General features: G+C 69.6%; 96 protein-coding genes and 6 pseudogenes (2 of these 102 only partly in view). 67 read left to right on the top strand and 35 right to left on the bottom strand.

The features are described from left to right. The 4 genes from GA0074692_RS13730 to GA0074692_RS13715 all read left to right on the top strand — a co-directional run. Window positions 1-883, top strand: partial view of a DUF2336 domain-containing protein gene (locus GA0074692_RS13730; RefSeq protein ID WP_141725283.1) — the 3' portion only. The gene continues 26 nt to the left of window position 1, outside the view; only the last 883 of its 909 coding nucleotides appear in the window; its start codon lies off the left edge, out of view; the stop codon is at window positions 881-883. A 1,026-nt stretch (window positions 884-1,909) separates the two neighbouring features. Beyond that, window positions 1,910-2,125, top strand: coding sequence for an MMPL family transporter (locus GA0074692_RS13725; protein WP_425413330.1), 216 nt, complete (start codon window positions 1,910-1,912; stop codon window positions 2,123-2,125). A 266-nt stretch (window positions 2,126-2,391) separates the two neighbouring features. Beyond that, window positions 2,392-2,922 carry a pyridoxamine 5'-phosphate oxidase family protein gene (locus tag GA0074692_RS13720; RefSeq protein WP_091644516.1) on the top strand — a complete coding sequence of 177 codons (531 nt, stop codon included), beginning with the start codon at window positions 2,392-2,394 and terminating at the stop codon, window positions 2,920-2,922. A gap of 159 nt (window positions 2,923-3,081) precedes the next feature. Then, window positions 3,082-5,601, top strand: a complete 2,520-nt coding sequence (locus GA0074692_RS13715) for an excinuclease ABC subunit UvrA (RefSeq protein WP_091644513.1) — start codon at window positions 3,082-3,084, stop codon at window positions 5,599-5,601. A gap of 51 nt (window positions 5,602-5,652) precedes the next feature. Here GA0074692_RS13715 and GA0074692_RS13710 read toward each other — a convergent pair whose 3' ends face one another. The 4 genes from GA0074692_RS13710 to GA0074692_RS13700 form a co-directional block, all read right to left on the bottom strand. Then, the gene (locus tag GA0074692_RS13710) at window positions 5,653-6,006 is read right to left on the bottom strand and encodes a DoxX family protein (RefSeq protein WP_091644510.1); all 354 of its coding nucleotides are present in this window, start codon (window positions 6,004-6,006) and stop codon (window positions 5,653-5,655) included. A 34-nt stretch (window positions 6,007-6,040) separates the two neighbouring features. Continuing rightward, window positions 6,041-6,193, bottom strand: coding sequence for an FAD-dependent oxidoreductase (locus GA0074692_RS33975; RefSeq protein ID WP_141725282.1), 153 nt, complete (start codon window positions 6,191-6,193; stop codon window positions 6,041-6,043). Between the two features lie 114 nt (window positions 6,194-6,307). Continuing rightward, window positions 6,308-6,847, bottom strand: coding sequence for a TetR/AcrR family transcriptional regulator (locus GA0074692_RS13705; RefSeq protein ID WP_091644505.1), 540 nt, complete (start codon window positions 6,845-6,847; stop codon window positions 6,308-6,310). A gap of 110 nt (window positions 6,848-6,957) precedes the next feature. After that, on the bottom strand, window positions 6,958-7,812 hold the full coding sequence (locus tag GA0074692_RS13700) for a sigma-70 family RNA polymerase sigma factor (protein ID WP_091644500.1): 855 nt from the start codon (window positions 7,810-7,812) through the stop codon (window positions 6,958-6,960). Between the two features lie 120 nt (window positions 7,813-7,932). Between GA0074692_RS13700 and GA0074692_RS13695 the strand changes: the two genes are divergently transcribed. After that, window positions 7,933-8,301, top strand: a complete 369-nt coding sequence (locus GA0074692_RS13695; RefSeq protein WP_091644496.1) for a DoxX family protein — start codon at window positions 7,933-7,935, stop codon at window positions 8,299-8,301. A gap of 58 nt (window positions 8,302-8,359) precedes the next feature. On the opposite strand, the pseudogene GA0074692_RS36505 reads toward GA0074692_RS13695, so the two are convergent. Then, a pseudogene (locus GA0074692_RS36505) lies at window positions 8,360-8,479 on the bottom strand (transposase); the annotation flags it as partial. A 96-nt stretch (window positions 8,480-8,575) separates the two neighbouring features. On the opposite strand from GA0074692_RS36505, the gene GA0074692_RS13690 reads away from it, so the two are divergent. From GA0074692_RS13690 to hypF, 5 genes are read left to right on the top strand one after another with little or no spacing between them, the layout of a single operon-like run. Beyond that, window positions 8,576-8,953, top strand: coding sequence for a helix-turn-helix transcriptional regulator (locus GA0074692_RS13690; protein WP_091644492.1), 378 nt, complete (start codon window positions 8,576-8,578; stop codon window positions 8,951-8,953). A 10-nt stretch (window positions 8,954-8,963) separates the two neighbouring features. Next, window positions 8,964-9,578, top strand: coding sequence for a D-sedoheptulose-7-phosphate isomerase (locus GA0074692_RS13685; RefSeq protein WP_091644489.1), 615 nt, complete (start codon window positions 8,964-8,966; stop codon window positions 9,576-9,578). Further along, window positions 9,575-9,835: a HypC/HybG/HupF family hydrogenase formation chaperone gene (locus GA0074692_RS13680; RefSeq protein ID WP_091644486.1), complete on the top strand. Its 261-nt coding sequence runs from the start codon at window positions 9,575-9,577 to the stop codon at window positions 9,833-9,835. The genes GA0074692_RS13685 and GA0074692_RS13680 overlap by 4 nt, the downstream gene beginning before the upstream one ends. Beyond that, complete coding sequence (locus GA0074692_RS13675; RefSeq protein WP_091644482.1) at window positions 9,832-10,497, top strand: D-sedoheptulose-7-phosphate isomerase; 666 nt, start codon at window positions 9,832-9,834, stop codon at window positions 10,495-10,497. The genes GA0074692_RS13680 and GA0074692_RS13675 overlap by 4 nt, the downstream gene beginning before the upstream one ends. Before the next feature lie 11 nt (window positions 10,498-10,508). Next, window positions 10,509-12,791: a carbamoyltransferase HypF gene (gene hypF / locus GA0074692_RS13670; RefSeq protein ID WP_218106660.1), complete on the top strand. Its 2,283-nt coding sequence runs from the start codon at window positions 10,509-10,511 to the stop codon at window positions 12,789-12,791. A 22-nt stretch (window positions 12,792-12,813) separates the two neighbouring features. On the opposite strand, the gene hypE is transcribed toward hypF, so the two are convergent. The 14 genes from hypE to GA0074692_RS34730 form a co-directional block, all read right to left on the bottom strand. After that, window positions 12,814-13,965: a hydrogenase expression/formation protein HypE gene (gene hypE / locus GA0074692_RS13665; RefSeq protein ID WP_091644477.1), complete on the bottom strand. Its 1,152-nt coding sequence runs from the start codon at window positions 13,963-13,965 to the stop codon at window positions 12,814-12,816. Continuing rightward, window positions 13,962-15,089 (bottom strand): hydrogenase formation protein HypD, encoded by a 1,128-nt coding sequence (gene hypD, locus GA0074692_RS13660; protein ID WP_091644473.1) that lies wholly within the window; start codon window positions 15,087-15,089, stop codon window positions 13,962-13,964. Before hypD ends, hypE begins: the two co-directional genes overlap by 4 nt. Window positions 15,090-15,101: 12 nt before the next feature. Continuing rightward, window positions 15,102-15,374 (bottom strand): HypC/HybG/HupF family hydrogenase formation chaperone, encoded by a 273-nt coding sequence (locus GA0074692_RS13655; RefSeq protein ID WP_091644470.1) that lies wholly within the window; start codon window positions 15,372-15,374, stop codon window positions 15,102-15,104. A gap of 22 nt (window positions 15,375-15,396) precedes the next feature. After that, window positions 15,397-15,498 carry a DUF6893 family small protein gene (locus GA0074692_RS36940; protein WP_425413329.1) on the bottom strand — a complete coding sequence of 34 codons (102 nt, stop codon included), beginning with the start codon at window positions 15,496-15,498 and terminating at the stop codon, window positions 15,397-15,399. A gap of 28 nt (window positions 15,499-15,526) precedes the next feature. After that, window positions 15,527-15,730, bottom strand: coding sequence for a hypothetical protein (locus GA0074692_RS13650; protein ID WP_091653406.1), 204 nt, complete (start codon window positions 15,728-15,730; stop codon window positions 15,527-15,529). A gap of 14 nt (window positions 15,731-15,744) precedes the next feature. Then, window positions 15,745-16,359, bottom strand: a complete 615-nt coding sequence (locus GA0074692_RS13645) for a DUF5947 family protein (protein ID WP_091644467.1) — start codon at window positions 16,357-16,359, stop codon at window positions 15,745-15,747. Next, window positions 16,356-16,967 carry a NifU family protein gene (locus GA0074692_RS13640; RefSeq protein WP_091644463.1) on the bottom strand — a complete coding sequence of 204 codons (612 nt, stop codon included), beginning with the start codon at window positions 16,965-16,967 and terminating at the stop codon, window positions 16,356-16,358. The genes GA0074692_RS13645 and GA0074692_RS13640 overlap by 4 nt, the downstream gene beginning before the upstream one ends. Continuing rightward, window positions 16,960-18,759: a nickel-dependent hydrogenase large subunit gene (locus GA0074692_RS13635; protein WP_091644460.1), complete on the bottom strand. Its 1,800-nt coding sequence runs from the start codon at window positions 18,757-18,759 to the stop codon at window positions 16,960-16,962. Before GA0074692_RS13635 ends, GA0074692_RS13640 begins: the two co-directional genes overlap by 8 nt. Then, on the bottom strand, window positions 18,756-19,877 hold the full coding sequence (locus GA0074692_RS13630; RefSeq protein ID WP_091644456.1) for an NADH-quinone oxidoreductase subunit B family protein: 1,122 nt from the start codon (window positions 19,875-19,877) through the stop codon (window positions 18,756-18,758). The genes GA0074692_RS13635 and GA0074692_RS13630 overlap by 4 nt, the downstream gene beginning before the upstream one ends. After that, window positions 19,874-20,413 (bottom strand): hemerythrin domain-containing protein, encoded by a 540-nt coding sequence (locus GA0074692_RS13625; protein ID WP_091644453.1) that lies wholly within the window; start codon window positions 20,411-20,413, stop codon window positions 19,874-19,876. The genes GA0074692_RS13630 and GA0074692_RS13625 overlap by 4 nt, the downstream gene beginning before the upstream one ends. Next, a complete protein-coding gene (locus tag GA0074692_RS13620; RefSeq protein ID WP_176738448.1) occupies window positions 20,413-20,769 on the bottom strand; it encodes a hydrogenase maturation nickel metallochaperone HypA/HybF in 357 nt (118 codons plus the stop codon). The genes GA0074692_RS13625 and GA0074692_RS13620 overlap by 1 nt, the downstream gene beginning before the upstream one ends. After that, window positions 20,762-21,346, bottom strand: a complete 585-nt coding sequence (locus tag GA0074692_RS13615; protein WP_091644448.1) for a hydrogenase maturation protease — start codon at window positions 21,344-21,346, stop codon at window positions 20,762-20,764. The genes GA0074692_RS13620 and GA0074692_RS13615 overlap by 8 nt, the downstream gene beginning before the upstream one ends. Continuing rightward, on the bottom strand, window positions 21,343-22,461 hold the full coding sequence (locus tag GA0074692_RS13610) for a hypothetical protein (protein ID WP_218106659.1): 1,119 nt from the start codon (window positions 22,459-22,461) through the stop codon (window positions 21,343-21,345). The genes GA0074692_RS13615 and GA0074692_RS13610 overlap by 4 nt, the downstream gene beginning before the upstream one ends. Before the next feature lie 785 nt (window positions 22,462-23,246). After that, window positions 23,247-23,654, bottom strand: a complete 408-nt coding sequence (locus tag GA0074692_RS34730; protein ID WP_176738447.1) for a hypothetical protein — start codon at window positions 23,652-23,654, stop codon at window positions 23,247-23,249. On the opposite strand from GA0074692_RS34730, the gene GA0074692_RS36935 reads away from it, so the two are divergent. After that, window positions 23,644-24,303: a hypothetical protein gene (locus GA0074692_RS36935; RefSeq protein ID WP_245730299.1), complete on the top strand. Its 660-nt coding sequence runs from the start codon at window positions 23,644-23,646 to the stop codon at window positions 24,301-24,303. The genes GA0074692_RS34730 and GA0074692_RS36935 overlap by 11 nt on opposite strands. Before the next feature lie 416 nt (window positions 24,304-24,719). Here GA0074692_RS36935 and GA0074692_RS33965 read toward each other — a convergent pair whose 3' ends face one another. Together GA0074692_RS33965 and GA0074692_RS13585 are read right to left on the bottom strand one after the other, a co-directional pair. Next, window positions 24,720-25,463, bottom strand: a complete 744-nt coding sequence (locus tag GA0074692_RS33965; protein ID WP_141725281.1) for a hypothetical protein — start codon at window positions 25,461-25,463, stop codon at window positions 24,720-24,722. 17 nt (window positions 25,464-25,480) lie between these two features. Continuing rightward, window positions 25,481-26,047, bottom strand: a complete 567-nt coding sequence (locus GA0074692_RS13585; protein WP_218106658.1) for an RNA polymerase sigma factor — start codon at window positions 26,045-26,047, stop codon at window positions 25,481-25,483. A 136-nt stretch (window positions 26,048-26,183) separates the two neighbouring features. Here GA0074692_RS13585 and GA0074692_RS13580 point away from each other — a divergent pair. The 21 genes and pseudogenes from GA0074692_RS13580 (at window position 26,184) to GA0074692_RS13480 (ending at window position 48,074) form a co-directional block, all read left to right on the top strand. Next, window positions 26,184-27,718 (top strand): annotated as a pseudogene (locus GA0074692_RS13580) (ISL3 family transposase). Window positions 27,719-28,055: 337 nt separating this feature from the next. Further along, complete coding sequence (locus tag GA0074692_RS13575) at window positions 28,056-29,000, top strand: sulfotransferase domain-containing protein (RefSeq protein WP_091644442.1); 945 nt, start codon at window positions 28,056-28,058, stop codon at window positions 28,998-29,000. Between the two features lie 208 nt (window positions 29,001-29,208). Next, window positions 29,209-29,436 (top strand): hypothetical protein, encoded by a 228-nt coding sequence (locus GA0074692_RS13570; protein ID WP_176738446.1) that lies wholly within the window; start codon window positions 29,209-29,211, stop codon window positions 29,434-29,436. Window positions 29,437-29,555: 119 nt separating this feature from the next. Then, window positions 29,556-29,690, top strand: a pseudogene (locus GA0074692_RS36015) (IS5 family transposase); the annotation flags it as partial. 578 nt (window positions 29,691-30,268) lie between these two features. Beyond that, complete coding sequence (locus GA0074692_RS13560; protein ID WP_141725280.1) at window positions 30,269-31,153, top strand: ABC transporter permease; 885 nt, start codon at window positions 30,269-30,271, stop codon at window positions 31,151-31,153. Window positions 31,154-31,255: 102 nt separating this feature from the next. Beyond that, window positions 31,256-31,981 carry an ABC transporter ATP-binding protein gene (locus GA0074692_RS13555; protein WP_245730298.1) on the top strand — a complete coding sequence of 242 codons (726 nt, stop codon included), beginning with the start codon at window positions 31,256-31,258 and terminating at the stop codon, window positions 31,979-31,981. Beyond that, window positions 31,978-32,799, top strand: a complete 822-nt coding sequence (locus GA0074692_RS13550; RefSeq protein ID WP_091644430.1) for an ABC transporter permease — start codon at window positions 31,978-31,980, stop codon at window positions 32,797-32,799. Before GA0074692_RS13555 ends, GA0074692_RS13550 begins: the two co-directional genes overlap by 4 nt. A gap of 32 nt (window positions 32,800-32,831) precedes the next feature. Next, the gene (locus tag GA0074692_RS13545) at window positions 32,832-33,995 is read left to right on the top strand and encodes an ABC transporter substrate-binding protein (RefSeq protein WP_091644425.1); all 1,164 of its coding nucleotides are present in this window, start codon (window positions 32,832-32,834) and stop codon (window positions 33,993-33,995) included. Between the two features lie 135 nt (window positions 33,996-34,130). After that, window positions 34,131-34,898: an IclR family transcriptional regulator gene (locus GA0074692_RS13540; RefSeq protein ID WP_176738445.1), complete on the top strand. Its 768-nt coding sequence runs from the start codon at window positions 34,131-34,133 to the stop codon at window positions 34,896-34,898. A 58-nt stretch (window positions 34,899-34,956) separates the two neighbouring features. Next, window positions 34,957-36,441, top strand: coding sequence for an NAD-dependent succinate-semialdehyde dehydrogenase (locus tag GA0074692_RS13535; protein ID WP_245730297.1), 1,485 nt, complete (start codon window positions 34,957-34,959; stop codon window positions 36,439-36,441). Beyond that, entirely contained in the window at window positions 36,435-37,265 is an 831-nt protein-coding gene (locus GA0074692_RS13530) for a nitrilase family protein (protein ID WP_091644418.1), read from the top strand. Before GA0074692_RS13535 ends, GA0074692_RS13530 begins: the two co-directional genes overlap by 7 nt. A gap of 192 nt (window positions 37,266-37,457) precedes the next feature. Further along, the gene (locus tag GA0074692_RS13525) at window positions 37,458-38,021 is read left to right on the top strand and encodes an amino acid synthesis family protein (RefSeq protein WP_091644415.1); all 564 of its coding nucleotides are present in this window, start codon (window positions 37,458-37,460) and stop codon (window positions 38,019-38,021) included. Between the two features lie 28 nt (window positions 38,022-38,049). Further along, window positions 38,050-39,405, top strand: coding sequence for an aminotransferase class III-fold pyridoxal phosphate-dependent enzyme (locus GA0074692_RS13520; protein ID WP_091644411.1), 1,356 nt, complete (start codon window positions 38,050-38,052; stop codon window positions 39,403-39,405). Between the two features lie 46 nt (window positions 39,406-39,451). Next, window positions 39,452-40,867 (top strand): dihydropyrimidinase, encoded by a 1,416-nt coding sequence (gene hydA, locus GA0074692_RS13515; protein WP_091644407.1) that lies wholly within the window; start codon window positions 39,452-39,454, stop codon window positions 40,865-40,867. Between the two features lie 49 nt (window positions 40,868-40,916). Beyond that, window positions 40,917-41,924: an LLM class flavin-dependent oxidoreductase gene (locus GA0074692_RS13510; protein WP_091644404.1), complete on the top strand. Its 1,008-nt coding sequence runs from the start codon at window positions 40,917-40,919 to the stop codon at window positions 41,922-41,924. A gap of 4 nt (window positions 41,925-41,928) precedes the next feature. Then, window positions 41,929-42,624, top strand: coding sequence for an NADPH-dependent F420 reductase (gene npdG, locus GA0074692_RS13505; RefSeq protein ID WP_091644401.1), 696 nt, complete (start codon window positions 41,929-41,931; stop codon window positions 42,622-42,624). Next, window positions 42,621-43,451, top strand: coding sequence for a carbon-nitrogen hydrolase family protein (locus GA0074692_RS13500; RefSeq protein ID WP_091644396.1), 831 nt, complete (start codon window positions 42,621-42,623; stop codon window positions 43,449-43,451). The genes npdG and GA0074692_RS13500 overlap by 4 nt, the downstream gene beginning before the upstream one ends. Then, window positions 43,448-44,110 (top strand): 2-phospho-L-lactate guanylyltransferase, encoded by a 663-nt coding sequence (gene cofC, locus GA0074692_RS13495; protein WP_091644392.1) that lies wholly within the window; start codon window positions 43,448-43,450, stop codon window positions 44,108-44,110. Before GA0074692_RS13500 ends, cofC begins: the two co-directional genes overlap by 4 nt. Before the next feature lie 53 nt (window positions 44,111-44,163). Next, window positions 44,164-45,117 (top strand): DMT family transporter, encoded by a 954-nt coding sequence (locus GA0074692_RS13490; protein WP_091644387.1) that lies wholly within the window; start codon window positions 44,164-44,166, stop codon window positions 45,115-45,117. Window positions 45,118-45,444: 327 nt separating this feature from the next. Further along, on the top strand, window positions 45,445-46,731 hold the full coding sequence (locus GA0074692_RS13485; RefSeq protein ID WP_091644383.1) for a M23 family metallopeptidase: 1,287 nt from the start codon (window positions 45,445-45,447) through the stop codon (window positions 46,729-46,731). 23 nt (window positions 46,732-46,754) lie between these two features. Further along, a complete protein-coding gene (locus GA0074692_RS13480) occupies window positions 46,755-48,074 on the top strand; it encodes a phage tail tip lysozyme (protein WP_141725279.1) in 1,320 nt (439 codons plus the stop codon). Window positions 48,075-48,610: 536 nt separating this feature from the next. Here GA0074692_RS13480 and GA0074692_RS13475 read toward each other — a convergent pair. The 3 genes and pseudogenes from GA0074692_RS13475 to GA0074692_RS13465 form a co-directional block, all read right to left on the bottom strand. After that, on the bottom strand, window positions 48,611-48,880 hold the full coding sequence (locus GA0074692_RS13475; RefSeq protein WP_141725278.1) for a phosphoheptose isomerase family protein: 270 nt from the start codon (window positions 48,878-48,880) through the stop codon (window positions 48,611-48,613). A gap of 225 nt (window positions 48,881-49,105) precedes the next feature. Further along, window positions 49,106-50,647 (bottom strand): gluconokinase, encoded by a 1,542-nt coding sequence (locus tag GA0074692_RS13470; protein WP_091644372.1) that lies wholly within the window; start codon window positions 50,645-50,647, stop codon window positions 49,106-49,108. Beyond that, window positions 50,631-51,449, bottom strand: a pseudogene (locus tag GA0074692_RS13465) (NADP(+)-dependent, decarboxylating phosphogluconate dehydrogenase); the annotation flags it as partial. The gene GA0074692_RS13470 and the pseudogene GA0074692_RS13465, both read right to left, overlap by 17 nt. Between GA0074692_RS13465 and GA0074692_RS13460 the strand changes: the two are divergent. The 6 genes and pseudogenes from GA0074692_RS13460 to GA0074692_RS13435 all read left to right on the top strand — a co-directional run. Next, window positions 51,437-52,201 (top strand): annotated as a pseudogene (locus GA0074692_RS13460) (acyl-CoA carboxylase biotin carboxyl carrier protein subunit); the annotation flags it as partial. The pseudogenes GA0074692_RS13465 and GA0074692_RS13460 overlap by 13 nt on opposite strands. A gap of 257 nt (window positions 52,202-52,458) precedes the next feature. Next, window positions 52,459-52,836, top strand: coding sequence for an SCP2 sterol-binding domain-containing protein (locus tag GA0074692_RS13455; RefSeq protein WP_091644364.1), 378 nt, complete (start codon window positions 52,459-52,461; stop codon window positions 52,834-52,836). Then, window positions 52,833-54,914: an amylo-alpha-1,6-glucosidase gene (locus GA0074692_RS13450; RefSeq protein ID WP_091644359.1), complete on the top strand. Its 2,082-nt coding sequence runs from the start codon at window positions 52,833-52,835 to the stop codon at window positions 54,912-54,914. Before GA0074692_RS13455 ends, GA0074692_RS13450 begins: the two co-directional genes overlap by 4 nt. A gap of 269 nt (window positions 54,915-55,183) precedes the next feature. After that, a complete protein-coding gene (locus tag GA0074692_RS13445) occupies window positions 55,184-56,500 on the top strand; it encodes an MFS transporter (RefSeq protein ID WP_091644355.1) in 1,317 nt (438 codons plus the stop codon). A gap of 153 nt (window positions 56,501-56,653) precedes the next feature. Beyond that, entirely contained in the window at window positions 56,654-57,028 is a 375-nt protein-coding gene (locus GA0074692_RS13440) for an SCP2 sterol-binding domain-containing protein (protein ID WP_091644351.1), read from the top strand. Further along, window positions 57,025-59,055 (top strand): amylo-alpha-1,6-glucosidase, encoded by a 2,031-nt coding sequence (locus tag GA0074692_RS13435; RefSeq protein ID WP_091644347.1) that lies wholly within the window; start codon window positions 57,025-57,027, stop codon window positions 59,053-59,055. Before GA0074692_RS13440 ends, GA0074692_RS13435 begins: the two co-directional genes overlap by 4 nt. 245 nt (window positions 59,056-59,300) lie before the next feature. Here GA0074692_RS13435 and GA0074692_RS34725 read toward each other — a convergent pair whose 3' ends face one another. Beyond that, entirely contained in the window at window positions 59,301-59,453 is a 153-nt protein-coding gene (locus GA0074692_RS34725; protein ID WP_176738444.1) for a hypothetical protein, read from the bottom strand. Between the two features lie 243 nt (window positions 59,454-59,696). On the opposite strand from GA0074692_RS34725, the gene GA0074692_RS36930 reads away from it, so the two are divergent. From GA0074692_RS36930 to GA0074692_RS13420, 3 genes are all read left to right on the top strand, one after another. Further along, window positions 59,697-61,823 (top strand): DNA translocase FtsK, encoded by a 2,127-nt coding sequence (locus GA0074692_RS36930; protein WP_218106656.1) that lies wholly within the window; start codon window positions 59,697-59,699, stop codon window positions 61,821-61,823. Between the two features lie 341 nt (window positions 61,824-62,164). Then, complete coding sequence (locus GA0074692_RS13425) at window positions 62,165-62,383, top strand: DUF1883 domain-containing protein (protein WP_245730295.1); 219 nt, start codon at window positions 62,165-62,167, stop codon at window positions 62,381-62,383. A 517-nt stretch (window positions 62,384-62,900) separates the two neighbouring features. Beyond that, window positions 62,901-63,296 carry a RidA family protein gene (locus tag GA0074692_RS13420; RefSeq protein WP_091653396.1) on the top strand — a complete coding sequence of 132 codons (396 nt, stop codon included), beginning with the start codon at window positions 62,901-62,903 and terminating at the stop codon, window positions 63,294-63,296. Window positions 63,297-63,307: 11 nt separating this feature from the next. On the opposite strand, the pseudogene GA0074692_RS36925 reads toward GA0074692_RS13420, so the two are convergent. Continuing rightward, window positions 63,308-63,418: pseudogene (locus GA0074692_RS36925) on the bottom strand (hypothetical protein); the annotation flags it as partial. Window positions 63,419-64,175: 757 nt separating this feature from the next. Between GA0074692_RS36925 and GA0074692_RS36010 the strand changes: the two are divergent. The 3 genes from GA0074692_RS36010 to GA0074692_RS33960 all read left to right on the top strand — a co-directional run bounded on the left by GA0074692_RS36010 (window position 64,176) and on the right by GA0074692_RS33960 (window position 66,988). Beyond that, entirely contained in the window at window positions 64,176-64,544 is a 369-nt protein-coding gene (locus GA0074692_RS36010; RefSeq protein WP_091644338.1) for a hypothetical protein, read from the top strand. Between the two features lie 158 nt (window positions 64,545-64,702). Continuing rightward, window positions 64,703-65,092, top strand: coding sequence for a hypothetical protein (locus GA0074692_RS13410; RefSeq protein WP_176738442.1), 390 nt, complete (start codon window positions 64,703-64,705; stop codon window positions 65,090-65,092). Window positions 65,093-65,788: 696 nt separating this feature from the next. Next, a complete protein-coding gene (locus GA0074692_RS33960) occupies window positions 65,789-66,988 on the top strand; it encodes a CPCC family cysteine-rich protein (RefSeq protein WP_141725277.1) in 1,200 nt (399 codons plus the stop codon). A 182-nt stretch (window positions 66,989-67,170) separates the two neighbouring features. On the opposite strand, the gene GA0074692_RS34720 is transcribed toward GA0074692_RS33960, so the two are convergent. Then, window positions 67,171-67,542, bottom strand: a complete 372-nt coding sequence (locus tag GA0074692_RS34720) for a hypothetical protein (RefSeq protein WP_176738441.1) — start codon at window positions 67,540-67,542, stop codon at window positions 67,171-67,173. Between the two features lie 234 nt (window positions 67,543-67,776). Further along, complete coding sequence (locus tag GA0074692_RS13390; protein ID WP_176738440.1) at window positions 67,777-68,310, bottom strand: SUKH-4 family immunity protein; 534 nt, start codon at window positions 68,308-68,310, stop codon at window positions 67,777-67,779. Window positions 68,311-68,483: 173 nt separating this feature from the next. On the opposite strand from GA0074692_RS13390, the gene GA0074692_RS13385 reads away from it, so the two are divergent. Then, the gene (locus GA0074692_RS13385; protein WP_091644326.1) at window positions 68,484-68,882 is read left to right on the top strand and encodes a hypothetical protein; all 399 of its coding nucleotides are present in this window, start codon (window positions 68,484-68,486) and stop codon (window positions 68,880-68,882) included. A 257-nt stretch (window positions 68,883-69,139) separates the two neighbouring features. On the opposite strand, the gene GA0074692_RS36500 is transcribed toward GA0074692_RS13385, so the two are convergent. Further along, window positions 69,140-69,268 carry a hypothetical protein gene (locus GA0074692_RS36500; RefSeq protein ID WP_281198938.1) on the bottom strand — a complete coding sequence of 43 codons (129 nt, stop codon included), beginning with the start codon at window positions 69,266-69,268 and terminating at the stop codon, window positions 69,140-69,142. A 131-nt stretch (window positions 69,269-69,399) separates the two neighbouring features. Between GA0074692_RS36500 and GA0074692_RS13380 the strand changes: the two genes are divergently transcribed. From GA0074692_RS13380 to GA0074692_RS33940, 8 genes are all read left to right on the top strand, one after another. Continuing rightward, window positions 69,400-70,299: a formate/nitrite transporter family protein gene (locus tag GA0074692_RS13380; RefSeq protein WP_218106655.1), complete on the top strand. Its 900-nt coding sequence runs from the start codon at window positions 69,400-69,402 to the stop codon at window positions 70,297-70,299. A gap of 400 nt (window positions 70,300-70,699) precedes the next feature. Continuing rightward, on the top strand, window positions 70,700-71,167 hold the full coding sequence (locus GA0074692_RS13375; protein WP_245730294.1) for a winged helix-turn-helix domain-containing protein: 468 nt from the start codon (window positions 70,700-70,702) through the stop codon (window positions 71,165-71,167). Beyond that, window positions 71,131-71,751: a transposase gene (locus tag GA0074692_RS13370; RefSeq protein ID WP_245730293.1), complete on the top strand. Its 621-nt coding sequence runs from the start codon at window positions 71,131-71,133 to the stop codon at window positions 71,749-71,751. The genes GA0074692_RS13375 and GA0074692_RS13370 overlap by 37 nt, the downstream gene beginning before the upstream one ends. A 299-nt stretch (window positions 71,752-72,050) precedes the next feature. Further along, entirely contained in the window at window positions 72,051-73,484 is a 1,434-nt protein-coding gene (locus GA0074692_RS13365) for a hypothetical protein (protein WP_091644313.1), read from the top strand. 183 nt (window positions 73,485-73,667) lie between these two features. After that, entirely contained in the window at window positions 73,668-74,033 is a 366-nt protein-coding gene (locus GA0074692_RS13360) for a RidA family protein (RefSeq protein WP_091653389.1), read from the top strand. A gap of 263 nt (window positions 74,034-74,296) precedes the next feature. Continuing rightward, window positions 74,297-80,215 carry an RHS repeat-associated core domain-containing protein gene (locus tag GA0074692_RS13355; protein ID WP_091644310.1) on the top strand — a complete coding sequence of 1,973 codons (5,919 nt, stop codon included), beginning with the start codon at window positions 74,297-74,299 and terminating at the stop codon, window positions 80,213-80,215. Further along, entirely contained in the window at window positions 80,191-80,631 is a 441-nt protein-coding gene (locus tag GA0074692_RS33945; protein WP_141725275.1) for a hypothetical protein, read from the top strand. Before GA0074692_RS13355 ends, GA0074692_RS33945 begins: the two co-directional genes overlap by 25 nt. Before the next feature lie 74 nt (window positions 80,632-80,705). Next, complete coding sequence (locus GA0074692_RS33940; protein ID WP_141725274.1) at window positions 80,706-82,004, top strand: hypothetical protein; 1,299 nt, start codon at window positions 80,706-80,708, stop codon at window positions 82,002-82,004. A 98-nt stretch (window positions 82,005-82,102) separates the two neighbouring features. Here GA0074692_RS33940 and GA0074692_RS13345 read toward each other — a convergent pair whose 3' ends face one another. From GA0074692_RS13345 to GA0074692_RS13335, 3 genes are all read right to left on the bottom strand, one after another. Then, window positions 82,103-83,977, bottom strand: coding sequence for a serine hydrolase domain-containing protein (locus tag GA0074692_RS13345; protein WP_091644304.1), 1,875 nt, complete (start codon window positions 83,975-83,977; stop codon window positions 82,103-82,105). Between the two features lie 10 nt (window positions 83,978-83,987). Continuing rightward, on the bottom strand, window positions 83,988-85,808 hold the full coding sequence (locus tag GA0074692_RS13340; RefSeq protein ID WP_218106654.1) for a glycoside hydrolase family 3 protein: 1,821 nt from the start codon (window positions 85,806-85,808) through the stop codon (window positions 83,988-83,990). 255 nt (window positions 85,809-86,063) lie between these two features. After that, window positions 86,064-88,013, bottom strand: a complete 1,950-nt coding sequence (locus GA0074692_RS13335) for a hypothetical protein (protein WP_091644300.1) — start codon at window positions 88,011-88,013, stop codon at window positions 86,064-86,066. 388 nt (window positions 88,014-88,401) lie between these two features. Here GA0074692_RS13335 and GA0074692_RS13330 point away from each other — a divergent pair, with 388 nt between their 5' ends. Continuing rightward, on the top strand, window positions 88,402-89,400 hold the full coding sequence (locus GA0074692_RS13330; protein ID WP_091653384.1) for an acetylxylan esterase: 999 nt from the start codon (window positions 88,402-88,404) through the stop codon (window positions 89,398-89,400). 113 nt (window positions 89,401-89,513) lie between these two features. Here GA0074692_RS13330 and GA0074692_RS13325 read toward each other — a convergent pair whose 3' ends face one another. Further along, window positions 89,514-91,565, bottom strand: coding sequence for an Hsp70 family protein (locus GA0074692_RS13325; RefSeq protein ID WP_141725273.1), 2,052 nt, complete (start codon window positions 91,563-91,565; stop codon window positions 89,514-89,516). A gap of 138 nt (window positions 91,566-91,703) precedes the next feature. Here GA0074692_RS13325 and GA0074692_RS13320 point away from each other — a divergent pair, with 138 nt between their 5' ends. Both GA0074692_RS13320 and GA0074692_RS13315 read left to right on the top strand, forming a co-directional pair. Beyond that, window positions 91,704-92,369, top strand: coding sequence for a response regulator transcription factor (locus tag GA0074692_RS13320; protein WP_091644294.1), 666 nt, complete (start codon window positions 91,704-91,706; stop codon window positions 92,367-92,369). Window positions 92,370-92,493: 124 nt separating this feature from the next. Continuing rightward, window positions 92,494-94,725 (top strand): sensor histidine kinase, encoded by a 2,232-nt coding sequence (locus GA0074692_RS13315; protein WP_141725272.1) that lies wholly within the window; start codon window positions 92,494-92,496, stop codon window positions 94,723-94,725. Window positions 94,726-94,809: 84 nt separating this feature from the next. Here GA0074692_RS13315 and GA0074692_RS13310 read toward each other — a convergent pair whose 3' ends face one another. Further along, complete coding sequence (locus GA0074692_RS13310; protein ID WP_091644287.1) at window positions 94,810-95,904, bottom strand: sensor histidine kinase; 1,095 nt, start codon at window positions 95,902-95,904, stop codon at window positions 94,810-94,812. A gap of 85 nt (window positions 95,905-95,989) precedes the next feature. Further along, entirely contained in the window at window positions 95,990-96,538 is a 549-nt protein-coding gene (locus GA0074692_RS13305; RefSeq protein WP_218106653.1) for a sigma-70 family RNA polymerase sigma factor, read from the bottom strand. A gap of 322 nt (window positions 96,539-96,860) precedes the next feature. Here GA0074692_RS13305 and GA0074692_RS13300 point away from each other — a divergent pair, with 322 nt between their 5' ends. From GA0074692_RS13300 to GA0074692_RS13250, 11 genes are all read left to right on the top strand, one after another. Continuing rightward, window positions 96,861-98,276 carry a glycosyltransferase family 2 protein gene (locus tag GA0074692_RS13300; protein ID WP_091644283.1) on the top strand — a complete coding sequence of 472 codons (1,416 nt, stop codon included), beginning with the start codon at window positions 96,861-96,863 and terminating at the stop codon, window positions 98,274-98,276. 85 nt (window positions 98,277-98,361) lie between these two features. Further along, window positions 98,362-99,618, top strand: coding sequence for a hypothetical protein (locus GA0074692_RS13295; RefSeq protein WP_091644279.1), 1,257 nt, complete (start codon window positions 98,362-98,364; stop codon window positions 99,616-99,618). Then, a complete protein-coding gene (locus GA0074692_RS13290) occupies window positions 99,615-101,462 on the top strand; it encodes a hypothetical protein (RefSeq protein ID WP_091644275.1) in 1,848 nt (615 codons plus the stop codon). Before GA0074692_RS13295 ends, GA0074692_RS13290 begins: the two co-directional genes overlap by 4 nt. Before the next feature lie 115 nt (window positions 101,463-101,577). Continuing rightward, window positions 101,578-105,039 (top strand): right-handed parallel beta-helix repeat-containing protein, encoded by a 3,462-nt coding sequence (locus tag GA0074692_RS13285; protein WP_091644270.1) that lies wholly within the window; start codon window positions 101,578-101,580, stop codon window positions 105,037-105,039. Window positions 105,040-105,075: 36 nt separating this feature from the next. Next, entirely contained in the window at window positions 105,076-105,585 is a 510-nt protein-coding gene (locus GA0074692_RS13280; protein WP_141725271.1) for a hypothetical protein, read from the top strand. Window positions 105,586-105,693: 108 nt separating this feature from the next. Beyond that, the gene (gene eccCa / locus GA0074692_RS13275; protein WP_091644265.1) at window positions 105,694-109,668 is read left to right on the top strand and encodes a type VII secretion protein EccCa; all 3,975 of its coding nucleotides are present in this window, start codon (window positions 105,694-105,696) and stop codon (window positions 109,666-109,668) included. Further along, window positions 109,665-111,740, top strand: coding sequence for a hypothetical protein (locus GA0074692_RS13270; protein WP_141725270.1), 2,076 nt, complete (start codon window positions 109,665-109,667; stop codon window positions 111,738-111,740). The genes eccCa and GA0074692_RS13270 overlap by 4 nt, the downstream gene beginning before the upstream one ends. A 119-nt stretch (window positions 111,741-111,859) precedes the next feature. Continuing rightward, window positions 111,860-112,297 (top strand): WXG100 family type VII secretion target, encoded by a 438-nt coding sequence (locus tag GA0074692_RS13265; RefSeq protein WP_091644259.1) that lies wholly within the window; start codon window positions 111,860-111,862, stop codon window positions 112,295-112,297. Between the two features lie 133 nt (window positions 112,298-112,430). Continuing rightward, window positions 112,431-113,810, top strand: a complete 1,380-nt coding sequence (gene eccD / locus GA0074692_RS13260) for a type VII secretion integral membrane protein EccD (protein WP_091644254.1) — start codon at window positions 112,431-112,433, stop codon at window positions 113,808-113,810. Window position 113,811: 1 nt separating this feature from the next. Beyond that, complete coding sequence (gene eccB, locus GA0074692_RS13255) at window positions 113,812-115,143, top strand: type VII secretion protein EccB (protein ID WP_091644251.1); 1,332 nt, start codon at window positions 113,812-113,814, stop codon at window positions 115,141-115,143. Window positions 115,144-115,260: 117 nt separating this feature from the next. After that, window positions 115,261-115,343 carry the beginning of a WXG100 family type VII secretion target gene (locus GA0074692_RS13250; protein ID WP_091644246.1) on the top strand. The gene runs 235 nt beyond the window's last position, so only the first 83 of its 318 coding nucleotides appear in the window; it begins with the start codon at window positions 115,261-115,263; its stop codon lies beyond the right edge, outside the window.

Below are 115,343 nucleotides of genomic sequence, written 5' to 3'. Positions count from 1 at the left end.
GCCCAACCGTCAAAGTGGGTCAGGTGCCGCCTCGGACGGTGCGACGGGTGGCAGCGTCGATGCGCGGCTCGCCTTCGCGCAGGATCCTCTAACGTCCCAGATGGCCCTCATCGACCTGGCGTCCGACCCGTCGGCCGTGGTTCGTAAGGCGGTCGCGACCCGCACCGACGCGCCCGCGCAGGCACTGCGACCGCTGACCCGGGACCATGATCGTCAGGTCCGGGAGGCTGTGGCGAGAAACCCCTCGACCTCGGTCGCCAATCTCCTGCGACTCGTCAAAGACGCCGACCGGTGGGTCCGCTGGGCGGTCGCCGGCAACCCGGCCTGCGACGAGTCGATTCGCCGGGTAATGGCGGAGGCCCCCGACAAGGAGCTACGCGGTCTCCTCGCGGAAAGGCGCGAACTGGAGCCCGAGTTGGCCGCGCGGCTGCTTGACGACGTCTCACCAGAGGTACGGGAACGACTCGCCACCCATACCCACGATCCCGACGTGATCACCGCCCTGATGGCCGATCGCACCGCACGTGTACGCAAGGGGCTCGCCCGCAACCCGCGGACCACCACCGCCCAGCGCAGCGCACTTGCCCAAGATCCCGTGGTGGACGTCCGCGCCGCACTGGTGCTCGCGGTCGACCTGGACGAGGCGGATCTGCGACGCCTGCTTGACGACCGCTCGGTGCAGGTTCGGATGGCGATGGCGAAGTCGGAGGTGGTCCCGCCGCACATCCGGCAGGCGCTCGGTCGCGATCCCGACGAGATGGTTGCCGGCGCGGCGCGAGACTTCCGCCCCGGATCGGGCAACGGTCCGGTGGTACGGGCTCCGCGCGTCGGTTACCAGGCATCCGGGACTGGCCGAGGTCGACCGGGCGGCGCCCGGGGCTGAGGCCGGCGGAGCCGCCGTCATCCGCCCGCGCTCGATGCCGGGAAGTCGGCGTGTCCGGGCTGCGCGATGACGCTGGCCGCCGATCTGCAGGGCGATCTGGGCCATGTGTCGCCTCACGATGGCACCCTAATCGATCATCTTGCGCGCCTGATTCCGCGAGGCAGGGGAGCGCGGTGTATCCGTCGTTTGCCCGATGGGACGGGGTTCGAGGGTCGACGCCTGGGTGTGGCTGCGCAGGTTGAGGCAGCTCGCCGCCGTCTAGGACTTGGCCGTGTCCGAACTTCCTGAGCCCTGTGGCATTGCGGCCAGCTGTGTCAGTCCTCGGGGACCACGTGGGGGCCATACGTGATGCGTGACGGTAGACGTTGAATCGTCGGCCGAACAGCTTGATCATGGGCATAGCGTGCGTGACGTGCGTGGACGTGTGGCGGATCGTCCTGGGGGTCAAGGGGTCGTCGGTTCGAATCCGGCCGTCCCGACAGGCAGAAAGCCCTGACCAGCGAAAATCTGGTTAGGGCTTTTATCTTCTTCTATAAGGTTTTGAACCTCCCCCCGAAAACCCCTCACTTACCCGGGTTGGCAACCAGGTTGTCATCCGTGTGCATCGCTGTCGGTGAGGGGTGTGGGACGCCTGTTGGGGTCGGCGCCGAGGCGCTCGAGGATGTCGGAGACCAGGGCTGGAGTTGTTTTTGGTCCGGAAGCTACGGCGATAGCTCCAGAGGAAGAGCCATCGCTTCCCGCTCGTGTGCGATGAAGTCCGGGCATCCCGAGGTGGTGATCGCGTGCGTTCAGGCTCTTCGTATCCCTCACCGTCTGTTGCTGCGAGGCCCGGCCGTAGCAAACAGCGGAAACAACGTCTGCGAGTGACGCCGCCCCGTGGCGGCCCTTGCGCTGCTGGGCGTACCCGCTCGACGTCCCGCCTTCTTGTGCCGAACAGCGCGTTCGGCCCAACCGTTCCCTTCCGCAGGTAGCCAGCCATGAGGGCTGGGCGATCAACTCACCGGCGCGCCGCGTCCGACTGTCCCTGTGATCACCTCGGCGGGTCTGGTGCTGGCCGGTACCTTCGCGGCGTTGGGATCGCTGCTGGACACGATGATCGTTCGTTCGGTGCTGGTCACCGCGCTGACTCTGGACGTGGGCCGATGGATGTGGTGGCCCAGCGAGCTGTCCAAGCACCACGAGCCCCTGCCGGTGACGGGCGGATCCGACCCCGAACCCGCCCTCGCGGGCGCGGGCGGGTGACATCCGTCCGGCACTGGCCCTCTGGCGACGGCCGGGATGTCCGGTTCCGGGGGTGACGCCGCACGGGAAGCCAGCCGTGCGGTGCGTGGCTGGTAGCCGCAGGAGGCGGGCGACCGCATGGTCGCCGGCCTCCTGCGGTGGCGTTCCGGTGGCATCCGCAAGACGGATGAGGGTATGTGACACAAGGTGTCAGGATTTGGATCGAGGATGGGGTTTATCGGGTCGGCGTGGACCGACCATGGACGGACAGATAGACGAGGAACTCCGTGCGCGAAACTCCAGAAGAGCTCAAAGAGCTTCAGGTCCTCCTTGACGACTCCCTCTCCCGCTCCGCCGCGCACCTCCGCTCGATCATCAACACCGAGTGCACCCTGACCGCGCAGCAGCTCACCCAGGTCCTCACCGGCATGTGCACTCTCGCCCTGTCCACCGTGACGGCGAAAGGCGCGCCACGGATCAGCGGTGTGGATGGGCACTTCCTGCACGGAAAGTGGCACTTCGGCACGGCGCGCGGCGCAATCAAGGCCCGCCACCTCGCGGCGCGGTCCGCCGTCAGCGCCGCGCACATGCGCGGTGAGGACCTGGGCGTGTTCACGCATGGCAAAGTGGAAACTCTCAACCCTCGCGACAGCGATCCGGCCGCGGACTGGCCGGAACTGTTGGCGTACCTCAAGGACTTCTACGGCGATGACCTCTTCGACTGGGAGAACGACGTCGTCTACTACCGGCTGCATCCGCACTGGATGACCGTCTTCGCCCCCGACACCGCGAAGCTCATCGCGGATTCCGAGACCTGATCCGCAGTACGGCCGCGCGGGGCCGGACAGATCTGGTGCAGCGACCGCTCAGGGCCACCGGTGACGGCCTGCCGGGCAGTGGCGTGATCGGTGTGTTCGGCACGGGTGGATGGGCCGCTGCGCCCAGGCTATGACGCGTTGCGAGAGGGTGGACGAGGGTTGACTGCATTCGTACGGGATGTCGCGAGTACGGGACGCGAGACGATTGACGTTGTGGGGGCTCGTACCAACAATTTGCGGGACGTGTCCGTGAGTATCCCGAAGGGACAGCTTGTCGCCTTCACCGGAGTGAGTGGCAGCGGCAAGACCTCGCTGGCCATCGACACCCTGCACAACGAAGCTCAGTTGCGCTATCTGGAGGGGCTCTCGCCGTTCGTACGGCAGTACATCACCCAGCGGAATCGGCCGAAGGTCGATCGCATCCTCGGACTCGGCGCGACGCTCACGGTCGACCAGCGTCGACTGAACCGCAACCCCCGCTCCACGGTCGCGACGATCACCGGCATCGACGGGCACCTGGGGCTGCTGTACTCGCGTCTTCCGGCGATCGGCACAGATTCGGCGGCGGCGGTCGGGGGCGGGCGTCTGACGACCGCTTATTTTGACCGTAATACGCCGGAAGGGGGATGTGTGAAGTGCCACGGGGTGGGCGGACACTGGCAGGCGCAGGAGGACCTGGTCATCACCCACCCGGAGCTTCCACTCTTCGAGGGGGCCTCGCCGTGGTACGCGAAGTGGCGGTCGGGGGAGCACGCGTTCGTACCGGCGCTTGCCGAGAAGCGGGGCGTGGACCTCGGTCGATCCTGGCAGTCGCTGCCTGAGGACTTCCGCTGCTGCGTGCTGTACGGCACGGGTGAGGAAAAGATCGAGGCGACCGTCGACATGTCGAACAAGAATGAGACCGTCCAGTTGACGTACACGTCGAGCCAGCCGCTGCGGGGCGCGCTTGCCGAGGTGGAGCGGGTGTTCGTGAACGCCCAGACGGCCAGCGCCAGGCAACGCTACCTGCCGTACATGCGTAAGCAACCCTGCGGCACCTGCGGGGGCAGCGGGTACGACCAGGTGGCCCGGTCCGTGCGGCTCGGCGGCCTGACGTACCCCGACCTGCTCGAGGTGGACGTACTGGAAGTGCGCAACTGGGCGGGACGCGTGGCGGACGACCTGAGCGCCCGGCAGCGCGAAGTGGGTGAGCCGTTGCTGCACGACCTGGGCCGCAGGCTGGGAATCCTCGACCGGCTCGGCCTGGCCCATCTCCAACTGTCCCGGAACGCGGCGTCGCTGTCCGCGGGCGAGTCGCAGCGGACCCGGCTCGCCGCGCAGCTCAGCACCGAGCTGAGCGGCATTATCTTCGTCCTCGACGAGCCCGGGACCGGGCTGCATCCGGCGGACAAGGCGCACCTGCTCGACATCGCCCTGGACCTGCGTGAGGCTGGCAACACGGTGCTCCTAGTCGAGCACGACCCGGAGCTGATTGCCCGAGCCGACTGGGTGATCGACATGGGGCCCGGTGCGGGCCGTCTCGGCGGTGAGGTCCTCGTGTCGGGACCTCCCGCCGACGTGGCCGCCCACCCGAAGTCGTTGACGGGGCGTTATCTGGCCGGTAAGGGGCTGCGGCTGCACCGGACCCGCCGCCCGGTCGGGGATGACACCGGCTGGGTAAGGCTGCACGGCCTGCGTGCGCACAACGTGACTGCGGATCTGGTGCGTTTCCCGGCCAATCGGCTCACCTGCCTGACCGGGGTGAGCGGCAGCGGCAAGAGCAGCTTGCTCGGTGCGCTCGGGTCGGGTGTGGAGGCCGCTCTGAACGGGACGGCGACGGACACGGTGCGGGAGGTCACCGGCGTCGAGGGGTTCAGTTGGGTCGCCGTCGTCGATCAGGAACCGCTCGGGCGAACGCCGCGGTCCAACCCGGCCACGTACAGCAAGGCGTTCGACATCGTCCGCAAGCTGTTCGCCGAGACCGACATCGCGCGCAGGCGCGGACTCAACGCCTCCTGGTTCAGCTTCAACGCTGCGGGCGGCGGCCGCTGCGAGAACTGCGCCGGCTATGGCCGCAAACTGGTCGACATGCACTTTCTGCCGGATGTGTGGGTGGTATGCGACGCGTGCGAGGGCCGCCGCTATAAACCGGAGGCCCTGGACATCAGGTACAACGGGTTGGTCATCGACCAGGTTCTGGACCTGACCGTCGCCGAGGCCGTGCAGCGCTTCTCCGAGCCCCGGCAGCTCGCCGAAACCCTGGGGGCACTGGACCAAGTCGGGCTCGGCTATCTCCAACTCGGACAGAGCGCCACCGAGTTGTCCGGCGGTGAGGCGCAGCGCCTGAAGCTGGCATCCGCGATCCAGCGCGGTGCTGCGAGTCGCAAAATCGGTCTCGTCATTCTCGACGAGCCGGTCTCGGGCCTGCACCCGTCTGACATCCAGCGTGTGGTGGACGCACTCGATGTGTTGCTCGACTCGGGCAACACCGTCGTCGTGGCCGAACATGACATTCCCGTCGCCGCGTCGGCGGACTGGGTGGTCGACCTCGGGCCAGGAGCCGGGCCGCACGGGGGCGCGGTGGTCGCGGAGGGCATCCCGGACGACGTCGCGGCGGCGGACACTCCGACCGCAGGCTTCTTCCGGCGGTACGCAGCGGGCCTGCCGCTTCTGGCGGTGCGGAACGACGCGCGCTGCTGAGGATCGGGACGCGCACTACGTCACGGCTGCGCTGCCGCCCGCCTCTTTCGATCACGCAGCCTGGACGGTGAAGGCCAGCGTCGCCGAGCAGGTGACCAACATCGCCGTCGCGTTCAGGAACAGGTTGCGGCCGAAATCGCGGGCGCGGACGTGCGCCGAGATCGCCACCACGAAGTAGCACACCAGCGCCGCGCATACGAGCATCGCCAACGGCGGAACCCAGATTCCGACGATAAGCCCAGCCGCTGCGGCAGCCTTGAGCGGAGGGAGAAGCTTCCAGAATCGTTCGGGGAACCGGACGTCGATCAAACACTGCCGGATGAAGGCGACCGGCTTCGCGCATAACACCGCATCGCAGAGCTGGATCACTGCCAACAAGGCCAGCGGCCACCAGGGTTGCACCATCTCGAAGGACTCCTCAGGTAAAACGGGTCACGATTCACCACACGGGGCGTGGGTGGAGCCTCGCCATGCCGGGCATCGGTGACGCGGCCTCGAGCAGCATCGCGCGAACTCCACGGCGGGCCAGATCGACCGCGAGGGTGAGCCCGGTCGGGCCGGCCCCGACGATCAACACATCGACAGCGGGCATCTGTCTCCTCTTTCTAGGCGATGAACCCCGGTAGCAGTCACGATGTCCGGCGCGAGCGCAACAGCGACGGCGATCACGGCGCCCGTCCGCAGGCGGGGGCGCCGGAACGGGACCTCAGACATGAGGAATCAGGTCTGGCAGGAGGTCGAACACCGCACGTCGACTGGCAGCGTCGAGCGGTGGGCGGATGGCGTTCGCTCCGATCAGGAGAAGGTGCGGCAGCAGGGCGGCGGCGCGCGCCCGGGCCGGGTCGGGCACAGCGCGGTTCCAGAGGGTCTCGAGAAAAGTGAGGCGCGCGCTGTCGACGCGCTCGACTACGCCACGCGCACCGTCGTTCCCGATCGCCCACGCCCGCAGGGCCCGATCCAGCTCGGCGTCGAACAGCTCGTCGAGCCGCGAGGGAAGGGCCCGCAGGGCGTCGACCGGATCGACGGCCGCGAGCTCGCCCGACAGCCCGTCGAGCAGGGCGACCTGTCCATGCTCGATATGAGTCAGCAACGCCGCGTGGTAGTCGGCGACCCCCGTGAAGTGGTGATGGAACGACCCCTTCGTCAGGCCGAGGCGGGCAGCCAGACGGTCGATCCGCACACCCGCCGGTCCCTCGTCGGCCAGTACCACAACACCCTCGCCGAGCCACAGATCACGCGTTCCCATTAAGCGAACATACCATACGGTATGGCATGGAGGTCTCGCGGCGAGGATCCCGATCAGCGCCGGAAACAACGCTCCCTCGCAAAGCAAGCGAAACTACCGACTCCGGATAATCACGTACTCAAGGCAGCGGGGAGGGACACGGTGCCGCGCTCGTAGGGCGCGATGTCGATGCTCGTGACGAGACCGTCGTGGACTCGGATTCGGATCAATGCGAACGGGTGCCCACCAGGGGCGATCACCGCTCCCGGGCGTCCCTCGACGAGGACCGGGACGGCGGCGGCGATGCGGTCCACGAACGCCCTGGTCTCCTTCGCGACCGCCCAGGCGCCCCGGACGACAGGCGCGGCGCCGTCCGCGAGGAATCCGAGGTCGGCCGTGCGGACGACGTCAGGCGCCAGGAGCGTGACGAGCCGCGCGATGTCGCCGCCACGCGCCGCGGCGAGGAACGCGTCGATGATCTCCATCTGGTGGGCGGACCCCGGCAGGTCGACCGCACGAGCGTCCCTGAGCCGGATCCGCGCCCGACTCGCGAGCTTCTTCGCCGCGGCCACCGTCGTGTCGAGTACGGGCCCGACCTCGTCGAACGGGACGGCGAAGAGGTCATGCAGCACGTAGGCCACCCGCTGCGGGGGAGACAGTTCGTCGAGCACAACCAGCAGCGCACGGGAGACGTCCTCACGACGGACGAACGCCTCGTCGGCCGCGAGCTGCTTGCCGGGGATGTCGTCGGCCTCGAGCGGGACCTCGCGCCGGCGATGGCGGGCGCGAAGCTGGTCGAGGCACAGGCGTGCCGTCACCGTGGTGAGCCAGCCCTCGGGGTTAACCAGTTGTGCCGGGTCGGCCGACCGCGCGCGCAGCCAGGCGGCCTGCACCGCGTCTTCGGCATCGTGGTGCGAGCCGAGGATGCGATAGGCCAACGACATCAGTCGGGCCCTCGAAGCCTCGAAGTGTTCGACGAGTTCCACGTCTGGTCACCTTTCCTGCGTGTCGGGCGTCAGAAGGGGCGAGAGACCACAACCTGATGAACCCGCGCACGTGGAGGCACCTATGAGCTTACCGATCGCTCGATCGCGCCGGGACGCGTCATGATCGCCGTACTGGAGGGCGTCCTGGTCGTCGCGACCATCCTTTGCGCCCTCGCCAACGCCATCGAGGTGACCGCCAAGGTGATCAGGGCGGACTTCGTGATGCGCAACTGCGCCGAGGTCGGGCTGTCCGCGCGATGGATCCCCTACCTCGCGGTGGTGGAGGGGGCCGGCGTCATCGGTCTGGTGCTCGGCCTTCTCGGCGTACGTCCCTTCGGATTGGCCGCAGCCGTCGGCCTCGTCCTGTTCTTCGTCGGCGCGATCCTGGCTCACGTCCGCGCGCGGGTGTTCCACAACATCGCGTTTCCCGCGGTCTTTCTCGTCCTCGCCGTCGCCGCCGTGGGGCACTTCGCTTGGACGACCGCCTGATCAATCGCCGATCGGCCCATGCTGTGCGGGGCTGAGGGTCGTCAGCTTTCCGGTACAGGGACAGGATCGCCTCGTTGAACCCGTCGATGCGGCTGTCGTGCTTCGGCACGATCCGCGGCGTGAACGAACCGGCCCGGTCCCGTGGCACCTTGATCCGTACAGTCCCGCAAGTAGGCAACGGAGTCCGCAAATGCCGGGTTTAGCCAACTTCGGTAGGTTAAGCGTGCTTAGCTCCAACGAGGAACGGCGGCTTCCGCCACGGAAGGGGACTGGCATGCACGTGCGTGAGCTGCGGGGCCTGCTGCATCCGTTCTTGCTGCTTCTGATCTTCGAGCGGCCCGGTCACGGATACGACCTGATCGGCCGACTTGAGGAACTGGGAATACCCGATGTGGAGCCTGCCTATGTCTACCGGGTGCTCCGCGGCTTGGAGCGCGACCGCTCGCTGATCTCTAGGTGGGAGACCACTGAACCGGGGCCGGCGCGCCGTCGTTACGAGCTGACGGTTAAGGGACGTGCCGATCTCCGGTCGATGGTCGGACACCTGGCGCAACTCGATCAGGTCATCGGTGCCTGCATGCGGCGCTCGGCGGATGCCTTCGCCAGGTCGCGGGACGGGCACCGTGATCCCTGCGCCGCTTCCCACCGTTGAAGGGGACAAGATGCACCCGTCCGTGATCCCGGCGGCCCGGCTCGCGTTCGCCTGCCGGGTGGCGCCCGCAGAGGCGCTCGCCGGTGACGCGCCGCAAGTCGCGAAGGCCTGCTACGACATGTCCGGGCGCTTCCGCAGTGGCGGCAAGCTGATCGTCTTCGGGAACGGCGGGCCGGCGACCGACGCCCAGCACGTCGTGGTCGAGTTCGTTCATCCCGTCATCGTCGGCAAGCGGGCGCTGCCGGCGGTATCGCTGACGAGCGACATCGCCACCCTCACCGGAATCGCCCGGACCGAGGGCTTCGACGAGGTGTTCGCCGCCCAGCTGCGCCTGCTCGCCGCTCCGGAGGACATCGCGCTCGGGATGTCCGCCGACGGCCGGTGTGTCAACGTACGTCGGGGCCTCGAGGCCGCCCGTGACCTTGGTCTGCTCACGGTGGCGCTCCTCGGCGGCGATGGTGGGGACATCGGTCGCGGCAAGGTCGCCGACCACATCGTCGTCGCCCGGTCCGACGATCCGTGCATCGTGAAGGAGGTGCACGTGACGATCTATCACCTGCTGTGGGAGATGGTGCATGTGTTCCTGGAGCAGCCCGGTCCGTCAGAGCCGGCGGTGATCCGGTGACCGGGCGGCCGCTCACCTCGCCGTCCGGCCGTCCGGCCACACCGGTCCGGCTCGACTGCCACGACGAGGTCTGCATCACCTGTTCGGACGTCGCGGTTGCCGTCCGGGTCCGTGAGCTGCTGCTCGGCGACCTGGCCGTGGTCGACACGGACGCCGGACCCGAGGAGGTCAGCGTCGCGCTGGTCGACGCGGTACCGGGCGATGTGGTGCTCGTGCACGCGAAGGAGGCCATCGCGGTCGTGGAGAAGGCCCGATGAGCGCCCGGGTCGAGGGCGCCCTCGGCGCGCTCTACCCGTTCCTCGACAGCCGGGCGACCGACGCCGAACTGGTGCTCGCCGACGTCACCCGGTCCACGGCGGAGAAGGCGGCGGAGATCGTCATCCTCCGTGAGTCCCTGGTGCCCGAGCACGGGCGCCGGTTGGTCGAGTGTGCCCACCGGCTCGCCCAGGCGTTCCAGGCCGGCGGCAGGCTGTTCACCTTCGGCAACGGCGGCAGCAGCACTGACGCTCAGGACCTCGCGCAGTTGTTCCTGCACCCGCCGAAGGCCGCCCGACCGTTGCCGGCTTTCTCGCTGACCCACGACGTCGCGGTGCTCACCGCGCTCTCCAACGATGTCGGGTTCGACGCGGTCTTCGCCCGGCAGTTGGCCGCGTTCGGTCGCGCCGGCGACGTCGCGGTAGGCCTTTCCACCAGCGGCGGCTCGACCAACGTGCTGCGGGCCTTTGACGAGGCCGCTCGGCGGGGCATGGTCAGCGTCGGACTCGCCGGTTATGACGGCGGCAAGATGGCGGAATCCGAGGCCGTCGACTATCTGTTCGTGGTGCCGTCCGCATCCGTGCACCGGGTGCAGGAGGCGCAGACCACGATCTATCACGTGCTCTGGGAACTCACCCAGCAGGCACTGGCCGGCGAACTCTGACAGTCACCGTGGTGCTAGCTGGTGCGGGGCGGATACGGGTCCGGGTCGAGGGTATCGTGCAGGGGGTCGGCTTCCGTCCGTTCGTGCACCACCTCGCCGCCGAGTACCGCCTGGCCGGTTTTGTCGGCAACGACACCGAGGGCGTCTTCGCCGAAGTCGAGGGCGAGGCGGCGGCGATGGCCAGCTTCGTGGCGGACCTCAGCCGACGCGCACCGACGCTGGCGCAGGTCGAACGGGTCAGCACTGAAGTGGTGCCGCCGACCGGACAGCGTGGCTTCGGCATTGTCGCCAGTGTCACCGGCGTCGGTCGCGCAACGCTGATCTCGCCGGATACCGCCACCTGCCCGGACTGCCTCGCGGAACTGTCCGATACGGCGGACCGTCGCCACGGCTACCCGTTGACGAACTGCACCAACTGCGGCCCGCGGTTCACGATCGTCACGGACGTCCCGTACGACCGCCGCGCCACCACCATGGCCGAGTTTCCGCTCTGCGCGGACTGCGCCGCCGAGTACGCAGATCCGCAGGACCGCCGGTTCCACGCCGAGCCGGTGTGCTGCCCGGCCTGCGGCCCCACCCTCCGGCTCGTCGACGCCGACGGTGCCCCGGTTCCGGGCGATCCCGTGGAGGCCGCCGCGCGGTGGCTACGGGACGGCCGGATCGTCGCGGTCAAGGGGCTGGGCGGCTACCACCTGGCCACCCGTGCCGATGACGAGCAGGCTGTCTCGGCGCTGCGCGCCGGCAAGCGCCGCGAGGAGAAGCCGTTCGCCGTGATGGCCGGCGACCTTCGGGCGGCGCGCGTGCTGGTCGACGTGCCGCCGGCGGCGGTGCCGGTCCTCACCGGTGCCCGCCGTCCCGTGGTGCTGTTACCACGTCGGGTCGACGCCCCGGTCGCGGCGTCGGTGGCGCCGGACAACCGCGACCTGGGTGTCATGCTGCCGTACGCGCCGCTGCACCATCTGCTGCTCAGCCGGCTCGGCACGCCGGTCGTGCTGACCAGCGGTAACATCTCGGACGAACCGATCGCTCACCGCGACGACGACGCCCGGGAGCGGCTGGCGCACCTCGCCGACGGTTTCCTGGTGCACGATCGGCGGATTCACGTCCGCACCGACGACTCGGTGGTGCGCGTGTTCCGGGGCCGCGAGCTGCCGGTGCGGCGGTCCCGCGGTTACGTGCCCGCCCCGGTGACCGTGCCGTGGCCGTTCGACCGACCGGTGCTGGCGTGCGGCGCGGAGCTGAAGAACACGTTCTGCGTGGCCAAGGGACGGCGCGCGTTCGTGTCGCACCACATCGGCGACCTGGAGAACTACGAGACCCTGTGCGCGTTCACCGACGGGATCGCGCACTTCAGCCGGATCTTCGACGTCCGGCCGGAGATCGTCGCCCACGATCTGCACCCCGAGTACCTGTCGACCAAGTACGCGCTGCAGCGCGACGACGTCGAGCTGGTCGGCGTCCAGCACCACCATGCCCACATCGCGTCCTGTCTGGCCGACAACGGCGAGCCCGGCCCGGTGATCGGCGTCGCCTTCGACGGTCTGGGATTCGGCTCGGACGGCACCCTCTGGGGAGGCGAGCTGCTCGTCGCCGACCTGCGCGGGTTCGATCGGGTCGGCCACCTGGGCGCGGTGCCGATGCCAGGCGGGGTCGCGGCGGTACGTGAGCCGTGGCGGATGGCGGTGGCGTACCTCGACGATATCTACGGCGACGCGGTGCCCGACCTGGCGGTGGTGCGGCGGCACGAGCGGCGGTGGTCCACGGTGGTGGCGCTGGCGCGCAGCGGAACGAACTCGCCGCGCACCTCGAGCGCCGGGCGTTTGTTCGACGCCGTCTCGGCGATCCTCGGCCTGCGCGACCGGGTCACGTACGAGGGGCAGGCCGCGATCGCCCTGGAACAGCGGGCTCGTCTCGACGAGCGCGGCGGCTACCGGGTCGAGGCGGCCGGCCCGGTCCCGTTTGTCGACGTCGGGCGCGGGCTGGTCCGGTGCGTGGTCGAGGACCTGCTCGCCGACGTGGACCCCGGCCGGATCGCCGCGCGCTTTCATCACGGCCTGGCCGACGCCGTGGTACGGGCGGCGGAAGCCGTCCGGGAGAGCACTGGTCTGACCAGCGTCGCGCTGTCCGGCGGCGTCTTCCAGAACGTGCTGCTGCTCGAGCGCGTGGTGTGCGGGCTGGAGACGAAGGGGTTCCGGGCGCTCGTGCACTCGCGGGTGCCGCCCAACGACGGAGGCGTCTGCCTCGGTCAGGCGGTGGTGGCCGCCGCCCGTCACCGGGCTGACCTGGCGGCCTGAGCGGCGCTCTGCCGATGCCGCGTCAACAGATCCGCGGTAGCGGATCTCCCACCAGCATGTCGACGACGCGGGTACCGCCGAACGCCGTCCTGAGCAGCACGATCCCCGGCGGGTCGGCGGCGACCCGGCCGATGATCGCCGCGCCCTTGCCCAGCCGGTGGGCGCGCAGCGCGGCCACGGCCGCCTCCGCCTGCGTGCCGTCGACCACGGCGACGAAACGTCCCTCGCAGGCCACGTAGAGCGGGTCGATACCGAGCAGTTCGCAGGCACCGGTCACCGCAGGGCGCACCGGTACCGAGGCCTCGTCGACGACGACGGCGACCTGCGCCGCCTGCGCGACCTCGTTGAGGATCGTCGCCACCCCGCCCCGGGTCGCGTCACGCAGTAGCCGCACATCGGGGGCCGCGTCCAGCAGGGCGTCCACGAGACCGGGCAGCGGCGCGGTGTCCGAGGCGAGGTCGGCCTCGATGTCCAGTTCGCCGCGGGCGAGCATGATCGTGACGCCGTGGTCGCCGATGGGCCCCGATACGACGACCGCGTCGCCGGGGCGGATGTGCGGGGTGCCCAGCGTCACCGGCCGCTCCAGCACACCGACGCCCGCCGTGTTGATGTAGCAGCCGTCGGCCTTGCCCCGCTGCACCACCTTCGTGTCGCCGGTGACCACCTGGACGCCGGCGCGGTCCGCCGCGCGGGCCATGGACGTGGCGATCCGTTGCAGGTCGGCGACGGGAAAGCCTTCCTCGAGGATGAACCCGGCCGCCAGGTACAACGGACGGGCGCCGCTGACCGCGAGGTCGTTGACCGTGCCGTTGACGGCGAGATCGCCGATGTCCCCGCCGGGAAAGAACAGCGGCGACACCACGTACGAGTCGGTGGTGAAGGCCAGCCGGGTGCCGTGCACGGAGAGCACGGCCGCGTCGTCGAGCGCCTCCAACGTCGGGTTGCGGAACGCCTCGACGAAAAGCCCTTCGACCAGGGTGTGCGTCGCCTTTCCGCCCGCGCCGTGCGCGAGGGTGATCCGGTTCTCCCTGACCTTCGGCTTGCGTCGGCGCGCCCGCTCGATGCGGTGCAGCACCTGCTGCTCCGGCGACAGGGGTCCGGGCTCCCGGTCGGCGATCGGGCCGGCCTCGGCCACCGCGCGCTCGGCCCATTCCGCGGTACGTTCGGTCGTCATACCCTTGTCGCCTCCGTCAGCCGCTGCCGTGTGAAGCGGCCGAAGTTGTAGTAGGCCGCGCAGGCGCCCTCCGACGAGACCATGCACGTGCCGATGGGCGTCTCCGGCGTGCAGGCCGTGCCGAACACCTTGCACTCCCACGGCTTGAGCACACCCTTGAGCACCTCGCCGCACTGGCAGGCCTTCGGATCCGCCACCCGCACCCCGGGAACGTCGAAGAGCCGCTCGGCGTCGTACGTCGCGTACTCGTCCCGCATCCGTAGCGCGGAGTGCGAGATGAAGCCGAGGCCACGCCACTCGAAGTGCGGTCGCAACTGCATGACCTGGCCGATCGCCTCCAGTGCCCGCAGGTTGCCGTCCCAGGGCACCACCCGGGTGTACTGGTTCTCCACCTCACAGCGGCCCTCTGCGAGCTGCTTGAGCAGCATGAAGACCGACTGCAGGAGGTCCAGCGGCTCGAACCCGGCACATACCAGCGGCTTGCCGTAGTCGCGGGCGATGAACTCGTACGGGCGGCAGCCGATGACCGTGGAGACGTGCCCGGGCCCGAGGAAGCCGTCCAGACGCAGGTCGGGGGAGTCGAGAATCGCCTTGATCGCCGGAAGGATGGTGACGTGGTTGCAGAAGACGGAGAAGTTGTCGATTCCCTCGGCGGCCGCCCGCAGCACGGTCACCGCGGTCGACGGTGAGGTGGTCTCGAATCCGATCGCCATGAAGACGACCCTGCGGTCGGGGTTGGTTCGGGCGATCTTCAGCGCGTCCAACGGTGAGTACACCATCCGGATGTCCGCGCCGGCCGCCTTGGCGTCGAGGAATGAGCCGGTGCCGCCGGGCACCCGCATCATGTCGCCGAACGCCGTCATGATGACGCCCGGTTCGTGGGCGATGGCGATGGCGTCGTCGATCCGGCCCATCGGGATCACGCACACCGGGCATCCCGGCCCGTGCACGAGCGAGACCTGCTCCGGCAGGTAGTCCTCGAGCCCGTGCTTGTAGATGGTGTGCGTGTGACCGCCGCAGACCTCCATGAACTTGTACTGCCGTCCCGGTTCGCACAACGCGACGATCTGGGTGGCCAGCGCCTGGGCCTTGTCGGCGTCGCGGTACTCGTCGACGTAACGCATGGGTCACCGCTCCTAGGTGATGTCGGATTCGGCGAGCGCCTGCAGCTCGTCGGTGTACGCCTGCCCGAGGCCGGTCAGTATCGCCAACGTGGCGGCCGCCTCGGTCTCGTCGATCTTCGACATGGCGAACCCGACATGGACGAGCACCCAGTCTCCGATTCCTATCTGGTCCGGACCAAGCAGGCCGATGTTGATCGCCCGCCGGACGCCCACGACGTCCACCATGGCGAGGTCGTCGTGGCCGGCTTTGATCTCGACGATCTCGCCCGGGATCCCTAGGCACATCGGCTCGTTCATCCTTCCCCGGTCACATTTTTTCGATCTTGATGTAGCGCCGCAGCGCGGGAAGTTCCTTCCAGAAAATCCCCACCACGGCGACGCCGGCCACCAGCGCCAACAGCTTTCGCACAGCTCACCTCCTTCGGACCCGCGCCGGCTCAGCCCGGCGGCAGGTTCGGCATGATCGGCAGGACCGGGCCGTGCTTCTTGGGCCGGATGCCGGTTGAGCGGCGGGCATCCACCGTCCCGTCATCGTTATGGCCCGCCTGCTTCCTTCTCCGCGAGTTGCCCTCCTCGACGCCCTTGGTGTGCGCCGGCGCGTCGAGTTCGACATCGGGATCGCCCACTCGGATCTCGCCCATTACCGCCCCCTCCATCAGTCGTTGCCGGACGGCCGACCATGCCGTCGGCCGAGATCGTCGAAGAACCACGCGATCTCCCGCCACACCGCGCTTCCCCCGGACATGCCCGTCCAGTGCTGCCGGATGAGCGCCACGAGCCGGAAGCAGTCGTCGATCGGCACCACCCACTGTTGGCCGCCGCCGCGCGGCGTGCCGGTCCACACCAGGAACGCCTCGACCCGTGGCGTCAGCTCGGCCAGCGCGGGTGAGCGTGCCTCGATGGCCCGCCAGGCGTCGGCATCGATCTCCGACTCGGTCGTGCCGAGCGGGCTCGGGTAGTGCCCGAGCACCCGGCCGTCCTGCTGCTTCACGAAGAACACCAGGCCGACGGGCACACCGAGCTCGTCGGCGGACAGACCGGTCAACCGCCTGCCCTGGGCGGGGAGGAGCTGGTACCGGCCGCCGCCGGCCGCCTCGCGTTCGAACAGCAGGGAGCACGGGGTGCAGGCGCACATCAACTCCCTGTCCTGCTCGTCCCACAGGTGCCGGTGCTCGGGGCCGACCGGTCCGGCGCACATGCCGCAGCGCTCGATTGCGGCCGCGCGCTGCCCGGCGCGGCGGATCGCCCGCTGCAGCGCGCCCGCGGTCATGTCGTGCCACCCAACGCCAGCGGCCCGACGGCGCGCCCCGCCTCGCGCATCGTCGCCGCCTCGGGCCGGTCCGGCCGCTGCCACAGGGTGGCGACCGGGATCAGCGCCGGAGCCGGCGTGGGCGCCACCACGTCGACGGCGGACAGCTCCGGCGCGAACGTCAGCACCTGCTCCCGCACCAGGTCCCGCAGGGCCGTGCCGCCACCGCCGCACGACCTGGCGGACAAGCTGATCCGGGCCACCTCGTCCTGGACACCGATCAGCGCGATCTCGGCACCCTGCGCGTGCAGCCGCGGCCGGAGGTCGTCGACCGCCCGCGCCACCCGCCGGTCCAGCGGATCCGGATGGATGCGGTGCAACAGCAGCAGGTGCCGCAGCAACTCGTCGCCGGTGAGCCGGTCGAGCGCGCGGGGGCTGCCGGCGACGAGGTCGGTGACCCGGGCCAGCGCCTCGCCGTACACCTCGGTCAGCAGCTCGACGGCCTCCAGCGCCAGCTCGGCGGTGCGGCCGGGGGTCTGCTCGAGCTGGCCGAGCACGGTGTCCAGGCGGGCCAGCCGCGGCTCGACGACCGGGTCGTCGAGCCGCTGGAGGTCCGGCTGCTCACCCATGCGACGCGCCGAACATCGGCGAGTGGATCTTCTTGAGGGTACGGCCGCCCCCGACGTACATGTGCACCCCGCAGGGCAGGCAGGGATCGAAGCTGCGCACCGCCCGCATGATGTCGACGCCCTTGAAGTTGTCCGGGCCGTTCTCCTCGAAGATCGGCATGTTCTGGATCGCGTCCTCGTACGGTCCGGGGGTGCCGTAGCTGTCGCGGGGACTGCCGTTCCACGGCGTCGGCGGATACGGGTGGTAGTTGGCGATCTTGCGGTCCCTGATCACGATGTGGTGCGACAGGGTGCCTCGTACGGCCTCGTGGAAGCCGCACCCGATGGCCTCGTCCGGCACGTCGAACTCGGTGAAGACCCGCATGTCGCCGGAGCGCATCCGCTCCATCGCCCGCTCTAGGAAGTACAGCGACATGGCGGCGGCGTAAGCGATGAAGTAGGCCCGCGAGCGGTCCCGCTCCAGCGCGTTCGACCAGCGCGGGATCTTCCACTCCAGCGTCATCTCGGGCAGTCGCTGGCTTTTCGGAAGCGAGATCAGCACGCTCTGCCCGGTCGACTTGACATACGGGGTGTCGACCATCTTCGCCAGTGCGGTGGTGTACAGCCGGGCGAAGCAGCCGCCGCCGGTGTCCAGCGCGAGATGGTCTCCGCTGTTCTTGTCGAACCAGCGCGGGCTCATCACCCAGCTGTACCGGTCGTTGAAGTCGCGTTTGCCCGGATCCGGAAGGGTGGTCTGGTTCCAGGGGTGGCGGATGTCGACCGGATTGCCGAGCGGGTCGTACTTGACGAACGGCTCCTCCTGGCCGACCCAGTCCTTGTAGTACGAGCTGCCGAGCAGGATCCGGATGCCGAGGTTGATGTCGACCAGGTCCGTGGTGAGCAGCTTGCCGTCGACGACGATGCCGGGGGTGACGTGCATGGCCCGCCCCCAGTTCGTCATGGTCTCGTACCGGTAGTCGACGACGTCGGGGTTCTGGAACGAGCCCCAGCAGCCGAGCAGGACCCGGCGACGGCCGACCTCCTCGTAGCCGGGCAGCGCCTCGTACCAGAAGTCGAAGATGTCGTCGTTCAGGGCGACGGACTTCTTGACGAAGTCCAGGATGCTGATCAGCCGGCTCAGGTAGTCGGTGAACAGCGACGGCTGCGGCATGGTGCCGACGCCACCGGGGTAGACCGTCGACGGGTGGACGTGCCGGCCCTCCATGAGGCAGAACATCTCCCGGGTCGTCCGGCTGACCTTCAGCGCCTCCTTGTAGACCTCGCCCTCGAACGGGTTGTAGGCCCGCATGATGTCGGCGATCGTCCGGTAGCCGTGGATGTCCCGGCCCGGTGCCGCGGTGGTTTCCGCGCGGGCGAGGACGCTGGGGTTGGTCTGCTTGACCATCGCCTCGCAGAAGTCGACGAAGACGAGATTGTCCTGAAAGAGGGTGTGGTCGAACATGTACTCGGCGGCCTCGCCGAGGTTGATGATCCACTCGGCCAGCGGCGGGGTCTTGATGCCGTACGCCATGTTCTGCGCGTACACGGAGCAGGTCGTGTGGTTGTCGCCGCAGATGCCGCAGATCCGGCTGGTGATGAAGCCGGCATCCCGCGGGTCCTTCCCCTTCATGAACACCGAGTAGCCGCGGAACAGCGACGACGTGGTGTGGCATTCGGCGACCACCCGGTTCGCGAAGTCGATCTTGGTGTAGACGCCGAGGTTGCCGATGATCCGGGTGATCGGATCCCAAGCCATCTCCACCAGTTCGCCGGGTTTCTGGCCGGCGGCCGGCTTCGGCTTCGTCGCTGTCACGGTCGGTTCCTCTCCTCTGCTGCCTGACGACGGGGATCCGCCGGACCGTAGGGACGCCAGCGGGGGTTGTAGCCGCTGGTGAGCTCCGGACCGTTGTGGTGCCACTTCGGTTCCCGGTTGACGGTGGCGTTGGTGATGCCGCGCAAGCGGCGGATCAACGCGCCGTACGGCTTGATGAGCAGCGTGGACAGGCTGCCACCGGGAGGCATGTCCATGAACGGCATGAACTTGTCGGGGAAGCCCGGCATGGTGCAGCCGATGCAGATGCCGCCGACGTTGGGACAGCCACCCACACCGCCCATCCAGCCCCGCTTCGGGACGTTGCAGTTGATGACCGGCCCCCAGCAGCCGATCTTCACCTGGCACTTGGGCGAGTTGTAGTCCTTGGCGAAGTCGGCCTGCTCGTAGTACGCGGCCCGGTCGCAGCCCTCGTGCACGGTCTTGCCGAACAGCCACTGCGGCCGCAGCATGTGGTCCAGCGGCGGGGGCGGCGCCGAGCCGGCGGCGTGGTAGAGCACCCAGGTCAGGGTCTCCATGAAGTTCTCCGGCTGGATCGGGCAGCCCGGGACGTTGACGATCGGCAGGCCGCCCTGCGACCGGAAGTCCCACCCGAGATAGTCGGCCAGGCCCATGCAGCCGGTCGGGTTGCCCGCCATGGCGTGGATGCCGCCGTACGTCGCGCATGTGCCGGCCGCGACGACCGCCCACGCCTTCGGCGCCAGCTGGTCGATCCACCAGTTCAGGGTCAGCGGCTCACCGGTGGTCTCGTCGTTGCCGAACGACGTCCAGTACCCGTCGCCGTTGATGTTCTCGTTCGGGATCGAGCCCTCGATCACGAGGATGAACGGCTCGGTCATCTCCCCACGGGCCGCCTTCCGGTACGGCGCCAGGAACTCCTCGCCGCCGGCCGCCGGCGACAACACCTTGTTGTGCAGGTTGACCTTCGGCAGACCGGGAACGAGCCCGAGCACGATGTCCTCGATCGCCGGCTGACCGGAGGCCGTCATCGACACGGTGTCTCCGTCACAACTCATGCCCTCGGAGATCCAGAGGATGGTGATCTCGTCGAACCCGTTTTCCTGCGGGATCACCGCGGTGTCGCGGCTGCTCTGCGTCATGTGCGTGGCCTCCCTTGCATCCGATCCCGCAGCCGGTCGTAGATGGCCGCCACCGGCGCCGCGAGGGCCAGCGCCGGCGGCTTGTCCGGCGCGTGCGGGTGCGGCCGCGTCGGGGCGGCCTGTTTGCCCTGGTCGATCTCCCGGCCCAGCTCGCGGAGGGCCTGCTCGTCGGTCCGGGCGCACAGCTGCGGCATGAGCTCGTTCTCGTCGTCCTGCACATGCCGGGCGACGGCCGACGCCAGCCGCGCCATCAGCTCGTCCTGCGCCGGATCACCCATCTGGCAGCGATCCAGTTGAAGCAGCAATTCCTTGATGGGCGCGTGCCCGGCAAGGTGTTCGTCGACCCGTCCGCCGTCCAACACCCGCGCGGCGAACGGGTAGAAGAGCACCTCCTCGAGCGCGGCGTGCTTCGACAGCTCGCGAATGAGGATCTCGACGACGCCGCGTCGCTGTGCGTCAGAGGCCGCCGCCCGGTAGTCCCGGAAGAGCTGTTCCACCACGCGGTGGTCGTGCCGCAGCAGCTCTGTGGCGTCCATCAGAGCGCCCCGGCCCCGACGGCGTCCACGGTGATCGACTCCAGGACGACGTCGTCGCTCCCGGTGATCTCGATGTCGACGCTGCCGCATCCCGGGCAGGCGACCATCGCGAGGTGGTCGTGCACCGGCGAGCCGCGACCGCAGTCGTGGCACCGCACCGTCATCGGTTCGAGCACCAGGTCGACGGCGGCGTCGGCCACCACCGTGCCAGCCGAGGCCACCTGGATGCCCTGCGTGACGACCTCGGGGTCGACGACATGGCCACCGATCCGCACCCGCAGCCCGGTGACCCGGCGCCCGGCGGCTCTGCGTACCGCCGCCTCCACGATCGCCTCGGACAGACCCGTCTCATGCATCGGTGGTCACCTCCCTCCCTGCTGCCGCCTGCTGGCAACTCCCAGGCGGCTCCGTCGCCGCGGTGAGCCGCGCGGCTTCCTCCTGTGCGATCCCGACCACCGTCCGGACCGCCTCGTCGACGACCGCGGCGACCGGCGTCGACAACCCCATGTGCTCGGCGAGAACGGCGGGCTGGCAGCCCACCACCAGGACACGCTCGACACTGCCGCCCAGGCTGCACAGCAGGCGCAGCACCGACTCGGGATCCATGCCGTGCGCGTCGGCGGCCGGCGAATCCAGCACGTCGACCGGTCGCAGCCGCCAACCGGGGTCGGCGAGATCTACCTGGAGGACGGCCAGCGTCCCGGGCGGCTCGTTCAGCGGCAACGCGTCCACCATGACCAGTACGTCGTGCCGCCCGTCCAACAAATCGTAGGCCAGATGCATCCCCCGGATGCCGTAATCGGACACCTCCACCCCGGGAGGTAGGACAGCGTCCCGAAGGCGCCGCACGACCTCGACGCCGAAGGCGTCGTCGCCGAGGAAGATGTTGCCGATGCCGGCGATCAGGACCCGACCGCCGCCGTCGCTTCTCATCGCGCCTCCACCTCCGCGGTCAACGGCTCGACCTCGTCCGGCCGGAAGTGCCGCAGGCGCCCGTACCACTGGTGAAGCTCCCCGCCGGGGTCGTCGTCCACCGTCACCGCCAGAAACCGCGACCCGTCGACGTCCAGCAGGACCTGCTCCACCCGACCGGTCCGGCCCGCGAGAAACATGTCGTGCGCGTCGGTGCCGCGCCGGCGGGGTCGCAGCCGGATCCGGCTGCCCTGGGACAGCAGGGTTCCCGCGACGAGGACGCTGTCGGTCTCCGGCACGATCCCCGCGTCGGCGCCGGGCTCCCACCACCGCAGCGCCAGGTCGGCGGTGGCTTCGTCGGGCCGGCGGACCGGCTCCAGGGCCCGAATGACGCCGTGCAGCCGTTCGAACACCTCGGGCGGCATGCCCTCGACGCGGTCCAGCATGGCCGCGGCACGGGGATCGGTGGCCCGGACCTCGCGCTTCTCGGCATCGGAGAGGGTAAGCGTACGCAGCGAGAGGATCTCGTCGATCTCGGTCGCGTCGTGCAGGTCGCCCGGGCTCTCCGGTGCGATCTGGGGATGGTCGTAGAGGATGACGGGTGACGAGAGAAGGACGTCGGATTTGCCCGGCTCGCCGGCAAGCACCGGAAAGGTGTGTACGTTGCGGCAGTCGCGGGCCGCGTGGGCCGCCCATTCGGGCGGATCGAGCAGCGACAGGAACCGCCCCCGATCGACCGAGGTCAGCGTGTGCGCGGCGAGCAGGCAGCACCGCAACACGTCGTGTCGAGGGCTGTCCGCCGGGGTCGTCCGGTCCGTGTTCTCGACCCGTATCCTGAGTCTCAGCAACCGGAAAGGTGTCCGGCACCGGGCAGCGGAGACGGTGACCCGCGCAGACAACGGCCAGCGGCGGCGCACCACCCGCCCGACCGGCTCACCCCGATCACCGACCAACGGCTCGACGTCCTCGCCACCCGGTATCCGGACGTCGAAGCGGCGCCCGCGGCGCAGGTCGGCGATCGACGCCTCGACGTCGAACCCTCGCGGCACCGCCTCGTCGAAGCTCAGTTCCGTGCGGTCGCCGGCATCGACGCTGTCGACCGCCCGGTGGACGCCGTCGGCTGTCCGTTCCTGCACCACCCTGCGTTGCAGCTGCAGGAACCGCAACGTGATGCGGACGGCCGTCGTGTCGTCCGCCTCCAGCAGGCATTCGGTCTGCTGCCATGACGACTCGGCCGAGCCTGCGACGCCGCTGTCATGCAGACCGTGCGCCTCCCCCCCACTCGGGGGGCACGAGCACCCCGAACTGCCAGCGGACACGGTTCTTGCCCGACGACCGCCGATAGGGGTAGAGCAGATATCCCTCGTACAGGACCGCCTCCGCGATCGCCTCGGCGTCCGCGATGCCGGCGCTTGGGCGAGATGTCTGCATGGTGTTCCATCCCCTCCATGAGCACGGGACCCGCTCGGGCAAGCGGTCACCCTGGTCTAGCCCCCTGGGCGGAGCAGCCGTAAGTGCCCCAGGTCCGTAGATGACGACAGTCGCCACAAGACCGGGTGAGCAGCGCAGTGGTGCGCCCGCCGCCCGCCCCGCGCCCGACGGCACCCGTGGTCAGGGTCGGGTGGCGGGCCTCGGCACGGTGACGCTGCTCGTGTCCGGCGGCCGGAGACAGCCGGCATCGGCGGAACCTCTGACCGAGGCGGTGTCGGCAACAGGCCGTACGACGGTGGACGAACTTCCGGGACCGGAACTGGACGGATTCAACCGATCGTCGCAACACCTTGTCGGAGAAGTGGAGCGATGGCGTACGGGCTAGGGCAGAAGCGGGTTCGGGAGTATCGGGGTCAGAATTCCTTCGCCGGGACGACCGACGGTGGCGCTGCTGCGACGTCCTCTACGTCATGCTCCGCGACAAGATCCCCTACCAACCCCGCCCGACGAACTCCACCGTCGGCGGCAGCGACCGCGGACCCGGAAAGATCAGCGGCTCGAGGGTTCCGACGTGGCCGCCATCCTCGACGTGCACTTCGGCAAGGCCGATGCGGCGCCGAGCGAACTCGTTGGCGCGTTCCATGATGTCGACGTCCCGATCCATCACAACGAGCACATCGCTGCAGCGGCGCTGCGTGCGGACCGGCAGCGGGTGCGGCAGACCGGGCGGTGGCTGGTGCGGCACCGCACTGATCGATGCGCGGCCACTGTCGGGTTGGCGCTGCTCGCCACCGATTGGCAGGAGGACGACATCCCGCTGATCCAGACCATCGGTCTGCTGTCGCACCGGTTCGGGCCACTGGCCGCCGAGGCGCTGCGGTGCGGTCGTGCTGGACACCTCCGGATCCATGAACCACGAACTGCTCGGCAAGGCACTCGGCGTCATCGCCTCGTACGCCATCGCCCGTGACGTGCCCGCCGCCCGCGTGGTCTTCTGCGACGCACACCCCTACGACGCCGGATACCTGCCGGTGGAACAGATCGCCGGCCGGGTACGGGTCCGCGGGCGCGGCGGCACCGTGCTTCAACCCGGCATACACCTGCTGGAAACCGCCCCCGACTTCCCCACCGCCGCACCGATCCTGCTCATCACCGACGGACACTGCGACGTCGTACGCATCCGCCGCGAACACGCCTTCCTCATCCCGGAAGCCGCCCGGCTACCCTTCACACCCCGCGGCCCCGTCTTCCGACATGTGGGCGAACGACTTCAGGTTCTCGTCGCAGGCGTCCCACTTCTGCAGCTTGCCGCCGAGGCCGAAGCTGGCGAACAGCACTTTGGGGTTGTGCCAGTAGACGCCCACCGCCGTCGGCACCTTGCCCAGTTTCTTCTCGATCATCCGCTTGATCAGCGCTCCCTTGACGCCGGTGATCTCGGCCGGGGGGATGCGGGTCGTGTGCTCCATGTCTCCTCCTGTGTCGGCGGCTTTGCCGGCGGGTTGGTAGGTCGTCACGCCATGGAGACACCGGCCGGGCCGCGGATGTGACATCGAGCGGGAGAAACGGTCGGTCTGTTCGTCGTAGACGGCGTCGGTGTACTCCAACGTCGTCCAGGCCTTTTCGGGATCGAGGAGATCGCGGTCTTGACCTTGGCGTCCAAGCGCACGGTGACCAGACGTCCGCGGCCGGCTTGAGTGCCGAGGCCGGGGCGCAGCAGAACGACCTGCCGTACGGGCAAGCGGAACGCGGCAGATCCGGATGGTGGCCAGCGAACGAGCACAACCATCGCGAACGCGCTGTCCGCGGCAGATCAGGACATCGGGTCGACGAGGCCATAACGTTCACCGTGTTGGGTGACGTGTTGACGGGAGATAACTCCGTTACGAAGGCCATGAATGCTGCGTGACCGATTCGGAGATGATGGCGTTACTGGGAAGCCCGGGTTGGTGCGCGTCGTTGAGGCTCAACCGCCGGCGCTGGGGCGCCCGAGCGTCTTCAGGTTGGGCAGCGACCGTTCCGCCATCACCACTCCGGCAGCGCTGTACCCGACCAAGACCGGCGGGTCGACGCTCTCGTTGGCGAGATACCAGAAGAAGAACAACTCTTCGGCGCGGACGGCTGACCGTACAGTGCCGTCGGGCAGTCGCAGTTCCGCCCGTACCGCATTCCCGGCGGCCGTCCACATCGTGTGTATTCCCTGGCCGTCCGCCGAGCCGCCTATGCTGCTGAAGGACTCCTTGCCTTGGTCGCCGTCAGCACACTGCCCCCCGGCAAGCGTGAAACTTGTCGGGGCTGGCCGGTCGAGGTCACCGGGTGGCTCGAACATCGGAGCGATGCAGGTGGTGCCGCCCTGGCTCTTGGCTGACCAGATGGTCAGTACAGTGCCGTCGGGACCCGGTGCCTGGGCAACTCGTCGTGCTGTCTGGACGTCCACCACGCCGCCGGTTTCGGTAGCCCAGAACGACAACGGCTTGGTGAACGACTCAGGCAGCAGTCCTCCGGCGGCGGCGACGCTCGCACCCGACACGACAAGCCCGGCGGTCAACGCGGCAGTGAGCACGACTCGTCGCCTGCGCGACCGTTGAGGTGCCTCCGGCGGTTCGGCGGCGGTGGCGATCAACAGACGTTCCAGCGCCGCTTTCCTCGCCGAGGCAGGCCAATGGGCATCGATCGTGGTAGCCGGCCTGAGTTTCTCAACGATGATCATCGTGTCACGGTCCGTGGTCAACTGGTGCCTCCTGCGAGTGGCAGTGGACGTTGGGCGGCGTCGGCGTGGGGCGGCGCATCCGGCTCGCCATCAACGCACAGTCGCCGCCGCGCCCTGAACAGACGCACGTGGAACGCCGGGAGTGAGCAGCCCGCCACTCGCGCCGCCTGCTCCGGGGTCAAGCCGTCCCAGGTGATCAGCAGTAGCGCCTCCCGCTCCTTGGGGGTCAGCGCCGCCAACTGGGTCAGTACGGTTGCGCGCTCCGTGGCGAGAACGTCGGCGGCGGCCGCCGGCTCCGCGACCTGCCGCAACCGTTCTAGTTCGACGGCCACCCGCGCCTGCCGACGTCCTGACCGACGCAGGTTGGAGATGGTGTTGCGGGCGACCACGAGCAACCACGGCAAGGGTTCGTCCGGGACGCTGGCGAGCTTCCGCCATGCCACCAGGAACGTCTCCGACACCACATCCTGCGCCGAATCGGAGTCAACATGTCGCAACGCGTACGCCATCACCCGTGGTCCGTGCTCGGTCCACAGCGCCACGAATCGCTGTTCATGCCGCTCAGCCGTGTGGTCTTCTCTCACACCACGTAGTGTCCGGCCACACTCCGAAACTTACGGCGACCTCCGAGAGGTTGAGCCGCAGGCGGGACTGTAAAACGAACGGCCCTGTCTCACATTCGGTGGTGACGGAGGGTGGCGGGGTGTCGTTGCTTCCTATGTGGAGGACGTCAACGAGCTTGTACAGACGGTGTTCTCGGGGCTGTCCCCGCTGGTCATCGAGGACGTGGTCGACGAGGGTGAGCGGATCGTGGTGCGAGCCCGGGCGCCGCACGACATCGCGGTCTGCCCGATGTGCGGGGCCTCGTCGGGACGGGTCCACGGCTATCACTGGCGGACGGTGGCCGACGTTCCGGTCGATGGGCGCCGGGTGGTGGTCCGCGTTCGGGTGCGACGTCTGGTGTGCCCGACGCGCGGCTGCCGCCACACCTTCCGTGAACAGGTTCCCGGGGTACTGGAGCGATACCAGCGACGCACGGCCCGCTTGAACAGGCAGGTCAAAGCCGTGGTCAAGGAGTTGGCGGGTCGGGCGGGCTCGCGTTTGCTGGCGATACTCGCTATGGGCCTGTCCCGTCATACGGCCCTTCGCGCCCTGCTGCGCATCCCGTTGCCCACCGGGCAGATGCCCCGGTAATAGGCGTTGACGATTTTGCTCTGCGCCGCCGGCACCGCTATGCCACCGTGGTGATCGACGCCGAGACCCATGAACGAATCGAGGTACTGCCCGACCGCACCGCCGACACCCTCGAAGCGTGGCTGCGTAAGCATCCCAGCGTCGAGGTCGTGTGCCGCGACGGCTCGGCCACCTACGCCGAGGCCATCCGCCGCGCCCTGCCCAACGCGGTGCAGGTCGCGGACAGATCGCACCTGTGGCACAACCTATGCGAAGCCACCCGGAGCGAGGTGAAGGCGCACAGCACCTGCTGGGCCCCCGTACTGGACGCACCCATCTACGACGGGCCCCGCGCGCAGACGACCCTGCAACGCTGGCACCAGGTCCACCGCCTGCTCGACCAGGGCGTGGGCCTGCTGGAGTGCGCCCGCCGTCTGCAGTTGGCCCTGAACACCATCAAGCGCTACGCGCGCACCGACCGGCCCGAACGGATGCTCCGCGTCCCCAAGTACCGCGCCAGCCTCGTCGACCCCCACCGCGAACACCTGCGCAAACGTCGAGCCAAAGACCCCGGCGTCCCCATCGCGCACCTCTTCGAAGAGATCAAGGCCCTCGGCTACACCGGCTGCCTGAACCTCCTGCACAAGTACATCAACCAAGGCCGCGCGGACACCGACCGCAGCCACATCTCCCCGCGCCGGCTCGCCCGGATGACCCTCACCAGGCCCGACAACCTCAAGCCCGAGCATCGAGATCTCCTGGCCCGGCTCGCCGCAGCCTGCCCCGAAATAACCCAACTGGCCGCCGTTGTCGAGGGCTTCGCCGAACTCCTGACGCCTCAACCGGGAAACGCCGACCGGCTTTCGCTCTGGATCGTCCAGGTCCGCGCGGCCGATCTACCTCATCTGCACGCGTTCACCCGAGGCCTGGAACGGGACCGCGACGCCGTGAACGCCGCGCTCACGCTTCCCTACAGCAACGGCCCCACCGAAGGCGTCAACACCAAAACCAAACGGATCGCACGCCAAATGCACGGACGAGCCGGCTTCACCCTGCTCCGCCACCGCATCCTCCTCGGATAACAGCACGCTCCGTCACCACCGAATGTGAGACAGGGCCGTTCGTTTGACAGACCCTGATCCCGGTTACCCGCCTACGCTCCGGACCTCAACCCCACGAAGGCGTCTGGCGCTGGATGAACGCGGCCTGACCAACACCGCCGCCCGCGGTATCGACCACCTCGCTGAACTGGTCAAACGTCGACTACGCGCTTGTCAGCAACAGAACGATCTCCTCGCCGGCTTCTTCACCAGCACCGGCATGACCCTCGAACTCGAACCACCGAGATAGCTCGCACCTTGGCCCTTCATCGGCCCGCAGGCTGGTCGACGTCGCCCGGTTCGATAGGTTAGGTCTACTATGGACAGGCCAACCGAAAAGCAGGGAGGACCGTTGCGCCAACCGACGGTTCGGTACCAGAACGAGGTCATGGACAGCGGACGGTGGGAGGGTTTCCCGTTCCGCGAAGGTGACATCGTAGTTTCGACCCCCGCGAAGTGCGGGACGACGTGGACCCAGACGATCTGCGCCTTGTTGATCTTCCAGACACCGGAGCTGCCGGCACGGCTGGACGACCTCACCTACTGGCTCGACATGTTGACTCGCAGCCGGGACGACATCTTCGCGTTCTACGAGGCGCAGCGGCATCGCCGTTTCATCAAGACTCATACGCCCTTCGACGGGCTGCCCATCCATGATGGGGTGACCTACGTCGCGGTCGGTCGGGATCCCCGGGACGTCGCGATCTCCTGGGACGCCCATTTCCAGAACGTCGCCCAAGAGGCCTTCGACGCGATGCTGGCGGCCGGCGGTAGCCCGACCCAGGAGCCCGCCGATACGGCTCCGGCGCCTGCGGAGTCCGCGTACAACCGGTTCTGGGCCTGGCTGGAGGACACCAATGTGCAGGTGGGCCTGCCGTCGATGCTGCACCACCTGTCGGGGTTCTGGGCTGAGCGGGAGCGGCCCAACGTGCTGCTGCTGCACTACGACGATCTGAAGTCAGATCTTGAAGGCCAGATGAGGTTCCTCGCCGGGCGCCTCGGAATCGAGGTGTCGGAGTCGCGGTGGCCGGATCTGGTGCGGGCGGCGACATTCGACTCGATGCGCGGCCGGGCGGAGGCTCTGACCCCGGTCGCGGCGATGTGGCGCGATCCGAAGCGGTTCTTCAACCAGGGTGTCAGCGGCCAGTGGCGGGACCTGCTCGACGAAGATGACCTGCGACGATACGAGGATCGGGTCGCGAAGCTGGCCGAGCCCGACCTCATCGACTGGTTGCACCGCGGCCCCATCGTCCCCGCCCGCTGACCCTACGCCGCCCTCCTCCTCGCTATCCCGCCTTAGTGCTCCAGTCGTAGTTGTGTGGTCTGGAGTATTACCAGCTCATCGGCATGATCCGTGCCGAGGCACGGCAGGCAGGGAAACTGTCGATGTCGATGCTACGGGTCCGGCCGACGGCGCGATCGCACTGTCAGTCTGTTGTGCTCGGTCGTCGGACGGGCAGGCTCTTGCGTTTGTGTTGATCGATGAAATCGTCCGGTGGCGGACGGGTCTGGACGACCTGCTCGACCGCATCGCGCACCGGTTCGGCCGTTCGGAGCCCCGCCGGCAGACCCTCAGCTATTTGGTCGGGTTGCTGTCGCCGTTGGCGGCGAAGAACGGCTGGACCCTCGCGGAGGCGGCCGGTGACGCGACTCTGGACCGGATGCAGCGGCTGCTGGGCTCCGCACGCCATGCCAACTAAGGCGTGTTTCGTAAGTCAGGCTGGCAGCGTCGAGGTCACGGCGTGGCGGTGATCGACAGCTGAAGAGGTCTCCGGTATCTGGTTCTGCGACCAAGCAAGAACTTCATACCGGAGACCTCGTGCCCAGCGTAGCGGTGACGAGGCGGCATGACCTGACCGGCAGGCAGTGGGCTGTTCTGGCTCCGTTGCTGCCTGCCGCGCCGAGGACGGGTCGTCCGCCGAAGTGGGAGAAACGGCAGCTCATCGACGGGATCGGCGCGGTCGCGCGTAAGGCCTAGCTGTAGAGAGCCCGTGGCCTCTGGCACACATTCTGGATGTTCTCCAGGGGTTCGGGTAGGAGGAGCAGGTGTCGGGCCTTGCCGTCGACGTTGCCGGTGCACTGCTGCCGGGCGGTGCAGGCACGGCAATACGCCCCGCGACACAGCACCGACAGGCGAGGTTTGCCGTCTGCCACCGGCTTCCATCGCGGGCTCCCATCTACGCAACACGCCCATCACGGGCAAGTCGTACACCACTCCCGTGGACGCGACCTTCCGTTGGTGTTGGCTGCAGAGACGGCAGCTTGACCCGGATTGCGGTATCCGGCAGGTGACGCGGGTCGGGAGCGGCCTCCAGATGGTGATCCGATGTCCTGGTCAAACCGTTGACGTGGCCTGAGTCACGCTTCTATGGTGAACCACCAGTTCGCTCAGTGATCCGACCCGGCGGGGTCGACCGACGGATCTCACGCCAGACGACGCTTCCGAGGGATTCGGAGAGTGCCTGCATGACTGCGACAAGAACCGCCACTACACCGACTGCCGAGGCTGGACCGGCCGGGCAGGTGGAACGAGTGACTCTGCGCCGATCCGGGCGCCTGTCCGCCGCGAGGAAACGCGTGCTCAACGCCGTCGGGGCCGTATTGGTCGTGGCGGCGCTCGCCGGCCTCTGGGAGTGCTACAAGGCGCTGGGGCGCGCCGTCGATGACGTCGTGCCCGGCACCGGAATCGCCTTCCCGGTCGCCACCGACGATCTTTCGATGCCGCACGTCTGGTCGATTCTCGGCGCCCTGGTCGAGCCGGCCCGGCGGGGCGACTCGATGGCGCTGGGCAGCTATCTCCTCGGCGAGACCAGTGTGACGCTCCGCGAGGCGTTTTACGGTCTGGTGGCGGGCTCGTCGCTGGGCCTGGTGCTGGCGGTCGTCTTCCTGCACGTGGTACCGCTCAGCAAGGGACTGATGCCCTGGCTGGTCGCGTCACAGACGGTTCCCCTGGTGGCGATCGCACCGATGATCGTGATCTGGGGTGGGAAGGCCGGCGCGCCGCCCTGGGTGGCGGTGACCGGTATCGCCGCCTACCTCGCGTTCTTCCCGGTAACCATCAACGCCCTACGAGGCATGAAGTCACCGCCGAAGGTCCAGTTGGAGTTCATGCGCAGCGTAGGCGCGGGCCGCTGGCAGGTGCTGGGGTGGCTGCGGATCCCGGCAGCACTGCCCTTCGTGTTCGCCGGACTCCGGCTGGCCGCCACCGCGAGCGTGGTGGGCGCGATCGTGGGCGAGCTTTCCGCAGGCACCGGCCGGGGCATCGGCCGGGCGATCCTCACCTTCGCCTACTACTACTCGAACGGGCCGGAGAAGTTGTACGCGGCCGTCCTGGTTGCGGCGGCGGCCGGCATCGTGTTCGTGCAGTCCCTGGCACTCATCGAGCGCGTGGCGCTCCGGCACCGGCACACCCGGTGAACATTCCTTCCGCCTCAACAACACCTGGAGATGCTGATGTCTGAGGCCGCGATCATTTCCGTGCGAGGAGTCAACAAGCAGTTCACCGGCGGAAATCGTACGGTGACGGCACTTGAGGACATCGACCTGTCGATCAAGCGGGGCGAGTTCGTGTCCCTGCTCGGCCCGAGCGGCTGCGGCAAGAGCACTCTGCTGCGGGTCCTGGCCGACCTGACCGAGCCGACCAGCGGCACGGTGTCGCTGAACGGCAAGACGCCGGGCGCGGCACGGACGGACCGGGACTACGGCATGGTCTTCCAGCAGGCCGGCCTCTTCGAGTGGCGTACCGTCCAGCGCAACGTCGAGCTGCCGTTGCAGGTGGCCGGGGTGGACAAGCAGACCCGGCGGGCCAAGGCCCACGAGATGCTGGAACTGGTTCGCCTCTCCGACTTCTCCCGGCACTTTCCCTGGCAGCTCTCCGGCGGCATGCAGCAGCGGGTGGCGATCGCCCGCGCGCTGTCGGCGGACCCGGAGATTCTGTTCATGGACGAGCCGCTCGGCGCGCTCGACGAGATGAACCGCGAGCGGTTGCAGGGCGAGCTGCTGCGGATCTGGTCGGACACCCAGACCACCGTCGTGTTCGTCACGCACAGCATCTCCGAGGCGGTGTTCCTGTCGTCGCGGATCGTCGTGATGTCCGCGCGTCCCGGACGGATCGCCGCCAGCATCGACGTCGACCTGCCATACCCGCGCACGGCGGCGACCCGGACCACCGAGGCGTTCTTCGCCAAGGTCACCGAGGTGCGTACGACGCTGCACGGCGTCCCGGTCGAGCAGGCGGCCCGATGAGCACGGCGCGGCTAGCGCGGGACACGTCGCCCGGCGCCGGTGCCCGGTCGGCGGTCGGCCGGTTCCTCCCGGTTGTCCTCACCGCGCTGGTGATCATTGGCTCGTGGCAGGTGCTGGTGACCGTCTTCGACGTTCCGTCGTTCATCGTCCCGGCGCCGGCCGACATCTCGTCGGCGTTCCGGGCCGAGTTCGGCACGATCATGTCGGCGTCGGTGGTCACCGTGCAGGAGGTGCTCCTCGGCTTGGTCCTCGGCGCGGTAGCGGGGGTCATGGTGGCGTTGGCGCTCAGCCGGTTCCCGGGAGTGTCCGCGCCGGTGCTGACCGCGGCCGTCGTCATCAACTGCGCCCCGATCGTGGCCCTCGCGCCGATCTTCAACAACTGGTTCGGGGTCACCAACCCGATGTCGAAGGCCGGCGTGGCCGCGGTGATGGTCTTCTTCCCGGTGCTGGTCAACACCACCAGGGGACTTCTCCAGGTCTCACCCCTGCACCTGGAGATCATGCAATCGCTCGCGGCGCAGCCACGACAGGTGGCGCTCATGCTGCGGTTGCCCAACGCGTTGCCGTACCTGTTCAACGCGCTCAAGCTCGGCAGCACGCTCGCCGTGATCGGCGTGATTGTGACCGAGTACTTCGGGGGACCGAGCAACGCTCTCGGGGTGTACATCGCCTACCAGGCGGCCCTGCCCCGCTTTGAGTTCGCCTGGGCGGGGATCGCCGTGGCCAGCGCGCTCGGTCTGCTGCTGTTCGGTGTCACGTCTCTGTTGGAACGCCTCCTGATGCCCTGGCACGAGTCCCTGCACGACAGCGACTCGTGAGCCACGGGCCACCACGATCTGTTGGAGTCAGAATGGCCCTGCAACTATGGCGGACCCCGCGAAAGGGTCGCCCCGCCACAATCGCCACCGCCCTCACCGCCGTCCTGCTCGCCGCCTCGGCCTGCGGTGGCATGTCCGACACCCCGAGCGAGTCCGCGGCTGAGGCCGCCAAGAACTGCGAGTCGACCACCAAGGTCCGGGTGGTGCTCCAGTGGGTCGCCCAGGCCCAGTTCGCCGGCTACTACGCGGCCAAGGAGAAGGGTTACTACGCCGAGGAGTGTCTCGACGTCACCATCCAGGAGGGCGGCGTCAACATCGTTCCTCAGCAGGTGCTCTCCGCCGGCAACGCCGAGTTCGCGGTCAGCCACGTCACCAAGACGATGGTGACCCGGGAGCAGGGCGCGAATCTGGTGAACATCGGCCAGGTGTTCCAGCGTGGCGCCTATCTCCAGGTCGCCTGGGCCGACTCCGGCATCAAGGCGTTGACCGACCTGAAGGGTAAGAAGGTCGGGAGTTGGGGTTACGGCAACGAGCTCGTGCTGTTCGCAGCGATGAAGGACGCCGGCGTCGACCCGAGCCGCGACACGGAGATCATCCAGCAACCGTTCGACATGTCGCTGCTGCTCCGTCGGGAGATCGACGCCGGTCAGGCCAAGACCTACAACGAGTACGCCCAACTGCTGGAAACCAAGAACCCGAAGACGGGCAAGCTCTACCAGCCCTCGGACTTCTCGGTGATCAGTCTCCAGGACGCCGGCTACACCAGCCTGGAGGACGGCCTCTACGCCCGTGGTGACTGGCTGGGGGAGCAGGTCAACCAGGACACGGCGGTGAAGTTCCTGAAGGCGTCCTACCGCGGCTGGGGCTACTGTCGCGACGACCTGGCCGGCTGCGTCGACATCGTGCTCGACAACGGCAGTGCGCTGGGGCAGGGGCACCAGACCTGGATGCTCAACGAGATCAACAAGCTGATCTGGCCCGCGACCAAGGGCGTGGGAATGATGGACCAGGCGGCCTGGGACCAGACGATCAAGATCGCGATCGGTGGGGGCGTGCTGAAGAACGTTCCGGACAAGGACGCGTTCCGCACCGATCTGTCGCAGCGCGCGAACGACGAACTCAAGGCCGACGGCTTCGACGTCAGCGGGACCTCCTACACACCGCAGGCTGTGACGATCACGGAAGGCGGGAAGTAGGCGAGCGGCGTGTGCCGGGCGGCGCCGCCGTTCGGCACACGTCCGCAGCCAATGACGCCTGCCAAGATATGGGCCGTATCCCTTGGCCGATGGCAATTGATGGAGGTAGCAATGGCGCCCAGTGAGGCGGGGCTGGTGCGACGTACGATCTGGCTCCTGCGGGCCGTGGCAGCTCACCCCGAGGGTGTCGGACTCAGCGAGGTGGCCCGGGAGGCGGGTATCCCCAAGGCCACCTGCTACCGGGTGCTCACCGTGCTGGAGCGGGAGAGTTGGCTCACCCTCGATCCGGTGACCCGTCGCTACCGGGTGTCGCTCGGACTGCTCTCCATCGTGGGCGGTCTGCTCGACGGCGGCGGCGCGTACGGGCACATGCGGGAGGTGCTGCGGAACCTGGCGGAGGAGACCAGGGAGACCGCGGGCTTCGACGTGCTGCTTCCACCGAAGGTGATGGTCGTCGCCCAGGTGCCGGGGCCGTCGCTGATCGGGCAGACGCTCAAGCCGGTACCCCGTACCCAGCCGGTGTGGGCGACCTCCACGGGGAAGGTGCTGCTGGCGGCGCTGAACCCGGATTCGGTGCGGGCCGACTTCACCGAGGAGTTCGCCGAGCACGCCCCGCCGGAGGCAGGAGACCTGGAGTCCTTCATGGGCTCGCTGGAGGCGGTTCGGAACCGGGGGTTCGCCTTCGCGTACGACGAGCTGGAGATCGGGGCGGCGTCGGTCGCCGCACCGGTGCGCCTGCGAGGGACGACGCCGTACGCGGTCTGGATCGGCGGGCCCACCTACCGGATCACCCGCGACCGCATCGACATCATGGCGGAGTCGGTGATCAAGGCCGCACGACAGCTCACCGACCTGCTCAGCAACGCTGACATCGATATCCCGAGTGCCTTTGCCAGACGCTAGGGCACCCGCCGACCGTACCGGCTCGCCCGTGGCGAGGCCTGCGGTGAAGGAGGAAGCAATGGCCGTACCAGCCGAGGCGTTGGCGGCGGCGATGACCGTGGTCGACAAGACCCCCAAGGGCCTGTACGTCGACGGCGAGTGGCGCGCGGGCCGGGACGGTGCCGTCCTGGCCGTGGAGGACCCGGCGACGGGGTCGACGATCGCCGAGGTGGCGGACGCCTCGGTCGCCGACGGGCTGGACGCCCTGGCCGCCGCCACCCGTGCCCAGTCCGGCTGGGCCGCCACCCCGCCCCGAGAACGGGGAGAGGTGCTGCGCCGGGCGTTCGACCTGGTCATCGAACGCCGGGACGACCTGGCCCGGATGATGACCCTGGAGATGGGCAAGGCGTTCGCGGAGTCCCAGGCCGAGGTTACCTACGCCGCGGAGTTTCTCCGCTGGTTCGCCGAGGAGGCGGTCCGGATCGACGGGGGCTACCTCACGGCACCGGCCGGGAACTCGCGCGTCGTCGTCCTGCGGCAGCCGGTCGGCCCCTGTCTACTGGTGACCCCGTGGAACTTTCCGATGGCGATGGGCACCCGCAAGATCGGTCCCGCCCTGGCGGCCGGCTGCACCGTCGTGGTCAAGCCGGCCAAGCAGACCCCGCTGTCGATGCTGGCGTTGGTGGAGATCCTGGAGCGGGCCGGCCTGCCGCGTGGTGTGGTCAACGTGCTCACCACCTCGCAGTCCGGCCGGGTCACCTCGGCGCTGCTCGCCGACGACCGGTTGCGCAAGCTGTCGTTCACCGGCTCGACCCCGGTCGGTCGGACGCTGCTCGCCCAGTCCGCGCAGCGGGTGCTGCGCACGTCGATGGAGCTGGGCGGGAACGCGCCGTTCATCGTGTTCGACGACGCCGACCTGGAGCTGGCGGTCGAGGGGGCCGTGCAGGCGAAGATGCGCAACGTGGGTGAGGCGTGCACCGCCGCGAACCGGTTCTACGTGCAGCGGTCGGTGGCGCAGCGGTTCGTCGGCGCGCTGGCCGAGCGGCTGCAGGGGCTGCGCGTCGGTCACGGGCTGGACCCCTCGGCCGAGGTGGGGCCGCTTATCGACCAGGCCGCGGTGGCGTCGGTTGCTCAGTTGGTCACCGATGCGACGCAGGCGGGGGCGAGCGTCGTCACCGGCGGCGGACCGATCGCCGGGGAGGGCCACTTCTTCGCGCCGACTGTCCTGTCTGGAGTGCCCGACGGCGCCCGGTGCGTCCGGGAGGAAATCTTCGGCCCGGTCGCCCCGGTCGTGGTCTTCGACGACGAGGACGAGGCGGTCGGCAGGGCCAACGCCTCGGAGTATGGCCTCGCCGCGTATGTCTTCACGGAGAACCTCGGCCGTGGCCTGCGGGTGACCGAGCGCCTCGAGAGCGGGATGGTGGGGCTCAACCAGGGCATCATCTCGAACCCGGCGGCACCGTTCGGCGGGGTCAAGCAGTCCGGTCTCGGGCGCGAGGGCGGCAAGGCCGGCATCGACGAGTACCTGAACATCAAGTATGCGGCGGTACGGGCGTCATGGTGACCAGGTTCCTGCTCGCCGGGGTCCAACTGGAGCCGGTCTTCGGTGACATCCCGGTGAACATCGCCAAGACCTCGTACTGGATCCGGGAGGCGGCGGGCCGTGGGGCCCGGCTCGTGGTGTTGCCGGAGGCGGCCTCGGCGGGATACGTCTTCGCCCACCGGGCGGAGGCCGCGCACCATGCCCAGCCGGTGCCGGACGGCCCTACGGTCGCCGCCTGGGCGAGGCTCGCCGCCGAGCTGGACGTGTGGATCGTGGGTGGGGTCACCGAGCGGGACGGGGACCGGGTCTTCAACGCGGCAGTGCTGCTTGGCCCTACCGGCCATGTCGGAACCTTCCGCAAGGCCCATCTGTGGAACGACGAGAAGGAGATCTACGACCGTAACGGGGAAGGCTTCCCGGTCTTCGACACGCCGCTGGGTCGGATCGGGATCGGGATCTGCTACGACGCCTGGTTCCCCGAGACGTTCCGCAGCGCGGCGTTGCAGGGTGCCGACCTGGTGGTGTTGCCGTCGAACTGGGTGCCGGTGCCTGGGCAGCCCGAGACCGCCCCAGCGATGGCGAACCTCATGTGCATGACCGGGGCGCACTCCAACCAGTGCTACGTCGCCGGGGTCAGCCGGATCGGAGTCGAGCGGGGGCAGACGTTCGTCGGCCGGTCCGTCCTCGTGGGACCCGACGGTTGGCCGCTCGCCGGCCCGGCGAGCCCGGACCGGGAGGAACTCTTGCTGGCGGAGGTGGACCTGATCGGCTCGCGTGCCGAACGGTTGCACAACCCGTTCAACCAGCCAGTGGCCGACCGGCGGACTGACCTCTACGTCTATTGACGGACCGGCCGTGAGCTGAGCCGGGGCCCGTCTCGCCGGTAGGGGGCGGAGTCCTTCGTGACCTGCGGGGATCGGGCGACGCGCGGGCACTCCGGGCCCCGGGATCTGTCCTTGAAGGCTATTGACTTCGCTCTTCCCGCAGAACCAATATATGAACCGATGGTCCATCCAGTGAACCACTAAGGAGTGATCGTGGGCGTCCGTGTTCGCAAGCTGATCCGTCACCTCGAAGAGACGCGACTGGAGAACGGCAGGGCGGTGCAGCCGGTGCACCGGATCGCCTTCGCCGGCGTGGTCATCGAGAATCCCTACCCCAGCGAGTACGTCCAGGACCTGGTCACCCTCGCCGACGAGATCGGTGAGGAGATCGGCAACCTGGTCGGCCCCGCCTGCGTGGAACTGCTCGGCGAGGAGGTCGAGGCGTTCGGCAAGGCGGCGCTCGTCGGGATCGACGGCGAGGTCGAGCACGGCTCGGCGCTGATCCACAACCTCCGCTTCGGCAACGCCTTCCGCAACCCGGCCGGCGGCACCGAACTGCTGCCCGCCGCCGAGAAGGTCGGCCTGCCCGGCAGCCCCATCGACATCCCGCTCAAGCACAAGCTGGACGCCAAGACCCGCTCGCACCACCAGACGGTGACCCTCCAGGTAGCCGACGTGCCGCGGCCCCGGGAGATCCTCGTGGTCTGCGCCGCGTCGAACGCCGGACGCCCGCTGGCCCGGCTCGCCGCCTTCGGCGCCGAGCTGAAGAGCAACTGACCCAGCCGGACGGGACGGAGGCCAGCCGATGACGATCACCGACACCGACACCTGGACCAGCCAGCGGGTCAAAGAAATCGACAGGGAGTACGTCATCCACTCCTGGTCGGTGCAGGGCGCGCTCGACCCCATCCCCGTGGCCGGCGGATCCGGATCGTGGTTCTGGGACTACGACGGCCGCCGCTACCTCGACTTCCAGTCACAACTGGTCAACCTGAACCTGGGTCACCAGCACCCCCGACTGGTCGAGGCCATCCGCGCCCAGGCCGAGCAACTCTGCTACATCGGACCCGGCTTCGCCGAGCGCTCCCGGGCGGAGCTGGCCGAGCTGATGGCCGAACTGACCCCCGGCGACCTGAAGATGAGCTTCTTCACCACCGGCGGAGCGGCAGCCAACGAGAACGCCATCCGACTGGCCCGGCACGTCACCGGCCGGCAGAAGATCATCGCCCGCTACCGCTCGTACCACGGCGCCACGGCGGGCGCGATGTCGCTGACCGGCGACCCGCGCCGATGGGCGGCCGAGCCGGGGATGACCGGTGTGGTGCGCATGCTCGACCCCTACACCTACCGGTGCCCGGCCGGGCACCCCGACCCGTGCCCGGTCTGCTCCGGGGGGCCGCACCTGGAGGAGATCCTCCAGTACGAGAACCCGGAGACGGTCGCCGCAGTGATCATCGAACCGGTCACCGGCACGAACGGACTGCTCTACCCGCCGGACGGATACCTGCGGTCGCTGCGGGAGGTCTGCGACCGGCACGGCATCCTGCTCATCTTCGACGAGGTGATGGCGGGCTTCGGCCGTACCGGTGAGTGGTTCGCCTGCGACCACTGGGATGTCGTGCCCGACATCCTCACCACCGCCAAGGGGCTGAACTCCGGCTACGTACCCCTCGGGGCAATGACGGTCTCCGCCCGGATCTCCGACTGGCTGCGCGACCACATGTTCTGGGGCGGTCTGACCTACGCCGGACACCCGCTCGCCTGCGCCTCCGGCGTGGCCTCCCTGCGGATCATGCAGGACGAGGGCGTGGTGGAGAACGCGCGGGCAATGGGGGAGCGGCTCGGGGCCGGCCTGGCCAAGCTGGCGGAGAGCCACCCGAGCATCGGCGACATCCGTGGCCGGGGTCTGTTCTACGGCGTGGAGCTGGTGCGCGACCGCGACACCCGGGAGCCGCTCGTCCCGTTCAACGCCAAGGGCCCGGCGGCGGCCCCGGTCAGCCGCCTGCTCAAGGCCGCGATGCAGCAGGGCGTCTACCTGACCGCCAACTTCAACGTCCTGCGGCTGACCCCGCCGCTGGTGATCAACGCCGAGGAGATCGATCTCGCGCTCGGCGTCCTCGACGAGGTCCTGTCCCTCGCCGACGAGCACTACCAGGGCTGACGAACGGCACGACGGGTGGGAGCCCGCCGGGGAGGAGAGGTACGAGATGCCAACGACGTTGATCGCCAACGGCACGGTCGTCAACGCCGATGCGGCGGTCCGCGCCGATGTGCTGGTGCGTGACGGCCGGATCGTCGCCCTCGGCGCCGGGCCGGACTGGACCGCCGACCACGTCGTCGACGCGACCGGGAAGCTGGTCATGCCCGGTGGCATCGACGCGCACACACACCTGGAGTACCCGGTCGACGGGTTCAGTACCCACACCGCCGACGACTTCCACACCGGGACCGTCGCGGCGGCGTGCGGCGGCACGACCACCGTCCTCGACTTCGTCAAGAAGGAACCGGACCGGTCGCTGTACGACACCTACCTGCGCCGACGGGACGCGGCGGCGGCGAAGGCAGTGATCGACGTCGGCCTGCACGCCATCGTCCCGCCCCGCGCCGCCCAGCCGGACGTCCTCGACGACCTGCGTCGGCTGGTCACGGAGGGCGCCACCAGCTGGAAGTTCTTCATGGCCTACCCGGGCCAGATGGTCGAGGACAACGAGCTGCTCGACGGCTTCGAGCTGGCGCGCGAGCTCGGCGTACTGCCGATGGTGCACGCCGAGAACGGACACATGGTCGCCCGGGAGGTTCGGCGCCTGGTGGACAGCGGCCAGACAGCCGAGAGCTTCCACCTGCGGGCACATGGGCACGAGTCCGAGGCCGAGGCGGTGCACCGGGCGGTCGTGCTCGCCGACACCATCGGTACACCGCTGTACGTGGTGCACGTCTCCAGCGCGGCGGCGGCCGACGAGATCAGCCGGGCCCGGGCGGCCGGGTCGCGGGTGTGGGGCGAGACCTGCCCGCAGTACCTGGTCGTCGCCTACGAGGACTACGCGGACCTCGGGGAGCACGCCGCCGCGTACGTCTGCTCGCCGCCGATCCGGGAACGCAGCAACCAGGACGGCCTGTGGCGGATGCTCGCCACCGGCGCCCTGTCCACCGTCGCCACCGACCACGCCGGCTTCTGCCTGCACCAGCCCGACGACCTGCCGCCGCAGAAGATGCGCAGCCCCGGCTACTTCCCGAAGGTGCCCAACGGCGTCCCGGGCATCGAGGATCGGCTGATGGTCCTCTGGCAGGCCGGGGTGGCTGGCGGGCTGATCGACCCGTGCCGCTTCGTGGACCTGGTCGCCACCCGGCCGGCCAAGCTGTTCGGCCTCTTCCCAGCCAAGGGGATCGTCGCCGTCGGGGCGGACGCCGACCTGGTGGTCTGGGATCCGGCGGCCGATCACGTGATCACGGCGGCGGGTTCGCACATGCGCACCGACTACAACATCTACGAGGGCATGCGGGTGACCGGCAAGCCGGTACACGTGTTCTCCCGGGGTGAGCACCTGGTCGACGCGGCCGGCCTCCGGCACGACACCCCCGGCCGGGGAACCTTCCTGACCCGCGCCGCGCCGCGCCTCTCCTGACCCACCGATTCCCACACTCCACCACGTACCGAGCGGAGCTGACACAGTGATGAAACTTCCCCTGGGTATCCATGTCGGCGAGCGACTCAGCCTGGAGCAGACCTACTGGCAGGCCGAGTTCGCCGACCAGAACGGGTTCGAGTCCGTGTGGGTCGCCGAGGGACGACTCGCGCGCGATGGCATCGTCCCGGCGGCGATCATCGCGAGTAGGACGAAGAACGTGAAGATTGGCACCGGTGTGGTCAACAACAAGAGCCGCAACGCGGCCCTGATGGCGGTCACCTTCAAGACCCTGGACGAGGTGGCGCCGGGCCGGGCGATCCTGGGCATCGGCGCCTGGTGGGAGCCGCTGGCGACGAAGGTCGGCCAGCCGCTGGCCAAGCCGATCAAGTCGATGCGCGAGTACATCACCGTTCTGCAGGCCTTCTTCCGCAACGAACTCGTCTCGTTCGACGGCGAGTTCGTGCAGATGAAGGACGTGCGCTTCGACAGCATGTACCGCGAGAACAAGCCGGTCGACATCCCGATCTACATCGGTGCGGTAGGCCCGCGGATGCTCGAACTCGCCGGCGAGATCAGCGACGGCGTACACATGGACTTCCTGCTTCCCCCGTCGTACATGGTCGGTGCCCGTGAGGCGATCGAGCGGGGGGTGGCCAAGCGGACCGACGGCCGCGACGGCATCGACCTGACCCAGATCGTGGCGTGCAGCGTCAACGACGACGACCCGCAGGAGGCCATCGACGCGTGCAAGGCCTTCCTCACCCTCTACCTCTGCCAGCAGCCGCACATCGCCGAGCACTGCGGGGTGGAGCGCGAACTCGTCGACCGGTTGCAGGAGATCGCCGGCTGGCCCGCCACGCCGGAGGACATCAAGCGGGCGATGCAGTTGGTTCCCAACAGCCTGGTGCAGAACGTCACCGCCTGCGGCTCCACCGACGACGCCTTCCAGAAGCTGCAGTCGTACCACGAGGCCGGGGTGCGCTGCCCGATCATCTCCACGCTGGGTGACAAGGAACAGACCCTCACCCGGCTCGCCCAGGCCGCGAAGGGATGACCCGATGACAGAAAACCTTCCCACCCGCATCGCCGTGGTCGGTGGCACCGGCCCACAAGGCCGGGGGCTGGGCTACCGCCTGGCGCTCGCCGGACACGAGGTCGTCCTCGGATCACGTGACGCCGAGCGGGCCACGGCCGCCGCCGAGGAGCTGGCCCAGCAGGCCGGCGTTGCCCGGATCACCGGTGCGGCGAACCTGGCGGCTGCGGAGAGCGCCGGCATCGTGCTGCTCGCCGTGCCGTACGACGGACACGCCCAACTGGTGACCAGCCTGGCGCGTGCGATGGCCGGCAAGATCGTCATCAGCTGCGTCAACCCGCTGAGCTTCGACCGCTTCGGGCCGTACGGCCGTAACGTCCTGGCCGGAAGCGCTGCCGAGGAGGCCGCCGAACTCGTCCCCTCGGCCACCGTGGTCGGGGCATTCCACCACCTGGCCGCCCCCCTCCTGCTCGACCCGGAGGCGGACCTGAGCCACGAGGACGTCCTGGTCTGCGGTGACGACATCGCTGCCAAGGAACGGGTGATGGCCCTCGCGGCCGACGTGACGGGCGGCCGCGCCCTCGACGCCGGCCGGCTGCGCCTGGCCCGGCAACTGGAACCGCTGACCGCAGTACTGATCAGCGTGAACAAGCGGTACAAGACCCGTTCCGGCCTGGCTCTGACCGGCCTGGCCCCGGCTGTCGGAAAGGTCCCCGCGTGAGACTCGCCGCCCTGCAACTTCGCGCCACCGACGACCGGGCCGAGACGATCGGCCGGGCCGCCGACCTGATCGACGACGCGGCCGCCCAGGGCGCTCGGATCCTGCTCCTGCCAGAGCTGTTCGCGGTGCCGTTCGTCCAGCCGGAGCCCGACCTCGACTACTTCCAGTACGCCGAGGAACTCGACGGCCCGTCCAACCGGATGGCGGCCGAGCGGTCGAAGCGGCACCGGATGACCATCGTCTCGTCGATCTTCGAGGCGGGGCAGGTGCCGGGGGTGTACCACAACACCGCCTGCACCTACGTCGACGGCGAACTCAGGTCGGTGTACCGCAAGTCGCACCTGCCGTTCTCCAACGGCTTCCCCGAGAAGTTCTACTTCCAACCGGGCGGCGCCGAGCCGGAAGTGGTCCAGACCGGTGAGACCGGAGTCGGCACCATCATCTGCTACGAGCGGCACTTCCCCGAGCTGAGCCGCATCGTCGCCTTACGTGGCGGGTCGGTGCTCTGCGTCCCGGTCGCCTCGGCGAGCGCCCCGATGCGTGAGGTGTTCCAGCTGGAGCTGCGCGCTCACGCCGTGTTCAACGGGCTCTTCGTGATCTGCGCCAACCGGGTCGGCACCGAGGGCGTGAAGGACTACTTCGGACTCAGCGCGGTGTACGGCCCCAACGGTGACGTGCTCGCCCAGACCGCCGACGACCGCGACGACGTGGCGGTGGCCGAGGTGGACCTGAGCCTCGTCGACCTCTCCCGCCGTCGACGCCCCTTCCTCCGCGACCGGCGACCCGAGCTGTACGGCCGGCTGACCAGGATGGAACCCGACGCATGACGGACGGCTCGTGGGTGGTGGTCGTACCGGCAAAGCCCTTCGCGGCGGCCAAGACCAGATGCGTCGGTCTCGACGTCTCCGAACGGAGCGCACTGGCCCGGGCGATGCTGCTCGACGTCGTGGGCAGGCTGACGCGTGCCCGTCGGGTGTGTGCCGTCGTCGTCGCCGCGACCGACCCGGAGGTGGTCGGCGCGGCGTTGGCCGCCGGCGCCGTCGTCGCCGGCACCACCTGCGGGCCAGACCTGAACCGGGAAGTCCTCACCGCGCTCATCGTCGCCCGGGAGGCGCTCCCCGACGCGCGGTTGGCCGTCGCCATGGCCGATCTTGCCGGCGCACAGCCCTCGGACTTCGACGCGGCGCTGACGGCGGCCGGATCCCACCCACGGTCCATCGTCTCGGACGCCGACGGCACCGGGACCACCATGGTGACACTCACCGATCCCGGCGAGTTCCGGCCCTTCCTCGGCCCCGACTCTCGCCGCCGGTTCCTCGCCGACGGCTATCACGATCTCCCGGTGACCGCGCCCGGGCTGCGGCGGGACGTGGACACCGTCGCCCACCTGCTCTTGCTCGGGACCGACCGCCTCGGCGGGGCGACCCGCTCGTGGGTCGGGTCACCGTCCGCCGACCAGCCGACCCCGTCCGCCGCCCGACACTGATCAAAGCGACACCGGCCCACAGGTCGGTGCCCCACCGCCCCGGAAAGGACACGATGATCCCGATCGCCAGCCGCGCCTCCAGCGACCGCACCTGGCTGGTCGCCGTCGCCGCCAGCCTCTGGGGCTTCTCCGGCCTGCTGCGGGAACCGCTCTCCCAGCAGCTTCCGGCGCTGAGCGTGGTCCTGGCCGAACACGTCGTCCTCGTGCTCCTGGTGTCGCCCTGGCTGATCTCGGCCCTACGAACCCTCGCCCGCTGCTCCGTGCGGACGAAGCTGGCCGTGCTGGTGATCGGAGCCGGCTCCTCGGCGCTGGCCACGACGCTGTTCACCGCCGCGTTCCGGCTGGGCGACCCGATCACCCCGCAGGTGTTGCAGAAGCTGCAACCAGCGCTGGCGATCGTCCTGGCCGCCGCGCTGCTCGGGGAACGGGTGAGCCGGCGGTTTCCCCTCTTCGCAGTGCCTGCGGTCGTCGGCGCCTGGCTGTTGGCGTTCCCCGACCCGCTGGGGATGCACCCCCGCAGCCTCGCTGCGGCCGGGCTGGCCACCGGGGCCGCGGCGCTCTGGGCAGCCGGCACCGTCCTCGGCCGGATGGTCAGCGCCGAACTGTCCTTCCTGCATGTCACTACGCTTCGGTTCACCGTCGGACTGGTCACCCTCGCCACCTTCGCCGCGGCGACCCGCACGCCGGTCACGGTTCCGGTGGAGCTGGTCCCGCGGCTGGTGTTGCTCGCGGCCGTACCGGGCCTGCTCGCCCTGTCGCTGTACTACCACGCCCTCCGGCACACGCCCGCGTCGAGCGCGGCCCTGGCCGAACTGGCCTTCCCGCTGACGGCCGCCGTGGTCGGACTCACCCTGCTCGACGGGCAACTCGACACGAGCCAGTGGACCGGCCTGGTGCTGGTACTGACCTCGGTGGTCCTACTCGCGCTGCACGAGAACCGCAGTTCACGCCCGGCAGTGCGACAGCGGCCCGAGGACCGTGGCTGGACGCCCGCCTACCAGTCCTGACGTTCTGCATTCCGGTGGCTACGCCGTCACTGCCGGGGGCGAAGAGGGATTCCCCGGCATGGGTGACCCCGATACTGCCGAGCCCGCTTCTGCCCCGGCCCACTGCCCATCGCTCCACCTCTCCGACAAGGTGTCGCGACGACCAGTTGACTCCGCCCTGTATCGAAGCGGGCCCCGCCGGGGGTGTCGCGGACCAGGCCGGTCCCGGATGGCGCACCCGTCGTTGCATTGATCGCCATCGGTCGATTGACCGATGTATCGCCGGCTGTCGCTTCCTAGGCTCGTTTTCGGATATTCCGTGAACGCATTGAGACCCAGGTGGTGGGCATGGACGGGATCGACAGGCGGACTTTCTTGCGTGTGACGGCGACAGCGGGCGCGGTCGCCGTCGCAGGCGTGACCGTGGGGACTGGGGTGGCGGCCGCGGCCGTGCCCGGGTTCTACAACCCCTTTACGGGGTACCCGATCACGGAGACGTGGGAAGGGCACCTGGCCCGCGGCTCGCTCGGCGGGATCGACTATGGCATGCCCGTCGGCACCCGGCTGCCTGCGGCGGGCGGGGGTGTGGTCTACAACGACCCCGACAACGGCACCGGCGGCTACACGGCGGTCATCCACCACGACAACGGCTACAAAACCCAGTACCTGCATCTGTCCGGGTTCGTCGTGGCGAACGGCACCCGGGTCGCGATGGGCGACATCGTCGGGTTGTCCGGCGGCTACCCGGGCGCGCCGGGCTCGGGCTCCTCGACCGGCCCACACCTGCACTGGCACATGAACGACCCCTCCGGCACGCGCATCAACCCGTTGGCGTTCCTTGGCGGTGACGCGCCTCCGGGGGACACGCAGGTGTTCGAGACGGCGCACAACTCCGGCTGGCAGCCGCTTCCGGTGGCCTCGATCGTGGCGTCGAAGGTGAGCGCGGTCCTGCGCGCGGACGGCACGAAGATCATCTACTCGGTGCGTGACGGGTACGTGTACGAGGCGGCGAGCAACGCGGGTTGGCGCAACCTGCGCGTGCCCAACCTGGCCGGCGTGTCGGCGATTTCGGCGATCGCGGTCGGCAGCGGGGTCGTGCTCTACACGATCCGGTCGGGCGCGTTGTGGGAGTGCGCGAGCGGCGACTGGGTTCCGTTCTGCGTTGGGTACAACGGAAGTCCGATCTACGCGGACGCGGTCAGCGCGGTGCTGCGGTCCGACGGCACGCGGATCGTCTATACCGTGCGCGACGGCGCGGTGTTCGAGGCGGCAAGCAACGCGGGATGGCGGAACCTGCGGGTGCCCAACCTGGACAGCGTGGCAGCCGTGTCGGCCATCTCCCGCAACGGAACGACGACGCTCTACACGATCCGGGCGGGCACCTTGTGGGAGGCCTCCAGCGTCGACTGGCGGCTGTACGCCGTGGGGTACAACGGAAGTCCCATCTACGCGAATGCGGTCAGCGCGCTCCACCGGCCCGACGGCACGCGGATCGTCTACACGGTGCGCGACGGCGCGGTGTTCGAGGCGGCAAGCAACGCGGGATGGCGGAACCTACGGGTGCCCAACCTAGGCGGAGTCGGTGCCGTCTCCGCCATCTACGCCAGCGGCACGGAGATCCTCTACACCCGGTGACACCGAGACGAGTGGGAAACACCATGAATCGTTTGCCGAACGCGCTACTGCGGCGCGTTGGTCTGGTGGCCCTAGCAGGGCTCATCGTCGTATCCGGGATCGGCTTCCCCGGTGAGGCACGCGCCGCCGACAACTCCAGGAGGGCGTGGGACTTCTTCGTGGGCAAGGGACTCACCGCGGAACAGACCGCAGGCGTTCTGGGCAACCTAGCGCAGGAGTCCAACATCAACCCGTTGGCGCAGGAGCCGGGCGGTCCTGGCCGCGGGATCGCGCAGTGGAGCACCGGCGGCCGCTGGGACACGACCGCGAGCGCCAACGCGACCTGGTACGCGACGGTGACCGGCCAGAACGTGTGGAGCCTGGACGCGCAGCTCGGCTTCATCTGGTGGGAGCTGACGAACATCTCGGGCTACGGGCTGGCGCAGTTGCGGGCGTCGAGCACGATTGCCGACGCGACCGTCGCGTTCCAGGACCTTTACGAGCGCTGCGGAACCTGTCACGAGTCAACGCGGATTAGCTACGCGACGAACTACTACAACCAGTACGCGGGCACGACCCCGCCCGCGTCGAACACGCAGGTGTTCGAGACGGCGGACAACTCCGGCTGGCAGCCGCTTCCGGTGGCCTCGATCGTGGCATCGAAGGTGAGCGCGGTCCTGCGCGCGGACGGCACGAAAATCATCTACTCGGTGCGTGACGGGTACGTGTACGAGGCGGCGAGCAACGCCGGGTGGCGGAACCTGCGGGTGCCGAACCTCGACAACGTCTCAGCCGTGTCGGCGATTGCCTTCAACGGCGGGACCGTTCTCTACACGATCCGCGCGGGCGCGGTGTGGGAGTCGTCCAGCGTCGACTGGCGGCCGTACGCGGTGGGATACAACGGAAGCCCGATCTACGCGGATTCGGTCAGCGCGGTGCTGCGGGCCGACGGCACGCGGATCGTCTATACGATGCGGGACGGCTACGTGTACGAGGCCGGTAGCAACGCCGGCTGGCGAAACCTGCGAGTGCCCACGTTGAGTGGTGTGTCGGCGCTGTCGGCCATTCCCTATGACGGCGGCACGGTGCTGTACACAATCCGTGCCGGCGCGGTGTGGGAAGCCGGAAGCGGCAACTGGACGCCGTATGCCGTGGGGTACAACGGTAGCCCCCTCTACGGGAGCGGTCTGTCCGCCATCTCGTTGGCGGACGGCACGAGAATCGTATACACGGTCAACAACGGCCGCGTGTACGAGGCGGCGAGCAACGCGGGCTGGCGGAACCTGCAGGTGCCCAACCTGTCCGGGGTCAACTCCGTCTCCGCCGTCAACGCGGGAGGCACCAAGATCCTCTACACCCGCTGATGCCGGACGGCACCTCAGTGACGGGGGTGCCTCCGGCAAGCGGCCCGGCGTTCCGCGAGGTCGGCATCCCTGGACCAGCATGGAACCCCTGCCGGACAGGGTCCAGGCCGGATGTCATGCCGATGCCGGACCGGCCAGCGCGACAGGGCCGCCCGTCCCCACCCCGACAGGGGGCCGGGCGGCCCATCGCGCGGTGCGGCGGTCAGTCCGTGGCCAGCACCAGCGCCCTATGCCACGCGCCCGGTCGGCGATGCGGCGCCGGAAACTTCATGATGTCCCTCGTCCAGTCGACGGGGAGCGCGCCGACGACGCGGTCGGCGCGGCGGTAGATGGCCACCAGGCCCGCGCTGGGGTCGCCGCCGCAGGCGGCGTGTCCGCCCGAACGCTGCTGCGGGCGCCGGCTGGCCTGCCGGTGCGGTCACTCTCAGCCACCCGCGCCCCGTGACATGCCCAGAGGCGCCACGACCTTGCGCAAGATCCTCCGCAGGTTGGCTTCGCGTCTCGGCGCACCGATCGGTCGTTGCTGGTCCCGCATGTCAGCCCAGGTAGTCGACGCGGCCGGCGTACTCGCGGAACAGGTGGCGGTTGGCCGCATCGCCGGCGTCCAGGTTGGCCGAGCGGTAAACCGGCGGCGCGATCCCACGGGCGGCAAGGAGTTCGGCCACCTCGACGCAGAGGCCGTGCAGCATCGCCGTGCCGACCGCCGACGATGTCGGCCCGGCCACGATCCCGGTACCGCCGACCGGCACGCACGCGTCGCCGAACCGGCGCAGGATGAACACCGCCACTGGCAAGCACGAGTTCACCAGCGGCAGGATGTAGCCGAGCCGGGTGTCGACCAGGGGATTGACACTTACCGGGAGCCTCGTCCTATGTCGACACGAGATCTCACCGCACCCACCGTGACCAGGCACATCACGATGAAGAGGCCTCAGTGATCTCACCCCGCCGACGTTCCTACGAGGAATCCTTGCGCCCCGAGTCGGACAGGAGGTCCGCCTGCCCAGTCACCTCACTGTCAGGAGACCTTCTTAGCCGGACAGGTCGCGCAGTTGCCGCATGCAGGGCCCCAGGGCGGCGTACGCCGCCTCGTGGATCGGCCGGAGCGCGGCGTACAGGTCGGCTGCCTCCTGCATCGGCTCGACGACCTGACCGACCTCGATCCGGTCGACGAGTTCCTCGAAGCGGTCAATCAGACCGATCGCCCGCATTCCGACCAGCGCCGCGCCGTATGCCGACCCCTCGTGGTCGACGGGGAAGCCGATCGGCACACCGAGGACGTCGGCCAGCATCTGCCGCCAGATGGGGCTGCGGGTGGCGCCGCCGGTTGCCCGGATCTCCTCGATCGTGATGCCGACGTCGTGGAGGGATTGCCGCACCAGTGCCAACTGCTGGCACACCCCTTCCAGGCCGGCCCGCACCAGGTGTGCACGGCCATGCGCCCGGGTGAGCCCGATGTAGGCGCCGGTAGCCGCCGAGTCCCAGAAGGGTGCGCGCTCGCTCATCAGGTAGGGAAGCATGATCAGCCCGTCCGAACCCGGTCCGACGCTGGCCGCCAATGCGATAGCGTCCGACGCGGTGTCCACCCGGCCCGGAGCAGCCGACGCCTGCCGCATCAGGGTCTGGTCCGCCCACTGGAGCACCAGTCCACCGTTGGAGATCGCACCGCCGACGGTCCAGCGCTCCTCATCGAGGGCGTAGCAGAAGAGTCGTCCCCGCCTGTCGACCGTGGGGCGATCAGTCATCACCCGCAAGGCGCCACTGGTGCCGATCGAGCAGGCCAGTACGCCGGGACGGACGGCTCCGACCCCGAGGTTGGCCAACGGACCGTCGGCACCGCCCACCACGAACGGTGTTCCGTCCGGCAGGCCCAGTCGGGCGCTGACCGCCGGCAATGCGCGGAGGTCCGAGTAGGTGACCGGCACCAGCTCGGAAAGCTGAGCGGCCGTCACTCCCGTCACCGCCAGCGCCTGCCGGTCCCAGCCGCGCTCGACGAGGTTCAGTAGACCGGTCGCGGACGCGACGGAGTGGTCGACGACCCACCGCCCGCAGAGCGCGTGCAGGACGTACTCCTTGATGCCGACCCAGCGCCGGACGCGGGAGAACACCTCGGCCTGTTGCTCACGGAACCAGACCAGCTTGGCCAACGGAGACATCGCGTGGATCGGTGTGCCGGTCCTGGCGTGCAGGCTCGCCGTTGCCGGGTCCGTCCGCAGCCGGTCGGCCTGCTGGTGTGCCCGGGTGTCCGCCCAGGTCACCGACGGTGTCAGTGGCGCGCCGGCCTCGTCGACGCCGATCAGGGTGTGCATGGTGCTGCTGAACGAAACCGCCGCCACGGGCCGTCCCTGCGCGGCCTGCCGGCCGGCGACTGTCGCCACTGCGGAGACGACCGCCTCGACGATCGCGACCGGGTCCTGGACGGCATGCCCCCGCTCGGGTTCGAGCAGCGGGTACGCCACCGAGGACGAACCGCGGACGTGGCCGGCACGGTCGAAGGCGACCGCTTTTGTGCTGGTGGTTCCGATGTCGACACCGAGGACGACACCGGTGCTGGAGTCAGACCGCCCGTTCATCGCGATTACCGGACCAGTCGACGTGGAAGGTGCCCGCCCGGTCGACCCGCTGGTAGGTGTGCGCGCCGAACAGGTCCCGCTGGCCCTGGACGAGAGCCGCCGGCAGGCGCGGTGACCGCAGCCCGTCGTAGTACGCCAGCGCGCTGCCGAAGCCGGGTGCCGGTACGCCGAGCCCGGCGGCGGTCGCGATCACCCGCCGCCAACCACTCTGTGCCACCGTCAGCGCGTCCCGGAAGTGGGTGTCGACCAGCAGCGACGGCAGGTCGTCGTGCCGGTCGTAGGCTTCGCGAACCCGGTCCAGGAGGCGTGCCCGGATGATGCAGCCGCCCCGCCACAGCGCGGCGACCGCGCCGAGGTCGGTCGTCCAGCCGTACTCGGCGTTGGCCGCGCGGATGACGTCGAAGCCCTGCGCGTACGCCACCAGCTTGGACGCGTAGAGCGCGTGGCGGATGTCCTCGGTGAACTGCGCGGCGTCGTCGACGGCCACCGGCACTGCCGGGCCGGGCAGTGCCTGACCGGCCGAACGGCGTTCGACATCGCCGGAGAGAGCGCGGGCGAACACCGCCTCGGCCATCCCGCTCACCGGTACACCGAGGTCGAGGGCCGTCTGGACGCTCCAGCGGCCGGTGCCCTTCTGGCCGGCCTGGTCCCGCACCACGTCCACGAACGGTCGTCCGGTCGTGCTGTCGGCGTGGTCGAGCACCTCGGCGGTGATGCCGATCAGGAAGGACTCGAGGTCACCTGTGTTCCAGTCGCGGAAGATGGCGGCGAGTTCCGGGGGAGTCCGGCCGAGTCCCACTCGAGGACCCGGGCCGGAACTTCCTGCCCGCGCCGGGCACCCTGACCCGTTGGCACGCGCCGTCCGGACCGGGCATCCGGCTCGACGGCGGCTACGACCAGGGCGAGACCGTGCCTGGGGCGTTCGACTCGCTGGTGGCGAAGTTGGTCGTGTCCGGCCGGGATCGGACCCAGGCGTTGGAGCGGTATCGTCGGGCGCTCGCGGAGTTCGTCGTCGAGGGCATGCCGACGGTGATCCCGTTCCATGCCGCCGTGGTGCACGACCCGGCGTTCGTCGGCTCCGACGGCGGCTTCGGCGTCCACACCCGGTGGATCGAGACCGAGTTCGACAACCACATCCCGCCGTACGACGGAGCCGTCGGGGCGGCTGAGCCGGGCGAGCGGGAGAAGATCACCGTTGAGGTCGCCGGCAAGCGCCTCGAGGTCGTGCTGCCCGCCGGGCTGGGATTCGTGGCGGGTGCGGCCAGCGGGGCCGGCGCCGCGGCGAAGAAGAAGCCGGCCCGGCGCGCCGGCGGCTCCCGTATGGGCGACGCGGCCCCCGGTGACGCGCTCACCTCGCCGATGCAGGGCACCATCGTGAAGATCGCCGTCGCGGAGGGAACGACGGTCGCGGCAGGTGACCTGATCGTCGTACTCGAGGCGATGAAGATGGAGCAGCCACTGAACGCCCACAAGGCAGGTACGGTGACCGGGCTGACCGCCCGGGTCGGCAGCACCGTCACCGCCGGCGCAGCGATCTGCGAGATCAACGAATAGGGGAAGGGAACGACCTGTCAACGACCCTCACGACTCTCCATCACCACCGAATGTGAGACAGGGCCGTTCGTGTCTTACAGTCCCGCGCGAGGTCGTCTGACCATCCGACGCGTTCGGTTGCGAAGACCAGCAGGTAGACCACCGGACCGGGTGGGTTCACCGCGCCGCCCGCCAAGTTCATCCGTTCCGGGTGAGGTCCCCGCCTCTGATCCGAGTGATGCTGGTCCTGGTCCGGTGGATTTCTGCGGGGTGGTGCCATGTCGGATGCGACGGAAGAGTTCTTCGACGAACTCGGCCGCCATGGACGGGAACGGCTGTTGCGGAAGACCACGGCAACAATCCGGTTCGACATCGAGCACGACCACGGGATCGACCACTGGTTTGTGGCCATCACCAAGGGTGATGTGCGGGTGTCGCGGGAGGAGCGCGACGCGGACACCGTCATCCGCACCACCGATGCCTTTTTCGACCGTATGGCTCGAGGCGAGGCAAAACCGCTGCCTGCGTGGGTTCGGAACGATATTGCGATTGAAGGACAGTTCCAGTTCGTCATCCTGCTGGAGCGTCTCTTTCCCGGGCCGCCCGGGGCGCGCCATCCGCGGACCGTCGCCCGCGATCGTGAAGGGGAGAGATGAAATCGGACCTGATCAGGATCCTGGACGGCAACACTTTCGTGCTGAGCGCCGGTGGCGGCGACATCGAAGCCGAACCGTCGGTGCCGGTCGGGTTCTTCTCGTTCGACACCCGGTTCCTGTCGCGGTGGCGGCTCACCGTCAACGGTGAACGGGTGAGCGCGCTGGCTAGGGACAACCGGTCCTACTTCGAGGTGCGGTTCTTCCTGGTGCCCGGCGCGCCGACGCATTACGTGGACGCCAAGGTGTCGGTGATCCGCGAGCGATCGTTGGCCGCCAGCTTTGAGGAGCGGTTGACGGTGCTCAACCATGCCGCGGAACCAGCCGATCTCACCGTCCGGGTGGAGGTGGACAGCGACTTCTCCCCACTGGGTGTGCTCGGGCAACCGCGGGAGTCGGTGGGTCGGATCTACAAGCGTGTCGAGGACGGGCGTCTGCGTCTGGGCTATGAGCGGGAGAAGTTTCGGCGCGAGACGCTGATCTCCACGACCGAGCCGGCCCGGATCGACGAGCACGGGCTGACGTATCACATCCGGCTCGGATCGCAGGAGAAGTGGACCACGACCCTGCACGTGCGGGCGCTGGTGCTGCGCCCGGACGGGCAGGATGTTCGTGATCATCTGTCTCACCGTCGCCAGGGAACCAGGCAAAAACTCCAGCACGACCTCGACGGGTTGCTCGGCGAGGCGCCGCGCCTGACGTGTGACTGGGACGCGTTGAGCACGGCGTACCGGCGCAGCCTCGTGGATCTTATTGCGTTGCGGTACCCGACGCTGGCGCTTCCGGGTCAGGCGATGCCCGCCGCCGGCCTGCCGTGGGCGGCGACCCTCGTCGGCCGAGACAGCATTCTCACCAGCCTGCAGGCGCTGCCCGTCGTACCGGGTCTCGCCGCTACGACGCTGCGCGTTCTGGGGATCAATCAGGGCACCGTGCTGGACGACTTCCGCGATGAGGAGCCGGGAAAGATCCTGCGCGAGGTGCGCCTTGGCGAGATGGCGGCGTTCGAGGAGCAGCCGACGTTGCCGTACTACGGCGGCGCCGACATCACGCCGCTGTTCGTGATTCTGCTCGACGAGTACGAGCGCTGGACCGGGGACGTCGCGCTGGTGCGGGAGTACGAGGACGAGGCGCGGGCGGCCCTGCACTGGATCGACGAGTACGGCGACATGATGGACAACGGCTACCTCTGGTACCAGCGCCGCAACGAGCACACCGGGCTGGAGAACCAGTGCTGGAAGGAAGCTTGGAACGCCATCTCCTACCGCGACGGCCGGCTGCCCGGGCTGCCCCGCGCCACCTGCGAGCTGCAGGGCTACGCCTACGATGCCAAGATCCGCGGTGCCCGGCTGGCCCGCGAGTTCTGGCACGACCCGGCGTACGCCGACCGACTGGAACGGCAGGCGGCCGAGCTCAAGCAGCGCTTCAACCGGGACTTCTGGGTCTGCGACGGTGAGTACTACGCCCTCGCCCTCGACGGCGACGGCCGTCAGGTCGACGCGCTGTCCTCGAACATCGGCCACCTGCTGTGGAGCGGCATCGTCGACGAGTCCCGGGCCGCGAAGATCGCCGAACACCTGCTCGGCCCCCGGCTCTTCTCCGGCTGGGGCGTGCGCACCCTGGCCGACGGGGAGGGGCGGTACAACCCATTGGGCTACCAGGTCGGCACCGTCTGGCCGTTCGACAACTCGTTCATTGCCTGGGGGCTGCGCCGCTACGGCTTCACCCGCGAGGCGGGACGCATCGCCGAGGGCATCATCGACGCCGCCCACTACTTCGGCGGGCAGTTGCCGGAGGCCTTCGGGGGTTACGACCGCGAGTTGACGAGGCACCCCGTCCGGTACCCCGCCGCGAACAGCCCGCAGGCTCTGGCCACCGGAGCGCCGCTGCTGTTGGTGCGTACGCTGCTCGGCCTCGAGCCGTACGGTGCCAACCTGACAACGGCGCCGGCGCTGCCCGACCGGTTTGGCCGGATCGAACTGCGCGACATCCCGGGACGGTGGGGCCGCGTCGACGCCATCGGGAAGGTGGCACCAGAGTCGCACGCAGGTCGGCAGCCGAGCCCGGGGGCGTCGCCGCGCTGACCGTTGCCGCTGACAGGGCGCGACGACCTCCCCGGCGGGGCTGTGGTGTCCGATTGAGGTTCCCCGGTTTGTCGGAGGGAGGATCATCTGGCGCCGGTTGGCTCAGGGCTGAACGATAGCTGTCTCGATCTGGTCGGCCTGGTGGACGTGCCAGAAGGCTTCGTACGGGACAGGGCGGCAGGAAAGTCGACGTTTACCTTCGGCATAGGTGGGAAGCTTGCGGTGTTCATCGAGGTCTGCTGCAGGAAGTACCCGTCTCTGGAGGTCTGATGCCGAAGACCTTCCTGACGCCGCGACAGGTCGCGTTCGCCGCGATGATCGGCACTGCGGTCGAAGTTTATGATTTCCTGCTCTATGCATTTATTGCGGCAACGGTTTTTGGTCCGCTCTTCTTTCCCGGTTTCCACCCTTGGCTGGGCACCCTGGCTGCCTTCTCCAGTCATGCTGTTGCCTTCTTCATGCGGCCGCTGGGTGCTGCACTGTTCGCCCGCATCGGTGACCGTGTCGGCAGGCGTCCTGCCCTTCTCGGGTCCCTTGCCATGATGGGTGTGGCGACTGTCGGCATCGGGCTGCTTCCGGTGTACTCGGCCATCGGTATAACCGCGCCCATTCTCTTGGTCGCACTCCGACTGATGCAAGGGGTGGCCGTCGGTGGCGAATATCCGGGAGCGGTGGTGGTTGCCGTCGAGCATGCGCCGCCGCATCGGCGGACTTTATATGGGGCGTTCCCACAAATTGGCTTCCCGTTAGGGATCCTGATCGTCGCGGTGACGCTGGTGGTGGTCAACGTCGCGGTGGGTCCGGCGGTATTCGAGGTGTGGGGATGGCGACTTCCATTCTTGTTCAGTTCGTTGCTGGTGATCGTCGGTCTGCTGTTCCGTGCCCGCCTGGCGGAGACGCCAGAGTTCGTCGCCGCGACGAAGGGCCCAAACGTCAGGCGAGCCGCCGGTGCCGGCCAGGTCCGAAGGCTCCTTCGGGAAGCGCCCCGGCCCGCTGCGATTGGGGTCTTGATGGGGATTGGCCCGGCCGCCTTCGCCTATGCGTACCTGACAAGCCTGCTTGCCTACGTCAAAGTCTACGTATCGAATCTGCCCGTCTCCTGGGTGCAACTCGGACTGGTGCCGACTGCGGCCGTCATAATCATCGTTGCCATCGTGAGCGCCCATTACGGGGACCGGTGGGGCAGGGAACGGGCCATCGTCATTTCCGGCGTTTGGCTGATCCTCTGGGCGGCGCCATCGTATTGGCTGGTCGGCGCGGCATCCTTGCCGGCACTGCTGGCGGCGATGATGGTCGGAGCCGTCTCGTACGGGATCTTCAGCGGGGTAGCGCCGGCACTGACGGCAGACCTGTTTCCGGTCAAGTTGCGTTATATCGGTGTAGCGGCCAGCATCACCATCGCCGTGCTCGTCGGCGGTGCACTTTTGCCAATTCCCGCGCTTTCCCTCACCGGCGCGACCAACGGATCCATCGCCCCGATGGTGATCATGATGATGATAGCCGGCGCTGCCACGGCCGTCGGCGGCCTGCTGGCCTATCGGAACCGTGCAATTCGATCAACAACGCCCCGGGTGGGTCGGCGGTAGTTTGACGCTATGAACCTCGTGACTCAATGATCGTAATCGCTAAGAGCTTCGCACGTGTCGGCTCACCTGTTGTGGGTAACTCCGGGATGTGACGCCGTTGAGGGGATCTGCTTCCGGGTGAAGGGTGGGGTGGCACTAAGGGGGTGAGAACCCATTTGGGATCCGACCGGCGAGTTCTTCGAGACGGTCCGCAAGCGAGGGCATGAGCCCCTGCTGGAGGGAGCGGAGGGCACGATCGTGTTTAGCCTCAGCCAGGATCACCGGACGAACCACTGGTTCGTGGAGATCAGGAACGGGGAGGTCCGGGTGTCGCGGGAGGAACGCGGGGCTGACTGCGTCGTTCGCACCGATCAGGCGCTGTTCGACGACATGGTGACGGGCCGTGAACGTATGCGGCGGGCATGGCTGCGGAACGAGGTCGTGGTTGAGGGTGATCTGATGTTGCTGGCCCGCTTTGAACGCATTTTCCCCGGCCCGCCTGAGGCCCGCCACCCGCAGGCCGTCTGCGGTCGGGAACACCGGCCATGAGCGCGGATCTCGTCAGAATTCTGGACGGCGGCACATTCGTGGTGAGCGACTCCAACGGCGACATCGTCGCGTCGCCCACGTTTCCGACCGGTCTCTTCTCATTCGACACACGATTCCTGTCGACCTGGCAGTTGAGCGTCAACGGCGAACGGCTGCAGGCACTGACCGTTGATGACCTGGAGTACTACGAGACGCGTTACTTCCTGGTCCCCGTCGCCCCGTCGCCCCACATCGAACCCGAGCTGTCCGTGATCCGCCAACGTTCGATCATCGGCAGCATGCACGAGCAACTGACCGTCCTCAACCATAATTGGGAGCCGGTCGACGTGTGCATCCGCGTGGACGCCAACAGCGACTTCGCCGACCTGTTCGAGATCAAGGACGTACGGCAGAAGAAGGGGAGCTACTACACCCGGATCGAGAACGGCTGTCTGCGTCTCGGCTATCAGCGGGGGGCCTTCCGCCGCGAGAGCGTCATCACCAGTGACCCGCCCGCCCATGTTGACGAACGGGGCCTGACCTTCACCGTCCGGCTCGAACCCCACGGTCAGTGGGCCGCCGAAATACGCGTCGAGACGGTGGGACCGGACGGGCGGGACATTCGCGTGACCCTCCAGGGCCGGCCCGGTCGGACGAGGCCACAGATGCGCCAGGACCTCGAGGCCTGGCTGCGTCACGCACCGCGGCTCGAGTGCGACAACAAGTCGCTGGCAACGGCATACGAGCGCGGGCTGGTCGACCTTGCCGCGCTACGGTTCATGCCGCTGATCGCCGGCGGGGACAGTGTTCCGGCGGCCGGGCTGCCATGGTTCATGAGCATCTTCGGTCGCGACAGCATCTTCGTGTCTCTGCAGGCGCTGCCGTTCGTGCCGGGCCTCGCGGCCACGACGCTGCAGGTGCTAGGAGCTTTGCAGGGCAGCAGGCTGGACGACTTCGGCGAGGAGGAGCCCGGCAAGATCTTGCACGAGGTGCGGTACGGGGAGACGGTCGCGTTCGCAGAGCAGCCCCACTCGCCGTACTACGGCTCGGCTGACGCCACTCCCCTGTTCGTGGTGCTGCTCGACGAGTACGAGCGCTGGACCGGCGACGTCGCCCTGGTGCGGCGCCTCGAGCCAGTCGCGCGGGCCGCACTGAACTGGATCGACGAGTACGGCGACATCATGGGCAACGGCTACCTGTGGTACCAGCGTCGGAATGAGCAGACCGGGCTGGACAACCAGTGCTGGAAGGACTCCTGGGACTCCATCTCCTACCACGACGGGACGTTGCCGGGGCTGCCCCGGGCAACCTGTGAACTGCAGGGCTACGCCTACGACGCGAAGATGCGCGGCGCGCGGCTGGCCCGGGAGTTCTGGAACGACCCAGCGTACGCCGACGCGCTCGAAGCACAGGCGGCGGATCTCAAGCGCCGGTTCAACCGCGACTACTGGGTCACGGACCGTGAATTCTATGCGTTGGCCCTCGACATCGACGGCCGCCCGGTGGACGCGCTCTCCTCGAACATCGGTCACCTGCTGTGGAGCGGCATCGTCGAGGAGTCCCGCGCCGGCGCGATCGCCGCCCACCTGACCGGACCGGAACTCTTCTCCGGCTGGGGCGTACGGACCCTGGCGCAGGGCGAGGGGCGGTACAACCCGGTCGGCTATCACGTCGGCACGGTCTGGCCATTCGACAACTCGATCATTGCGTGGGGGCTCCGGCGCTACGGCTTCGCCGAACAGGCCGGGCGGATCGCGGAAGCGATCATCGATGCAGCGCAGTACTTCCAGGGGCGCCTACCGGAGGCATTCGCCGGCTACGAACGAGAGTTGACCGAATACCCCGTCCAGTACCCCACCGCGTGTAGTCCGCAGGCGTGGTCAACGGGCACCCCCATGCTGTTGCTCCGGACGATGCTCGGCATGGAGCCGTACGCCGGCCGCCTGGCGACCGATCCGGCGATTCCCGATCGGATCGGCCAGATCACCCTGCATGGCGTCCACGGGCGGTGGGGCCGCGCCGACGTCTCGACGGGCGGACAACCATAGTGAGCGGACTGGCAGCCGCTCGTATTCGTCTGTGCGAGTGCTCGCTGCTGGAGCGAGCATGACCAGGTACGCGAAGACGTGGTTTGCGGCCGACCGGCTCCTGGGCAGTGTCACCAGGTCTTGGTCGCCGGTGTCACCCTCGCCGGCGTTCCTCGTAATGATCTATCTCTGGGTTATGGGTATGCAGTGACGGCGGGCCTCTCCTTGAGGGGTGGCCCGCCGTTGTGCTGGTGGCTGCCGTGGTGTCAGCTTCCGTGCCGCCTGCGCGTCCAGCGCCGGATGCGTCGCCAGAGTAGTGGGGTGAGCAGGGTGAGGCGGATCAGCGCGGTGAGGAAGGCCAGCACGATGGTCGCCTGTGGTAGCCAGTCCAGGCTGGTAGTGAGCCAGGTTGGGGGCATGGTCGGCTCCTTTGTCATTGCTGCGGTGGTGTCCGCGGGGAGGGGATGACTTCCAGCAAGCCGCACGTGCCGGTGTCCGGCCATCACCGCGGAGCGATCAGGACACGTTTCTGTCGGCGTCGTCCGTGGTCGGACAGGTGGCTGACGGTTGCCGGCCGCGTGCCGGTGGATATCGACCACGTGGCGTACGCTGCCGGACACCCTGAGACAGTTTCGGACAGCGGAGAGGTTGGGCACCGCGCGATGTCGTCACCCTCGGAGGAACTCGACCCCGCCCAGGTGGGAACCAGCCTGGAGGAGTTCTGTGTGCTGCTGCGCCGGCTGCATGTCCGTGCCGGTAGGACTTCCTACCGGGAGTTGGAGAAGTGGGCCAGGGAGCAGTACCTCGCTGGCCGGCGGGAGATCACGCTGACCAGGCAGGGCATCTCTGAGGCCCTCACCGGCAAGAGGCTGCCGAGCAAGGCGTTCGTCGAGAGTTTCGTGCAGGCGTGCGGTGTGCCGGCGGAGCACCGGCACGCCTGGATCAGCGCGTGGGCGCGCGTGGCCGAACAGCATCACGTGCTCAACCCGCCGGCGCCGAATCAGCGCGCCAGGGCGTTGGCGGACGAGCGGGCCGCCCGGGAACGGGCCGAACGGGAGCTGGCAGAGGAGCGGGCTGTCCGGGAGCGGGCGGAAGAGGAACTCGTTCGGGAGCACGCCGGCCGGGTCGAGGCGGAGCAGCGGCTGTCCGACCTGCAGACGGCGCTGACGCGGAGCGAGCGGGAGCGGGATCAGGAACGTGCCGCCAAGGAGCACGCCCAGCAGACCGCCGCCCTCGTGCGTGGCGACAAGGACCGCGCCGAGCACCTGACAGCCGAGTTGCGCGCGGAGCGGCAACGTCTGGAGCAGGCCCTGGCCGGGGAACGCACCGCTCGCGAGCGGGCTGAGCGGTCTCTGGCTGCCCCCCGCCACCGCCCGGCCTCCTCCACTCCGGCCGCCCACGACGAGGTCGACGACCGCTTCGACGTCGACGAGGACGAGGAGACGGCGATCGTGGGCGTACCGCCGTCCTCGGCTCCGACGGCCCGTCTGGCCTTGTCCGCCAGTGATCCCGGGGAGTCACCCCGGCCGTCGACGCGGCAGCCTGCCGCCCGGACGTCACCGGTCGTCCAGGGCGGGTACCCGCTGCCGCCGGTGAGCCTGCTCGCCGTCGGTACCCTGCCACCTCCGTGGCTCGCTCGTCCCCTACCGCTTCCATGGACCGCCGCCACCGCCGCCGGCCGCAAGGCCCTCCAGGGCGTGCTCGACGCGTTTAGGGTGGCCGCGACGGTGTCCGAGGCCCACCGCGGGCCGACTGTCACCCGCTACGAGATCACCCTCGGCCCCGGTGTGGAGGTCGCCGAGGTCGAAGGGCTGGCGAGTGAGTTCGCCTACGCCGTCGGAGCCGAGGTGCGGCTGCTGGCCCCGATCCCTGGCAGGAGCGCCGTCGGGGTGGAGGTGCCCAATCCTGACGGGGAGAGGGTGACCGTGACCCTCGGCGACGTGATCCCCTCCCATGCCGCCCGCGACGGACACCGGCTGCTGGTGGGCCTCGGTAGGGACATCGACGGCAGCGGGGTCATCGCGAACCTCGCCGCCATGCCCCACATTCTCATCGGAGGGGCCACCGGATCCGGCAAGTCCGGATGCCTCAACACCCTGTTGGTGTCGATTCTGACCCGGGCCGCCCCCGACGAGGTACGGCTGCTGCTCATCGACTGCAAGCGGGTCGAGCTGACCGTCTACGAGGGCATCCCCCACCTGGTCACTCCCATCGTGACCAACCCGCGTAAGGCCGCCGAGGCCCTGAGCTGGGTCGTGCGGGAGATGGACCAGCGCTACGACGACCTCGCCGCCCACGGCGTCCGCCACGTTGACGACTTCAACCGCAAGGTCCGCGCCGGCGAGATCACCGCCCCGTCCGGCAGCGACCGGGTGATGGAGCCGTACCCGTATCTGGTGGTCGTCGTCGACGAGCTGGCCGACCTGATGATGGTCGCCCCCCGCGACGTCGAGGACTCCGTCGTGCGGATCACCCAGCTCGCCCGCGCCGCCGGCATCCACCTCGTCCTGGCCACCCAACGCCCCTCCGTCGACGTGGTCACCGGACTCATCAAAGCCAACATGCCGTCCCGCCTCGCCTTCGCCACCAGCTCCCTGACCGACTCCCGGGTCATCCTCGAACAACCCGGCGCCGAGAAACTCCTCGGCCGTGGCGACGGCCTGTTCCTGCCTATGGGCGCGTCCACCCCCACCCGCATCCAGGGCGCCTGGGTCACCGACGCCGAGGTCACCGCCGTCGTCAACCACTGGCGTAACCAAGCCAACATCACGCCGGCCAACCCGATGTAGCCACTGCACTACCCGCCGGCCGTCGACACCACCGCCATCGACGACCTCAGCGACGACGATCGCACCACGCGAGTCGTCGAACGATCGAGCACGACCGGACCCGCCCACGTCGCGATTGCCGAACGCCGGGCGTGCGCCCGGAATGCGGCTTTCCGGAGACACCATCTCCGGTTTGCGGGTACGCGCGACGACGGTGGGACTCGGTCCAGGTGGCTTGGACTGCTTACCGGATCCCCGCCGGTTGGGATCGTCCGACAGGCTTTCCGCCAGGCGTCACCATCCACTACACATAGCGTGTGGATCACCTCTACTGGAATCTCGGCACGTGCGCAGGTGGAGGAGTGTTCGAGGTGGAACTGCGCGGCTCGACCGCCAGGGTCTGCCTCATGGACGGCGAGTCCTACCAGGCATATCTCGACGGTGACGAGTACGAGTTCTTCGGCGGCTTCTACGATCTCAGCCCCGTGGTCCTGGAGGTGCCGTACGACGACCACTGGTACATCGTCGTCGACAGCTACCCCCAGCGCATCAGAGTCACGGTGGGACAGATCTTCGACTGACAGCCCGCCGTGGTCGCGCCGGGAATGGCGTGGCGCGGCGGTTTGGGCGCGGATGCCTCTGCAGGGGATCAGGGCCCTGGCGCGCGGTGACCCGGTCCGGTGGCAAGCCGTGAACTGGCGGCGCAGCTCGCCGGACAGCAGCCCCGACTCGACAAACTGGACAACTGAACTCCCCAACGACATGCCAGAAGCCGTCCAGCCCACACCGGGCTCGGGCGGCTTCCTCGTGTCGGAAGGAGAGCCTCCTGCGGCGTCAGGTACTCCGGCCGCAGGATCCGGGTACCCAAGAAACCCGACATCCGCCGCATGCTCGCCTAGCCGCCCGCCTGCAGACCCGGGTGAGTGGGCAGGCGGCCACGTCGATGGCGATGTCATCGAGCAACAGGCCGACGATGCAGTTGTAGGTGTTGAACCGGTTGCCTTGAGCTGGGGGAACGTCAGCTGACCGGTTGGCGGATATCCGTTGAGCCGCTCGGGGGCCGGCAGTAGCGTTGCCGCCGTGACCTCACCGGCCCGACTGATTCGCGAGCCCGCCCTTTCCGACGTCGCCGAGTATGCGTACGCGGCCACGGTCGAGCCGTCGGCCCGGCTTGTCTTCACCGCCGGTTCCTGTCCGCTGGACGCGGAGGGGCGGACCGTCGCGCCGGGTGATCCGGTTGGCCAGGCTCGGCAGGTGATGGTCAACCTGGAGGCCGCGCTTGCGGCGGCGGGTGCCCGGCTTACCGACGTCGTCAAGACCACTGTCTACGTGGCGTCGTCTTGCCGGTCCGACCTGGTGGCTGTCTGGGAGGTTGTCCGGGACGCGTTCGGTGACCACGACCCGCCGAGCACGCTGCTCGGGGTGGCCGTGCTCGGGTACGACGACCAGCTCGTCGAGGTCGAGGCCGTCGCCGCCGTCCGCGCCGAGCGCTGACCTGCGGACCGCCCGGCGAGGACGCGTGTCCGGTGGGAGGTGTTGCCCCACCATGTCCTGTCGGATCGGGCGTTCGCCGGCAAGCGCGCGCCGAGAACTTCCTCGACCCGCTGGAACGACATCCGGATCTCGCCTCGATCGTGCCGCTTCAGGAAGTCGGTCAGAGGGTCGTACTTCGCCATGGCGAAGCTCTCCCGGCTCGTCGACGTGGTTCGCGCTTGTTACGTAGGGGTTCATGACGGCGTCGGCCTGACTGTAGCCGCCGGCAGCCGAGAGCGCGCGGCTCACATCGGCTGCTTGTGACCATAGGCATGTTGGTAAAGGGTTCGGCAGCAGTCGAGCCCCGGTTGACAGTCCGGGCCCATCCCGGTGCAAGCAAGTTGGTCATGTCGTGACGGGGTGCCTATGGCGGGGGAGCGGGTGCGGGTGACGGTTGGAAAGGTCCTGACGGCGGCCCCCGTTTACCCCCCGAAAACCCTGGCCGAACGCTGACCAGCAGTGACAAGAAGGCATGCCCTCCGAGCGTGTCTGTGCAGGTTAACGCCTACTTCTGGCGATTGGTGACAAGCTTCGGCTGGCTACGGTTGGTAACAAGGGATCGTCGGTTCAAATCCGGCCGTCCCGACGCAGGTCAGAGGGCTGATCCGGATATCGGGTCGGCCCTTTTCGGCGTTCTGGGGACCACGCCGGTCAAGTGCGCCGCCCGGTAGCGCTCCTTGACCGACGTCAAGGGCGCTACGCGTCGGTACGCCGATGGTCTACGGCCACCCTTGACCCCGAGCTGGCGCCGCAGTCCTTGGCACCTATCCGGGGGATCGGGGCAGATTGGCGGCCACCTTCCGTCGGGGGAGATGCGCCGGCACTGGCAGACTTCCCCGTATGAGTTACGACCTGGCGGTGTGGGAGGGGGACACCCCCACCGACGACGAAGCGGCCGGTGCGGCGTACGACGCCCTGTATCAGCGGTACTTCGAGAGCGAGGAACAGCCGCCCACGCCCCGCATCCGCGCCTACGCCGATGCCGTGACTGCCCGATGGCCCGATCTATATGGCCACGACCCCCAGCTCTACCCGCTGTCGAACGGCCTCAGCGATGAGGCATCCGGCCCGATGGTCTACTTCACGATCCCGTTCAGCCGGTCCGATGAGGTTTCCTCTGCCGCTGCACGGATGGCCGCAGACCACGGGCTTGTTTGCTACGACCCGCAGTGGGGACACCTTCGCCCTGCTTCCGGTCACGACGACTGAACCTGGACCATCACGGGCCATCCGTGGGCCAGTAACCGTGACATGCAGCGGTCACGAGCGGGCAGAGACGCAGCCGGGGCGACCGCCGACCGCAGGCGTTTCGGGCATCACGACCGTGAGCGCGCTCTTCTAAACTGACGGTTCTCTATGGTCGCTACATGAGCGAGGCGGCTTTCATTTTCCCCACCGCGCCACGAGCGGATGCCATCCGCGTCCTGAACGAGCTGGCGGAGTCTCAGCTGGATCAATGGGTGGCAGCCGGGCCGATCTACGTGTGGTTGGTTGACGAGGGCAGCGGCCTATACCTCGACTGGGAGCCCGACGACGTTGCGAGCCTCGAACGGGCCGTCGGGTGCCGGCCCGCTTGGGGAGTGCAGATCCAGTACCGGCTGTCACGGAGACAGAGCATGGTAGCCCTCGCGCTTTCGCTCCTGCGTCTCGGCGGCATCGCGGTGGATGACTTCTGTAATCACGCTTGGACAGCGGAGGAGATCGAAGCTGACACGTTGATCTCGGATGGCAGGTTCGGCGAGCCGCCGGTGCGATGATGAGCCGAGCAGTCCTCGTAGATGTCTCCGGGCTTGATGTCTCCGGGCTGGTCCGTGGTCACGGTCGCCATTGTGCCGGTCGTGCCGGTGTCGTGGTCCGCTTAGGCGGTCTGGGGCGCGCGGTGGTGGACTGGCCGCGTTCGTCGGGTGCAACGCACTTTGGCCGACGAGCGGGCCACACTCAGCCGCCTGGGCCTGATAGGCCGCGCGTTGGCTTACAGATGTCGCTCCGACGCTTCGTCTTCCGTACTTGGGTTCTCATGAGGTGATGCCGGATCTCGCGTCGCGGCGGCAAGCCACGTTCGTAGTCGTTCTTTCACGCCGGCTTTCGTGAGGCCAGTAACACCAAGCGTCGCCTCGCTGGTCGCTGGTGTGCCGGGCGAACAGTCCCCCGCCGGCCGGTTGGGGCGCGGCGCAGCGAGCGTCCAGGAGCGCGGGGATCTGCTGCTGTGCTGCCTCGATCGCGTCGTAGACCACCGCGGCGTTGGTCCGGCCGCGCTTGCCGGCCCGGGTCTGGTCGGGCACGTGCGGCAGGACGTACACGGTGATCTGCCGGGTGCTGCTGTCCGCGTCCGTGCTGGTTGTTGCCACCGCTGGTGAACAGCGAGGTTAACGTGCTGACGGTCGCTGGCGGCGGGATCTCACTGGCCGGTCGTAGCGCTGGTGGTGCGGCTGCTCAGGGCCAGGCAGACCAAGATGGAGCGCCCCAAGGCTGGTGTCCTCCGTCGGCTGATGTGCGACAGTCGTCTGCCAGATGATCTGCAACACCTCAGCGCGTTGATCGCGGCAGATTCGGATGTAGAAGCCCTGTTCTTCTTGGCAGTCTGGGTACCTGCCCGGTCTGCCAGAATGCGCGACATGGAAGCTCAGGATCTGGAGCGTGTCGTCCGAATGATGGGCGAGGTCCTCGAACCGCTTTCGGCCCACGACTGGTCGGTCGCCGCTGGCACCCTCACTTGGACGTGTCGGGAGACGCTCGTCCACATCGGCCATGATCTGCTCGCGTACGCGGCTCAGGTGGCGGGCCGGGTACAGGATGCGTACCTGCCGTTGGATCTGGTGATCCGCGACGATGCGCCGGTGTCAGACGTGTTGGCGGCCGTCGAGGCGTGCGGCGGGCTGCTCGTCGCGGCGCTGCGGGTCGCAGGGCCGGATACGCGGGCGTGGCACTTCGGGTCCTGCGACGTCAGCGGGTTCGCAGCGCTCGGTGTTGCCGAGGTCGTGCTCCACACGTACGACATCACCCAGGGCCTGAAGGTGAACTGGTGGCCACCCGCGAAGTTCAGTACACGCATTCTGGCTCGGCTGGCTCCGGACGCAATGATCCAGCAGCGGCAGGAGACGGGAAAGCGGGTGCACTCTACGCAGGTTCTGCTCCGGCACACTGGACGCCTCGGCGATGTGGGCCCATGGCGATGGCGCATCATGCCGGAGGAGCAACAGGTAGCTACGGAAGACGCCGGGGGCGACGGTGCTCGTCGCATCCACTCGGCAGCCGATCCAAACGTCCAAGACCGCCCCGCCGTAATCCACAAGCCGACGGAGGACAGATCCGTAGCCACACGATCCATCAATGCGGACGATGACGACCTCCTGGATCGCCACTGGGTGGACTGGCTACACCAGTACGCCTCGCGGAAGAACGTCGTCGCGGCGGCCGGCGATGGTCCCTACACCTGTCCATGCTGCGGCCACGCCACGTTGTCGGAGCGAGGGCGCTACGAAATCTGCGATGAGTGCTGGTGGGAGGATGATGGCCAGGACAACCACGACAGCGCAGTCGTCAGGGGCGGGCCGAACGGCAGTCTGAGCCTCGACGAGGCCCGGGTCCAGTACATCCGAAAGGGCCGGGGCCGGCGGCCACAGCCGCATTTCCCGCCGAGCGAGCCTACGTAACGCCAGGCTCCAGCCGCTCTATGCGGTCAACTTCTATCGGCATGACGCTCAGCAAGGTGAGCATGCTGATCGCGTTCTACCATGCGTCCGCCGAAACCCCGTACGCCGACCACGACGGAGCAGCCATGCCATTGACGCTGCGTCATGCCTTGCGTGAACCTGGTGTCCCGCCGCTGCGGCAGCTACCAGCCCAGGTCGCCGCCCTTCTCGTCGAGTTGAACGCGCCACCTCGGTTGGCCGCGCATCTGCGCGCCGTGCACGACGTCGCCGCCCAGCTCACGGCCTGGCTTGCCGTTCACTACCCGGCCCTGGTCATCGATCGCGAGGCTGTTCTCTTCGGCGCGGCCACCCACGACATCGGCAAGACCGTTCACGTCGAGGAACTGTCCGGACCAGGCTCCCGGCACGAGCCCGCCGGGCAGCAACTCCTGCTCGACGCCGGCATCGAGCCTTCCCCTGGCCCGCTTCGCCGCGACACATGCCAGTTGGCGGACGACCGCCGTCGAGATCGAAGACCTGATCGTCAGCCTCGCCGACAAGATCTGGAAAGCCAAGCGCGTCCCCGACCTCGAACAATTCGTCGTCGACCGGCTCGCCGCCGCTTCCGGGGAGGAGCCCTGGCAGGCTTTTCTCAGCCTCGACGACCACCTCGACAAGATCGCGGCGGACGCGGACCATCGGCTCGCCTTTCAGAACGGCTATCCCACCGCGACCGGCTGAGACGTGCCGAGCCGGGTCCGGCGGCTCTGCGCCGATCGCTTCGCGGCAGAAGAGAGTGTCTGTATCGATCAGTAGAGCCACCGGTCGAGCACTGCGGGCCAGAAGTGGGTTGCATGGTCGCCGTCTCCGAACGCGGGCGGGTCAAGAGCCCTGACCCGCTCCAACAGGTCGGCGAGCTCCGCGAGTGCTTCCTGTTCGGCCTGTTCGTCTTCGTCCCATCGGCCGATGACGGGCGAGCTGCTCAGCGAGCTACCAACCATGTGCAGCGAACACAGCCAGTGGACGATCGTTGAGTTGACGAACCGAGTGCGGCCGTCCGACGACCATGCCTGCACCTCACCCGTCCCCGGTGCGGCACCGTATACCCAGTCCAGGTCGTCAGAGTTCGCCAACCGGTACATTGTCGGCGCTGCGTGGATTGACACCGCAGTCACGAGGTCATTGATCAGCGGTACGCCACAGGAGACCAGCGCTGCCCTTTGCGGCTCGGGAAGCCGCCACGTCGCGACGTCCAGCTCGGTGGCACGCACCACCCGCCCAGTACCAGCCCAGGCCGTGACCGCTTCGAACTCGGGAGGCAACGGAAGATCATCAACAGGCACGCCAATGAGGGTAGTCCGGGCGAGGTTCCATCCACCCAGTTTCGTGTAGTGGTCGGGCATCCGATCATCAGCAGGTTCGGACACCAGCGATCGGCGCTGATGTCACCTTCGGTGATGAGCGCTTTACGGTTCGAGCAAGTGTTGGCTTCGCGGGACGTGACAGGATCCTGGGCGTGAGCGATTCCCTTCTGGACGCACTCGTCGAGGAGCAACTCGGGTCGGTGGTCTTCGTCATGGACTACCTCCAACTGGACTTTGACGCCGCGCGATTCACAGCGTACGTCTGGCCGATGGTGACCATCGGCGACGCCACCATCCTGTTCGGCGACCCGGGGTACCGGGACGCACTATGCGCGTTCATCACGCACGAAGTGACTTCAGTGGAGGAGTCGCCCGAGGCCGGGATCGTGATCCGCTTCGATCTCGGCGAGATCGTCACCAACCCGGCGGCGACTGACCTGGATGGCCCCGAGATCGCCCAGTTGCAAGTTCACGAAGGGCCCCGTCGAGACGCCGCATGGGCGGTCTGGCGACCAGGGGAAGACGTCTTCGCTGGTCGCGACTGGCCCTGACTGCAACATCCTCAACTCGGCATGAGCGTGCAGCTTCGATTGACAGCGTCAACGAACACCGTCGTCACACGCCGCTACTGAAGCGACGGCCAGACGACGCCCCGCAGCCGGGGCAGAGGTCACCGGCGCTGGTTTCACAGGTCGCGTAGCGGTGCCCAGGAGGAGTCCAAGCCCTCGGACCAGTAGGCGAGGAAGACGCGGCGATTGGCTGCTTCGGGTCAGACGTCCTCTCAGACCAGCGGCGGCCGCATGTGTTCCTAGGCGTTGACCCAGTGGCAACGGTGCTTGCCGGCGTAGTGGCATCGGTCCTGCTTCGCGGAAAGCCGGTCGGTGCGGATCAGCGTGCCGTCGAGGCTCGCGTACGCCAGTTGCCCGAGGCGCCGCATCGCCTGCGGCAGGGGTGGGCACCAGGGCCCCTACTCCGGCAATACGGGGTGATCTGACGTTCCTCGATGATCCTCATGGTGTTACGACGAAGGACATCTATAGTGCCGAGACCGACCGGACAGCCTGGATCTTGGGGCACACCGGCAGGTCCGTGGTTGCCCATACCAGAAGGAACGAGTCCATGTCCTACGTGACCCCATCAGAGTTCGTCGCGAAGATGATCGACGCGGGCGAGACCAAAGTGTTCATGTCCACCCGAGACACGTTGATTCGTGCGTACATGGCCGGTGCCATTCTCGCGCTCGCTGCGGCGTTCGCGGTCACGGTCACCGTGGAGACGGGTCAACCCCTCGTCGGAGCCCTGCTCTTCCCCATCGGGTTCTGCTTGCTGTACCTGCTCGGGTTCGACCTCCTGACCGGTGTGTTCACCCTTGTTCCCCTCGCGCTGATCGACAGGCGGCCGGGCGTCAGACTGCGTTCGGTCCTGCGCAACTGGGGCTTGGTCTTCGTCGGCAACTTCGCCGGCGCGCTCACCGTCGCGCTCATGATGGCTGTGATCCTGACCTTCGCCTTCAGTGTGGACCCGAACGAGGTCGGCCAGCGGCTCGGCGCGATCGGCACGTCTCGGACGGTCGGGTACGCCGACCACGGTGCCGCCGGGATGCTGACCCTCTTCATCCGTGGCGTTCTGTGCAATTGGATGGTCTCCACCGGCGTCGTCGCCGCGATGATCTCGACGTCGGTGTCGGGAAAGGTGATCGGCATGTGGATGCCGATCCTGATCTTCTTCTACATGGGGTTCGAGCACTCGGTGGTGAACATGTTCCTGTTCCCGGCCGGTCTGATGCTCGGCGGCGATTTCTCGATCGCCGACTACCTGCTGTGGAACGAGATCCCCACCGTGGTCGGCAACCTCGTCGGCGGCCTGGTCTTCGTGGGGCTCGCCCTCTACGCGACGCACGCCCGCACCGGTGCAACCCGGAACCGCCCGCATCCCGAGAAGTCGACCTCCCGGAGGGTGAACGCGTGACGGCCCGCTCGCCTCTCCGGATACCACCGATGCGAAGCGTGCGGGTTCGGTGTCGTAGGAGTGGATTGGGATAGTGAGGATGCAGGTGCCTAGGGCGGCACTGATCCGCTTTCGGGGGTAGCGGCCCTGCCGACCGCTTCTCGCTCTCGACCGTGACCGTGAGGCTGTCGAGCTCGCCGTTGAGGTGCTCCCGGATCGTGTCGTGGGCCTGCTCCATCAGCGGTAACAGGCCCACGCCGTCCGGCCCGTACCCAGCATGTCGACCACGACGACACCGAGGTCGACGGTCCTCCCTCTACAGATCTTGAAGGGCCAGGTTCGTCCGAAGTGGATGTCGTCCTGGTGTGACTGCTGTGGTTGCGGGTAGATCGACGTTATGAGGTATCCCGATGGAGGTGGATTGTCCGCGCGGGGGCGGGCGAAGCGGGAGGCGGTACGGCGGCAGGCGGCCGAGTGGTTCGCCCGGGGCGTGCCGGTTACGGAGATCGCGGCGCGGTTGCGGGTGTCGCAGACCGCGGTGTACGGCTGGCGGAAGCGGTGGCGGGCCGGTGGTGAGGACGCCCTCGCGTCGAAAGGGCCTGGCGGGTCCCGGTGTCGCCTCGACGAGTCCCGGTTGCGGCGTCTGGCCGACGCCCTGGACGAAGGGCCGGCGGCGCACGGCTTCGGGGAGGACCAACGCTGGACCCTGGTGCGGGTGTCGGATCTGATCGCTCGAATGTTCCGTACCCGGTACACGCTGCGCGGCACCTCGTATCTGTTGCACCGCATCGGCTGGTCGGTGCAGGTGCCGTCGCACCGGCCGGTGGAACGCGACGAGGGCGCGGTGATGACGTGGCGGCGGGAGGTCTGGCCGGCGGGAAAACGGTAGCGGCGCAGCGGCAGGCGTGGCTGGTCTTCGAAGACGAGGCCGGTCAGACGCTGCGCCCACCGAAGGCCCGTACCTGGGGCCGACGCGGCCACACCCCGCAGGTCCCGGTATCGGGTAGGGGCTCCGGGCGGATCTCCATCGCCGGGCTGACCTGCTACAAACCCGGCCGGCGTCCCCGGCTGATCTATCGCACCCTCACCCACCGGGGACGCAAGGGTGAGCGACGCAGCTTCGCCGAGACCGACTACATCGCCCTGCTGGATGCCGCTCACCAGCAACTCGGCGGCCCGATCGTCCTCGTGTGGGACAACCTCAACACCCACGTCAGCGTCGCCATGCGGGCGTTGATCGCCGCCCGGGACTGGCTGACCGTGATCCGCCTACCGGCCTACGCCCCGGACCTCAACCCCACCGAGGCCGTGTGGTCCCACCTCAAACGCAGCATCAGCAACCTCGCCGTCCGAGGGGTCGACCACCTCCTCGCGATCATCAAGAACCGGCTCAAGCGCATCCAGTACCGGACCGACCTACTCGACGGCTTCCTGGCCCACACCGGCCTGACCCTCGAGACCGGCTCAACCTGACCTTTCAAGATCTGTAGCGCCCGCGACAGCACCCGCCCGCTGGCACTGCTCGGCATCACCTGACGACTTTGCCGGGGCCCTGGCAGAGGCTGTGGAGAGGCGGGGCGGAGGATCCATCAGCTTCTGGCGATCTCTCCCAGGTGCGTGTGATAGTGGGGCGCCACCCGTCCGACCCGAGCCGATGACCGGCTCGCTGTCGGGCGCTCTCATGAAACCCCAGAGGAGGAAGCGTGCGGCTCCGCGTACCGATTCCGTCCGGTCTCCGTCCTGATCGACCCCCGCGAGCGTCGTGGCGGACGATGGCCCGGGCGCTGCTGCTCGCGGCGATCGTCCTCGCGACCTTGCCGATCACCGGGAACCGGCCGGCCTACGCCACCGTGCCACTCCTCACGACGGCGCAGCGGCAGGCCTACCTGAACTACTACGCCCCGGTGATCTTCAAGCGGGCCAACGAGGACAACGGTCAGGACGGCCGCGACTGGCTGACGAACTACAACTTCGACCAGGACCACAACTTCGCGACGAACCGCTACCGCTGGCTGGAGAGCGAGCACTATGTCGCGGCATCGGCGGCGAAGGCGACCAGCAGCCCGTACGCCGCGTGGCGGATCCGCCCGACCCTCTACACCTCGCTGATCGAGTACACGAGCGGCACCACCAAGTCGCTCGTGCTGCTCTACCACGTGTACAACGCGGCGGACAAGGAAGGCGACGCGATCCACGATTGGGAGCGGATCGAGATCGTCGTGCGCAACGTCACCGGCACTCCGGGGGCGACGGGTGAGTACGTGAACAACTCGACCATCACCCACCACCACGAGCACATCATCCGCAAGCGCGGCGACTCCGGCTTCAACTTCATGAACACCGCGACGGGCAGACACCTGATGGTCTGGCAGGCCGACGAGGCCGGCAGCGTCCTGGCCACGCACGCGCACGAGCTGCGGTACGTCAACGACACCTACAGCTCGCTCGCCAGCCAGCCTGTCACCAACGACGCCGAGGTGGAGATCAGCGGCAAGGACGAGAACAAGAACGTGCATTACATCTTCGTCCCGCAGGCGTCATCGGCCGCGGTGACCGCCTGGGGCGCGAAACCGCTGACCTTCTCCAACGCCTCGACGCTGATCGCCGGGCACGACAACGAGCACACCGTCGACTGGTACCAGGCCAAGCGGCTCACCTACGAGCTGCAGGACATCGCGGACATCATTCCGACCCACTGGGCGGGCAACCCGGCCTGGTCCACCCACTGGCTGTCGTCGGCGGTGGACGACGTCGAGCTGGAGTCACCGGTGGTCAACGAGACCGGCGCGGTGGAGGTGAACGCCGGCCGTCAGCGCTTCTACAGCAAGTCCCGCGACAACGGGGCTTCGGACCTGACCGACGACCGTGAAGGGATCATCCACAAGGACTGGCTCTACGGCGTGTACTCCGCCGAGGCGGACGAGGACATCGAGGGCTCGTCCGACCACTTCCCGGGGTACGAGGGGACCGGCACCGACAGTTACGGTTGGACCCGGCAGATGGCCAGCGGACGCTACGACTCGCCCAACTCGTACTGGTGGCAGCACGACTTCTTCGTCCATGACGGGACGGTCGACACCGCCGGGTCGACCGAGAACGGCGAGTGGCTGCGCGGCGCCTGGTACACCTCCGCGAATGGCGGGTTCGACGGGCGCTGGGTGCAGTTGTTCGACGACCGTCCAGGGCTCGAGCCCACCATTTCCTGACGCCGCGTGCGCGGCCTGCGGCCGGGTGACCGGCCGCAGGCCGCGGAACGTCAGGCGCGTCAGAGACGCAGCGCGGTTCTCGACGATGTTCGCGTACCCGAGGTGTCCGTTCCGGTTCGGGTGGTACGACTCGCCGACCGGGTAGGACCTGCCGTTGATCCACTCGACCTCGTCGCAGACGGCGTGCCCGGTGCGTACGCGGCCACGGTCGAGCCGTCGGCCCGGCTTGTCTTCACCGCCGGTTCCTGTCCGCTGGACGCGGAGGGGCGGACCGTCGCGCCGGGTGATCCGGTTGGCCAGGCTCGGCAGGTGATGGTCAACCTGGAGGCCGCGCTTGCGGCGGCGGGTGCCCGGCTTACCGACGTCGTCAAGACCACTGTCTACGTGGCGTCGTCTTGCCGGTCCGACCTGGTGGCTGTCTGGGAGGTTGTCCGGGACGCGTTCGGTGACCACGACCCGCCGAGCACGCTGCTCGGGGTGGCCGTGCTCGGGTACGACGACCAGCTCGTCGAGGTCGAGGCCGTCGCCGCCGTCCGCGCCGGGCGCTGACCTGCGGACCGCCCGGCGAGGACGCGTGTCCGGTGGGAGGTGTTGCCCCACCATGTCCTGTCGGATCGGGCGGCCCAGCCAGCTGGCCCGACACCGGACAGGCCGTGGTCGCGACCGCGCTGAAGCCGGGCCGTGTCCCGGCGGGGGTTACTTCCGGGAGTCAAGTACTGGTGGTGACAGTCGCCAAGGATGGCGGTCCGGAAGCGACGGGTCTTCCTGCGGCGCTACTGTAGCGCTCCTTGTTACGGCGTGCGGCCTCCGAAATGACCATTTCCCCGGGCATCACGCCGAGTGCGATGCGCAGCTTGTATTCCACCGGAAACTGCGGCGGACGACTCATGGTCAGCTCTTCTGGTCAGGGCCGACATAACCCCTGTGCCAGAGTTCTGACGCACGACAGGCAGCCGCGTGAAGCATCTAACTACATAACTTTACTTTCGCCGGGTAGGAGCCGTAGGGTTGCGTCCGAGCCGCCACGCTCAGTGATTGCGGTCAGGCCGGGACTACGCGTTTCTGGAGCGTCTGTGTCGATTCGGATCAGCCACGTACTCCGCACCGGGTTGTTGCTGGTGGCCTTCGTGGTCGGGCTTCCGGGCACCGCCGTGGCGTTGCCGCCGCCGTCGGCGCCTTCGGACGACAAGGGCGAGTCGGCCGAGAAGCGAACGCCACTCGCCGAGCTCACCAAGACCCGTGAGCCGGAGGTCCCGGAGCGGTCCTGGCAGGTTGAGGGTGGCGGCGCCTTCACCGACGTGATCCGCATCGAGGTCCCGGAGTTCCGGACGATCACACCGCAGCTCGCGCTGCGGTACAAGTCTTCGGCCGGCAACGGCTGGGCCGGCGTGGGCTGGGACCTGGCGGGCGTGAACGTCATCGAGCGGGTGGCGCCGGGCCGCGGAGCTCCCCGGTACGACACCTCGGATCTGCACGTGGTCGACGGCGAGGAGATCATCGCGTGCCCGGCGGGCACAGGTAGCCCCGGTTGCCTGGCCGGTGGCACGCACACCACCAGGAACGAGAGCTACCTCAAGGTCACGCTGACCGGCACCGGGGCGGACAGCCGGTGGACCGTGGTGGCCAAGGACGGCACGAGGCGGGTCTACGCCCCCGTCCTGCAGGCGGGAACCGGCCTGGTCGTCCGTTGGGGCCTGAGCCAGGTCGTCGACACCTTGGGCAACACCGTCACCTACACCTGGCGCAGTGACCTGTTCGAATGCTGCTGGGAGGCCCTGGACTCGGTGGCCTACAACGGCACTACCGTCAGGTTCCACTACGAGACCCGACCGGACAGGGAGCGGAACGCTATCGGCAACGGCGCGTTCACCACCGTCCACGGGCGCCTGAAGACCATCGACTTGACGGTGGGCGGCAGCCGATTGCGGGCCTACAAGCTGACGTACACCACCAGCGCCGCGACCGGCCGGTCACTGCTGGCCGGCGTGCAGCAGTTCGGCAGGGACGCCGTGGTGGACGGTTCGGGATCCGTCGCCAGCGGCACCGCGCTGCCGGCGACGAGGATCGCGTACCAGACCGGGACGCCGTCGTTCGTCGCCGGAAACCAGGACACCGAGATGGGCAACCACACCGATGCCAGGCACCTGACCATGGACATCAACGGCGACGGGCGCACGGATCTGCTTGAGCTGATGCCGAACTGGCTCACCTACGAGCGGCGCACCTGGATCTCGGACGGCTCCGCATTCTCCCGGACCTCGGTCCACACCGACCTGCCCTACCACGCCGACAGCCGGTTCCTGGACGGTGATGTCAACGGCGATGGGAAGTCCGACCTCATCGAGCTGTACCCGAGCGGGATCGGGTGGGGACGACGGCTGTGGCTGTCCAACGGCACCGGGTTCGCGCTGACGAACACCGCCTCCTCCAAGACCGCCAGCAGCCGTGACGACTCCCGTTTCCTGGCCATGGACGTCAACGGCGACGGCCGCACCGACCTCCTCGAGCTGTACGCCTGCGGCCTGTGGCCGGTGCACTACTGCCGCGCCACCTGGTTGTCCGAGGGCAGCGCGTTTACCCTGGCCGCCAACGACTCGGGGATCGGGTTCGACGTAAACCGCCAGTTCTACCCGGTCGACGTCAACGGCGACGGCCGGTCGGACCTGCTCGAGTTGTACCCGGGGCTGTTCGGTGCCGGCGGCCGACGCCTGTGGATGTCCAACGGGACGGGCTTCGTCGCCGGCACGAGCGACACCATCTCCTGGAGCGCGCCGAAGGCCGACGGCACCGGCAGTCGTTTCGTGATGCTGGACGTCAACGGCGACGGCAAAACCGACATGCTGGAGCTCCAGCCGTCCTTCACCAGCTACACCCGCAAGACGTGGCTCTCCACCGGGTACGGGTTCACGCAGGTGGCCACCGACACGTCGATGCCGGCCAGCGGCGCGGCCAGGCACGTGCCGGTCGACGTCAACGGTGACGACCGGACCGACCTGGTCGAGATCTACCCGTGCTGTCTCGGCACGGGCGGGCAGCGGCGCATCTGGCTGTCCACCGGTGCCGGCTTCGTCCTCGGCGCGACCGACACCGGGCTGGCCGGCTACAGCTGCGACAAGGAGGGCGCGTGCACCAGCGAGTTCCTCGACGCCGACGTCGACGGTGACGGGTTGTTCGAGGTGCTGGAGCTGTACCCGCCCTTCCCCGGCCTGGCCACCGCGCGGCGCGTCTGGGACGTGGACAGTCCGGTGCCCGACGTGCTGACCTCGCTTACCAACGAGTGGGGCGGCACCATGGCGGTGGACTACACCCCGTCCTCGTCCTGGCCGAACACCAACAACCCACCGGTCGTGCCGACCGCCTCCGCGGTGACCGTCGGGGACGGCAGAGGCGGCTCGGCGGTCACGAAGTTCACCTACTCGGGCGGTTCGTACCACTGGCCGGAGCGCCGGTTCCAGGGATTCCGCCAGCAACGGGAGAGCAAGCCCTGCGTCGCGGGCGAGTCGGCGTGCCCCTACACCGAGACGTGGTACCGGCAGGACCTCGGCGCGCTGGACCACCCGGAACGCATCGAGCGGCGCGCCGGCGGCGGCGCCCTGCTGGAGGTGACGCTCCACGAGTACACCACCAACGGTGCCACGCAGCCGCGCACGGCCCTGCCGACCGGTACCTGGGTCAACACCTACAACGGCACCGGCAACGCATGCCCCGGCGAGGACTGCAAGCGCACGTACACCACCCGCCAGTACAACGCCTACGGTGAGCTCACCCAGCAGGTCGAGCACGGCGACTACGCCGTGGCCGGGGACGAGCGCACCACCATCACCACGTTCATGCCCAACCCGGATGCCTACATCGTGAACAAGCCGGCCGTCGTGACCCTGGTCCAGGGCGTCGGCAGCCAGGGTACGAAGCTCCGCGAGACCCGCCACCACTACGACGGCGCCGCCACGTGGAACCAGGCGCCCTCGGCCGGGCTGGAGACCAGGTCGGCGCGCTGGCTCTCCACCGACGACTCCTATGTCGAGACGGGCATGGAGTACGACGACAGCGGCAACCTGACCGCCGAGATCGACGCGTTGGGCGGCCGGACCACCCTCGGATACGACCCGACCTTCCACCTGTATCAGACCTCGGAGACGAACGCGCTGTCCCAGCAGGTCACCGCGGGTTGGGACACCGTGTGCGGGCGGCCGACCAGGGTCACCGACCTCAACGGCCAGGCCACCACCCTCGCCTATGACACGTTCTGTCGACTGACTGAGAAGACCGAGCCCGGCGGCCGGTTCGAGCGGCACACCTGGGTCGACGTCGGTAACCCCGCGACCCAGCACGAACGCATCGAACGTCCAGCCGCGACCGGGACGAGCGGCTTGCAGTGGACGCGCCGGTACATCGACGGCCTGCAGCGCACCTGGCGCAAGGCCGACCGGGGACCGGATGCCGCCACCGGCGACATCTACGTAGACACCAGCTTCAACGCACGCGGCCAGGTCGCCGCCAAGACCGCCGCGTACTACTGGGTCTCCGGCCAGCCCCAGCCGACCACCTACCCGACCACCAGCGACTACGACGCCCTCGACCGACTTGTCCGGGAAACCCTGCCCGGTGGCGCCACCCGCACCAAGCGCTACGGCGTGTGGTCAGTGACCGAGACCGACGAGCGCGGCCACGCGACGACCGATCGCATGAACGCGTACCACAAGCGTGTCGCTCGCGAGCAGATCGTCGGCGGGGTGACCCGGACCGCGACCTACGTCCATGACCTGCGCGACGAGCTGGTCCGGTCGACCGATCCCGGCGGCAGCGTCATCACCTACGACCTGGACTCGCTCGGCCGCAGGACGCGGTTGGTCGATCCGAACTCGGGTACCACCGGCTACGAATGGGACGACGCCGGGCGGTTGGTGGCGCAGACCGACGCACGCGGCCAGCGCACCACGTTCACCCACGACCCCCTCGGGCGCAAGACCGGCAAGACCACCAGGGCCGGCACGCCCTCGGCGGTCACCGTGACGTGGACCTACGACCAGGTTCGTGCCGGCTACCACAACATCGGCAAGGTCACCACGACCACCGACGGCGCCGGCGCCAAGACGCTCGACCACGACGCCCTCGGCCGCGTGGTCAAGACGGTCAGGACGGTCAACGGCGCGAGTTACACCTTCCGGTACGGGTTCGACGCCGGCAACCGCGCGCTGTGGACCACCTACCCCGACGGCGACACCCAGGGCACCGCGGCGGACCCGTTGCGGTACGACGGTGCCGGCCGGTTGCTGGCCATCCCCGGCTACGTCGACGCGGCCCGTTACAACGCCGAGGGCAAGCTGATCCGGCTCGAGAACGCCAACGGCACGGTGACCACAAGGTCGCACGACACGCGGCGCGGCTGGCTGGACCGGATCACCACGACCGCGGGCTCGACGACCATCCAGGACTCCACCTTCACCAGGGACGCCAAGGGCAAGATCAAGCAAATCGACAGTCCGTTCCCGGACGAGGGCTGGACCTTCGAGTACGACGAGGTGGGCCAGCTGACCGTGGCGACCAGCGCCTCGACGCCGGCTAACCACCAGACCCTGAGCTACGACGCGACGGGCAACATCGCCGCCAACTCCCGCCTCGGCACCTACGGCTACGGTAGCTCGCGACCACACGCGGTGACCTCGGCCGGCCCGAACACCTACACCTACGACGCGGCCGGTCTGATGGTCTCCGGTGCCGGGCGCACCCTGGTCTGGGACGGCGACAACCGTCTCGCCTCGGTCACCCGCTCGGGCAGCACGACGACGTTCGGCTACGACGCCGACGGCACCCGGCTGTTCCAGGCGCAGGGCTCGGCCGTTCGGCACTACCTCGGCGACGACTACGAGGTGGACGTCACCGCGGGCCTGGCCACCAAGTACATCTCGGTCGCGGACACGCTCGTGGCCAGGGCGGACGGCACGACCCGGTACTGGGTGCACACCGACCACCAGGGCTCGGTGCAGGCTCAGACCAACGCCGCCGGGGTGGAGGTGCACCGCAAGAGGTACGGCCCCTACGGTGAGGTTCTCTCGACGACCGGCACTTTGTCGTACGAGCCACGCGGGTTCACCGGGCAGCGTCACGACGCGGCCGGCCTGGTGTACCTCAAGGCCCGCTACTACGATCCGGAACTTGGCCGGTTCGTCTCGCCGGACCCCATCACCGACGGTGAGGACACGGTCGGGCTCAACCGCTACGCCTACGCCGCCAACGATCCGATCAACCACGTCGATCCCACCGGCCTTGAGTGCAAGGATTCCAACTCCGGCAACAACTGCGACAAGAAGGACCAGTCCGACGAGATCAAGGACGGCTTCGGCGAGGCGCTGTTCCGTAAGTCCCTGGAGTACGGTGGCGAACTGCTCCGCTGGGTCGCGATACAGGCCGCCCCACGGGTCGCCAAGAAGGTCCCGCCGCTGGCCGTGATCCCCGCCGTGATCTCCGGGTGGAAGAACCAGGACGAGTGGGCCAACCGGCCGGAGAACCAGTTGGAGCCAGGGTGGTTCCGGCTCAGCGCGCGGGTCGCGCGCTTCTCCTGGAACACCGCGACAACCCTCGGCGACGACCTGACGTGGAACATCGGCGGAACGGCCAGATGGGCCTACGACGAGGTCACCCACGACCTCGGATATCCCAAGCCGAACCCGGACCTGGTCGTCCCGATAGTCGGCCAGGTCGAGAATTGCTCGAACGCCTGGGTTTGCTGAGTCAGGTTCGGCTGACCTGGTGCAAGCAGAAGGACTGGCGGATCGAGGTCGGGCTGGCGAATGTGAGGGTGCCAGATGTCCAGGCACTCTGTGAGGTCTGCCAGGCTGCGCCGGAACTCACCGACCTGCTGGTCGACCTGGCCCCTGCGCACGTCTGGCGGCTCGTCGCCGTAACCGCTACCGGACCCTTCCTGCTGCCGAAGTCCGTGAAGGGGTTGTTCTGGCCGCTGCGCTGGTGGTGGCGACGGAGGCGCATGCACCACGCTCGACACGCGCGGCCCGATGAGGGGTTCCTCACCCTTGCCCCGAAACGGACCGTCGCGCCCGAGCGGCGGCCAGGCCGGGAGGCGATCGGCGGCAGACGGCGAACCAGACGGGTCAATCGAAGGGTTGACTGTCTACTCAGTCAGTGGTGATGATCACATCACCGGTGCTCACCTGATGCGCCGACCTTCGCGTCCCACTCGCTTCTCTCGATGGGCGGCCCGGCATGGATACCTACTCCGAACAAATCTCCCGCTGGACTCTCGATCATCTACCGGCGCGCATAACCGAAGCGCTCAACAGCCTTGCCGCGTTCGAGCGGCTCGCCGCCGACATGAGCCATCTTCTCGCTGCGCTGCCAGCCCGCCCGGACCACGTGCCCGCGCTGACATGTCGACGACTACTCGTCAATCTCGGCTTCTGGGGCAGCGCCCTGGTGCGACTCGCACTAGTCCACAGTCGCGCCGACGCTGTGCTCGACAGTACGACGGTTGGCGACCTTTCTTTCCGCCACTATTACGCCCGACTCGCCGTCCAATCTGCTTCTGGGCACCCACCGTGGCAGTCGTTCGCGTCGATCATTACTTGGAATGTTCCTACGGTCGAGATCCGTCTCGATGGTGACCTGCACAGCCGGTCCGAGGGCATATTCGACGGCCCACGGGTGCGTACGTGGACCGGCACTGCCAGCGAAGTGATGCTGTGGGAACTATTCAAAGTCGGCGCGGCGCTCGGCTCCGCTGCCAACAGATCGCTGGACCCGATCGTTTCTGGCGTGGTGTCAGCGCTGTCGGAAGAGTCACTGTCGCGTCTGCTCGCTAGTCACGCGTTCCTACGGAGCTTTCGTCAGCGGATGGTGAACTTTGCCCGCGGGCAAGATCCACGAGGAGAATTCTCCATCGACGTTTTTATGAACCAGATCCGACAGTTCGGTGTGCCGTGGCAATCCAGGGCGGAGGCTCCAAGCGGCCCACATGAAGTGGAGTCGCTGGCGCGGGACGCCATATTCGGTATGCCGCAATTAAGACACGGGCAATGGGTTCGCGATCGGTCCAGGTCGATGATGTCCGCTGAAGGAAAGCGCTTGGAGCAGGCGGCCGACGCGCCGACACTCGGCGAGGTCATTCAGCGGAGCACGGCCAAGACCCGACCATTCGACGACCTGACCGTGTCCGTCCTGGTCGCGGCGCACGACATTTACGAAGAACGTCGGAAGCTGTCCGCAGCTCACTACGGGATAGCTCGCAAAATGCTGTACCGACCGCAACGTGCGCAATCGTCGGACCGTGCTGGCACGCCCACGCTCGCGGTCGACAACTCTCAAGGCATCACAGGAATGTCGGAACATGACGTCCAGAGGTTCGACCACGCCCGCCGCGTGAATCCGCTGGAGAACGTCTTGGCCGCGCTGCCATCGGACGAGATCAGCCATGCCCGCAGCCTCATTCAGGAGTCGTTGTCCACACACTCTGTATCAGTGACCTTGCGACACGCCGGCACCGCGACATCCTGCGCCCAGGCTTAGCTCGATGTTCATGTGCGCCACGAGCGCGGAGAGGGGGCGCAATCCACCCCATCACCTCGTCGGAAGGGATTGGTACCGGGCCGGAGACCTCCGCTACGTCAGTCGCGGGCGGGTGACCATCCGTCTGCGATGAGTCGGGAGCCGTCGCCACCCTCGCCGTGGAAGAGCACTCCGTTCCGGTCCGTCGCGATGATCTGGTCGACGTAAACTCCGCGGCCCTGACCGGAGCCATCGGTGGTGCTGCTCCAGCGCAGGTGGGTCGCCTGGTCGGGCAGCTCGACCGTGACCTGCCACCAGACCCGGCCGCCGTAGCCGGTGACCGTGCCGTCGCTGGTCCACCGTCGGTCCCCTTGGTGTAGCAACATCCGCCCCGGAGCCCAGGTGTGCCCTCCGTCCGTGGAGACCTCGAAGCGGGCGCTGTCGTAGCGGGGCTCAGTGTCGTACCACAGTAGGAAACGCGCCGTTCCGCCTTGCGCCGCCCGGCTCAGCGGTGCGGTGAGCGTGCTCGTCGCGCGGTCTCGCGGGTCGGCCCGCCAGGCCTCGCGTGACCGGGGGTGCACCGGCATCGCCTCGGCGAGGTCGCGCGCGACCGCGCGTCGGGCGATGTTGTTGCTGCCCCAGCCGCGGTCGGGGTGCACCCGGTTGCTGAGCAGGATGACGAACGAGTGGGAGAGCGGGTCGATGACGATGGACGTGCCGGTGAAGCCGGTGTGCCCGAACGTCACGGGGGAGGAGAGCCCCATCATGTACCAGTGCTTGTTGAGCTCGAAGCCGAGTCCGCGGCGGCTTTCCGGATCGGCCGACTCCAGCCGTGCGTTGTAGTTGACCAGCATTGCCCGTACCGTGTCGTCCCGCAGAATCCGTTGCCCACGGTACGTACCGCCATTGAGTAGTGCCTGGCAGAGGACAGCGAGGTCCGCCGCGGTGGAGAAGATACCGGCATGCCCGGCCACGCCACCGAGCGACCAGGCGTTCTCGTCGTGCACCTCGCCCCAGACCATGCCGCGCCCGGCGTACGGCTGATATTCGGTCGCGGCGATCCGCGACCGCAGCTGCGGCCCCGGGTTGTAGCCGGTGTCGGTCATGCCGAGCGGCCCGGTGACGCCGTCACGGACCAGTTCGGCCAACGGTCGGCCGGTCACCCGTTCCAGCAGTACGCCGAGTGTGATCAGCCCGAGGTCGGAGTAGATGTACCGGGTGTCGGGCGGTGCCGTGAGCGGCGTGGCGAGCGTGGCGGCGATCCGCTCGGCCGGCGTCGGGTACTTGCTCCACAGCGCCGTGAATGCGGGCAGCCCCGAGGTGTGGGTGAGCAGCATGCGTACGGTGACGGTCTCCTTGCCGCCGGCCGCGAACTCCGGAACGTAGTGGGCGACCGGCGTGTCCAGCTCCACCCGTCCCCGCTCGGCCAGCTGCATGGTGACGATCGCGGTGAACAGCTTCGACACCGACGCCATGTCGAAGATGGTGTCGGGCCGCATCGGGATTTGCTTGTCGGCGGGAAGCTCCACGCCGACCAGCCCGGGTGCCGGTCCGACGGCGGCGTACCGTACCGCCGTTCCCGCGGCGGCGTGCTGCACGATCACACCGTCCTTGGTCGCCAGGACCACGGCACCCGCGTACGTGGGATGACCGGGGTGGTCCGGGGTCGGCTGCAGATATGCCGCCAGGTCGGCGGGGAGGCGATCCACCTCCTCGGGAAGCAGGCCCACCTCGCGGGCGGTGCCGGGCCGCAGCGTGTCGTCACGGAACTGGATGTCGGCAGGGGTGACGGCCGGCGGGCCGGACTCGGCCGAGGGCGGCGCGGCGGTGACGGGCGCCCCGGTGGCTGGCATCGCCGCACCCAAAAGAGCCAGGGTCACGCCGAGCGCGACCTTGCGGAGCAGCGGGCGGGAGGACGCGGTGGCTCTCCTCCCCGCACCAGTGCCGAGCGTTCCCGCGCCGACCACATCGGTGGAGAAATTCCTACGCCGCATGCGTCGCCTCCTACCAGGTCAGGCCGTGGCCGTACGGGTAGAGCACGGTTCCCGCGCCCTCGGCTGTGGGGATCGTGACGGGCAGCCGCCCGCTCGGGGACAGTTCGCCGTGCAGCGCGCGGACGAGGGCGTCCATCGCTGCCACGGTGTACGAGTAGGTCGTCAGGTAGGTGGTCACACCCGGCAGGTACGCGATGTCGTACGGGTCCCGGACCGCCACCGCCACCACCGGTTTTCCGGTGTCGACCAGCGCCGCGACGAGGCGCCGCTGGGTGCCACGTGGGTCCGTGACGACGTCGTCCCACGCCTTGTTCACCAGCACAACGGTGAGATCATGATCCGCTGCCTTGGCGGCCGTTGCGGCGATCACTGCGTCGGACGGTAGGGTCGCGGGCTGGGCAGTGGCTCGGGCGCCGCGGGCGGTGAACCCGCCGGCGACCGCCGCGATCGGCGCAAAGGCGGCACTGTTCCAACCAGTGACCAGCACCGACCGGTTCGCGTGGGTCAGCGGCAGCAGCCCGGCGTCGTTGCGGACCGCGGTGAGGGTCGGGTCGGTCACCTGGGCGACGGTGGCGATGTGCGGGGGCGCCCCGACCGTCCGTACCGCCTCGTCGACGTCGGCCATTGGCGACCCGGCCAGCCCTTGCCGGTACTTCATGGCGAGGATACGCCGGGCCGACTCGTCGATGCGCTGCTCGGTGAGCTCGCCGGTGGCGACTGCCCGTAGCACCGCGTCCCGCGCCAGCCGGAGGTCCGGCGGCATCAGGAGCTGGTCGGCACCGGCCTTGAGCGCCAACACCGGCACCCGGTCATCGCCGTACTTCTGTCGCACGGCGGCCATGTTCAGCGCGTCGGTGACGATGACTCCCCGGAAACCGAGTTCACCGCGCAGCACACCGGTGAGAATCGCCGGCGACAACGTCGCGGGGGCACCGGACGGATCGAGCGCGGGCACCACGATGTGGGCGGTCATGATCGAATCAACGCCCGCGGCGACCGCCCTCCGGAACGGAGGCGCATCGATCCGCTCCCACTCCGCCCGGCTGTGGTCGATCACCGGCAGGCCGGTGTGGCTGTCGTCCGCCGTGTCGCCGTGGCCGGGGAAGTGCTTTGCCACCGATGTCACGCCGGCGCCGTCCTCGAACCCGGCGACCTGCGCGGCGGTCAGCTCAGCCACCAGGGCAGGGTCGGCGCCGAAGGACCGTACACCGATCACCGGGTTGTCCGGGTTGATGTTGACATCGGCAATCGGTGCGTACGGCTGGTGGATGCCGACTGCCCGTAGCTCCCGCCCGGTGATCTCCGCCGCCGTGTACGCCGCTTGAGGCGACCGCCCAGCGCCGAGTGCCATCGCCCCGGGGAACTGCGCCGCGGGGGCCGGCATCCGCAGCACCACGCCCTGTTCCTGGTCGGTGGAGATGAGCAGCGGCACGCGGCCCTTGGCGCCGTCGCCGAGGGCGGCCCGCTGGAGCCCGTTGGAGAGCGTTGCGATCTGGCGGGGGCTGTCCAGGTTGTGAGACCAGGAGAAGTAGATGACGCCGCCGAGGTGGAACCGATCGATGACCTCGGCCGGCGTTTCGACGCCGAACGCGGCCCGGTTGGCGGCGCGGTCGGCGGCCGTGGGTTCGGCGGCGTCACCGCCGTAGACGTAGGTGGAGAAAAGTTGGCCGACCTTCTGCTCCAGGCTCATATGCCGCAACGTCGAGGTGACCCAGCCGTGCTCGGCGGCGGGCGGGTACACCGGCGCGGCGGAGGCCTGGACGGGGAGCGGCGTGACGGTGATCGCCAGCGTGGCCATCAGGACGGTCGCGGTGACGAGTCGAGCCTTCATATAGACGACGGCCTTTCAGTCCGGATGGCTGAAACTTAGCTATATATCTATATGTCGTCAAGGAAGGTCAGCTGCAGGTCGCGTCCGGTGCCGGTGCCGCGGCTATCTCGTGAAAAGAGTGGCCACCCGCTCGACAGGCTGGTGACAGGACGCGGGCGTGAGGTTCCCCCGGTTTTTCGGAGGATTTGGTCTGCCCCGGGTTGACCAGACGGACCGGTCGACAACCGGTCCGTCTGGTCGACACAGACCGCACGGTCAGGACAGGGCGATGCGTACCTCGATCCGGCCGTCATGGGGCACCCGCAGCGTGTGCACCCGTCGCCGGGCGTCGCGCAGATAGGTCCGGGACGTGCCGGTCACGGTGGCCGGCCGTACGCTGTCCCAGCTGATCCTGATGACGGTGCCGCCGCGACGGATGGTCAGGCCGTTGGTGCTGGCCGCCGCGTTGGCGCCGTAGGCGACCGGAGTGCCGTCGGCGAACGTCACGACGTCCTCCGGTTGCAGCACCAGCGGGATCTGTTCGGTCCCCGTCGAGGTGACCTGTACCGAGCGGATCACGCTGTCCCGGGTGACGGTCAGCTCGGTGGTGATCCGCGAGTCCGGCAGACGGTAGCGCACCCGTACGGGCGCGTCGCCGGGGGAGAGGAACTTCCCGTTCCACTCCCGGTCACCGATCTGGTATTCGGCGACCAGGTTGCTCCGGCCGTCCGGGTTGCCGTTGGGCAGCAGCGTCGACCAGCAGCCGGTGTCGCTCTGCTGGGCGTGCACGATGGTGCCGGCCGCCGGGTGCCAGAGGAAACCCGGTCCGCCGCGGACCGTGCTGGTCGGCCGGGTGCCGAAGAACGCTCCGAAATAGAGCCCCGGCCGCTTGACGTAGAGGTAGTCCTGGTTGAACGCGGTGTCCCGGCGGACCTCGGCGAACTCCGGCCGCCGCAGGTAGGGCAGCGCCGCGATGGCCCGCTTCTTCTCGGCGTCGCTCGGCAGCATCTCCCCGTACGGCGCGTGCGCGATGATCCGGGGCGAGGTGTCCTGCTTGGCCAGTCCAGTGGCGGGACCCGGCTCGGCGGCCCAGCTGGCGCGGGCAGCGGCCCGGTCCTCTCTGGAAGTGAAGAACGCGCCGAGTTCGGGCAGGTCGGGAACGAAGACCGAGCCGAGGTTCGTGCGGTCCGGGTCGGGGATCACGTTGTCGTAGTAGGCGACGCTGGTCCGGGCGGACATGGCGTAGTAGGTGAGCCAGCCCGAGCCGTCCGGCTCGCGGAGCAGGTTGTAGCCGAACCACTCGGTGAACCGGCGGGCCATTCCCAGCACGTCCCGGTTGCCGGTGAGCAGGTAGATCTCCGCCAGCTCCGGCAGCATCACCTCGAAGTTGTAGTTGATGTCCATGCCGGTCGGGTCGTAGAAGAAGCCGGCCGGGCTCTGCCCGTGCTCGGCCAGGAAGCCGATCCGCTCGGTGAGCCGGGTGGACAGCGCGGCATCCGGGTGGATCCGCAGTGCCAGGGCTGCGCCAGCCAGGCCGCCGGCGACCTGGTTGGTCCACTGGACCGGGGTACGCCAGATGTTGTTGGCCGGATCGAGCAGCCAGCCGATCCCGGCGTGCAGGGCCCGTTCGATTTCCGCGCGCCGCTGTGGCAGCGCGGCCGACTGCCGCAGGTTGGCCAGGGTCTTGGCGAGGTAACCGAGACCGAAGCCGGTGGCCGCCAGCGCATGCTCGTCGCGGTTGTACTCCGGCCAGGACCCGTCGTCGTGCTGGAGTCCGAGGTAGTGCCCGAGCGCCGCGTCGAGCCGCCCGGCCAGTGCGGCGTCCCCGGCGTACGGATTCCACGGCCGCTGGTTGGCGTGGAACCAGCTCAACGTGTAGACGTGCTCCTGCACCCGGGCGTTGTACGGCGCGTTCGGGGAGCGCCACCAACCGCCGCCCATGAACCCGCGGTTGGCCGCGTCGTCGATGTCGTTGGTCATCGCCGGAAGGATCGCCAGGTAGCCGGCGAACCGCTGTTCCAGCGGGGCGAACAGGGTCCGGTCCGGTGCGCCGGGCGGCAGTGGAGCCAGCAGCGGCAGGCCCGACGCGGTGGTCGCCGACATCCCGGTGGTCTCCGGCGTGCCGGCGACCGCCCGGAACGGCACGGCGAGCAGCGCCGCTCCGCCCGCTGCGGCGGCCAGCAACGCTCGGCGTCTGAACACGGTCGGGGTCGGGTCGTTGGCCATGATGGTCCTCCTGTCGGAACGGGCAGGCGGGGCGGAGCGGAATCGGCGACTCGGACGAGGCACGGGGGACCGACCGGCGGTCGCGGCGAGGCGGCGTCGGGGCGCGGCCACCCGAGATCATCAGTGACGGAGGGTGTGGCAGGTGACTGGTCGATCCGAGTGCTGAGTTTGGTCCCGGGTGATCGGTCGAGTCAAGAAGCTAATACGGATTATCGGCGTACTTCTCGGTCTCCGGGTCAGGCGCTCGGGCCCTTGACCCGGCTGCTCGTCGCAGCCAAGGATGACATCCGGCCGTAACTCGTCTGTCCCATCCGGGACATCAGTCGATACTCAGCGTGACTATGGCTGGTTCGGGTCGGCCGACGTGACAGATGAGATGGGGTACGCGATGCCGCTGACCGACCTGCCGTTGACCGAACTCGCCGCATACCGGCCGGTGCGCCGCGAGCCCGCCGACTTCGACGAGTTCTGGACCGACACCCTGGCCGAGGCGGCCGGGCACGAGCTGGACGCCACCTTCGAGCCGGTCGACTCGGCGTTGCGGGTGATCACTGTCCACGATGTGACGTTCAGTGGCTTCGGCGGCGACCGGGTCAAGGCGTGGCTCGCCGTCCCGGCCGGTGCGGCGGAACCGCTGCCGTGCGTGGTGGAGTTTCCCGGTTACGGCGGCGGCCGGGGCCTGCCGCATGAGAACCTGCTCTACGCCGCCTCGGGCTATGCCCACCTGTTCATGGACGTACGCGGCCAGGGCAGCGGGTGGAGCGCCGGAGCCACCCCCGACCACGAGCCGGCCGGCGGCAACCCGCAGCATCCCGGCTTCGTCACCCGGGGCGTGCTCGACCCCCGGACCCTGTACTACCGGCGGTTGGTCACCGACGCGGTGCGCGCCGTGCAGGCGGCCCGGGCGCATCCGCTGGTCGACCCGGACCAGGTGGTGGCCACCGGGATCAGCCAGGGTGGCGGGCTGTCGCTGGCGGTCGCGGCTCTCGACCCCCGGCTGCGCGCGGTCGCGCCCGACGTGCCGTTCCTCTGTGACTTCCGGCGCGGTGCCGAACTGGCCACCGCCGGCCCCTACCGGGAGATCGTCAACTACCTGAAGGTCCACCGGGGCCACGTGGAGCGGGTTTTCGACACGTTGAGCTATGTCGACGGGGTCAACTTCGCCACTCGGGGGCGCTGCCCGGCACTGTTCAGCGTGGCGTTGATGGACGCCAGTTGCCCGGCGTCGACGGTGTTCGGCGCCTACCACCTCTATGCCGGCCCGCGCCGGATGGAGGTGTATCCGTTCAACGGACATGAGGGCGGCGAGTCGGTGCAGGACGAGATCCGGTTGCGGTTCTTCGCGGAGGTGCTGGCCGCTGAAGGAGACGGGGACGGCGAGGTGTGATGGTCCTCGGACTACCCCGGAGGTGAGTTAGGTCTGCCCGGCGCCTGTGTGTCAGCCGCCGGGCAGACCCGGAGAAGGCTGCGGTGACGGACGAAGCGCCCGACTAGGAAGCATCACCCACGGGCGGTCACCAGCGTGACGTAGCTGGTGGAAAGACTGCTCTTCGCTGCGTTCGGTCCGAGCGTCACGCGCCCGGCCGGCACGTCCTTGGCGAACACGACGAGGCCGGGCTGGTCCCGGTCGGTGCTCCTGATGGTCATGGCAGTGCGTTTGAAGCCCTGCTGGTTCAGCCACGCCGGCCACCAGTTGTCCATTTCCGGTGCTCCGCGTGCGTCGATGGCGACGTACACGGTGGCGGCGCGCGCGACATCGAAGACCAGGTAGTCGGCCGGGGAGGTCAGTTGCTTGTCGTTGCTGGCACCGGGGATCAGCACTCCTCCGGTGAGCGGGTCGGGAAGGCTGGAGATGGTGAATCCCCGGTCGACGAAGTGCTTGGCACCCAGTTTCGCCGGGCGAACCTTGGACAACTTCGACGGTTTGCTCACCTGGACGTCGGTGAGTGTGAGCGCCGTCTGGTCGGGCCGCTTGCTCGGGGTGGTGGTGGTCCTGGCGGGCGGGCTGGACGGCTGTGCTGGGCTGCTCGGGGCGGTGATCCTCGGGGTCGGGCTCGGTGCCTGCGGCGAGCTGTTCGGGGCGGTGGTCCTGGACGTCGCGCTGGGTGATCGTGGCGGGTCGCTCGGGGTGTCGGTCCCGAACACGATCACCGCGCCCACCAGGCTGAAGACCGCGACCAGCGCGACGGCGACACGCGTGATCGCGAGTCGTGACCACCGCCGCCGAGCCGAGGGTGGCTCGGCCGCCGGGGCAGTGTGCCCGGCGGGGCCGCTGACCGGGCGTACCGGCTCGGCCGGGGGCTGCGCCCGGTGCTTCGCGCTGCGCTCCGCCGTGGGCGCCGGCGTGTCCACGGACGCGGACGCGTCGCTGTCATCCCCGGCGGCCGTGGGTGGAGCGTCCGTCCGGGTTGCCGTGGTGGCCGGGGCGCCGGGTGCGGGCCATCGGGACGCCGGAATGCCGCGCGTCGTGCGGGGGCCGGTGCTGAGCATCGCGGCGCCCAGCGCGACCGCGTGCTTCGGATGGGTGTTGATCATGATCGGTCGCCGCAGGGTGTCCCGCAGCATCTGGGTGACCAGGGGAATCTGGGACGAGCCGCCGACCAGAAGCACGGCGGTGAGGTCCTGCAGGGTGACGCCGGCGGCGGTCAGGGTCCGCCGGAACGTCTCGATGGTGGTTTCCACCGGCGGCGTGATCATCTGCTCGAACGCTTCCCGAGTCACGGTCACGTGCCGGACCGAGCCGGGCAGCGGCACCGTGATGTCCGCCTTCTCGTGGGTGGACAGCGCCTCCTTCGCGAGCATGCAGTCGCGCTGTAGGTTGGCCAGGATCGAGGTGGTACCGGGATCGGTCGGGTCCAGCGCGGTGATCGCACCGCCCAGCTGGCGGTCGACGTGGTCCAGGATCGCCTGGTCGAAGTCGGCGCCGCCGAGCCATTCGATGCCCTCGGGGGTGCCGACGATCTCCAGCCCGTCCCGGCCGTTGCGTACCACCGCGCTGTCGAATGTGCCTCCGCCCAGGTCGTAGACCGCCAGCAGGCCGTCCGGGGGCAGTGGCTGGGTGGAGCAGTAGTACGTGGCCGCGGCCACCGGCTCCGTGGTGGTGATGACGGTCGGGCCGTCCGACTCGGACTCCGTCTGCGGGTGGGGCAGGCCGGCCAGGTGCGGGATGGCGGCGAACTGCTCGCGCCGGTACGGGCCCCACACCGCCGGGTGGGTCAGCACGATCCGGTCGGGCGGACCGCCCTGGGCCTGGCTGACGGTGTCCACCACGGAACGGAGCAGGGCGGCCATCAGGGCGGTGGGGGAGTGCGGCACCCCGTCCAGGATCACCGGAGTGGGATCACCGAGGCGGCGCTTGAACTCGCGGGCCGCCCGGCCGGGGTCCCGCAGACCGAGACGATCGGCCGCCTCGCCGGTCAGCAGCGCGCCATTCTCGTCCAGGTAGGCCACCGACGGGGTCACGATCGCCTGCCCGGCCAGCGGCACCATGTTCAGGGTGCCGGCAGCGGCGGTGGCTGCGGCGGCGAAGCTGGTACCCAGGTCGATACCCACCCCGTACATGTTGAGAATCCCCTCGCCGAGCGCCGCCGCTACGATGCATGAAGGTCATAGTTGAAACAGCAATCATGACGATACGCTGTCGTTCTCGGGCATCACAAGATCGTCGGCGTTGAGGTCGGGAGGCCAGCCATGCACGTTGCGGTGGCTGACGACGGCGCATTGTTCCGGGAGGGGCTGCAACTGCTGCTGTCCGCTGCCGGGCACGAGGTGGTCGGTTGCGTGGAGGACGGCGACCGGCTGCTGGAGTTGCTGGCCCGTACCCCGGTCGACGTGGCCATCATGGACATCCGGATGCCGCCGGGCGCGGACGGCGGACTGGAGACTGCCCAGCGCGTCCGGGCGAACTACCCCGACGTCGGGCTGCTGTTGCTGTCCCAGCACGCCGAGGCGCACTACCTGTTCCGGCTGCTGGAGATCGGCACCGAGCGGATCGGGTACCGGCTCAAGGACCGGGTGGCCGGGGTGGCCGTGCTCGCCGACACGCTGGTACGCATCGCCGCCGGTGAGATCGTGATCGAGCCGGTGCTGGCCGCCAACCTGGTGGACCGGCCGAGTCCCCCGGTACGTAGCCTGCTGGCCGATCTCACCGAGCAGGAACGCGCCGTGCTGCGCCTCATGGCGGAAGGACGGTCGAACACCGGGATCGCGACGGAGTTGTTCCTGTCGGTCAAGACGGTCGAGAAGCGGATCGCGAGCATCTTCACCAAGCTGAACCTGCCGGCTGAGTCGGCAGCGCACCACCGGCGGGTCCTGGCGGTGCTCGCGTACCTGCGCTCGAACGAGTTGGCGGACTAGGGCCGTGCCCCGGACCGCCGGCGGCCGTACCTCGCATCCACCTCGCCCAGCCGGGCCGTTCACCCTTCTGGCCCGGCTGGCGTCCTCGGGTGCGTTGCCCGCGCCGGCCGGACCGCAGGACCCGTTGGGTGAATACCGACCGATCCTGCGTGCGCTGCTGCGCGAACTCGCCCGGGCCCACGCGGTGCGCTACGCCGCCCTGTGGTTGCCGACGGAGCCGGCAGACGACACCCGCACACCACAGTGGAGACCCGAGGTCACCTGGCGGTCCCGGCGCTGGTCACAGAGCGCGCTGCCGATCCCGACAGCCGATCCGGACCTGCTGCTGGGCACGGCCGGTGTGGTCGCGACCGCGGATGTGACCGACGGCGGGGCCCGATGCGGAGCGCTGGTGCTGGCCCACCCGGAGAATCCCCGGTATCCGCTGGCCGTGGCGGCGCCGCTGGGCGAGACAGCGGTCTGTGTCGGCCTGCTGCTGCGCCAGGCCCGCCACCGCGCGGCGTGCGCCACCGCGCGGACGCAGGTCGACCGGGCGGAACAGCAGGTCAGCGCGACCCAGTTGGAGCTGCTCACGGTGCAGGCGGTGGAGCGCGACCGGCTCGCCACCGTGGTCACCGCGACGCCCGGCCGGCAGTTGCAAGCGATCCTGGACCGCACTGCGGACCTGAAACGGGCACTGCGCGCCGACTCACCGCAGGCCACGGAGATCGCCAGCGACATCCGGGCTGGGCTGGGCGAGATGATCGAGCAGTTCCGGTCCGTTGTTCGCGGGGTGTACCCACAGGTGCTGCGCAGCACCGGCGTGCGCGCGGCGCTGGAGGAGGTCACCGCGACGTTGCCGGTGCCGGTGGTCCTCGGCGGCGAGCTGGGCCGGCGCCAGGGCTGGGAGATCGAGTCCGGGCTGTACCAGGCCGGCGCGTCCGCGGCGGCAGCGCTGAGCGCCAGCGGCGGCGAGCAGCCGGTGCGCCTGGAACTGGGCCGGTCGAACGGCGTGCTGACGATCCGCGCACAGCGGGCCGGCACCGAGCCGGCGGAGGTCGCCGCGGCGCTGCGGGACGACTCCCGGCGGCTGGCCGCGCTGGGCGGCCGGCTGCGGGTGGGGCGGACCGGTCAGGACACGCCGACCGTGGTGGACATCCTGCTGCCGGAACGGCTCGGCGGCGACTGGCCTGCCCGTGCCGCCGAGCCGGAGCCGGCCGGACCGCACCCGGGCGAGGCCGACGCCGTACCCGAGCTGTTGGCCGGTGTCTCCGCGCGTCGTCTTCTGGCCCTGCTCGTGACCAGTCGGGGGGCGCCTGCGGACAGCCCGCCGTTACGGGTCGCGGTCGACCGGCAGGACGGTCAGGCCCGGGTGGTGGTGGTCGGGGCCTCGGCACCCGAGCTGGTATCGGTGCTGTCCGAACCGGCCGGTGCCGCCCGATGGGAGCCGCCGGTCGGGATGGTCCCGCCGACCGGTTACCAGTACCACCCGTACCCGCGGATCACGCTGGACCCGGCTCGCGGGGTGGCACCCTGGCGGCCGGTCCGGCTGCCCGACTGGTCCGGCGCCGCCTGGCCGGACGCCGCGACGGGGGTGGACCGGATCCTGGTCGAGGGACCCGTGGACGCGTTGCGCGGGCTGCGGCTGCTGCACCACCGCGACCACGTCGACGCCGACCTCGCGGCCCGGCTGCGCCACTGGTCGGGTACTGCCGACGGACCCCCCGACGCGGTCGTGCTGGCGCTGTCCGGGCCGGCCAGCACGGCGGAGTCGGAGTTCCTGGCCGCCCTGCGCTCGCCGTACGGGGAGGGGTTCCCTCCGGTGACGATCTGCGCGCTGGCCGACGGAACCGCCGCGACGGCCGAATCACCGCAGCCGCTGGAGTCGATGTGCGACGCGATCGTGGGCTGGCACACGGCCCCGGACGGCGGTACCGCGATCGAGGCGGCGCTGCGCACCCGGGTACGCGCTCGGGCGGGGTTGCTGGCCGCCCGGTGGGCGCTGCGCGCACTGGTGGCCTGCCTGACGGCCGGGCAGCTGGACGACCAGTTCGCCCGGGCGGTCGAGGCGACCGTCGCGGGCGCGCACGAGGTACCCGAGCTGGACCTGTTGGAGGCGTTGCAGGGCCGGCGGATCCGGCTGCCGCGCGGGCACGAGGAGGCGCTGCGCCTGCTCGGCGCACACGGTCCGGACCGGCGCTCCCGGCTCGGCCTGGCCGGTGACGCCGGTTCGGGGGAGGTGACCGAGGCCGCGAGCCGGGCGCTGGTGTTCTGGCGGACCCAGGCCCTGGCCCCGGACTCGGGGCCGGCCGGACGCAGTGCGTGCGCGCTGCTGGTACGGACGTGCGAGCGGCTGCTCACCGACAGCGCCGAGTGACCGGCGGGCCGAGAAGGAGCAGCACACCGCCGCCCGTCGGACCGCCACGCACGGGCGGGTGGTCCGGCTGGTACCGGTGACGACTCAGAGCGCCACGAACCCGCTGACCCAGGTACCGCTGGTCGGGCTCGACCGTACCGTCAGCGTGCCGTCGACCGAGGCCAGACGGGCGGCGAGTTGGCGCAACGGCATCCGCCCCTCGGTGTCGAAGCCCGGCCCGGTGTCGGCCACCTCGAAGCTCAGGCCCCGGGAGGTGGTACGTAGCGTCAGCGTGACCGCGGCGCCCGGGGCGTGCTTGTGCGCGTTGCTGACCGCCTCCAGGCAGGCCAGGTAGACGGCGGCCTCCACCTCGGGCCGGTACCGGTGACCGGTCAGTTCCGGGTCGATGTCCAGGGTGACCGTGTCGAGCGTGTCCAGCCGGGCCGACAACGCGGTCACCAGACCGTGGTCGGCCAACGGCGCCAGCAGCCCGGTGGCGGTGGTGTGCAGCACCTCCTCGGTGCTGGCCAGCAGCTCCCGCAGCCGGTCGAGGTGTCGGCCCGCCTCGGCGGCGTCGCCGGCGTCCAGTTGGTGCTCCACCATGGCCAGCGACATCTGCAACGCGACCATGTGGTGCTGGGCGCCGTCGTGCAGGTCGCGCTCCAGTTGGTACCGCTGGTGCTCCATCTCGCCCGCGGCTCGCAGCCGGGCGTCGGCCAACAGCAGGGTGCTCTGTCCGATCAGCCGCTCGGCGCTGTCGGTGATCAGCTGGGCCTGGATGTCGCTGACCAGCAGGCGGGTCACCGCGTGCAGCTCGGGCCACCGGCGCAGCCGCTCGGCCGCCGCCGGCGGCTCGATCACGAGGTCGGCCAGGACCTGCTCGCCGTCGCACAGCCGCACCGGCGTCGCCCCGGTCACGGGTGCCGCCGCGCCGGCATCGGAGGCGGGCCAGCGGTATTCCTCGACGGTGTGTTCGGCTGCCCCGTCGGCGTCGTGGCCCGCCGCCGGGGGCAGCCACAGCGCAATGGTGACCGTGGTGGCCTCCAGGCACCCGCCCAACGCCCGGGCCAGGGCTGCGGCCTGCACTCCCGGCAGTGGCCGACCCGGCAGGCCGTGCACCGCGTCGACCACCCGGGCCACGTCGTCCGGCGGGCCCGGCACCGGGAACGGCCCGTCGGTTTGCTGCGTCGAGCGGCGCATGCCCTTACTCTAGGCGGCGCCGGTCGGGCCGGCCGGCCCGGCTCGGGGACCGCGACGGCCTTGCGCCACGGTCGCGTCCAAGGGCTCACGCGACGCAGAGCAGGTGGCCCGCCGTCGCCTTGCGAGCCGCCCGCAGCGCATAGTGCAACCGGCTCTTGACCGTGCCGACCGGCACTCCGAGCGTCGCGCTGATCTCGGCCGCGGTCCGGCCGTTCAGGTACGTCTCCACCAGTGCGGCCCGGTGCTCCGGCCACAGCCCACGCAGCACCTGCTCGACCAGCAAAGAGTCCACCACGTCGGCCATCGGGTCCGCCGTGGCCACCTCGGCGGCGTTCTCGATGTCCACCTCGGTCGGCCGGGCCTTCTTCATGCGGTACCCGTCCATCACCAGGTTGTGCACCACCCGGCGTAGCCAGCCCAGCACCGACCCACGGTCGGCGGTGAGCTGGTCCAGGTGCCGCCACGCCCGCAGGAACGCCTCCTGCACCACGTCCTCGGCACGCCCGGTGTCGCCGTCGGTCAGCCGCTGCGCGTACCTCAACAGTGGCTGCTGGTGGGTGTCCATCAGTTCACGTAGGCGGGAGTCGCTCTCCAGCGCGCTGCCGTGTCGCTTGCTCTGTGCCCGTTCGCCCATGCGAATGACAGTGCCGCCGCAGGCCGGTCGCTCGACATGGTGCGACCCCTGCTCCTGCGGGGGCGAGCCCGCGAGTTGGAGAGGGCTGTCCCTACGCCCCGCGCGGGACCTGCGGCCCACGCCGCGCCGGGCGGTGGCTCGCGGGTCGACCGGTGAACCCGACGGTGCCCTGATGCCGTGACCCACGTGGACGCCCTCGCACCCGGCGACGGTACGGGCAGGCGGCGCGTGGTCGTCCGGCACCGCCCCGACGACCGGTACCACGGCCTGGCGGCGGCGGCCCGAGCGACGGCGCCGTGGCGCCCCGACCGAAGAGGTGGGCATGGAGACGGACTTCCCGACGGTGGGCATCGGGGTCACGACGCACAACCGGGGCGCGGTGCTCCGTACCGCTTTGGAGGCGATCCGCAAGTACGCGCCGAGCGGCGCCGCGATCGTCGTGGTCGACGACGCCAGCGACGAGCCGGTGGAGGAGGCGACGTTCCGTTTCGACACCAACGTCGGTATCGCCCGGGCCAAGAACAAGTGCCTGGAACTACTGGTCGAGCGGGGCTGCACCCACCTGTTCCTGTTCGACGACGACTGCTGGCCGCTCGTGGACGGCTGGGAGCGGCCGTACATCGAGAGTCCCGAGCCGCATCTGATGTACATGTTCACCGACACCCCACTTGGCCGGCTGACCGACGCGGTGGAGATCTACCGGGACGCGGAGCTGCGGGCGTACACCCATCCGCGTGGCTGCATGCTCTACTTCGACCGGCGGGTGCTGGACCGGGTGGGCGGGTACGACACCCGGTACGGCCGGTGGGGGTACGAGCACCTGGACCTCTCCAACCGGATCTACAACGCCGGCCTGACCTCGTTCCGGTTCGCCGACGTGGTCGGCAGCGGAGACCTCATCTTCAGTTGCGACGAACGCACCAGGGTCGGCTCCAGCGTGTCCGACATCGAGCGCTTCACCCTGGTGCGCAATCTCAAGACCCGGTCGGAGGCCAGCTACACCTCGACCGAGTACCGCGAGTTCCGTACCGTCCCGGTCGGTGCGGCGGCGACGCGGAACGTGGTGCTGACCACGTACCTCACCGCGCAGCCCGACCCGCAGCGCGGCGTCACCTGGACCCCGAACTACGCCGACCTGGCCGAGTTGCGCCGCTCCGTCGAGCGGCACGGGCAGCGGTTGGTGGTGCTGCACGACTGCTTCGACGACGAGCCGGACACCGACCTGGTCACGCACGTGCGGGTGACGCCGGGCGGGGAGGGCGGCTCGCCGTACTTCCACCGCTGGCTGTGCTGCTGGCGGTACCTGCGTGAGCACCCCGAGATCGACCAGGTGTGGTGCGTCGACGGCACCGACGTGGAGATGCTGCGCGATCCGTTCCCGGAGATGGAGGACCGGCTGTACGTGGGCGACGAGCCGGCGCCGCTGTGCATCCCGTGGATGGTGTACCAGCACGGCGGCAGCGCCAAGCTGTTGCAGTTCCTGTCCGACAACCGGGGTGCCCACCTGCTCAACGCCGGGCTCACCGGTGGCCGGCGGGAGACGGTGCTGGAGTTCTGCCGGGACCTGTTCGAGTTCTGCGTCACCAACGCCCGGGAGGCCGGCCCCCTCGACATGGGTCCGTTCAACTACGTGGCCCGCACCTGGTACGCGGGAATGATCGTGCACGGCCGCCAGGTCAGCACGGAGTTTCGCAAGGACGACCGGACCAGCACCGAGTCGTGGTGGCGGCACAAGTAGGCGAATCCGGGCCGGGGCAGGCGTGAACCCTGCTGGCGCGCCGGGCGTGCCACAGATGAACCCCGGACACGGCGAAGGAGGACGCGTGGACACGGACTTGGACGTGGCACCGGAGGTGACACGGGACGACGAACGTGACGAGTCGATGCACGCGTTGCTGCTCCGGTTGGCCGGCTCGCTGCCGGACCGGGTGCTGACCGACGCGCGGGACGCGCTGGCCGCCGGCCGGCGGCTGGACGTCGTACAGGCGGTCGCCTTCGAGGCGGTCTCCCAGCCGCTGCAACTGGACGCCGACGAGATCGCGGCGCTGCGCGAGGAACTGGTGCTCAGCGGCGGCGACCTCGACCTCGGTCTGGCGCTGGAGGAACTGCGCGGGGAACGCCCGCCGGCACCGTGGCAGTTCCTGTCCGACCTGCCGACCACGCAGGAAGAGCTGGCCTCGATGGTGCTCCCGCAGGACCGCACCGCCGACCCGGTCGACCTCCTCGACCCGATCGACCGGGCGTTGCTGGCCGCGGCGTCGGCGATCCCGACGGTACGCGCGGTGTGGCGGGCGTGGCGGATGCCGTCCACCGCCCGGCCCTGGCAGGACCCGGTACGGGTGGTCGTGGTCAGCGTCGACGGCGCCATGGACTCCCTTCCCGCCGCCAGCGCCCAGCTACGACAGGTCATGGTCGAGGCCGGGGACGACGAGGCCCAGGTCGAGGTCTGCTGGGCCGGGCTGGGCGCGCCGTACTACCAGACCCTCGCTCGCTCCTGCGGTGCCCTGCTGTGGGCGGCGCGGCTGGCCGCGCCGGTGACCACCGCCCGGCTCTTCGACGGCGTCGATCCGGTACGCGGCCCGTGGTTCGCCACCAACCGGCCGGTGGTCTCCGACGGCACGGAACGCGACGAACTGCTCGCCGCGCTGCGCGCCGGGGTGGTCATCGCGTGGAGCAGCGCCGCGATGCCCGACATCCTGGACCCGGACCGGGGCGACGTGGTACCGATGCACCTGCGCACCGACGGGACCTGGCTGTGGAGCGAGGCGGTCGGTTACTACCTGGAGAACTACGGCCTAGCGCCGGATCCGCAGTTGGTCACGCACCTGGCCGGGGGCGAGCCCGCCGAGCCGCTGGACGAGATCTCCGTGCACCGTGCCCTGGTGCACCTGTGCCGTCCCGACGCCGAGGCGGTCGTCTGGCAGGCACCCGGTGCCGACGACGACCCGCTAGCACCGGCCGACGCTCCCTCGTCCGACATCCTGTCGCCCGACGGCGTGACACCGGCCCACCTGGAGCTGCCCGACGCGGCGCCCGAGGCGAGGCCGGACGCCGGTGCGCTCCGGCCGGTGTCGCCGTGACCGAAATGCTGGCCCTGCGGCACCGGGGACCCCTGCCGTCGTCCTGGAAGGTGTCGCAGCCGGCCCAGGGCGTACCGGTCGGAAAGCACGTGGCGCGGTACCTGCGACAGGCGTCGCAGGCGGTGGGCGCCGCCGTCGCGCGCATCCTGCCGGACGCCGGTGCGCGGGTGCCGGTGCTCGATCCGGGGCCGTGGGAGGCACCGGGATCGGTCACCCCTGGCCCGGCGGGTTGGTTCGCGCTCGCGGTCGAGGCCGGCCGGTCCGGTTTCCGGCTGGACGGCCGGCCGGTGGCCGCCGCCGACCTGGCCCAGACGATCTGGCACTGCCCCCGCTGGCGGGGTCGGCCGGTGCTGCTGGTCACCCGGCGGCCCGCGTCGGTCGACGGGACCGGGCCGGTGCTGCACCAGCTCGCGGTCGGCCTGGGGGCCCCGGTCTACGCCTCGGACGCCGGCATCCGCTTCACCTTCGGGCGCGCCTCCACGAACGGGCTGTTCTGGTGCTGGCGCCCGGGCGGCGGGGACGAACCAGAGCCGGCAGGTCACGTCCTGCCTCCGCTGGGGCCGGTACGCGTCCGCCCCGCCCCGACCGGCCGGGTGCCCGGCCGCGACCAGCAGCCGCCGTCCCCGGTGCCGTCGCCCGCGACCACCGGTCCAGGGACCGCCCCGTCGCCGGTCGACCCGGCGGACGCCCCGTCACCCGCTGCGGCACCGGAATCCGGGACCGATCTGCCCTCGCCGGCGGTGTTCGAGGTGCAGAGCCTGGCGCTTCCGGTGATCGAGCTGCCCCGGCCCGACCTCGGCGTCCAGCGCCTGGTGTTGCCCGAATTCGACGTGCCCCGGCTGGAGCTGGACACCCGCCGGCCGCTGATCGCGGACCCGGATGCCGCCACCCCGACCACGTCCGCCCCGGCTGCGGTTACGCCGGACACCACGGACGCTCCGGTGACCGCCCCGGCCAGCACGGAGGCGCCCGCGGTCGGCCCGGACACCACGCAAACCCGGACAACCGGCCAGGAGGCCGCCGATGCCCCGGCGCACGGCGCGGCCGTCGGTCCGCCGGCGTCACCCGCCAACCGGGGGGCGGCGTGGTTCGGGGTACGGGCCCGCACCGACGAGGCGGACCGGGAGCGGCTGCGTACCGTGCTGGGCTGGAAGTTCCAGGCCCACTCCCGGACGGTGGCCCGGGCGCTGTCGCTGCATCCGGGGCTGCGCAGCGCGGTCGGCGCGCACGACGTGATGGCCGGGCTGGTCACGGTGCTGGCTCTGCTCGACGGGGTGGGCGAGCGGGTCAACGGCGCGCTGCGCGGTGGAGGTACGCCCGACGAGGACGTCCAGTTGCTGGCCCGGTGTGCCTGCGCCGGGCTGGAGCAGTTGCCGGCCGTCGGGGGACCCGTCTTCGCCGCGCCACCCGCCGGCTTGGACGTCACCCGGTACCGCCCCGGGGAACTGCTGGTGGAGCCGGCGTTCACCACGGTGTCGTGCCACGGCGGCACCGAGGGCGACGCGGGCCGGTACGCGATCTGGTCGGCCACCGCGCGGCGGCTGGACCAACTGGGTATCGCGGACGGGGCGGGCGTACGGGCCGGGCGGGCCATGTTCGCCGCCGGTTCCCGCTTCGCGGTGCTCGGCGTCGACGAGGGGCCGGACGGCTCGCCGTACGTACTGCTGCGGGAGGTCGTCTCCGGGCACCGCGACGTCGGGCTCGACGAGCGGGTGGCCGGCAAGCTGCGCGACGCGCTCGCCGCCCAGCCGCAGCGCGCGGCGCCCGCGCCGCTGCCGTGGCCGCTCGGCTTCGCGGCCGGCGACCGCCCGTTCGCCATCGAACCCGGGCCGGGCGGCGCGTGATGTACGAGGAGACGGTCCCCGGCCTCCTCCGGTCCGGCCCCGGCGGCCCGCCCCACGCCGGCACCATTCCCGGCGGCAACACCCCCGGCGGCGACAGTCAGCAAGGAGCGAACCCGTGACCACCAGCGTGCTGTCGGTGTCGGCCAGGGACACCGGATGCCTCACCGACATCTCCCGGGCCCTGGAGTCGGCGGCGCCCGGCGACACCGTCGCGGTACGCCCCGGCGTGTACCGCGAGGCGCCGCTGTTCCGCCGGAACGTCGTCCTGGTCGCCGAGGACGGACCGGGCACCGTCACCATCGAGGTGCCCCCGGGCGGGGTCATCCTGGCCGCCGGGGGCGAGATCCTAATCCAGGACATCGCCATCCGTGGCGGCGACGAGCGGATGCCGCTGCTCCAGGTGGCGGCCGGCCGGGTCCGCCTGGAGGCGTGCACCGTCGACGCCACGGCGGCGGCCGCGATCCACGTACGCGGTGGCACCGTGGAGATGCGTGGCGGCGCGATCGGCAATTCCGGCGGGGCGGGTGTCGTCCACGAGGCCGGCGCGGGCGAGTACACCCGCGTGCGCGTGAACGGCGTCGCCAAGTGCGCGATCATGACGGCCGGGTCGAGCGCCCCGGTGTTCCGGGACTGCACGTTCACCGGGGTCGCGGAGGCGGCGCTCCTGGCCGTGGGCGCCAGCGCCCCGCGCCTGGAGGACTGCCGCATCGACGAGGTCGGTCAGTACGCCGTCGTCGCGCAGCAGGCCGCTCGGCCGCACCTGACCGGGACCACGGTGTCCGGTGGAGAGGTCGGGCTGCTCGTCAGCGACCGGGCGGCCCCGGTGCTGGAACGCTGCGAGATCCGGGACGCCCGGGTGCACGCCGTGGTGACCATGGCGCAGGCGTCGCCCGCGCTGTCCGACACGCGCCTCACCCGGGCCCGGGGCCACGGCCTCGACTGCCGGGACACCTCTGCGCCGACGCTCACCAACTGTGAGGTGCGCGAGTGCGGCGCGGCCGGGGTGGTGGTCAACGGCACGGCGACGCCGCACCTCACCGGCGGTGCCGTGGCGGACTGCGCGGACGCTGGAGTGTTCCTGACCGGCCGGTCGAAGGCGCGGCTGGACGGGGTCGGGGTACGCGACGTCCCCATCGGCGTGGCGATCGAGCAGGAAGCCGAACCGCAACTGCACAGCCTGACCATCGAGGGCGTCCGGTACGGCCTGCACGCGACCGGCGGAGCCGGCCGGTTCTCCAACGGCCAGGTCACCGGGGCACGGACCGCCGGGGCGAAGCTCGCCGACAGCGCGACCACCGTGCTGTCCAACTCCCGGATCACCGGCTGCCGGGTCGGCGTGGAGGTGGCCGGGAACGCCCGGCCCACGCTGTCCTCGATGGCCGTGGAGGAGTCGGGCGGGGCGGGCGTGCTGACCGGCGGCCGCAGCGCGGCCACCCTGTCCCGCAGCCGGATCAGCGGCAGTCGCGGCCCGGGGATCCGAGCCGGCGCCGGCAGCACCGTCACCGCGACGGACTGCGAGATCGTCGGCAACCAGGGGCCGGGTGTCGTGGTGGAGACCGATGCGCCGGTGCGGCTTCACGGCGGGGTGGTACGCGGCAACGGCGGCGTCGCCGTGGACGCGCCGAGCCCGACCGCCGCGGTCGAACTGCTCAACGTGGACACCGGCCACAACGGACGCCCGATCTCCCTCCCGCCGCCCGGGGCCGGTCGGCCGGACGCGCCGGCGGCCGGCGATGCGCCGAAGTCCGCTCCCACCCCGACCGGAGGCACCGAGTCGGACGTCACCCCGTCCGGGAAACCGCCCCGTGCCCACCCGTCGGGCCCCGCGCCGTCCGACGTCGGGTCACCCGCTCCGGCGGTGCCCGCCGGCGGTGGTCCCGGCGCCGGCACGCCGGGCAGCGCGCCGGGCGGCGGCGGGGAGGCGGACGGTCCGGTGGCCGCGCTGCTGCGCGAACTGGACGGGCTGGTCGGCCTGGCCGGCGTCAAACACGAGGTGGCCACCCTGGTCGGGCTCAACCAGATCGCCAAGCGTCGCCGGGAGGCCGGGCTGCACGTACCGCCCATGTCCCGGCACCTGGTCTTCGCCGGGCCGCCCGGCACCGGCAAGACCACCGTGGCCCGCATCTTCGCCCGGATCCTGGCCACCCTCGGGGTGCTCTCCAGCGGGCAACTGGTCGAGGTGTCTCGCAGCGACCTGGTCGCCGAGCACGTCGGCGGCACCGCGGTGAAGACCACGGCCCGGTTCGAGGAGGCCCTGGGTGGGGTGCTGTTCATCGACGAGGCGTACACGCTCTCGGCCGGTGGGGGCGGCGGCCACGACTTCGGCCGGGAGGCCATCGACACCCTGGTCAAGCTGATGGAGGACCACCGGGACGAGGTGGTCGTGGTGGTCGCCGGCTACACCCCGAACATGCGTACCTTCCTGGCCGCCAACCCGGGCCTGGAGTCCCGCTTCGCCCGCACCATCCAGTTCGACAGCTACGCCGACGACGAACTGGCCGAGATCGTCGAGCGGCTCTGCCGCGCCCACCACTACGCGCTGGAGTACGAGACCCGGCAGGCCCTGGTGCGCCACTTCAGCGACATGCCCCGCAACGAGACCTTCGGCAACGCCCGGGTGGCCCGGCAGGTCTTCGAGGACATGCTGGGGCGTCAGGCGTACCGGCTGTCGAACAACCCGCAGGCCCCGGATCTCGAACTGGCCCGGCTGCTGCCGGAGGACCTGGGCGAACCGGCGGCCGCGCCGTCGGCGGCGGCCGGCGTGGCGCAGGCCGTCCAGGACCTGCTCGGCAAGCTGAACGCGATGGTCGGCCTGGACGCGGTCAAGCGCGAGGTGAGCGACGTCATCGACCTGATCGCCTCCACCGAGGCCCGGACCCGGGCCGGCCTGCCCGCGCCGACGATCTCCCGGCACCTGGTCTTCGCCGGGGCGCCCGGCACCGGCAAGACCAGCGTGGCCCGACTGTACGGGCAACTGCTCAACGCGATGGGTGTGCTACGCACCGGGCAGCTCGTCGAGGTTTCCCGGGCCGACCTGGTCGGCGAGTACGTCGGGCACACCGCCGTCAAGACCACCGACGTGTTCAACCGGGCGCGCGGCGGCGTGCTCTTCGTCGACGAGGCGTACGCGCTGGCCGGCCAGGGCAACGACTTCGGTCGGGAGGCCATCGACACGCTGGTGAAGCTGATGGAGGACCATCGGGACGACATCGTGGTGATCGTGGCCGGGTACACCGGGGACATGCGCCGGTTCCTGGCCAACAACGTGGGCCTAGCCTCCCGGTTCAGCCGGCAGGTCCCGTTCGAGTCGTACACCGCCTCGGAACTGGTGTCCATCGTGCAGACGCTGGCCCGGGACAGCGGCTTCGACTTCAGCAACGACTGCCTTTCGGTGCTGTCGGAGCACTTCGACAGCCTGACCCGGGACGAGAGCTTCGGTAACGGCCGGTACGCCCGCCAACTGCTCGAACGCACCATCACCAAGCAGGCCAACCGGTTGCGCGGCACCGCCGCGCCGACCGTCGACGACATGCGCCAGTTGTTCGCCGCCGACGTGCGGGCAGCCCTGGCCGCCTGACCCGCCTCCGTGGCGACGAGAGAAGGTGCCCGAAAGATGTCGGCAGTGAGTATGAGCGGTACGTGGCAGATCACCGTGGTAAGCAAGGAGTCCCTCTTCGCGCAGCGGCTGGTGTTCTCCGGCGACGTCCAGAAGACGCTCGAACTGGGGGCCGGGATGTCGGCGTCGGCGAGCGGGCGGCGCTGGCGGCTGCGGTTCGAACACAACCGTGGGGACGGCGTCTGGCGGCCGAACGTCTCGGTGGAGGCGGGGGCCATCGTCCGGTGCGGCAACGAGTTCCAGCGGTTGATCGCGACGAAGGACGTGTTCTGGACCGGTGACCGTGCACACGACGACCTGAAGCTGCTGCTCACCCGGCCGGCGTCGGGGGGTGCGCCGGAGGAGGGCGTGGGCGGGGTGCCCTTCGCCGTCGGCGTCGACCTGCAGGGGATGCCGGACATGCCGGTGCTCCCGGCGATGGACAGCGCGGAGGCGCCGCCGGAGAGGCTGCGGTCGTACGGCCGGCCGGGGTCGGCGGGAACGCCCCTGCGGAGACGGTCGTTCTGACCGCCGCCGCCCCCGGCTCGCCCCAGCCGGCGGGCGGCGTATCGCGGTGCGGAAAGTATCGATCCCGGTACCGGTCAACTCTTTCCGGCTCGCAGCCGTGTAACGGATGTGAGCACCAGACCTTTCCGGCGGCCGGCCCGCCGCAACGGACCCGAGCTACCGCACGGCGAGATCACCCTGCAGGAGCCCCCGGTCGTCCCGGAGGTCCAGCCCGCCGGGTTCCGCTCGCTCGGGATGATCCTGCCGAGCCTGCTGATGACCGGCGGGTTCATGTTCATGATGATGAGCAACTCGCTCAGAGGCCCGATGGGCATGGTCATGCTGGTCATGATGGGCGGCGGCATGCTGGCCATGGCCGTGTTCCAGATGACGATGACCGGCGGCAACCGCAAGCAGCAGATCAACGGCGACCGGCGCGACTACTTCCGCTACCTGTCCCAGACCAGGGCGCAGGTCCGGCAGTACGCGGCGGAACAGCGGGACGCGCTGGCCTGGCGGCACCCCGACCCGGAGTCGCTGTGGTCGCTGGCGATGACCAGCCGGCTGTGGGAGCGCCGGCCGACGCATCCGGACTTCGGCGAGATCCGGGTCGGCACCGGCGCCCAGCGGCTCGCGGTGCGGATGACCCCGCTGGACACCAAGCCGGTGGAGGACCTGGAACCGGTGTGCGCCAAGGCGTTGCGCCGGTTCATCAAGGCGTACACGACCGTGCCCGACCAGCCCGTCGCGCTGTGCCTGCCCGGCTTCGCGCACGTGCGGATCAGTGGCGACCGGGACGTGGCGCGGGGCATGGTGCGCGCCATGCTCGCCCAGTTGGCCACCTTCCACGCCCCGGACGAGCTGCGGCTGGCCCTCTGCGTCGGCGCCGAGCAGGCCGAACAGTGGGAGTGGGCCAAGTGGCTGCCGCACGCCAAGCACGCCACCGACGTAGACGTGGCCGGGCCGGTACGGCTGTTCGGCACCACCCTGGAAGAGGTGGAGCGGCTGCTGGGTGCGGAGTTCGCGGGCCGCTCCCGGTACGACGGCGACGCCCAGCCCTCCCGCGAGGAACCGTTCGTCGTGGTGGTCTGCGACGGCGGCGTCATTCCGCCGGGCGCCCGGCTGACCGTCTCCGGGTACCGCAACGCCGTCCTCGTCGACTTCGACGGCCGTGGCCTCGCCGACGGCGACAACGTGCTCAACCTGGAGGTGTCCGCCACCGACGTGGACATGATCGAGAAGGACCACGTGGGCCGGGAGGTGCGTACCCGGCTCGCCGCCCCCGACCACCTGGACCTGCCCCGGTTGCGGACGCTGGCCCGGATCATGGCCCGGCACGCCACCAAGGTCACCGGCGAGCAGCCGGCCAGCGGGCTCAGCGCCGTCCTCGACCTGCCCGACCTGCTGGACATCCCCGACCTGGACACCTTCGACCCACGCGCCCGGTGGGAGTCCCGCTCGCCCGCCGACCGGCTGCGGGTGCCCATCGGGGTGGCCGCCGACGGATCCCCGATCGAGCTGGACATCAAGGAGTCCGCCGAGGGCGGGATGGGGCCGCACGGCATGCTCATCGGCGCCACCGGGTCGGGCAAGAGCGAGCTGCTGCGCACCCTGGTCCTGGCCCTGGCGGCCACCCACTCCTCGGAGACCCTCAACTTCGTGCTGGTGGACTTCAAGGGCGGCGCCACCTTCGTCGGGCTGGACCGGCTGCCGCACGTCTCCGCGCTCATCACCAACCTGGCCGACGAGGCCGCGCTGGTCGACCGGATGCAGACCACCCTGCAGGGGGAACTGGTACGCCGGCAGGAACTGCTGCGCAGCGCCGGCAACTTCACCTCCGCCCGCGACTACGAGAAGGCCCGGGCCCAGGGTGCCGAACTCGACCCGCTGCCCACCCTGTTCGTGGTGGTGGACGAGTTCAGCGAGCTGATCGCGGCCAACCCCGAGTTCATCCAGCTGTTCGTGATGATCGGTCGGCTCGGCCGTTCGCTCGCGGTGCACCTGCTGCTGGCCTCGCAGCGCCTGGAGGACGGGCGCATCCACCAGTTGGAGGGCCACCTGTCGTACCGGATCGGGCTGCGGACCTTCTCCGCGATGGAGTCGCGGGCGGTCATCGGCGTACCCGACGCGTACGAGCTGCCGGGCGATCCGGGCAACGGATACCTGCGCTCCAGCGTCACCAGCATCACCCGGTTCCGGGCCGCGTACGTGTCCGGCCCGCACCGGGTACGCCGCACCGGGCTGCACCGCGAGGTGATCGCCAGCCAGGTGGTCGCGTTCACCGCCGGGGCCGCCGCGCCCGCCGTCCCGGCGCCGCGCCCGCCCTCGGACCTGGCATCGGACGAGCCGACCGACACCGGCACCACCGTGCTGCACGCGCTGGTGGACCGGCTGGTCGACCAGGGTCCGCCGGCGCACCAGGTGTGGATGTCGCCGCTGGAGGACGCGCCGACCCTGGACGACGTGCTGCCGCCGCTGTTGCCCGACCCCGAGCACGGGCTGCGTCCGATCGACGCCGGCCAGCAGGGGTACCTGCGGGTGCCGGTCGGTCTCATCGACAAGCCGTTCGAGCAGATGCGCGACCTGCTCGTGGTGGACCTGTCCGGGGTCGGTGGGCACGTGGGCGTGGCCGGCGGACCGCAGAGCGGCAAGAGCACGCTGCTGCGGTCGCTGGTGTGCGGGCTGGCCCTGACCCACTCGCCGCGACAGGTGCAGTTCTACTGCCTCGACTTCGGCGGCGGCTCGCTGGCCGGGTTGGCCGGCCTGCCGCACATCGGCGGGGTCGCCGGCCGGCACGAAGCGGAGCGGGTGGGCCGCACGGTGGCCGAGGTCCGCTCGATCCTCGTCGAGCGGGAACGGCGCTGCGCGGAGCTGGGCATCCACGGCCGGGACGCCTACCGGCAGGCGCAGGCCGACGGGCGCATCCCGGAGGACCGGTTCGGCGACGTGTTCCTGGTCGTGGACGGGTGGTTCGTGCTGCGCCAGGAGTTCGAACCGGCCGAGGAGATGGCCCGGGACATCGCGGCCCGTGGCCTGAACTACGGGGTGCACGTGATGATCTCCATGGGCCGCTGGTCGGAGCTGCACATGTCGATGCGGGACAAGATCGGGACCCGTCTCGAACTGCGCCTGGGCGACCCGGTGGAGTCCGGGATCGACCTGCGCGCGGCGGCCCAGGTGCCCCGCCACCCGGGGCACGGGCTGACCGACGCGAAGCTGCACTTCCTCGGCGCGCTGCCGCGCATCGACGGCGTCCAGTCGGCCGAGGGGCTCGCCGCGGCCACCGAGCACCTGGTGTCCGCGGTGGCGGACAACTGGGCCGGGGAACGCGCCGCCGCGGTACGCACCCTGCCGGCCTCGCTGCCGATGGCCGAGCTGCCGGCGCCGCAGGACGCCCGCGTCGCGCTCGGCGTGGACGAGGACCAGCTCGCGCCGGTGTGGCACGACTTCCGGGCGATGCCGCACCTGACCGTGCTGGGGGACACCGAGAGCGGCAAGACGAACCTGCTGCGCCTCATCGCCCACGCGATCGTCGCCAGCCACACCCCGGCCCAGGCGCGCATCATGGCCGTCGACTACCGGCGGCAGCTCTTCGACGACGTACCGGCCGCCTACCGGCTCGGCTACTCGGTCTCGCCGGACAGCACCCGGGACACCGCCGCCGAGGCGCTGGCCGGCCTCCGGCCACGGATTCCCGGCCCCGACATCACCCCTGAGCAGCTACGCGCCCGCGACTGGTGGACCGGCCCCGCACTGTACGTCCTGGTCGACGACTACGAACTGCTCGCCGGGCACGAGAACCCGTTGGCCAACCTGATCCCGTTGCTGCCCCAGGGCGGCGACATCGGCCTGCACGTGGTCGTCGCGCGGGCGGCGGCCGGGGCGATGCGGCTGTCGATGGACCCGCTGCTGCGGCGCATCCAGGAACTGAACACCCCGGACGTGGCGCTGTCCTGCCCGCCGACGGAAGGCCCGCTGCTGGGCAACATCAAACCGCGCCCGCTGCCCCCGGGCCGGGCGCTGCTGTGCACCCGGCGCGGCGGCCGGCTGATCCAGACTGCACTGGCACCCGCGCCCGTGGTGCCCACCGGGGCCGGCCGATGACCCGCACCGCCACCCGCCGGCGCCGTACGCCCACCCCACCGGCCCGCGCTGCCGCGCCAGCCGAGCCCGCTGCCTCGGCTGAGCCGTGTGCGTCGGCCGAGCCCGCTGAGGCCGCCGACCACGCTGCGGCGTACGCGGCGGCCGAGCCGGCCGATCCCGCTTCGGGGTACGCGGCGGCCGAGGAGATGGCGCGGCGGCTGCGCGCCCTGGCCTGCCTGCCCGGACCGTCCGCCGCGCCGACCGCCTGGCCCTGCGACACCGGGCTGCTGGACTGGCTGCGCCGGATGACCTACCCCGCCCTGTACACCTGGGCGGCCGAGGAGAACCTGGCGCGCCGCTGGATCGGCGGCGACGTCTTCGGCTCCCGCCGGCTGGCACCGGCACCGGATTTCCTCGCCGGCACCGACGTACGCCGGCTCGCCCCGCACCTGGTCGCGCCGCTGTTGCGGCGGGTGAGCATGACGCGTCCCGCCCCCAGCGCCGCCGACCTGGAGCCGGCGGCCCTCGCCGCCGACGCCGGCCGGGTCAGCACGTTCCGGCGCGACGGGGCCGCCCGGCTCTGGGGCCAACCGGAGCACACGCCACCACTTCCCGACACCACCACCATCCCGCACATCGTGCACGGCATCTGGCTCGGCCGGCCGCTGCCCGCGTCGAACGGCTTCTGGACCAACTACGGCGCGGCGGCCGACAGCTACGCCGGCCAGGTCGACTTCGTGCTGTGGACGGACATCCCGCGGGCCCGCTTCGACGCGGCCCGCGCCACCCCGCCCGCACCGGCCGGTCAACCCGATCCACTGGCCCCGGTACGTGCCCTGCTGACCTGGGCCGACGCCCACGGCATCCACCTGGTGAGTGTGGCCGAACTGTTCCACGCGAACGCGCCGATGACCCTGCACAGCCCGTACGCCCTGGAGCTGAACCGGGGGCTGCCGCAGGGTTTCGCGGCGGCCAGCGACCATCTGCGGGTCGAGGTGGTGCACCGCTTCGGCGGCCTGTACGCCGACGGTGACCTGCACTTCCTTCCCGACGCCGCGCTTTCGCCGGACGAGCCGGCCGACAGCCCGGCGGGTCAGGGTGCCGAGGGCCCGCCGGGCGGTGGGTACCGGCTGTTCCGTGGCCGGTGGCACGGGCCGCCGGAGGCCGACGGGCCGGCCCGGTTGCCGGAGCTGTTCGACCGGGTCGCCGCGTCGACGCACGGGTTCACGCTGCACGCGCTCACCGACGAGATCGTCCTCAACGACGTCGTCCTGGCCCCGGCGGGGCATCCCGCGCTGGCGTTGTGGCTGGAGGGCGCGCGGTACAACTACCTGCGCGACCCGCGCGACCTGTACGCCGCCGACGCCCCCCAACCGGCCGGCTCGGACGCGCCGGCCGGGTCGGATCCACCGCCCACCTCGGACCCGCGAGCCGGATCCGACCCGCCGGTCGCGGCGGCGTCGGGGTGGCGGGGGGAGCCGGCCTCCTGGACCTGGGCGGTCACCGCCATGCGTACCGGGCGGGTGCACCACTGGCTGCTGGCCCGGCTGGGCATCGGCGCGGCCGACCTGGTCAAGCCGGCGCCGGCGGTACGCGGGCACAGCGAGCTGAGCTGGCTGCCGCCGGTCGACGGCCAACCGCCGGTCGCCTGCCCCGACCCGGACCCGCTGCCGACCCTGGTCGCCTGCGTGGACCTGCTGCGCTGGCAGCACCTGTCGCGCTCCGGGGACCTGTGCCTCACCACGGTCGCTCCACTGGTACGCGGGCTGCCCGAGCCGGACACCGCGTGGACCGCGCTGCTGCTCGCGTTCGGGCACCTCTCCACCGACCTCGGCCCGGTCACGTCGGTCACCGACCGGCGACGAAACCAGGACCAGACCCTCGACGTGGTGGTACTGCCGCCCGAGGCGGAGGCGCTGCTGGATCGTGCCGCGACACCGGCCACCTGGTTCGGTTCCGGTGCCCACTCCGGCGATGCGGAAGGAGCCGGACCGCAGGCCGCCGGCCGGGAGTACTGGTTCCTCGGCGAGCGCACGGTCCCGGCCCGGCTGCTGCCCGCCGGGCCGGGACTGGTCCGGCCGGAAGGGCGATGAGGCCGCCGGGTGCCCAACCGATCCGCCGCCGTGGCCCGATCCACCAGGCGGACGCGGCACACCCGACCACATCATCCACCTTCCGCCGGCAGCGCGCCGGATGACGAACAAGGAGAGTCATGGCAGAGACACAGGCCGGATACGCCGTGCCCGGCATCAAACTGGACTCGATCGTCGCCGACGAGGCGACCATCACCGGCATGGTCATGGCGTTCGCTCAGGCCCAGACCGAGGCCAGGAACAGCCACTCGAACGTCGTGGCCGCGAACCAGGCGCTGACCGCCTCGTGGGCGAGCGACGCGGCCGCGCCGAAGTTCCAGCAGGCCGTCAACAACTGGCTGGCCGGCTTCCAGAAGGTCCAGCAGGGCCTGAACATGCTCAACCTGAACATGCAGCAGTACGCGCGACTGACCACCACGACCGAAGACGACAGCGCCATGCAGGCCGGCAGTTGGGCCACGCCGTCCAGCGGCGAACAGCCTCTTCCCGGCCAACTCAGGAGCGGCATGGTTGTCCAGAAGCCGATCGCCCCACTCGGACGGGTCGAAGGTGAGTGACCGTCAATTGCCGCAACCGGGCGCTCGGGCTGTTGCAGGGTCCCGGTCCGGGTGCTGCCCGCCGCCCGCAGGCAGCACCCGGGGCGGACAAAAACTTCGTGAACTCCGGTGACCGCGCAGGCGTGTTCGGGATATGAGCGCCGAGCGCGGGGAACTCTGCCGACTGCTGGTCGTCGGACCGACCAGCCAGGTCGACGTGAGTCTGCCCACCCACATCCCGTTGGCCGACATGATGCCGGCCCTGCTGAGCTCGCTGGGACCGGACCTCGCCGATCGCGGGCTGGAGCACAGCGGCTGGATCGTGCAGCGGCTGGGCGGACCGGCCCTCGACGAGTCGAGCACCGTCGGTGATCTCGACCTGCTCGACGGCGAGGTCGTGCACGTACGTCCGCGTACCGACCAGATTCCGCCGCTGGCCTACGACGACCTCGTCGACGGCGTCTCGGCGGGTATCCGCAAGCGGTCCGGGCTGTGGCATCCGCAGACCACGCGGGTCACCGCCCTGCTGCTGTTCGCCGCATGGCTGACCGCCTGGCTGGCCGCCGCCCGGATGTGGCCGGCCGCGTCCCGGAACCCGGTGCTGCTCGCGGCGATGGCGGCGATGTGCTTCGTCGCGGGCTTCGCAGTGGTACGCAAGCTCGCCGACCGGGCCACGGCCGGCATCCTGGGGGCCGCCTGTGTGGTCGGTACGGTGGTCGCCGCGCTGGACGCGGTCGCCGGTGCCCCCGTACCCCGGCTGATTCTCGTGGGTGCCACCGCCGGCACCGTCGCCGCGTTGCTGGTGGCCGCGTTCGTCTTCCCGCGCACCGGCTGGCGGCCGGTCACCATCGGCCTGCTGGCGGCATGGCTGCTGGTCGTCGCCGCGCTCGCACTGCACACCAGGGCCACGCTGGACTGGACCACGATCGCCGCGATCACGGTCGTCGTCACCACGGCGCTGCGCCCGGCGGTACCGTCGGCCGCCTTCAAGCTCGCCGGGTTCGCCCTGCCGGAGATGCCCGTCGAACCGGCGGACCTGCAGAAGGACATCGACCCGGAGCCGGCCGCCGGGGTGCTCACCCGGGCCGCCGCCGCCGACCAGTTCATGACCGCCCTGTACGCGGCACTCGGACTGGTCTCCGGCGCCGCGATGGTGTGGCTGGCGGCGGCACCCGGCTGGGCCGCACCGCTGGCCGCCTGGCTGGCCGCCGTCGCCCAGATCCTGGTCACCCGCCCGATGACGAGCACCTGGCACCGGATCGCGCTGGCCGGCCCGGCGTTGGTCGCCATGGCGACCTGGTGCCTGACCGCGCCCACGGACCGGAGTCCGCTCGCCGCCCAACTGGCCATCGGCTGCTGCCTGGTTCTGGCGGTGGCGTGCGGGGTGGCCGCGCGGATCCCGGTCGGCCGGCGGTTCAACCCGATCTGGGGACGGATGGGCGACCTGGCGCACACCGCGATGGTGGCCGCCCTGGGACCGACCGTCGTGGTCATCACCGGCCTGATCGACGTGATCCGGGCGCGGGTGGGCTGACATGTCGTCGCGTCGAGACCAGGTGGACGCCCAGCGGTACATGATGACCCGGGTGACCGGTGCGCTGGTGCGGGCCGAGCCGGAGACCGCCGAGTCACCGACCCGCCGGGACCGCACCGGCACGATCGTCGGTCTCGTGCTCGGGATCCTGGTGCTGGGCGTGGTCGCGATCTGGGCGCTGATGCCGGGATCGGGCTCGACCAGCTGGCAGCAGCCGCGGATGCTGGTGGTGGACTCCGCGACCGGGGCGCGGTACGTGCTGGTCGACGGCCGGCTGCGCCTGGTCAACGACGTGGCGACGGCCACCCTGCTGGCCGGCGGTCGACTCACCCCGGTCACCGTGTCCTCGTCCAAACTCGCCAAGGTGCCGCAGGGCCCGGCGGTGGGTACCCCGGCTGGGCCGCAGGTGCTGCCCGCGGCCAACCGGGTCAACCAGGGCGTGTGGCGGGCCTGTAGCCGGGACACCGGCGGGATCGTCCTGGACGTCGACGTGCCGGCGGCCCCCGATCCGCTCGGCGACGGGCAGGCGCTGCCGGTCACCGCGGACGGGAAGACCTACCTGCTGTGGGGCGGGCGGCGGCTGCTCCTTCCCCAGCCGTGGATGGCCGACGTGCTGGGGCTGGGGCTGCTGGTTCCCGTACCGGTGGCGACCGCCTGGCTGGAGTCGATCCCGCTGGGCGGCACGGTCGGCCCGCCGAAGGTGGCCGGGGCCGGCGGCGCCGGGCCGAGGGTGGCCGGCCGGTCGACCTCGATCGGCCAGATGTTCGCCGTGGACATGGGCAACGGCACGGTCGGCCACTACCTGATGACCGCCGACGGGCTGGCCCCGCTGACCACGACCGAGTACCGGCTTCAGCGGGCTACGCCGGGCGCGGCCAGGGAGACCGCCATCACCGCGGCCGATCTGGTCGCCGCCGGCCAGCGCAGCCCGGTGCGGCCGCTGACCACGCTGCCGGCCAACCCGCCAATGCCACCGTCCGTACCGGAGGACGCCGTGGCCTGCGTCGAGTACGCGGGGCAGGCCGACGAGAGACCCACGGTCGTCCTGGTCAGCGGGACCGGCATGCCGACCGGCGGCAGCGGCGGGAAGACCGCCGTGACGGTGCGGGTGCCGTCGGGCGGGGGAGCGCTGCTGATGCCCCCGGCCACCGCCGAGACCGACCGGTGGCGGCAGCAGGGCCTGCTGATCAACGAACGGGGGATCGCCTACCCGATCCTGGGCGGCGACGTCACCACCCTGGGCTACTCCCTCAACCAGACGGTGGTCATGCCCACCGCGCTGGTCGCCATGCTGCCCCCCGGGCCGGCGCTGGTCCGGCCGGAAGGGAGGTGAGGCCGCGGGGTACCCGAACGTCACGCCGCCGTGGCCCGCCCCTCCGGACGGCACGGCAGGCGCGAGCACATGTCCCACCGATCGCAACAACACGACCGATAGAAGACGAGGAGAGTCATGCCAGTCAACCAGCAGGGGATTGTCGCCGATGAGGCGACCATCAAGGGCATGGTCATGGCGTTCGGCCAGGCGCAGGCCGA

Origin of the sequence: Micromonospora pallida, assembly GCF_900090325.1 — a bacterium.
GTDB lineage: Bacteria > Actinomycetota > Actinomycetes > Mycobacteriales > Micromonosporaceae > Micromonospora > Micromonospora pallida.
The sequence above is the reverse complement of the archived record's forward strand: the minus strand, read 5'-3'. Positions and strand labels throughout refer to the sequence as shown.

Excerpts from the sequence above, each read along its gene's own strand:
- GA0074692_RS13710 (WP_091644510.1), bottom strand. The coding sequence starts at position 6,006 with ATGGTGCAACCCTGGTGGCCGCTGGCCTTGTTGGCAGTGATCCAGCTC.
- GA0074692_RS33975 (WP_141725282.1), bottom strand. The coding sequence starts at position 6,193 with ATGCCCGCTGTCGATGTGTTGATCGTCGGGGCCGGCCCGACCGGGCTC.
- GA0074692_RS13705 (WP_091644505.1), bottom strand. The coding sequence starts at position 6,847 with ATGGGAACGCGTGATCTGTGGCTCGGCGAGGGTGTTGTGGTACTGGCC.
- GA0074692_RS13695 (WP_091644496.1), top strand. The coding sequence starts at position 7,933 with ATGATCGCCGTACTGGAGGGCGTCCTGGTCGTCGCGACCATCCTTTGC.
- GA0074692_RS13690 (WP_091644492.1), top strand. The coding sequence starts at position 8,576 with ATGCACGTGCGTGAGCTGCGGGGCCTGCTGCATCCGTTCTTGCTGCTT.
- GA0074692_RS13685 (WP_091644489.1), top strand. The coding sequence starts at position 8,964 with ATGCACCCGTCCGTGATCCCGGCGGCCCGGCTCGCGTTCGCCTGCCGG.
- GA0074692_RS13675 (WP_091644482.1), top strand. The coding sequence starts at position 9,832 with ATGAGCGCCCGGGTCGAGGGCGCCCTCGGCGCGCTCTACCCGTTCCTC.
- hypE (WP_091644477.1), bottom strand. The coding sequence starts at position 13,965 with ATGACGACCGAACGTACCGCGGAATGGGCCGAGCGCGCGGTGGCCGAG.
- hypD (WP_091644473.1), bottom strand. The coding sequence starts at position 15,089 with ATGCGTTACGTCGACGAGTACCGCGACGCCGACAAGGCCCAGGCGCTG.
- GA0074692_RS13655 (WP_091644470.1), bottom strand. The coding sequence starts at position 15,374 with ATGTGCCTAGGGATCCCGGGCGAGATCGTCGAGATCAAAGCCGGCCAC.
- GA0074692_RS13650 (WP_091653406.1), bottom strand. The coding sequence starts at position 15,730 with ATGGGCGAGATCCGAGTGGGCGATCCCGATGTCGAACTCGACGCGCCG.
- GA0074692_RS13645 (WP_091644467.1), bottom strand. The coding sequence starts at position 16,359 with ATGACCGCGGGCGCGCTGCAGCGGGCGATCCGCCGCGCCGGGCAGCGC.
- GA0074692_RS13640 (WP_091644463.1), bottom strand. The coding sequence starts at position 16,967 with ATGGGTGAGCAGCCGGACCTCCAGCGGCTCGACGACCCGGTCGTCGAG.
- GA0074692_RS13630 (WP_091644456.1), bottom strand. The coding sequence starts at position 19,877 with ATGACGCAGAGCAGCCGCGACACCGCGGTGATCCCGCAGGAAAACGGG.
- GA0074692_RS13625 (WP_091644453.1), bottom strand. The coding sequence starts at position 20,413 with ATGGACGCCACAGAGCTGCTGCGGCACGACCACCGCGTGGTGGAACAG.
- GA0074692_RS13620 (WP_176738448.1), bottom strand. The coding sequence starts at position 20,769 with ATGCATGAGACGGGTCTGTCCGAGGCGATCGTGGAGGCGGCGGTACGC.
- GA0074692_RS13615 (WP_091644448.1), bottom strand. The coding sequence starts at position 21,346 with ATGAGAAGCGACGGCGGCGGTCGGGTCCTGATCGCCGGCATCGGCAAC.
- GA0074692_RS33965 (WP_141725281.1), bottom strand. The coding sequence starts at position 25,463 with ATGATCATCGTTGAGAAACTCAGGCCGGCTACCACGATCGATGCCCAT.
- GA0074692_RS13575 (WP_091644442.1), top strand. The coding sequence starts at position 28,056 with ATGGACAGGCCAACCGAAAAGCAGGGAGGACCGTTGCGCCAACCGACG.
- GA0074692_RS13550 (WP_091644430.1), top strand. The coding sequence starts at position 31,978 with ATGAGCACGGCGCGGCTAGCGCGGGACACGTCGCCCGGCGCCGGTGCC.
- GA0074692_RS13545 (WP_091644425.1), top strand. The coding sequence starts at position 32,832 with ATGGCCCTGCAACTATGGCGGACCCCGCGAAAGGGTCGCCCCGCCACA.
- GA0074692_RS13535 (WP_245730297.1), top strand. The coding sequence starts at position 34,957 with ATGGCCGTACCAGCCGAGGCGTTGGCGGCGGCGATGACCGTGGTCGAC.
- GA0074692_RS13530 (WP_091644418.1), top strand. The coding sequence starts at position 36,435 with ATGGTGACCAGGTTCCTGCTCGCCGGGGTCCAACTGGAGCCGGTCTTC.
- GA0074692_RS13520 (WP_091644411.1), top strand. The coding sequence starts at position 38,050 with ATGACGATCACCGACACCGACACCTGGACCAGCCAGCGGGTCAAAGAA.
- hydA (WP_091644407.1), top strand. The coding sequence starts at position 39,452 with ATGCCAACGACGTTGATCGCCAACGGCACGGTCGTCAACGCCGATGCG.
- GA0074692_RS13510 (WP_091644404.1), top strand. The coding sequence starts at position 40,917 with ATGAAACTTCCCCTGGGTATCCATGTCGGCGAGCGACTCAGCCTGGAG.
- npdG (WP_091644401.1), top strand. The coding sequence starts at position 41,929 with ATGACAGAAAACCTTCCCACCCGCATCGCCGTGGTCGGTGGCACCGGC.
- cofC (WP_091644392.1), top strand. The coding sequence starts at position 43,448 with ATGACGGACGGCTCGTGGGTGGTGGTCGTACCGGCAAAGCCCTTCGCG.
- GA0074692_RS13490 (WP_091644387.1), top strand. The coding sequence starts at position 44,164 with ATGATCCCGATCGCCAGCCGCGCCTCCAGCGACCGCACCTGGCTGGTC.
- GA0074692_RS13485 (WP_091644383.1), top strand. The coding sequence starts at position 45,445 with ATGGACGGGATCGACAGGCGGACTTTCTTGCGTGTGACGGCGACAGCG.
- GA0074692_RS13480 (WP_141725279.1), top strand. The coding sequence starts at position 46,755 with ATGAATCGTTTGCCGAACGCGCTACTGCGGCGCGTTGGTCTGGTGGCC.
- GA0074692_RS13470 (WP_091644372.1), bottom strand. The coding sequence starts at position 50,647 with ATGAACGGGCGGTCTGACTCCAGCACCGGTGTCGTCCTCGGTGTCGAC.
- GA0074692_RS13455 (WP_091644364.1), top strand. The coding sequence starts at position 52,459 with ATGTCGGATGCGACGGAAGAGTTCTTCGACGAACTCGGCCGCCATGGA.
- GA0074692_RS13450 (WP_091644359.1), top strand. The coding sequence starts at position 52,833 with ATGAAATCGGACCTGATCAGGATCCTGGACGGCAACACTTTCGTGCTG.
- GA0074692_RS13445 (WP_091644355.1), top strand. The coding sequence starts at position 55,184 with ATGCCGAAGACCTTCCTGACGCCGCGACAGGTCGCGTTCGCCGCGATG.
- GA0074692_RS13435 (WP_091644347.1), top strand. The coding sequence starts at position 57,025 with ATGAGCGCGGATCTCGTCAGAATTCTGGACGGCGGCACATTCGTGGTG.
- GA0074692_RS34725 (WP_176738444.1), bottom strand. The coding sequence starts at position 59,453 with ATGCCCCCAACCTGGCTCACTACCAGCCTGGACTGGCTACCACAGGCG.
- GA0074692_RS36930 (WP_218106656.1), top strand. The coding sequence starts at position 59,697 with ATGTCGTCACCCTCGGAGGAACTCGACCCCGCCCAGGTGGGAACCAGC.
- GA0074692_RS36010 (WP_091644338.1), top strand. The coding sequence starts at position 64,176 with ATGAGTTACGACCTGGCGGTGTGGGAGGGGGACACCCCCACCGACGAC.
- GA0074692_RS13410 (WP_176738442.1), top strand. The coding sequence starts at position 64,703 with ATGAGCGAGGCGGCTTTCATTTTCCCCACCGCGCCACGAGCGGATGCC.
- GA0074692_RS33960 (WP_141725277.1), top strand. The coding sequence starts at position 65,789 with ATGGAGCGCCCCAAGGCTGGTGTCCTCCGTCGGCTGATGTGCGACAGT.
- GA0074692_RS36500 (WP_281198938.1), bottom strand. The coding sequence starts at position 69,268 with ATGCGGCGCCTCGGGCAACTGGCGTACGCGAGCCTCGACGGCACGCTG.
- GA0074692_RS13365 (WP_091644313.1), top strand. The coding sequence starts at position 72,051 with ATGGCCCGGGCGCTGCTGCTCGCGGCGATCGTCCTCGCGACCTTGCCG.
- GA0074692_RS13355 (WP_091644310.1), top strand. The coding sequence starts at position 74,297 with ATGACCATTTCCCCGGGCATCACGCCGAGTGCGATGCGCAGCTTGTAT.
- GA0074692_RS33940 (WP_141725274.1), top strand. The coding sequence starts at position 80,706 with ATGGATACCTACTCCGAACAAATCTCCCGCTGGACTCTCGATCATCTA.
- GA0074692_RS13345 (WP_091644304.1), bottom strand. The coding sequence starts at position 83,977 with ATGCGGCGTAGGAATTTCTCCACCGATGTGGTCGGCGCGGGAACGCTC.
- GA0074692_RS13340 (WP_218106654.1), bottom strand. The coding sequence starts at position 85,808 with ATGAAGGCTCGACTCGTCACCGCGACCGTCCTGATGGCCACGCTGGCG.
- GA0074692_RS13335 (WP_091644300.1), bottom strand. The coding sequence starts at position 88,013 with ATGGCCAACGACCCGACCCCGACCGTGTTCAGACGCCGAGCGTTGCTG.
- GA0074692_RS13330 (WP_091653384.1), top strand. The coding sequence starts at position 88,402 with ATGCCGCTGACCGACCTGCCGTTGACCGAACTCGCCGCATACCGGCCG.
- GA0074692_RS13320 (WP_091644294.1), top strand. The coding sequence starts at position 91,704 with ATGCACGTTGCGGTGGCTGACGACGGCGCATTGTTCCGGGAGGGGCTG.
- GA0074692_RS13310 (WP_091644287.1), bottom strand. The coding sequence starts at position 95,904 with ATGCGCCGCTCGACGCAGCAAACCGACGGGCCGTTCCCGGTGCCGGGC.
- GA0074692_RS13305 (WP_218106653.1), bottom strand. The coding sequence starts at position 96,538 with ATGGGCGAACGGGCACAGAGCAAGCGACACGGCAGCGCGCTGGAGAGC.
- GA0074692_RS13300 (WP_091644283.1), top strand. The coding sequence starts at position 96,861 with ATGGAGACGGACTTCCCGACGGTGGGCATCGGGGTCACGACGCACAAC.
- GA0074692_RS13280 (WP_141725271.1), top strand. The coding sequence starts at position 105,076 with ATGTCGGCAGTGAGTATGAGCGGTACGTGGCAGATCACCGTGGTAAGC.
- GA0074692_RS13270 (WP_141725270.1), top strand. The coding sequence starts at position 109,665 with ATGACCCGCACCGCCACCCGCCGGCGCCGTACGCCCACCCCACCGGCC.
- GA0074692_RS13265 (WP_091644259.1), top strand. The coding sequence starts at position 111,860 with ATGGCAGAGACACAGGCCGGATACGCCGTGCCCGGCATCAAACTGGAC.
- eccD (WP_091644254.1), top strand. The coding sequence starts at position 112,431 with ATGAGCGCCGAGCGCGGGGAACTCTGCCGACTGCTGGTCGTCGGACCG.
- eccB (WP_091644251.1), top strand. The coding sequence starts at position 113,812 with ATGTCGTCGCGTCGAGACCAGGTGGACGCCCAGCGGTACATGATGACC.